Annotated in this window: 92 protein-coding genes and 2 tRNA genes (2 of these 94 running past the window's edge); 26 read left to right on the top strand and 68 right to left on the bottom strand. The window is 41.7% G+C overall.

The window, feature by feature from the left end; translation table 11 throughout:
* From barA to H5123_RS10250, 5 genes are all read left to right on the top strand, one after another.
* Positions 1-2,687: the 3' portion of a two-component sensor histidine kinase BarA gene (gene barA / locus H5123_RS10270; protein WP_124017588.1), read on the top strand. It extends 172 nt beyond the left edge of the window; 2,687 of the gene's 2,859 nt are visible here — the last part of the coding sequence; its start codon lies beyond the left edge, outside the window; its stop codon occupies positions 2,685-2,687.
* Entirely contained in the window at positions 2,677-3,273 is a 597-nt protein-coding gene (locus tag H5123_RS10265) for a YjaG family protein (RefSeq protein WP_124017589.1), read from the top strand. The genes barA and H5123_RS10265 overlap by 11 nt, the downstream gene beginning before the upstream one ends.
* 352 nt (positions 3,274-3,625) lie before the next feature.
* A complete protein-coding gene (locus H5123_RS10260; RefSeq protein WP_182697894.1) occupies positions 3,626-4,594 on the top strand; it encodes an AEC family transporter in 969 nt (322 codons plus the stop codon).
* A 127-nt stretch (positions 4,595-4,721) separates the two neighbouring features.
* Complete coding sequence (gene recN, locus H5123_RS10255; protein ID WP_182697893.1) at positions 4,722-6,380, top strand: DNA repair protein RecN; 1,659 nt, start codon at positions 4,722-4,724, stop codon at positions 6,378-6,380.
* Between the two features lie 71 nt (positions 6,381-6,451).
* A complete protein-coding gene (locus H5123_RS10250; RefSeq protein ID WP_182697892.1) occupies positions 6,452-7,594 on the top strand; it encodes a hypothetical protein in 1,143 nt (380 codons plus the stop codon).
* A 284-nt stretch (positions 7,595-7,878) separates the two neighbouring features.
* Here the strand turns inward: H5123_RS10250 and H5123_RS10245 are convergent, their stop codons facing one another.
* The 9 genes from H5123_RS10245 to glyA form a co-directional block, all read right to left on the bottom strand.
* On the bottom strand, positions 7,879-8,370 hold the full coding sequence (locus H5123_RS10245; protein WP_182697891.1) for a phosphatidylglycerophosphatase A: 492 nt from the start codon (positions 8,368-8,370) through the stop codon (positions 7,879-7,881).
* A gap of 10 nt (positions 8,371-8,380) precedes the next feature.
* Positions 8,381-9,337, bottom strand: a complete 957-nt coding sequence (gene thiL / locus H5123_RS10240; protein ID WP_165870152.1) for a thiamine-phosphate kinase — start codon at positions 9,335-9,337, stop codon at positions 8,381-8,383.
* An 87-nt stretch (positions 9,338-9,424) separates the two neighbouring features.
* Complete coding sequence (gene nusB, locus H5123_RS10235; RefSeq protein ID WP_101085664.1) at positions 9,425-9,829, bottom strand: transcription antitermination factor NusB; 405 nt, start codon at positions 9,827-9,829, stop codon at positions 9,425-9,427.
* A 13-nt stretch (positions 9,830-9,842) separates the two neighbouring features.
* Positions 9,843-10,319 carry a 6,7-dimethyl-8-ribityllumazine synthase gene (ribE, locus tag H5123_RS10230; RefSeq protein WP_011636512.1) on the bottom strand — a complete coding sequence of 159 codons (477 nt, stop codon included), beginning with the start codon at positions 10,317-10,319 and terminating at the stop codon, positions 9,843-9,845.
* Positions 10,320-10,442: 123 nt separating this feature from the next.
* Positions 10,443-11,546, bottom strand: coding sequence for a bifunctional 3,4-dihydroxy-2-butanone-4-phosphate synthase/GTP cyclohydrolase II (ribBA, locus tag H5123_RS10225; RefSeq protein ID WP_182697890.1), 1,104 nt, complete (start codon positions 11,544-11,546; stop codon positions 10,443-10,445).
* Between the two features lie 113 nt (positions 11,547-11,659).
* Positions 11,660-12,319 carry a riboflavin synthase gene (locus tag H5123_RS10220; protein ID WP_182697889.1) on the bottom strand — a complete coding sequence of 220 codons (660 nt, stop codon included), beginning with the start codon at positions 12,317-12,319 and terminating at the stop codon, positions 11,660-11,662.
* Positions 12,320-12,382: 63 nt separating this feature from the next.
* Positions 12,383-13,528 carry a bifunctional diaminohydroxyphosphoribosylaminopyrimidine deaminase/5-amino-6-(5-phosphoribosylamino)uracil reductase RibD gene (ribD, locus tag H5123_RS10215; protein WP_182697888.1) on the bottom strand — a complete coding sequence of 382 codons (1,146 nt, stop codon included), beginning with the start codon at positions 13,526-13,528 and terminating at the stop codon, positions 12,383-12,385.
* Positions 13,529-13,584: 56 nt separating this feature from the next.
* Complete coding sequence (nrdR, locus tag H5123_RS10210; protein ID WP_124017598.1) at positions 13,585-14,034, bottom strand: transcriptional regulator NrdR; 450 nt, start codon at positions 14,032-14,034, stop codon at positions 13,585-13,587.
* Positions 14,035-14,148: 114 nt separating this feature from the next.
* Positions 14,149-15,402: a serine hydroxymethyltransferase gene (glyA, locus tag H5123_RS10205; RefSeq protein ID WP_182697887.1), complete on the bottom strand. Its 1,254-nt coding sequence runs from the start codon at positions 15,400-15,402 to the stop codon at positions 14,149-14,151.
* A gap of 261 nt (positions 15,403-15,663) precedes the next feature.
* Here glyA and ettA point away from each other — a divergent pair, with 261 nt between their 5' ends.
* The 7 genes from ettA to H5123_RS10170 all read left to right on the top strand — a co-directional run bounded on the left by ettA (position 15,664) and on the right by H5123_RS10170 (position 25,546).
* On the top strand, positions 15,664-17,331 hold the full coding sequence (ettA, locus tag H5123_RS10200; RefSeq protein ID WP_124017600.1) for an energy-dependent translational throttle protein EttA: 1,668 nt from the start codon (positions 15,664-15,666) through the stop codon (positions 17,329-17,331).
* 330 nt (positions 17,332-17,661) lie between these two features.
* Positions 17,662-18,897: a hypothetical protein gene (locus H5123_RS10195; RefSeq protein ID WP_182697886.1), complete on the top strand. Its 1,236-nt coding sequence runs from the start codon at positions 17,662-17,664 to the stop codon at positions 18,895-18,897.
* Positions 18,898-19,177: 280 nt separating this feature from the next.
* Entirely contained in the window at positions 19,178-20,263 is a 1,086-nt protein-coding gene (locus H5123_RS10190) for an efflux RND transporter periplasmic adaptor subunit (protein ID WP_404948305.1), read from the top strand.
* Positions 20,263-23,367 (top strand): multidrug efflux RND transporter permease subunit, encoded by a 3,105-nt coding sequence (locus tag H5123_RS10185; RefSeq protein WP_182697884.1) that lies wholly within the window; start codon positions 20,263-20,265, stop codon positions 23,365-23,367. Before H5123_RS10190 ends, H5123_RS10185 begins: the two co-directional genes overlap by 1 nt.
* A 16-nt stretch (positions 23,368-23,383) precedes the next feature.
* Positions 23,384-23,857: an NYN domain-containing protein gene (locus H5123_RS10180; RefSeq protein WP_124017604.1), complete on the top strand. Its 474-nt coding sequence runs from the start codon at positions 23,384-23,386 to the stop codon at positions 23,855-23,857.
* 325 nt (positions 23,858-24,182) lie between these two features.
* Positions 24,183-25,079: an ABC transporter substrate-binding protein gene (locus H5123_RS10175; RefSeq protein WP_259395205.1), complete on the top strand. Its 897-nt coding sequence runs from the start codon at positions 24,183-24,185 to the stop codon at positions 25,077-25,079.
* Positions 25,080-25,114: 35 nt separating this feature from the next.
* The gene (locus tag H5123_RS10170; protein ID WP_182697883.1) at positions 25,115-25,546 is read left to right on the top strand and encodes a thioesterase family protein; all 432 of its coding nucleotides are present in this window, start codon (positions 25,115-25,117) and stop codon (positions 25,544-25,546) included.
* A gap of 24 nt (positions 25,547-25,570) precedes the next feature.
* On the opposite strand, the gene H5123_RS10165 is transcribed toward H5123_RS10170, so the two are convergent.
* Together H5123_RS10165 and H5123_RS10160 are read right to left on the bottom strand one after the other, a co-directional pair.
* Positions 25,571-27,082 carry a bifunctional diguanylate cyclase/phosphodiesterase gene (locus H5123_RS10165; RefSeq protein ID WP_182697882.1) on the bottom strand — a complete coding sequence of 504 codons (1,512 nt, stop codon included), beginning with the start codon at positions 27,080-27,082 and terminating at the stop codon, positions 25,571-25,573.
* A 121-nt stretch (positions 27,083-27,203) separates the two neighbouring features.
* On the bottom strand, positions 27,204-28,046 hold the full coding sequence (locus tag H5123_RS10160; RefSeq protein ID WP_182697881.1) for an HDOD domain-containing protein: 843 nt from the start codon (positions 28,044-28,046) through the stop codon (positions 27,204-27,206).
* A gap of 250 nt (positions 28,047-28,296) precedes the next feature.
* Here H5123_RS10160 and yegQ point away from each other — a divergent pair, with 250 nt between their 5' ends.
* Positions 28,297-29,661, top strand: a complete 1,365-nt coding sequence (gene yegQ, locus H5123_RS10155; protein ID WP_182697880.1) for a tRNA 5-hydroxyuridine modification protein YegQ — start codon at positions 28,297-28,299, stop codon at positions 29,659-29,661.
* 11 nt (positions 29,662-29,672) lie between these two features.
* On the top strand, positions 29,673-29,930 hold the full coding sequence (locus tag H5123_RS10150; RefSeq protein WP_124017609.1) for a YfhL family 4Fe-4S dicluster ferredoxin: 258 nt from the start codon (positions 29,673-29,675) through the stop codon (positions 29,928-29,930).
* Between the two features lie 248 nt (positions 29,931-30,178).
* On the opposite strand, the gene H5123_RS10145 is transcribed toward H5123_RS10150, so the two are convergent.
* The 4 genes from H5123_RS10145 to H5123_RS10130 all read right to left on the bottom strand — a co-directional run bounded on the left by H5123_RS10145 (position 30,179) and on the right by H5123_RS10130 (position 36,026).
* Complete coding sequence (locus H5123_RS10145) at positions 30,179-31,159, bottom strand: PA2778 family cysteine peptidase (RefSeq protein ID WP_182697879.1); 981 nt, start codon at positions 31,157-31,159, stop codon at positions 30,179-30,181.
* A gap of 15 nt (positions 31,160-31,174) precedes the next feature.
* Positions 31,175-31,555: a PA2779 family protein gene (locus tag H5123_RS10140; RefSeq protein WP_124017611.1), complete on the bottom strand. Its 381-nt coding sequence runs from the start codon at positions 31,553-31,555 to the stop codon at positions 31,175-31,177.
* A gap of 317 nt (positions 31,556-31,872) precedes the next feature.
* A complete protein-coding gene (locus tag H5123_RS10135; protein ID WP_182697878.1) occupies positions 31,873-33,429 on the bottom strand; it encodes a sigma-54 dependent transcriptional regulator in 1,557 nt (518 codons plus the stop codon).
* On the bottom strand, positions 33,429-36,026 hold the full coding sequence (locus tag H5123_RS10130) for a PAS domain S-box protein (RefSeq protein WP_182697877.1): 2,598 nt from the start codon (positions 36,024-36,026) through the stop codon (positions 33,429-33,431). Before H5123_RS10130 ends, H5123_RS10135 begins: the two co-directional genes overlap by 1 nt.
* Positions 36,027-36,542: 516 nt before the next feature.
* On the opposite strand from H5123_RS10130, the gene H5123_RS10125 reads away from it, so the two are divergent.
* A complete protein-coding gene (locus H5123_RS10125) occupies positions 36,543-39,212 on the top strand; it encodes an Ig-like domain-containing protein (RefSeq protein ID WP_182697876.1) in 2,670 nt (889 codons plus the stop codon).
* Between the two features lie 297 nt (positions 39,213-39,509).
* Complete coding sequence (locus H5123_RS10120; RefSeq protein ID WP_182697875.1) at positions 39,510-40,958, top strand: ice-binding family protein; 1,449 nt, start codon at positions 39,510-39,512, stop codon at positions 40,956-40,958.
* 348 nt (positions 40,959-41,306) lie between these two features.
* Here the strand turns inward: H5123_RS10120 and H5123_RS10115 are convergent, their stop codons facing one another.
* Entirely contained in the window at positions 41,307-41,816 is a 510-nt protein-coding gene (locus H5123_RS10115) for an SCP2 domain-containing protein (RefSeq protein WP_182697874.1), read from the bottom strand.
* Between the two features lie 140 nt (positions 41,817-41,956).
* On the opposite strand from H5123_RS10115, the gene H5123_RS10110 reads away from it, so the two are divergent.
* The 4 genes from H5123_RS10110 to H5123_RS10095 all read left to right on the top strand — a co-directional run bounded on the left by H5123_RS10110 (position 41,957) and on the right by H5123_RS10095 (position 46,153).
* On the top strand, positions 41,957-42,958 hold the full coding sequence (locus H5123_RS10110; RefSeq protein WP_124017613.1) for a peptidase U32 family protein: 1,002 nt from the start codon (positions 41,957-41,959) through the stop codon (positions 42,956-42,958).
* Between the two features lie 9 nt (positions 42,959-42,967).
* Positions 42,968-43,915, top strand: coding sequence for a U32 family peptidase (locus tag H5123_RS10105; protein ID WP_182697873.1), 948 nt, complete (start codon positions 42,968-42,970; stop codon positions 43,913-43,915).
* Positions 43,916-44,351: 436 nt separating this feature from the next.
* Positions 44,352-45,629 carry a YjiH family protein gene (locus tag H5123_RS10100; protein ID WP_259395217.1) on the top strand — a complete coding sequence of 426 codons (1,278 nt, stop codon included), beginning with the start codon at positions 44,352-44,354 and terminating at the stop codon, positions 45,627-45,629.
* A 158-nt stretch (positions 45,630-45,787) separates the two neighbouring features.
* A complete protein-coding gene (locus H5123_RS10095) occupies positions 45,788-46,153 on the top strand; it encodes a PilZ domain-containing protein (protein ID WP_124017616.1) in 366 nt (121 codons plus the stop codon).
* A gap of 85 nt (positions 46,154-46,238) precedes the next feature.
* Here the strand turns inward: H5123_RS10095 and radA are convergent, their stop codons facing one another.
* Positions 46,239-47,618 carry a DNA repair protein RadA gene (gene radA, locus H5123_RS10090; protein ID WP_182697871.1) on the bottom strand — a complete coding sequence of 460 codons (1,380 nt, stop codon included), beginning with the start codon at positions 47,616-47,618 and terminating at the stop codon, positions 46,239-46,241.
* Positions 47,619-48,042: 424 nt separating this feature from the next.
* On the opposite strand from radA, the gene H5123_RS10085 reads away from it, so the two are divergent.
* Positions 48,043-50,427 carry a PilZ domain-containing protein gene (locus tag H5123_RS10085; protein ID WP_182697870.1) on the top strand — a complete coding sequence of 795 codons (2,385 nt, stop codon included), beginning with the start codon at positions 48,043-48,045 and terminating at the stop codon, positions 50,425-50,427.
* Between the two features lie 35 nt (positions 50,428-50,462).
* Here the strand turns inward: H5123_RS10085 and H5123_RS10080 are convergent, their stop codons facing one another.
* On the bottom strand, positions 50,463-51,371 hold the full coding sequence (locus H5123_RS10080) for an alpha/beta hydrolase (RefSeq protein ID WP_182697869.1): 909 nt from the start codon (positions 51,369-51,371) through the stop codon (positions 50,463-50,465).
* A 106-nt stretch (positions 51,372-51,477) separates the two neighbouring features.
* The gene (gene serB / locus H5123_RS10075; RefSeq protein WP_182697868.1) at positions 51,478-52,464 is read right to left on the bottom strand and encodes a phosphoserine phosphatase SerB; all 987 of its coding nucleotides are present in this window, start codon (positions 52,462-52,464) and stop codon (positions 51,478-51,480) included.
* A gap of 162 nt (positions 52,465-52,626) precedes the next feature.
* On the opposite strand from serB, the gene H5123_RS10070 reads away from it, so the two are divergent.
* Entirely contained in the window at positions 52,627-53,304 is a 678-nt protein-coding gene (locus H5123_RS10070; protein ID WP_124017621.1) for an AhpA/YtjB family protein, read from the top strand.
* Positions 53,305-53,371: 67 nt separating this feature from the next.
* Here the strand turns inward: H5123_RS10070 and deoD are convergent, their stop codons facing one another.
* From deoD to pnp, 10 genes are all read right to left on the bottom strand, one after another.
* Positions 53,372-54,082: a purine-nucleoside phosphorylase gene (deoD, locus tag H5123_RS10065; RefSeq protein ID WP_059746461.1), complete on the bottom strand. Its 711-nt coding sequence runs from the start codon at positions 54,080-54,082 to the stop codon at positions 53,372-53,374.
* A gap of 103 nt (positions 54,083-54,185) precedes the next feature.
* A complete protein-coding gene (locus H5123_RS10060) occupies positions 54,186-55,403 on the bottom strand; it encodes a phosphopentomutase (protein ID WP_124017622.1) in 1,218 nt (405 codons plus the stop codon).
* 11 nt (positions 55,404-55,414) lie between these two features.
* The gene (deoA, locus tag H5123_RS10055) at positions 55,415-56,746 is read right to left on the bottom strand and encodes a thymidine phosphorylase (RefSeq protein WP_124017623.1); all 1,332 of its coding nucleotides are present in this window, start codon (positions 56,744-56,746) and stop codon (positions 55,415-55,417) included.
* A gap of 126 nt (positions 56,747-56,872) precedes the next feature.
* A complete protein-coding gene (gene deoC / locus H5123_RS10050) occupies positions 56,873-57,646 on the bottom strand; it encodes a deoxyribose-phosphate aldolase (protein WP_124017624.1) in 774 nt (257 codons plus the stop codon).
* Positions 57,647-58,021: 375 nt separating this feature from the next.
* Positions 58,022-58,861: an outer membrane protein OmpK gene (locus H5123_RS10045; RefSeq protein ID WP_124017625.1), complete on the bottom strand. Its 840-nt coding sequence runs from the start codon at positions 58,859-58,861 to the stop codon at positions 58,022-58,024.
* Positions 58,862-59,215: 354 nt separating this feature from the next.
* On the bottom strand, positions 59,216-60,478 hold the full coding sequence (locus H5123_RS10040; protein WP_182697867.1) for a NupC/NupG family nucleoside CNT transporter: 1,263 nt from the start codon (positions 60,476-60,478) through the stop codon (positions 59,216-59,218).
* A gap of 177 nt (positions 60,479-60,655) precedes the next feature.
* Complete coding sequence (locus tag H5123_RS10035) at positions 60,656-61,417, bottom strand: TatD family hydrolase (protein ID WP_182697866.1); 762 nt, start codon at positions 61,415-61,417, stop codon at positions 60,656-60,658.
* A 288-nt stretch (positions 61,418-61,705) separates the two neighbouring features.
* Entirely contained in the window at positions 61,706-63,286 is a 1,581-nt protein-coding gene (gene prfC, locus H5123_RS10030) for a peptide chain release factor 3 (RefSeq protein ID WP_182697865.1), read from the bottom strand.
* 76 nt (positions 63,287-63,362) lie between these two features.
* Positions 63,363-64,274 carry a lipoprotein NlpI gene (gene nlpI, locus H5123_RS10025; protein ID WP_182697864.1) on the bottom strand — a complete coding sequence of 304 codons (912 nt, stop codon included), beginning with the start codon at positions 64,272-64,274 and terminating at the stop codon, positions 63,363-63,365.
* 143 nt (positions 64,275-64,417) lie between these two features.
* The gene (gene pnp / locus H5123_RS10020) at positions 64,418-66,514 is read right to left on the bottom strand and encodes a polyribonucleotide nucleotidyltransferase (RefSeq protein WP_124017630.1); all 2,097 of its coding nucleotides are present in this window, start codon (positions 66,512-66,514) and stop codon (positions 64,418-64,420) included.
* Between the two features lie 397 nt (positions 66,515-66,911).
* Between pnp and H5123_RS10015 the strand changes: the two genes are divergently transcribed.
* Positions 66,912-68,948, top strand: coding sequence for a bifunctional diguanylate cyclase/phosphodiesterase (locus tag H5123_RS10015; protein WP_124017631.1), 2,037 nt, complete (start codon positions 66,912-66,914; stop codon positions 68,946-68,948).
* 561 nt (positions 68,949-69,509) lie between these two features.
* Here H5123_RS10015 and rpsO read toward each other — a convergent pair.
* The 14 genes from rpsO to rlmE form a co-directional block, all read right to left on the bottom strand.
* Positions 69,510-69,779: a 30S ribosomal protein S15 gene (rpsO, locus tag H5123_RS10010; protein WP_124017632.1), complete on the bottom strand. Its 270-nt coding sequence runs from the start codon at positions 69,777-69,779 to the stop codon at positions 69,510-69,512.
* A gap of 142 nt (positions 69,780-69,921) precedes the next feature.
* The gene (gene truB / locus H5123_RS10005; protein WP_124017633.1) at positions 69,922-70,875 is read right to left on the bottom strand and encodes a tRNA pseudouridine(55) synthase TruB; all 954 of its coding nucleotides are present in this window, start codon (positions 70,873-70,875) and stop codon (positions 69,922-69,924) included.
* Positions 70,875-71,306, bottom strand: coding sequence for a 30S ribosome-binding factor RbfA (rbfA, locus tag H5123_RS10000; RefSeq protein ID WP_182697863.1), 432 nt, complete (start codon positions 71,304-71,306; stop codon positions 70,875-70,877). The genes truB and rbfA overlap by 1 nt, the downstream gene beginning before the upstream one ends.
* A gap of 66 nt (positions 71,307-71,372) precedes the next feature.
* Positions 71,373-74,018 carry a translation initiation factor IF-2 gene (gene infB, locus H5123_RS09995; protein WP_124017635.1) on the bottom strand — a complete coding sequence of 882 codons (2,646 nt, stop codon included), beginning with the start codon at positions 74,016-74,018 and terminating at the stop codon, positions 71,373-71,375.
* A gap of 25 nt (positions 74,019-74,043) precedes the next feature.
* Positions 74,044-75,543, bottom strand: a complete 1,500-nt coding sequence (gene nusA, locus H5123_RS09990) for a transcription termination factor NusA (RefSeq protein WP_124017636.1) — start codon at positions 75,541-75,543, stop codon at positions 74,044-74,046.
* A 31-nt stretch (positions 75,544-75,574) separates the two neighbouring features.
* Entirely contained in the window at positions 75,575-76,030 is a 456-nt protein-coding gene (rimP, locus tag H5123_RS09985) for a ribosome maturation factor RimP (protein ID WP_124017637.1), read from the bottom strand.
* 169 nt (positions 76,031-76,199) lie between these two features.
* Positions 76,200-76,275 (bottom strand) — tRNA-Met (locus H5123_RS09980).
* Positions 76,276-76,356: 81 nt separating this feature from the next.
* Positions 76,357-76,443: transfer RNA gene (locus H5123_RS09975), tRNA-Leu, on the bottom strand.
* Positions 76,444-76,456: 13 nt separating this feature from the next.
* Positions 76,457-76,792: a preprotein translocase subunit SecG gene (gene secG / locus H5123_RS09970; RefSeq protein ID WP_124017638.1), complete on the bottom strand. Its 336-nt coding sequence runs from the start codon at positions 76,790-76,792 to the stop codon at positions 76,457-76,459.
* Positions 76,793-76,796: 4 nt separating this feature from the next.
* Entirely contained in the window at positions 76,797-77,579 is a 783-nt protein-coding gene (gene tpiA, locus H5123_RS09965; protein WP_124017639.1) for a triose-phosphate isomerase, read from the bottom strand.
* A gap of 139 nt (positions 77,580-77,718) precedes the next feature.
* Positions 77,719-79,056, bottom strand: coding sequence for a phosphoglucosamine mutase (gene glmM / locus H5123_RS09960; protein WP_182697862.1), 1,338 nt, complete (start codon positions 79,054-79,056; stop codon positions 77,719-77,721).
* Positions 79,057-79,109: 53 nt separating this feature from the next.
* Positions 79,110-79,889: a dihydropteroate synthase gene (gene folP, locus H5123_RS09955; RefSeq protein WP_220487603.1), complete on the bottom strand. Its 780-nt coding sequence runs from the start codon at positions 79,887-79,889 to the stop codon at positions 79,110-79,112.
* A gap of 123 nt (positions 79,890-80,012) precedes the next feature.
* Positions 80,013-81,986: an ATP-dependent zinc metalloprotease FtsH gene (gene ftsH / locus H5123_RS09950; RefSeq protein ID WP_182697860.1), complete on the bottom strand. Its 1,974-nt coding sequence runs from the start codon at positions 81,984-81,986 to the stop codon at positions 80,013-80,015.
* A gap of 45 nt (positions 81,987-82,031) precedes the next feature.
* Entirely contained in the window at positions 82,032-82,661 is a 630-nt protein-coding gene (gene rlmE / locus H5123_RS09945; RefSeq protein ID WP_182697859.1) for a 23S rRNA (uridine(2552)-2'-O)-methyltransferase RlmE, read from the bottom strand.
* A 90-nt stretch (positions 82,662-82,751) separates the two neighbouring features.
* On the opposite strand from rlmE, the gene yhbY reads away from it, so the two are divergent.
* Positions 82,752-83,051, top strand: a complete 300-nt coding sequence (yhbY, locus tag H5123_RS09940; RefSeq protein WP_182697858.1) for a ribosome assembly RNA-binding protein YhbY — start codon at positions 82,752-82,754, stop codon at positions 83,049-83,051.
* A 67-nt stretch (positions 83,052-83,118) separates the two neighbouring features.
* Here yhbY and secF read toward each other — a convergent pair whose 3' ends face one another.
* From secF to dnaK, 12 genes are all read right to left on the bottom strand, one after another.
* Positions 83,119-84,048 (bottom strand): protein translocase subunit SecF, encoded by a 930-nt coding sequence (gene secF / locus H5123_RS09935; RefSeq protein WP_182697857.1) that lies wholly within the window; start codon positions 84,046-84,048, stop codon positions 83,119-83,121.
* A gap of 4 nt (positions 84,049-84,052) precedes the next feature.
* Complete coding sequence (secD, locus tag H5123_RS09930) at positions 84,053-85,858, bottom strand: protein translocase subunit SecD (RefSeq protein WP_182697856.1); 1,806 nt, start codon at positions 85,856-85,858, stop codon at positions 84,053-84,055.
* Positions 85,859-86,002: 144 nt separating this feature from the next.
* Positions 86,003-86,437, bottom strand: a complete 435-nt coding sequence (locus tag H5123_RS09925; protein ID WP_182697855.1) for a hypothetical protein — start codon at positions 86,435-86,437, stop codon at positions 86,003-86,005.
* A 589-nt stretch (positions 86,438-87,026) separates the two neighbouring features.
* Entirely contained in the window at positions 87,027-87,503 is a 477-nt protein-coding gene (gene greA, locus H5123_RS09920) for a transcription elongation factor GreA (RefSeq protein WP_124017648.1), read from the bottom strand.
* Positions 87,504-87,733: 230 nt separating this feature from the next.
* Positions 87,734-90,955, bottom strand: a complete 3,222-nt coding sequence (gene carB, locus H5123_RS09915) for a carbamoyl-phosphate synthase large subunit (protein ID WP_182697854.1) — start codon at positions 90,953-90,955, stop codon at positions 87,734-87,736.
* A gap of 23 nt (positions 90,956-90,978) precedes the next feature.
* On the bottom strand, positions 90,979-92,136 hold the full coding sequence (gene carA, locus H5123_RS09910; RefSeq protein WP_124017650.1) for a glutamine-hydrolyzing carbamoyl-phosphate synthase small subunit: 1,158 nt from the start codon (positions 92,134-92,136) through the stop codon (positions 90,979-90,981).
* Positions 92,137-92,311: 175 nt separating this feature from the next.
* Positions 92,312-93,124 (bottom strand): 4-hydroxy-tetrahydrodipicolinate reductase, encoded by an 813-nt coding sequence (gene dapB, locus H5123_RS09905; RefSeq protein WP_124017651.1) that lies wholly within the window; start codon positions 93,122-93,124, stop codon positions 92,312-92,314.
* Between the two features lie 83 nt (positions 93,125-93,207).
* Complete coding sequence (locus tag H5123_RS09900) at positions 93,208-93,825, bottom strand: FKBP-type peptidyl-prolyl cis-trans isomerase (protein ID WP_124017652.1); 618 nt, start codon at positions 93,823-93,825, stop codon at positions 93,208-93,210.
* 79 nt (positions 93,826-93,904) lie between these two features.
* Positions 93,905-94,711, bottom strand: a complete 807-nt coding sequence (locus H5123_RS09895) for a M48 family metallopeptidase (protein WP_182697853.1) — start codon at positions 94,709-94,711, stop codon at positions 93,905-93,907.
* A gap of 110 nt (positions 94,712-94,821) precedes the next feature.
* Positions 94,822-96,054: a DEAD/DEAH box helicase gene (locus H5123_RS09890; protein ID WP_182697852.1), complete on the bottom strand. Its 1,233-nt coding sequence runs from the start codon at positions 96,052-96,054 to the stop codon at positions 94,822-94,824.
* A gap of 210 nt (positions 96,055-96,264) precedes the next feature.
* Positions 96,265-97,392, bottom strand: a complete 1,128-nt coding sequence (gene dnaJ, locus H5123_RS09885) for a molecular chaperone DnaJ (protein WP_124017655.1) — start codon at positions 97,390-97,392, stop codon at positions 96,265-96,267.
* A gap of 111 nt (positions 97,393-97,503) precedes the next feature.
* Entirely contained in the window at positions 97,504-99,420 is a 1,917-nt protein-coding gene (gene dnaK, locus H5123_RS09880) for a molecular chaperone DnaK (RefSeq protein WP_124017656.1), read from the bottom strand.
* Positions 99,421-100,119: 699 nt separating this feature from the next.
* On the opposite strand from dnaK, the gene H5123_RS09875 reads away from it, so the two are divergent.
* Positions 100,120-100,455, top strand: a complete 336-nt coding sequence (locus tag H5123_RS09875; protein ID WP_124017657.1) for a hypothetical protein — start codon at positions 100,120-100,122, stop codon at positions 100,453-100,455.
* A 102-nt stretch (positions 100,456-100,557) separates the two neighbouring features.
* On the opposite strand, the gene H5123_RS09870 is transcribed toward H5123_RS09875, so the two are convergent.
* The 4 genes from H5123_RS09870 to H5123_RS09855 form a co-directional block, all read right to left on the bottom strand.
* Positions 100,558-101,832, bottom strand: a complete 1,275-nt coding sequence (locus H5123_RS09870; protein WP_182697851.1) for a glutamate-5-semialdehyde dehydrogenase — start codon at positions 101,830-101,832, stop codon at positions 100,558-100,560.
* Positions 101,833-101,842: 10 nt separating this feature from the next.
* Positions 101,843-102,952 carry a glutamate 5-kinase gene (proB, locus tag H5123_RS09865; protein WP_124017659.1) on the bottom strand — a complete coding sequence of 370 codons (1,110 nt, stop codon included), beginning with the start codon at positions 102,950-102,952 and terminating at the stop codon, positions 101,843-101,845.
* Positions 102,953-103,235: 283 nt separating this feature from the next.
* Positions 103,236-104,525, bottom strand: coding sequence for an NCS2 family permease (locus H5123_RS09860; protein ID WP_124017660.1), 1,290 nt, complete (start codon positions 104,523-104,525; stop codon positions 103,236-103,238).
* Between the two features lie 846 nt (positions 104,526-105,371).
* Positions 105,372-106,913 (bottom strand): leucyl aminopeptidase family protein, encoded by a 1,542-nt coding sequence (locus H5123_RS09855; RefSeq protein WP_182697850.1) that lies wholly within the window; start codon positions 106,911-106,913, stop codon positions 105,372-105,374.
* Positions 106,914-107,095: 182 nt separating this feature from the next.
* On the opposite strand from H5123_RS09855, the gene H5123_RS09850 reads away from it, so the two are divergent.
* The gene (locus tag H5123_RS09850; RefSeq protein ID WP_182697849.1) at positions 107,096-108,559 is read left to right on the top strand and encodes an aminoacyl-histidine dipeptidase; all 1,464 of its coding nucleotides are present in this window, start codon (positions 107,096-107,098) and stop codon (positions 108,557-108,559) included.
* A 92-nt stretch (positions 108,560-108,651) separates the two neighbouring features.
* On the opposite strand, the gene dinB is transcribed toward H5123_RS09850, so the two are convergent.
* From dinB to H5123_RS09805, 9 genes are all read right to left on the bottom strand, one after another.
* The gene (dinB, locus tag H5123_RS09845; protein ID WP_182697848.1) at positions 108,652-109,731 is read right to left on the bottom strand and encodes a DNA polymerase IV; all 1,080 of its coding nucleotides are present in this window, start codon (positions 109,729-109,731) and stop codon (positions 108,652-108,654) included.
* 136 nt (positions 109,732-109,867) lie between these two features.
* Complete coding sequence (gene bfr, locus H5123_RS09840) at positions 109,868-110,335, bottom strand: bacterioferritin (RefSeq protein WP_124015678.1); 468 nt, start codon at positions 110,333-110,335, stop codon at positions 109,868-109,870.
* A gap of 12 nt (positions 110,336-110,347) precedes the next feature.
* Positions 110,348-110,818 (bottom strand): bacterioferritin, encoded by a 471-nt coding sequence (gene bfr, locus H5123_RS09835; RefSeq protein ID WP_182697847.1) that lies wholly within the window; start codon positions 110,816-110,818, stop codon positions 110,348-110,350.
* 232 nt (positions 110,819-111,050) lie between these two features.
* Complete coding sequence (gene nqrM / locus H5123_RS09830; protein ID WP_124015676.1) at positions 111,051-111,275, bottom strand: (Na+)-NQR maturation NqrM; 225 nt, start codon at positions 111,273-111,275, stop codon at positions 111,051-111,053.
* 85 nt (positions 111,276-111,360) lie between these two features.
* Positions 111,361-112,374, bottom strand: a complete 1,014-nt coding sequence (locus tag H5123_RS09825) for an FAD:protein FMN transferase (protein WP_182697846.1) — start codon at positions 112,372-112,374, stop codon at positions 111,361-111,363.
* 122 nt (positions 112,375-112,496) lie between these two features.
* Positions 112,497-113,744 carry an NADH:ubiquinone reductase (Na(+)-transporting) subunit F gene (nqrF, locus tag H5123_RS09820; protein ID WP_124015674.1) on the bottom strand — a complete coding sequence of 416 codons (1,248 nt, stop codon included), beginning with the start codon at positions 113,742-113,744 and terminating at the stop codon, positions 112,497-112,499.
* Positions 113,745-113,790: 46 nt separating this feature from the next.
* Positions 113,791-114,399 (bottom strand): NADH:ubiquinone reductase (Na(+)-transporting) subunit E, encoded by a 609-nt coding sequence (nqrE, locus tag H5123_RS09815; RefSeq protein ID WP_101085796.1) that lies wholly within the window; start codon positions 114,397-114,399, stop codon positions 113,791-113,793.
* A gap of 5 nt (positions 114,400-114,404) precedes the next feature.
* Complete coding sequence (locus tag H5123_RS09810) at positions 114,405-115,037, bottom strand: NADH:ubiquinone reductase (Na(+)-transporting) subunit D (RefSeq protein ID WP_011636426.1); 633 nt, start codon at positions 115,035-115,037, stop codon at positions 114,405-114,407.
* On the bottom strand, positions 115,037-115,343 hold the 3' end of the coding sequence (locus tag H5123_RS09805) for a Na(+)-translocating NADH-quinone reductase subunit C (protein WP_124015673.1). The gene runs 479 nt beyond the window's last position; only the last 307 of its 786 coding nucleotides appear in the window; its start codon lies off the right edge, out of view; its stop codon occupies positions 115,037-115,039. Before H5123_RS09805 ends, H5123_RS09810 begins: the two co-directional genes overlap by 1 nt.

Here is a 115,343-nt window from a genome sequence, read left to right as displayed (position 1 = left end):
TAGCGATTGCCAGTGAATTTGGCATTATTAATCAAGACCGTGAATCAACTAAACTTTTACTCGCCGCCTCACAGATAAACAATGCATCCCTGATCCTCTCCATCGCTGTTTTTGATGCCAAAAACCAACTCTTTGTGACATCGCACTACCATAAAGATTTTGAAACCATGCGTTATAAACAACCTTTGGCTAACTTGGTTGGAACAGAGCATGAAACCATTGGCGATACCTTAGTCATTCGAGTGCCAATAATATCTCATACAGGCTTAGAACTAAAACCGGTTGCCAACATCAATCGCCAGAATGACACTAATACCGATAATGCCTCGGCAAACAATGGCATGATTGCGCCGATTTACAACAACCAACAAGAAAAAATACTCGGCTATATTTCGGTATTATTAAACAAAGAAAACGCTCTGCTTGAACAGCATAGAGCAGCAATAGCCGCATTTATTATCGTGTTGATTGGCGTACAGTTTAACTTATTTTTCACTTTCCGTTTAGTCAAATACGTTAACTACCCCATTACCGAAATGGTGCGAGTTGTTGCCAAAATTCGTGAAGGTAAACTCGATACTCGCCTTGAAGGAAATCTGATTGGCGAGCTCGATCTGCTTAAACGGGGTATCAATGCAATGGCAGGATCATTGTCTGAATACCACGATGAAATGCAGCAAAACATTGATCAAGCAACCTCAGATTTACGCGAAACCCTTGAACAAATTGAAATTCAGAACGTAGAACTCGATATAGCTAAGAAACGAGCGCTTGAAGCAAGCCGGATAAAATCAGAATTTTTAGCTAACATGTCGCATGAGCTTCGTACCCCACTTAACGGTGTCATAGGTTTTGCAAGACAGCTGTTAAAAACGCCACTGCATACCAGCCAGCTCGACTACATTAAAACTATTGAACGCAGTGCCAGTAATTTATTAGGGATTATCAATGACATTCTCGACTTCTCAAAACTAGAAGCCGGCAAAATGGTATTAGAGAAAATGCCATTTGCATTGCGTGAAACCCTTACCGAAACCTTGACCATTATTGCCGGAAGCGCCCAAGAAAAAGGCCTAGAATTAGTCATTGATATCGATGCCAATGTTCCTGAAAGCGTCAGTGGTGATGCCATGAGAGTGAGTCAAATTATTACCAACTTAGTCGGTAACGCCATCAAATTTACCGACAAAGGCAGTGTGATACTCAAAATCCACTTAGTGGGTCAGGACGACGATAATATTACCTTACGCTGCGAAGTTATTGATACCGGTATTGGCATTGATGAAAGTCAGCAAGAGTATCTATTTCAGGCATTTGGCCAGGCAGACTCATCGATTTCTCGCCGCTTTGGTGGCACTGGATTAGGTTTAGTCATTACCAAACGCTTAATTAACCAAATGGGCGGCCAAATAGGCTTTACCTCTGCGCCCGATAAAGGCTCAAACTTTTGGTTTATTTTACCACTGGGGATCAGTCAATTTGAAATTGGTGAAGTGCTGCCAGTGGATGTATTGCAACATAAATCAGTATTATTGTATGAACCACGAGAATTAACTCGCGACACTCTTAACCGTCGCTTAGTGTCATGGCAATTAATTATCACTAGTGTTGCCAATCCCGAAAACCTGACATCGGTTTTACAAAGTAAAAACAGCAAGTTTGATTACATCATCATTAGCTGTCATGGGTTTGCAGACAACGCAGCCTTTATTCATTTGTTACAACAAGCCAGACAGCACACTGATTGCCTTATTTTATTGCATGACTGTCTAGACCAAGACATGATAATCAATGTACTAAAAGTAAATGCAGATGTATTGCTCAACACTCCGGTTAGCGATTTTACCCTAGCACATCATTTAATCTATCCTCCAATGCCGTCAACCTTAGTGGCTTTACCTGAACAAATAAACCATGAGATTAGCAAACGCCAAAATGCATCCGTATTAGCCGTTGACGACAATATGGCTAACCTAAAGCTAATTGATACCTTACTCAAAGAGTTGGTCGATAATGTGGTCACAGTCAATAACGGCGCGGATGCGATAAAACAAGCAAACACACAAGTGTTTGACTTAATCTTTATGGATATTCAAATGCCAGGCACAGATGGCATTACCGCAACCAAACAAATTCGTTCAGGATCTCTCAATCGAAATACGCCGATTATTGCCGTTACTGCACATGCTATTGCAGAAGAACGTGAGAACATATTAGCCAGTGGTATGGATGGTTTCCTTCCCAAACCTATTGATGAACTGTCACTAAAAAGCGTTATCAGTCGATGGATAATTAAACCACAATTCACCCATTTTGATACTCATGTGCTCAATTGGGATTTATGTTTAACCCAGGCCAATCAAAAAACAGATTTGGCATTAGACATGTTAAAGATGCTAGTTAACTCATTACCTGAAACCACCGCAACGATTAATGAGGCATTAATTGCAAAAAATGCCGAGGTACTAGTGCAAGCGGTGCATAAACTGCATGGCGCAACATGTTATTGCGGTGTACCTACGACACAAAAACTGTGCCGGGATATTGAGTCAGCATTAAAGCATAAAATTGCCATTGATGACTTGGAACCTGAAATACTAGAGTTACTTGATGAGTTAACTAAGGTAGAATCAGCAGCAAATCAAGTCATAAACCAGCTATCAGTGGATATACCCCATGACCAGTAAATCCGGTTTTTTCAAACGCCTAAAAGCGTTATCGTTACCTCAGAAGCAGCTTTTTGCTTTAGCATTGTGCCAACGAATGTTGCCTAACTACCAATTATTTTCTGAAGTGTGTGAATTTGGCCAACCGCAGGTGCTCAGTACAGCCTTAGAGTTACTGTGGCAAAGCCAGTATGACAAAAAACTTAAGTTCAATATTGACGTGCATTTGCAACGCCTAGATGAAAATACCCCAGATCCTAGTGAATTTGAAGCCTATGGTGCTTACCCTGCCATGGATGCAGCAGTAGCCATTGCAACGCTAATGGGTGCTATAGACGGGAAAATTGAAGAAGATATTACTAATATTAGTAAGTTATCATCAAGCACTGTAGCAAATTACATTGAAGCAATTAGTGATGAATCATTAATGGATGAAGAACTTGATGAATTTGTATTTTCGCACCCAGTAATGGAAGAAGAAAAAGAACTACAAGGCATGTTACTCGACATTATCGAAGCTAACCCAGAAATCACCAGCGAACTGGTTAAAGGTTTACGTAAAGAGATTATCGAAGCCGGTGTGTCTAATATTGGCATTAGTCTATAGGGGCTGACTCCGATACTGCCAATAAACAACCAAGCCTGATGTTATTCAGGCTTTTTATTGAGTGTCACGCCATGAAATTTTTTATCACAGTTTCATTTTTATCCAGCCTGATAAAAAACCGATAATTAGACCTTAATCGTTAGTTATCTGGTGCGAGTAGGCTCTTTCTTCGGGTTGAAGGCGGTAAGTGCATTTTTACTGAACTTGAAATATTGTCATCAGCAAAAGTATTACAGGTCAGTTTGAGCCAAAAGTAAAAAATAAACACTCGTTTAACTTTAGCCTAATTGCATCCTCCTAGCAAAACGCAGTAAAGTGACCATATTGTCATTTTGTTAAGGAATTGCGTGGGATGTCCAGTATTCTTACCCCGCTAATCGCTGTATTTATCATTATGCTGCTTGGCAGTATTGTACAAAAATTGAGATTTTTGCCAGCCGACACCGATCTGATCCTCAATCAATTTGTCTACTACATTGCCTTTCCGGCAATTTTACTGATTGTATTAGCTGAAACACGCATTGAAGACATTATTCAATGGGGCTTTATTGGTGGCTTTAGTTTGGCGATGGTCATTACCTATGCATTGGTGATTGCTGTGTCATTGTGGCGCAAACCTAAGCAGCAAGCCGTTGCGGCAATGCGCGCCTTAAATGCCACCTTTGGCAATACTGCATTTATTGGTATTCCATTACTGAGCTTATTATTTCCAGGTAACAAAATCGCCTTAGTTGCAGCTGCCATTGCCAGCTTACTGTCGGTGTTTATGTTTGCCTTTGCCTTGGTCTCTATTGAACTGGCCAGCCGTGACAAAAAATCAACTGATCATGCCATCGTCATCATGGCGAATGCACTATGCAAAAATCCGATTGTACTGGGCAGCGTCATTGGTATCAGCCTATCGGCATTGCATATTACCTTACCAGAGAGTCTGGCATTAGTACTGCATCAAATAGGCAATACCTCAAGCCCTTGTGCACTATTTGCCATCGGAATGGTACTTGCTAAAGCGTTACGACATCAATCGTTCGCAAAAATGTTCAGTCTCGGACTTATAATAGAACTCAGTTTCATTAACTTACTCAAGTTATTTGTTCAGCCCTTGATTGCCTTTGGATTACTCAAATTCTTTGGCGTAGAGCATCAACTACTGATTATGGGAGTACTTTTAGCAGCCTTACCAACGGCAGCAAGCGTATATCTATTGGCTGAACGATACCAAATTAATGCCAATGGAAGTGCTCAAGGGATTTTATATGGCACATTAATCACCTTTATCAGTTTGCCTATAATAGAAACACTTTTAAAATCCATTGCTTAATGTTCAACCGACTCTCGACGATAAAATAGTCAATAATAATTTTACCTCAACCACTTTACTGTATATAAAATCAGTATATACTGTTTATCAATACAGTGGTTTGGTCGTTTATTGACAGGAATTCATTATGCTTTGCCAACTCAGCATCAATAATTTTGCTATCGTGCGTTTTTTAGAACTCGATTTTAAAGCCGGTATGACAAGCATCACCGGCGAAACTGGTGCAGGTAAATCGATTGCAATCGATGCACTTGGGTTATGTCTTGGTAATCGTAGTGATGCCAATACTGTCAGACCTGGCGCCAGCAAAACCGAAGTGAGTGCAAGGTTTACCCTTGTCGATGTGCCTTTAGCTAAACGTTGGCTTGAAGATAGCGATCTCGATGCTGAAGATGAATGCATATTGCGTCGAACCATTAGCAGTGATGGCCGCTCAAGAGCCTACATTAATGGTAATCCAGTTCCTGTGACACAATTAAAAGCCATCGGCCAGTTATTGATTGGTATTCACGGCCAACATGCTCATCACGCTATGCTCAAAAGCGAACATCAATTAAACCTACTCGACAACTATGCAAATCACAGACTACTACTCGATAGTGTCAGTGCCAGCTACCAACGCTGCAAGCAAGTTGAAAACGAGCTGAAGGATCTTGAGCAAGCTCAGCATGAGCGTATTTCTCGTCAACAGTTACTCCAATATCAAGTTGAAGAGCTTAATGAATTCAACTTAGGCTTAGATGAGTTTGATGAAATAGAACAGGAACATAAACGCTTAGCCAATGGCACAGATCTAATTGAACGTTGCCAAGCGGGCTTGCATTTATTGACCGAAAATGATGATGCTAATATCGAATCACTACTCAATAAAGTAGCCACTATTGCTGATACGCTTCAAGGCTACGATGAATCACTTAGCCCGATTAGCACTATGATCAATGATGCATTAATCCAAGTACAAGAAAGCGCTAGCGAAATTGAGAGTTATTTAAGTAGTTTAGAGCTTGATCCTGAACATTTCGTCTATTTAGAAAAACGCCTATCAATGGCAATGCAATTGGCGCGCAAGCATCATGTGAGTGCTGACAAGCTAGCGCTACATCATCAAGCGCTTATGAGTGAATTAGCCGAACTTGCTGACGATGAAACTAAATTAGATGAAATAAGACAACAACTTGCAGACACCAGAAATGCTTATCTAACCAATGCACAAAAACTCAGCCAAAGCCGCAGCCGTTATGCCAAGGAATTAGATAAGTTAGTGACTCAATCTATTCATGAACTCAACATGCCTAAGGGTAAGTTTACCATTCAGATTAATCATAATCCGCACAACATTTCAGTTAATGGCTGCGATAACATTGAGTTTATGGTGACCACTAACCCAGGACAACCATTGCAACCGATCTCAAAAGTCGCCTCCGGCGGTGAGCTATCGCGCATTGGATTGGGGATTCAAGTGATCACGGCGAAAAAAGTTGCCACTCCAACATTAATATTTGATGAAGTTGATGTGGGTATTTCAGGTCCAACAGCCTCTGTCGTCGGACGCATGTTACGCAGTCTTGGCGAGTCGACCCAAGTGTTATGCGTCACCCATTTGCCGCAAGTTGCGGGTAATGGTCATCAGCACATGTTTGTGAATAAATTTAATAAAGGTGGCAACACAGAAACGACCATGCAGGCCTTGGATAAAGAGCAACGGGTGAATGAACTTGCACGCTTATTGGGTGGCGATGTCATAACCGAAAACACCTTAGCTAACGCCCGTGAACTATTGCAATAATCGTTACGCACTTATAAAAAGCAAATCAATATGTTAACGTAAAGTTAATATGGATTTACGGATAAATCATAATGATCAAAGTAATAAAGGGCTTGGGTGTTGTTGTCGGACTAATGTGCAGCTTACTAGTATTTATTGTTGTCTGTTTAGTGGCCATTAACGCCACAGACAGAACAAAGTCACCTAACACGCTTTTAGTTGAAACTTGGTTAAAACAACAATCGATTGACCCTGCTCAAAATGGTTTTGTATATTTGCAAGCTTTTAGCGGCACTATTGAGGATGTAACGGCTAAAGAAATGGCCACGACATTAAGTTTCAATGATGAAGAAAATCAACTATTAAGCGATTACAAAAAATCGTGTTATCAAACAGATGTAGCAAGCTGTAATGAATTTATTGAAAAAAATCACGATAGTATTTTACAAGCAATTAAGGCACATAAAGCCAATATCACCCATTATAACAAGCTGATTGAAATGCCTTATTGGCAAGAAGATATTCAGTATTTAACACCTGAGAGTCTATTTAAATGGTTACCACTACTTAACTTACGAGCAATCAGTGAACTTAGCGTTTTAATCAACTTTGACGGGGCCACTAAACTTAATGCCAATGAGGCCTTGTTAACATTTTTAACTACAGATGCTCAATTCTGGAATATGGTTTATCACTCATCTCGCTCTATAGTCAACCATATGATTGCCGTTAGCGTCATCAAATCTCAACTTAACTTTGCCAGCACTGTAGCTAAGACCCTCGATAGCGCGTTTGTAAATAAAGTCACCACTTGGCAAACGCCATTCGAATTAACTAACAACGATTTTGAGAGAGTATTTTCTGGTGAATGGCAGTTTGCTCATAATGTCAGAGAACAAATGTTAATTGAAGTGCAGTCTGATGAAGTCGCCTTTTATGAAAAATGGCTAGCAGATGCTTTGTATAAGCCCACAGACAGTGACAACCTTATGGCTGAGTATATTGTAAGCTTAGTAAAGGAACCGGTTTCAACGAGCTCTGCTCACACAGTCATAAAGCCTGATTACTGCTCTCTTGACAATTATATAAAGCAATTATGGATGTCACGCTACAACCCGATTGGTAAACTATTTAACTGCACAGTTTATGAAACAGATTATAAGCAACGATTAACTAATATCAATACAGAGTTAGAGCAATTGCGCACTAATCTACTTACCGGAACATCATCTTAATAAATTCACTTCGACTGATTTTATTGAATGCCGTTAGCGAAAAAGAGCACAAATGGGCTCTTTTTTGTTTTATAAATCTTTATATATAAAGTGCTTAACCTGAAATCGAGATAAAGATGAGAAGGTAATAAAAATGAACTTATTTTACCACCTCGCGCGCTAAACTTATTATTTTAACAAGATTCAGCATCTTGCGACTGAATGCATCGATAACAAGCCTATCAACTCAGTGAGGAAAAAAAAGGACTTTTTGATAGTCGTTTGTTATCCAAAATTCAGGTTACTTATAAATAATAAACCGCAAGTTGCACCCCGATTAACGAAAATACACCCGCTAATACGTCATCAATCATTATCCCAAAACCACCATGCACTTTGGCATCGAGCCATCGGATAGGCCATGGTTTAACAATGTCGAAAAAGCGAAATAGTACAAAACCAAGTGCTAACCACATAAAACCTAAAGGCGCTGCAATCATGGTAATCATCAATCCAACAACTTCATCCCATACAATAGCACCATGATCGTGCACCCCCATGTCCTTAGCAGCTTTTCCACAAATATAGAATCCAGCAAGCATGCTAATACAGGTAATGATTAAGTAATGGGTTAAGCTTAATTGTTGCATCAAAAGCACTAAAGGTATCGCAGCTAAAGTACCAAAGGTACCCGGCGCTTTTGCTGCTTTACCACTGCCAAAGCCTAGTGCCAAAAAGTGTATTGGATGGACTAATGACAGCTTTTTAACAAATTTATCTTGGGTTAATAGTCTCATAATATTCACATTAGAAATGTACAAAGCCACGTGAAATGAGGTTAAATTCCTGGCCATCATCGACTAATTTTAATTTATCACCAGCACAGATTTGACCAATTTTAACGAATTTCACCCCAGCATGGATCAAAGCAGTATTGATTGCACCGCGCTGTGACTCAGGTACAGTAAATAACAGCTCATAATCTTCTCCGCCAGTTAATGCATAACTTAAAGCATCTTCACGGCTGAGGTTAGCTTTGATTGATTTTGATAACGGAATTTTATTTACATCGATTGTCGCTCCCACTTTCGATGCCGTTAACACATGACCAATATCGGATATTAAGCCATCAGATAAATCAATAGCACTTGTTGCAAGCGTTCGCAGTGCTTGACCTGCCAAGACTCGAGGTGTGGGGTAATAATGTCGATTAATCAGGTATTCTTTATCTTCAGTATTGACGCTTTGGGCACCTCTGAGAATATCAAGACCCAATGCTGAGTCACCTAAAGTACCAGTGACGTATATCCAATCGCCATTTTTGGCACCAGCACGAGTCAACGCAGTGCCTTTTATCACTTGGCCATTAATGGTGATACTGATACTGCGCGGTCCCCGAGTGGTATCGCCGCCGATTAAGGCTATACCGTAGTATTCGGCAATCTCAAATAAGCCTTCACTAAAGCTGGCTAACCAGGGTTGATCAACGCTAGGTAGTGTGAGAGCTAAGGTAAACCAAGCAGGTTCCGCCCCCATAGCAGCAAGATCAGAAAGATTAACCGCTAACGATTTGTACCCTAAAGCATGGGCGGGGATGTCGGCTAAAAAATGAACCCCCTCAACGAGAGTATCACAAGAAATCGCAATGGATTTATTGTCTGCAGGATTCACTAACGCACAGTCATCGCCGATGCTTAATTCAACATCGCGCCTTTTTTGGCCTTTATTGCGGAAGTAATGTTCAATGAGTTGGAATTCTTTCACATTCAGTCTGGTACGGTAAACCGTCCACCTTAATTTTGAAACCATTAACAACAAATGAAAACGGTATCCGAAGATACCGTTCTGGTGTTACTTATGCTTCACTAACTTATCAAGCAAGCCGTTAACAAATTTGTGACTATCTTCAGCACCAAACGCTTTCGCTAACTCGATACCTTCGTTAATCGCCACTTTAAACGGCACATCTTTACGGAAGGTCAACTCGTAAGTTGCCAGACGCACAATGGCTTTTTCTACTGGTGACACTTCTTCAAAATTACGATCAAGATGCGGCTTTAATAGCTCATCAATTTGCGATGTTTTTGATGCTACACCAGTTAACAACTCACGAAAATAAGCGACATCAACACCGTCAGTGTTCTGTTCAGTTAAAAACTCATGTTCTACGTCAGCAACTTTGTTTTTACTTAACTGCCATGAATAAATGGCTTGAACGGCTAAACGGCGGGCCTTACGGCGCTCTGAAGGTTTCATACTTTTCCTACTATTACAGCTGTTGTTCTAGTTGTTGCAGTACATTAACCATTTCAAGCAAACTAAGGGCTGCTTCGCCACCTTTATTGCCTGCTTTAGTACCTGAGCGCTCAATAGCTTGCTCAATGGTATCTGTGGTTAATACACCAAATGAAACAGGAAGATCATACTCTAATGCAACTTGTGCAAGACCTTTATTACATTCACCAGCAACAAATTCAAAATGAGGTGTTCCGCCACGAATGACAGCACCTAATGCAATGATACCGTCAAACTTGCCACTTGCAGCAACACGCTTTGCGGCAAGGGGTAATTCAACTGCACCAGGGACGCGAACAACAGTAATGTTGTCGTCACTAACCTGGCCAAAACGCTTTAATGTGTCTATTGCACCATCAAGCAAACTTTCAACTAAAAAGCTATTGAATCGCGAGATCACGATCGCCACTTTGGCATTTTTCGCTTCGATATTACCTTGAACTACGTTCATTCTATCTTACCTAAATTAGCTAAAGCACCCGGCTCGGGGCAAAAAGAGGCGTTATAATATCACAGCCAAAAGCCCTGAGCGCTATGCAATTAATGAAATTGTTAAATTTACCACGAGCTAAAATTATTCAGCTATATAATCAGTCACTTCTAAACCGAAACCCGACAGTGAATGGTAACGTTTTGGTGAGCTTAATAAGCGCATAGTCGTAACACCTAAACTCGACAGAATTTGCGAGCCTACGCCAACACGACGAGATGTTCCTTGCCACATTGCTGGCGCTGGAGATTGACCATTGTCTTCAGCTTCGAACGCTTTGACTTTGGCCAATAAGTTACTTGTATGTTCATCATTACCCAGCAACACTAAAACACCACCTTCTAAAGCAATCCTTGCCATGGCTTTTTCTAATGGCCAACTGCGCTTTTGATCACGTTCAGAATGCAGCAAATCATTGAAGGTGTTTTGTAAATGAACACGCACCAAACAATTTGATTTTACTTCATCTTTAATCAAGGCGTAATGTAATTGATTATCGATAGTGTCTCTAAAGGTCACCATAGTAAACTCACCAAAACGAGTGGGTAATTTACACTGAGCTTCGCGAACAACCGTGGTTTCGTTGGTATTACGGTACTCAATCAAGTCGGCAATAGTGCCTATTTTAATGCCATGTTTTTCACTGAATATTTCTAAATCCGGACAGCGAGCCATAGTGCCATCCTCGTTTAAAATTTCAACTATCACGCCTGACGGTTCACATCCTGCTAAGCGCGCTAAATCGCAACCCGCTTCGGTATGGCCAGCACGAGTTAATACCCCACCTTCTTGCGCCATCAATGGAAAAATATGTCCAGGCTGTACCAAATCAGAGGCTTTAGCATCTTTAGCAACGGCAGCTTGAACTGTTACAGCACGATCATGGGCTGAAATACCTGTGGTCACCCCAGTTGCTGCTTCAATTGAAACCGTAAAATTAGTTGAAAACTGGGCGTTATTGTTGGTCACCATTAAAGGTAAGTTAAGCTGCTGACAACGCTCTTTGGTCATGGTTTGGCAAATTAATCCGCGGCCATAAGTGGCCATGAAGTTGATTGCAGCTGGCGTCACTTTATCAGCGGCCATAATCAAATCGCCTTCATTCTCTCTGTCTTCATCATCCATCAAGATAACCATCTTGCCTTGACGAATATCTTCAATGATTTCTTCTATGCTATGTAGCGCCATTGTCAGACCTTTATTGATTAAGTATTCGATTTAAACCTTAGGCATTAAATCTGTTTATACCGTGTGTTTTTACACTTCGGGTACTGGGTACGAATGATATTTTACGGCAACAACTAACGCAAAAAACCTGATTTAGCGAGTAATTCCATGGTCACGCCCGATGAAGGTTGTGCATGGTGAGCTTCTGGTTGCATTAATCGTTCTAAATAACGGGCAATTAAATCCACTTCAATGTTAACGCTATCACCGACTTTCAAATGCACCAGCGTAGTTTCGCCCGCAGTATGAGGCACTATGGTTAATCTGAAGCGATGACCATCAACTTCATTGACGGTTAAACTAACACCGTCAATGGTAATCGAACCTTTGTGAGCGATGTAACGACTTAATTGCGCTGGTGTCGATAACCAAAACTCAAGCGCTTTACCTCGATAAGCACATTGCTCTACTTTTGCGATGCCATCCACGTGGCCGCTGACCATGTGCCCCCCCAACCTTGTGGTTGGCGTAACCGCTTTTTCAAGATTAACCTTTTGGCCGACTTGATAATGACTAAAACCGGTTAACGCGACAGTTTCAGCTGATATATCAGCAACATAACCATCACCTAAACGTTCAACAACCGTTAAACACACACCATTAGTCGCAATGCTGTCACCTAGCTTTACATCGGTTAAATCTAGCTTACCGCTAGCAACCGTTAAGCGAATATCGTCACCTTTTCGATCAATTTTACGTAATGTGCCAAGGGCTTCGATTATCCCAGTAAACATAATGACTCACTTTTTGCTTATAAACTTTGCTCTTGCTCGGGTTTTCGCCTAAGCACTCGCACATTAATACGATTGATTATATCTAAGGATATATCGCTTATCTTGTCCAATGCTACGCTCATCAATTAATTGCAACGACGGTGTTTGATCCATCGCACTGTAATCGGGTAGCTGCAACATATTACGTCCATGGCTGCCTAAAAGTTTAGCTGCCTGATAAAGCACTACTTCATCAGCGAGACCTTGAGCAACAAATGCGCCGGCTAACGTTGCCCCGGCTTCAACTAACACGCTATTGCTATGCTGACCTAAATACGTTAGCAAAGCTAACAAAGGGATTCTACCTGACGAGTCACACTCTAATTGCAGAAAATCAACGTGCTGTGGAAAGTCAATTTTGACCTTGTCAGAATATGCACAGCCTGAAACCAGTAAAATAGGACTTTGAATCGAAAATAACTGCTGGGCTGACGTTAATCTAGCTTGGCTATCAAGCACCACCCTTAAAGGTTGGAATATGTCTTCTTGCGTATGATAAGTGGTTAATTCACCAAGCGCTTCATAACGGACATTTAAGCTAGGGTCATCAACAAGAATAGTTTCAACCCCAGTGATTAATGCGCAATGCCTCGCTCGATACTTTTGCACATCGGCCCTGGCAGCGTCACCGGTAATCCACTTTGACACTCCATTCGACAGGGCTGTTTTACCGTCTAAACTGGCGGCTATTTTCACTGTCACCCAAGGCAAGCCAGTTTTCATCCGCTTCATGAAACCCAAATTTAGCGCATAAGCTTGCTCTGTCAGTAATCCGATATCAACTTGAATACCTGCATCACGTAACATGCTGATACCGCGGCCAGCAACCTGTGGATTGGCATCGGTAACAGCAATAACAACTCGAGCGACCTTGGCATTAATTAAGCCTAAAGCACAAGGTGGTGTACGGCCGTAATGGCTACACGGCTCAAGAGTGACATACGCGGTAGCATCTTGTGCCGAAAAGCCATTATCGCGAACCATTTTAAGCGCATTGACTTCGGCGTGGCCTAGGCCTGCACGCTGGTGATAACCTTCACCGATAATCTGACCATTGGCGACAATGACGCAACCGACACAAGGATTTGGCCGAGTGGTATAACGACCTTTCTCGGCGAGTGCTATCGCACGGCTCATCATTTGAGTGTCGAAGGTAGAAAAGTTAGCCATATTAGGTAATCTCTTATTGCTCAGATGCCGTCATAAAAAGATGATTTTTGTCGCCATTACTTTTGTAATTTGGCAATGGCCTCACCAAATTGTGATACATCTTCAAATGCTCGATAAACTGATGCAAAGCGGATATAAGCAACTTTATCAAGGTTCATCAACTGTTCCATCATAAGATTACCAATCATTTCAGAATTAACTTCGCGTTCGCCCGTTGCGCGCAGCGTTGATTTGATTTTAGTCAATGCTTGTTCAATTTCATCGATTGAAACAGGACGTTTTTCAACGGCACGCAGCATGCCGCCACGCAGCTTTTCTTCATCAAAGGGTTGCCGAGTACCGTCACGTTTAATCACTCTGGGCATCACTAATTCTGCACCCTCAAAGGTAGTGAAACGCTCATGGCATTCGGTACATTCCCGGCGGCGACGAACTTGGTGACCATCAGCCACTAATCGAGAATCTATAACTTTGGTATCGGTCGCGCTACAAAAAGGGCAATGCATTGAGCCTCCTGCAGAAAAAAACAAAATGGCCGCTAACAATTAGCGGCCATTAAAGTTTATCCTATTTGTTGAGCAAGGTTAACCTAAACCTTTTCAACAGGCATCAAGAGACGATTAACCGTATACAGGGAATCGAGCACATAATGCCAACACTTGACCTTTCACTCGTTCAGCCACTTCGGCGTTAGATGCATCATCAAGAATGTCACAAATCCAGCCGGTTAACTCTTTCGCTTCTGCTTCTTTAAAGCCACGACGAGTAATTGCTGGTGTTCCAATACGAACACCAGAGGTGACGAATGGTGAACGTGGATCATCAGGTACTGAGTTTTTGTTCACGGTAATGTTGGCATTGCCCAATGCAGCATCTGCTTCTTTACCCGTTAAATCTCGGCCAATTAAATCAACCAACATTAAATGGTTTTCTGTACCGCCAGAAACAATTTTGTAACCACGATCTAAAAACACACTTACCATAGCTTTAGCATTTTTAACAACTTGCTGTTGATATACTTTAAACTCTGGCTCTAATGCTTCTTTAAATGCAACCGCTTTACCGGCGATAACATGCATTAAAGGGCCACCTTGGCCACCAGGGAATACCGCTGAGTTCAACTTTTTATATAAGTCTTCATCATTAGCTGCAGAAATAATAATACCGCCACGTGGGCCAGCCAATGTTTTATGGGTTGTTGAGGTCACAACGTGTGCATGAGGCACAGGCGTTGGATAAACATCTGCAGCCACTAAGCCAGCAACGTGAGCCATATCAACAAGCAAATAAGCACCAACTTTATCAGCAATCTCACGCATTTTAGCCCAATCGACTATGCCTGAAAATGCCGAAAAACCGCCGATCATCATCTTAGGCTTGTGCTCAATAGCTAAGCGTTCCATTTCGTCATAGTCAATTTTACCTGACTCGTCGATGCCGTAAGGAATGATGTTGTAAAGCTTGCCGGAAAAGTTAACTGGTGAACCGTGAGTTAAGTGACCGCCGTGGGCTAAGTTCATACCTAATACAGTGTCACCTGGCTTTAATAGCGCCATAAATACCGCACTGTTAGCTTGTGAACCAGAATGAGGCTGCACGTTGGCATATGTGGCACCAAATAATTCTTTTGCGCGTTCAATCGCTAATGTTTCAACCACATCAACGTATTCGCACCCACCATAGTAACGCTTACCTGGATAACCTTCAGCATACTTGTTAGTTAACTGAGAACCTTGCGCTTCCATCACACGTGGACTGGTATAGTTTTCAGATGCAATCAATTCAATGTGTTCTTCTTGACGACAAGTTTCATCTTCAATGGCTTTAAATAATTCTGGATCATAATCCGCAATATTCATCGCTTTCTTCAACATGGTAGCTCCAACATCATTATCTATATAGTAGGGTTGCGGCGTATTCTACTCTGCAACGATAATGATTTACAGTATAAACAACATGAAATTCACTGTGTTCTGAATACAAAACGATTCATGTTTATGCCAATAGACTGGCAAATTTTAGATCTTATGTGGCCGAAAAAACACTCAGGAGCAAATCACACAATTGCCTGTTGAGTTCAGCCTATAATACAGTAGAATTATCATCATCTTTATTGACAATTAGACAGTATTATTATGGCTCAGTTTGTATACAGCATGCTTCGTGTGGGTAAAATTGTCCCGCCTAAAAAGCAGATTTTAAAAGATATTTCATTAAGTTTCTTTCCTGGCGCCAAAATTGGTGTGCTCGGCTTAAACGGTTCAGGTAAATCGACATTACTGCGTATTATGGCCGGCATAGACACTGAAATCGAAGGTGAAGCACGCCCAATGCCTGGATTGAAAATTGGTTATTTACCCCAGGAACCTCGCTTAAATGAGCAACAAACAGTTCGCGAAGCCGTTGAAGAAGCCTTAAGTGAAGCTAAAAATGCCCTAACCCGTTTAGATGAGGTTTATGCGGCTTATGCTGAGCCCGATGCTGATTTTGATGCCCTCGCTAAAGAGCAAGGTCAACTAGAAGCTATTATCCAATCTCAAGATGCCCACAATATAGATCATATTCTGGAACGTGCAGCAAATGCGTTACGCCTCCCCGATTGGGATGAAAAAATAGCTGTACTTTCTGGTGGTGAACGCCGGCGTGTCGCAATTTGTCGCTTGTTACTTGAAAAGCCTGAAATGCTATTACTTGACGAACCGACCAACCACTTAGATGCTGAGTCTGTGGCTTGGCTAGAGCATTTTTTACAAGAATATACTGGCACAGTCGTGGCGATTACCCATGACCGCTATTTCTTAGATAATGCTGCAGGCTGGATTTTAGAGCTCGATCGCGGTGAAGGTATTCCATGGCAGGGCAACTACTCATCTTGGCTTGAGCAAAAAGATGCCCGTTTACAGCAAGAGTCATCTACCGAAAGCGCTCGTCAAAAAACCATTGCTAAAGAACTAGAATGGGTAAGACAAGGTGCCAAAGGTCGTCAGTCTAAGGGCAAAGCCCGTATGGCTCGTTTTGAAGAACTCAACACTAACGATTATCAAAAACGTAACGAAACTAATGAGTTGTTCATTCCGCCAGGGCCACGCCTTGGTGATAAAGTGATCGAAGTGACTAATTTAACCAAGTCATATGGTGACCGCGTACTGATTGACGACCTAACCTTCACAGTCCCAAAAGGGGCAATTGTCGGTATTATTGGTGCTAACGGTGCTGGTAAATCAACCTTGTTCAAAATGATCTCAGGTGATGAGCAACCGGACAGTGGCGATATTTCTGTCGGTGAGTCGGTTCAAATCGCCTCGGTAGATCAGTTCCGCGATTCAATGAATGATAAAAATACTGTCTGGCAAGAGATATCTGGCGGTCACGATATTATGCGTATCAACAACACCGAGATATCGAGCCGTGCTTATGTTGGCCGCTTTAACTTCCGTGGTGGCGACCAGCAAAAAATCATCGGCACCTTATCGGGTGGTGAGCGCAACCGAGTACATTTAGCCAAATTATTGCAAGCTGGTGGCAACGTATTGCTACTCGATGAACCCACCAACGATTTAGACATCGAAACATTGCGAGCTCTCGAAGAAGCCTTATTAGAGTTTCCTGGGTGTGCAATGGTTATTTCTCATGACCGTTGGTTCCTCGACCGCATTGCAACTCATATTTTGGATTATCGAGACGAAGGCAAAGTGAACTTCTATGAAGGCAACTATACTGAGTATTCAACTTGGTTAAAGAATACCTTAGGAACTGATGTCGTTGAACCTCATCGACTAAAATACAAGCGCTTAAACAAGTAACCTAAACACTTTCGCACAAATTGTTAACAATTGTTAAGCTTGAGTGATAGTGTTGAAATAGAAGTATCGAATAAAGCAGAGCCCTAAGCTCTGCTTTATTATATTAGCTCGTATGTGAAAGGTTATTATTGAGAATGCTCTGTAGAAATATCAACATGTGTCAAAAAACTGTCAATTTATTGTAAGTAATGCACTAAATCTGTTTGTAAAGCCAAAATAACTTCAGTATCATAAAATATTAATGGATTATTTTACTCTTTGCTGATTACACTCAGCGCATTACAGAGTGTCGATGGTTCTAGCTTGAAGAGAAATTTAATGGAGATATCAGTGAGATACGGTTCAATCAGCCTTGCTTTATTGTGCTTATACGCTAGCAACTCATTTGCGGCACTCGAAGTCATTACCTCGTCAGAAAAGCAGACCCTCAATAAGATTGAAGATCAATATGATATTGATACTCTGCTGATCACAGTTAACGACAAGTTCTCACAGCTTAATAAAAAAGCCTACGATATAGAAAATATAAAAAAAACGATTGTTGCAGAACAAAATCGATACAACGAATTAATTACAGAATTACCTAAGGTCATTCGAGCCAAAACAGCGCTTGCAGATACCTATAAAAAAATTGAAGACTCTGTCAATCTAGTCGATGAACTGACCCTTAAAGCAGAGCAAGACAGTAAACTTCTGGAAACTGAAAAAGTCGAAATACTGTCTGAATATGAAGTAATAAATAATAAACGCACAACTAAAAGTCAGCAATTATTTAAACTTAAAACCGATATCACGAATCGTTTAATCGCAGACTTGTCAAAATCAACGAGTACTTTGCCAGTCAATATCAATGGATCTACTGAATGTTCAAAATACCAAACTATCGCAGATTGTTTGAAAGAGTCTAAAAGCAGCATTTTATCTAATACTCGCAATGAATCACCATTTTTAAACGATAAAAGTGTTTTATTGTCATATGAAGTTCTTGATGCCAACATGAATATGAAAGGCGATCTTCATTATAAAGTCGCGATGAAATTTAAACCTTCATATAACAACAAAATCGACACTATACTGAATGAAAAACTAGGTTTAGTATCGGCGATGGTGACGTTAATCAGTAATGTTCCAGCTGATTGGTATGTAAATGGCACCAAGGTGGGTACAGGTAAAAAACTGTTTCACGAGATCCCTTTAGGTAAACATGGCATTTTAGCTTCATACCAAAATCAAGATAAATCAAGTGTCGAAAACATTGAAGGTAATGGAGTATTTAACTACAAATTCAATGAGGTTGCTTCTACTCAAAAAGTCAGTAACAAACCTAAAATGGACACGGCTGAGGTGAAAAACGTTATCCTTAAGCAGGCGCCTAAACAAGTCCAGCCTTCAGTACAACAACCCAAAGCTAAGTACACTCTATTCTCTGACCAAACCAGTATTAAGCTAAGTGACGATGATGCCAAAAAGAACTCATCAGATAACAGCTACGAATATTTTATGGGTGTTGCCCCAGCAAATAAAAAACAAAACATAGAGTTTACAAATGAACCCGTTAATAAGTAATGGTTATATTGCAGGCATAATGAAGATCTTGCTCTAGCGATGAAACCAACACTTAAATAAAAGCCATATCAACTGATATGGCTTTTTTGTGACGATTAATTGTTGCACCCCCTTGCTTCATATGCGCCTTGTTACAAAGAAAATCGAAAGATTTACATTACTTTACGCTCAATTAAGCAAAAATAATTACAATACCCAAACATCAATCACCGGCTAGCCATTAGCCAATGTCGTCGCGCAACGACACCTTCCATTATTGTTTATAGAGATGTGTACTCAGATGATCAAAAAACTTAGCCAATATCTTTTTTCAACTACCATATTGATTATGGGATATGTTGGATTTGTTCACACAGTTAACGCCGCGCCCAAGGCTATGCACGCAGAAAAAGTTGTGCCTGTTATCACAGCCATCGTTGAACAACATGAGCTTTCACAATCAATTACCTTAATAGGAAAACTTGTCGCGACTCACTCAGTAATGATAGCCCCGCAAGTTGCAGGCAAAATAGATAATATAGAAGTCACATCCAATCAATACGTCAAGCAAGGGCAAGCATTACTGACGCTTGATAACCGTAAAGCTAAAGCCAGCGTGACCGAAGCCCAAGCTTATTATCAAGATGAAGTTCGCAAGCTTAACGAATTTAACAAGTTAATCCATGTTAACGCCATTACCCAAACTGAAATAGAAGCGCAAAAATCGACTGTTGATATCGCTTTTGCCCGACTAGAATCAGCCAAAACTGACCTTGACTACCATACATTAACCGCGCCCTTTTCGGGTAATACCGGCCTAGTCAATTTCAGTCGCGGAAAAATGGTTACCATTAATGAGTCTCTATTATCACTTGATGACTTGTCTGTGCTTCAGTTGGACTTACAAGTGCCAGAGCATTATTTATCACAACTCAGCACGGGAATGTCAGTCAAGGCGACCAGTAGAGCTTGGAATAAAACCACCTTCACAGGCAAAATCATCGCCATTGACCCTCGTGTCAATTCAGCCACACTCAACCTCAACATTCGCAGTCAGTTTGATAATCAAAAGGGTCAATTAAAGCCCGGTATGATGATGTCAGCTACGCTAGTATTTCCAAGTGTGTCATCACCAATAGTGCCAGTACAAGCTCTTGAATATTCAGGTACAAAACGGTATGTCTACGTGATCGATAAGCATAATATCGCTACTCGTACCCAAGTGATGTTAGGCGCAAGAATTAAAGACCAAGTCTTACTGGAATCTGGTATCAACATTGGTGATCACATCGTAGTTCAAGGCTTGGTCAACATGCGTGATGGTGTCAAAGTGAAAGAGTTAGCGACTCAATCGGAAACGTCTCCTGTGCAACAGGAGCATAAATAATGTGGCTAAGTGATACGGCGGTTAAGCGCCCTGTTGTTGCGATTGTATTAAGTCTGTTGCTGTGCGTATTTGGTTTAGTGTCTTTCTCCAAACTGTCAGTGAGAGAAATGCCCGACGTGCAAAATCCTGTCGTAACAGTGATGACCACTTATAGCGGTGCATCGGCGACGATAATGGAAAGTAAAATCACTAAAAATCTCGAAGATGAATTAACAGGTATTAGTGGTATTGATGAAATCACCTCAACGACTCGAAATGGCATGTCACGTATTTCAATCAAATTTGAGCTGGGTTGGGACTTAACTGAAGGCGTAAGTGACGTCCGTGACGCCGTAGCAAAAGCACAACGTCGCTTACCTGATGAAGCAAATGATCCTATTGTATCGAAAGATAATGGCACGGGTGAGCCATCAATTTACGTCAACTTAAGCTCTGAAAATATGGACCGTACTCAGCTGACCGATTACGCCCAGCGAGTATTAGAAGACCGATTTAGCTTAATTACTGGTGTGAGCTCGGTTAATATTTCTGGTGGCTTATACAAAGTCATGTATGTGCAGCTAAAACCGCAATTAATGGCCGGTAGAAATGTTACCACCAACGACATTATCAGTGCATTGAATACTGAAAACCTTGAAACACCCGGTGGTGAAGTTCGCAATGACACGACCGTCATGTCAGTCAGAACGAAACGACTCTATTACAGCCCAGAAGACTTTAATTATCTAGTGGTTCACACCGCAGATGATGGCACACCGATTTACCTTAAAGATGTCGCGAGCGTGTTTGTCGGTGCTGAGAATGAAAACTCGACCTTTAAAAGTAACGGCATTGTTAACTTAAGTCTCGGCATAGTGCCACAATCAGATGCCAATCCATTAGACATCTCGACGCGAGTACAACAAGAAGTCGATAAAGTGCAGAGTTTTCTGCCCGAAGGCACAAAACTGATTGTTGATTATGATGCTAACGTGTTTATTGCACGCTCAATTAATGAGGTATACAACACCCTGTTTATTACTGGGGTACTGGTTATCCTGGTGTTGTACATTTTTATCGGACAAGTGCGCGCAACGCTTATTCCTGCGGTGACGGTTCCGGTATCATTAATTGCTGCATTTATAGCGGCATACAGCTTAGGTTATTCAATTAATTTATTAACCCTAATGGCACTGATTTTAGCTATTGGACTGGTGGTTGATGACGCTATCGTAGTTGTTGAGAATATCTTCCACCATATTGAGCAAGGTGAAGAACCGATCCTCGCTGCTTATAAGGGAACGCGCGAGGTTGGTTTTGCGGTTATTTCCACCACACTAGTTTTGGTAATGGTATTTTTACCTATTTCATTTATGGATGGCATGGTTGGATTGCTGTTTACCGAGTTTTCGGTGATGCTGGCGATGTCGGTGCTGTTTTCATCACTTATCGCCCTAACATTAACGCCAGTAATGAGCAGTAAACTCTTAAAAGCCAATGTGAAGAAAAATCGTTTTAATATTGCTATCGATAATGGGTTTGCCCGTATGGAGCGAGGTTATCGTAGACTGGTTAAATGGGCATTACGCTGGCGTATAGCAGCACCGCTGATCATCATCGCCTGCATTGGTGGTAGCTACATGCTGATGCAACAAGTCCCTTCACAGCTGTCACCACAAGAAGATCGCGGCGTGTTATTTGCGTTTATTAAAGGCGCCGAAGGCACCAGTTATAATCGTATGATCGCCAACATGGATATTGTTGAAAGTAGATTGATGCCACTGTTAGGTCAAGGTGTAGTGAAATCATTCAGTGTTGAAGCACCAGCATTTGGTGGTCGAGCCGGAGACCAAACAGGATTTGCCATCATCCAGCTGGAAGATTGGCAAGATCGTGACACTAATATTAAACAAGCACTGGCATTAATCGCTCAAACCTTAAAAGATATTCCCGATGTGATGGTACGCCCTATGCTGCCAGGATTTAGAGGTCAATCCAGTGAACCGGTGCAGTTTGTGCTCGGAGGCTCTGACTATTCAGAGTTATTCAAATGGGCTCAAGTGCTGCAACAAGAGGCTGATGCAAGTCCGATGCTTTCAGGGGCTGATTTAGATTATGCGGAAACAACCCCAGAACTGGTTGTTACTGTTGATAAACAGCGAGCTGCTGAACTCGGTATCAGTGTGGAAGAAATCTCCACCACATTAGAAATTATGCTAGGTGGACGCAAAGAGACAACGTTTGTCGAACGCGGTGAAGAGTATGATGTCTACCTTCGTGGTGATGAAAACAGCTTTAATAGTATCACTGATCTTAGCAAGATTTACTTCCGTTCAAGCAGAGGCCAACTCATTACCCTTGATACTGTTACTCATGTTGAAGAAGTCGCCTCGCCACAGAGATTGAGTCATACCAATAAACAAAAATCGATCACCATCAAAGCCAATTTAGGTGAAGGTTATACCCTTGGGGAAGCGCTAGACTTTTTAGAACAACGCGCAATAACATTGTTACCCAGCGATATCTCGATTGCTTACACAGGTGAGTCAAAAGATTTTAAAGAAAATCAATCCGGCGTAATGATAGTGTTTGGTTTAGCATTGCTGATTGCTTATCTAGTATTAGCAGCTCAATTTGAAAGTTTCATCAACCCAGCGGTGGTAATGTTTACCGTTCCTATGGGCATTTTTGGTGGTTTTATAGGTTTAGTGCTTACCCATCAAGGGATGAATATTTACAGCCAAATAGGCATGATAATGTTGATTGGTATGGTCACTAAAAACGGGATTTTAATTGTCGAGTTTGCCAATCAATTGCGCGATCGAGGCTTATCGCTGGACAATGCCATTATTGATGCATCAGCACGTCGTTTACGGCCGATATTAATGACGGCATTCACCACATTAATTGGTGCAATACCGTTGATCGTCTCTACCGGCGCAGGGAGTGAAAGCCGTATTGCTGTTGGAACTGTGATATTCTTTGGCATGGCATTTGCGACCATGGTAACTTTATTAGTGATCCCCGCAATGTACCGACTTATTTCTTCGTCAACCCACTCTCCTGGGTTTGTAGAAGAACAACTTAATAATGCTATTGCCGCTCAACAAGCGCAAAAGCCTTAATTTTTCAGGTGTAATAATGACAACGCTTGCCGTATTTGTAGATGTGCAAAATATTTATTACACCTGTAAGCAAGGTTTTGGTCGTTCGTTTAATTACCGAGCCTTGTATAAGCAGTTATCGGCACGAGGGAACATTTCTCATGCTATCGCTTATGCTATTGCGCCAGCTGATGATGGACAGGTAAAGTTTCAAGACGCGCTAAAACACATTGGCTTTAACGTAAAAACTAAGCCCTATATTCAGCGTAGTGATGGTTCGGCTAAAGGAGATTGGGACGTGGGGATCACTATCGATATGCTCGAGATAGCGCCCACGGTAGATGAAGTTATTTTACTCTCTGGTGATGGTGATTTTGATTTATTACTCAAAAAGATAAACCAAACAACCACATGCTATACCCACGTATTAAGTGTTGAGCGCCTCACAGCAAAATCTTTAACCGATCAATGCCAACAATTTACCGCTATCGAAGCACCATTATTGATCTAGATAATATAACACGTAAGCTTGTGCCAATGAGCGATACCAAGTGACTTTTGCGTGCTAAAAACTTCATTAGCCACAACTTAGCGCCACACAACTGTAGTCCATTACAGCAACACTGCATAAGTTCTAACACAATAGAATAACCGCATAAATTAACAAACCGATGCAGTTTAACTTCAATGATATTGGTCAGTATCAAATGGATTTAAGCCAGGTTAATTTATCAAATATAAGAATACAGTAACGGGTGCCGATTACGCTTATCGGTAATCGAAAAAACTTATATAACAAGCGCTTAATCACTAAAAGTTCACAGAATGGACTGATGATGAAAAACATGAAATATCACTTTATTGCTAGAAGTGCTATTATTGCCTTGCCATTACAGGACTGTTCGATAAAGGATTATATGTCGTCAACATATCAAAAAAATGTACTTTTTGATTGCATTTTACTGCCAAAATATTCTGGCTTATCAATACATTACTTATTTTTAATATTAATGACTATTGTCAGTTTCCTTTCTATACACAATACCGTGGCACAACCATTATCAATTACGCTAGCCGCTGAAGATAGCTGGCCACCCTTTGCTGATGAATTTGGCCGAGGTATTTCCCACAACATTATCCGTCATGCTTTTGAGCAAGTTGATGTTAACATCTCAACTATTGTAGTCCCTTATGCTCGCGGATTAATTATGACTGAACGAGGCTCGGTTGATGGCGTATTTAATGTTACCAGAGAGCAAAGTACAATTGACCGATTTGTTTTCGGTAATGAACCTCTTTTTACCATAACGGCTTCTTTTTTCTTTGCCAAAGATTATCCTACGGTTGCAAAAAATAAATGGCAACTGCCAACCCAAAGCACCATAGGTATTATCAATGGCTATGAGTATGGAGATGAATTCACAACACTGGTAGAAAAACGAAAGCTCCAAGTTATCACTGTAGATAGCCAACGCCAATTAACTAATTTGTTACTAGTGGGCAGAATTGACTCTGCTATCATGTATGATCTTGTTGCTGACGTTTACATCAAGCGGATGGGAGTTAACAATGATATACAAGCTAAATTTAACAATCATACCAGTAAAATATTTGTCGCTTTTTCTAAACTTAATCCGCAATCAAAACACCTTAGTGAGTTACTCGACAAAGGACTAATAGCACTAAAAAAACAGGGTAAATACCAGCAATTACTTCTGCCCCTAAATGATTAATAGCAACACAGTAAATAACATAAGGTCATAGTGTAATGAGTCGTGTCCCTGCGCAACAACAATACAGCCCAGTGCACTCTTTTTCAGTACAAATTTATTATGAAGATACTGACTTTTCAGGAGTGGTGTATCATCCAAATTTTTTGAAATATTTCGAACGTGCTCGTGAACATGTTATTGGTGCAGAGATCCTCAGCCAACTTTGGCAACAACAACAACTGGGTTTTGCTGTTTATCGCAGTGATATGTTATGTCACGATGGCGTAGAATTTGCTGATATTATTGATGTACGCACTCAATTTTATTTTGAAAGTAAGTACCGTACAGTGTGGAAACAGGAAATATGGCGACCTAATGCGAAAAAACCAGCAGTAACGGCAACGATAGAAATGGTCTGTATGAACCAGAAACGTCAACTTGCGCCCATGCCGACAGAATTAATAACCCATCTATCCAAGGGGATTTAGGACGTTAGGGCTATGGATAACAATTTATGGCTGGTTAATTTGAGCAGAGCTGATGAGTGGGTAATTAAGTTGCGGATATATGTGCTCAAACTCACTGGCAGTAAAAGGTTTAGCAAAATAATCACCTTGAATGGTATCCACCCCAAAATGATGTAATGCTTCCAATACTGTCTTAGATTCAACCCCTTCAACCGTCACTTCAAAACCCAGATTTTTAGCGAGATCGATACTCGTCTTAACAATTTGCTTTGCCGCTGGTGAAGTTTCAAACTCATCTAAAAAGGCTTTATCTATTTTCACTTCATCAACGGGTAAATGACGCAAATAAGCCAAAGAAGAGTGGCCAGTACCAAAGTCATCAATCGCAAGTTTAACCCCAATATCGCGTAATTGATTTAAGGTCACAATGGTTTGTGCCAGTGATTTCATTAAAACACTTTCAGTGATTTCAATCGTAATCGATTCGGCTGGCACCAGATATTGAGCTAATTTGCTTGCAACATCAGCGGCAAGATTGGGATTATCTAAATCAGTAGAAGATAAATTAATGGCGACATTAACGTAAACCCCTGTGTTGCGCCATTTAACTTGTTGAGCTAGCACGTTATCTAACACCCAAGTACTCAAAATATTAATCATTCCAGTTTGTTCTGCTAATGGAATAAACTCATTAGGCGAAATTAATCCCAAACTGTCATGCTGCCAACGAATTAACGCTTCAACCTGCTTACAGTGACCACTTTTTAAATCTAACTTGGGTTGGAATACCATAAACAGCTGATTTTGCTTTAACCCTTTAGGCAAGCCATTGATAATTAATAATTCTCTGTATTGGGCTTTATCATCATCTTGATCATAAAATGCCATGGCTTGCTTTAATGTTTTGGCTTTTTTTAATGCCAAATCTAAGCGGCGCAGCATCAAACTGACCTCGGCATGATGTTCACTTAATGACAATACACCCAATTGTATTTTGATACTGATGGGTTGCTGTTCAATTTCAAACGGTTTTTGTAATTCACTCTTGATTTCAAGCAGTTGCTCAACTGTCAATTTTTGGTGAAAAAACAATAGAAACTCATTTCCGTTCATTCGAGCGATAAACTGTGCTTTGCAATTAAGGTTATCGATCCGCTTCGCAAACGCTTTAAGAAATTTGTCGCCAAATAAAAAACCAAACAAATCGTTCACAAACCGAAATTGTCGAATATCTATCAGCACTAACATGCCGTCTGACATGGGCATTTTAGACAACATTTTACGTTTAAAACCGACACGGTTAGCTAAGCCAGTTAACTTATCTCGTTCGGTACTAAAGATGCTTGATTGATGTAAGTCGTGAAGAACGTTAATGAGCGGTTTTAATGAGGTTGAAGTTGAAGCTGAGTCTACGTTGAATGAATCTTGATTAAGTAATTGTAATTGCAACGAATGAGTCAATTGTTGAATAAAACGATGCTGACGCCAATAGAGAAGTGCAACGCTACACAGCAAGATCGCCATAATACATAACATCGTTATCAAAAAGTAATTCATTAAGTCTTCATCATGTTGCAATTTTAATCATCACAGTATTCAACGCAAAAATACATCACTAATATTAATCATCTGTGTTTGACTCATTTGATAATATCAGTGAAATAAGCACAACATACTACTATTCGTAACTTTGCTTAATTGAATGATACATATCAATGAACTCATCACTGGCAAGATCTTCTGCAGTAACAGGCAAGCCTCTTTGTGCAAAGACGCCCAATCTTTCAGCTAATTCTTCACCGGCACGCAGTTCACCCGTGTAAAATGCAGCCGAACGGATAAAGTCGAGATAAGATACTTTTTCAGGCATGTAATGAAGATCAGCCCATCGTTCGACCACTTCCATTACCTCAGGAGCAAAATCCCATGTTTTTAATACGGCGCGACCAATAGGGCCCTGCATCTTACGCACTAAACTGCGTAAATCATCAATTCGGCTAAATAACTCAGGATGAACTTCCGCTTCGGTTAATACTGGTAATGCACCAATATTATGCACTAAACCAGCTAGAGTAAGCGTATCACGGTCTAATTTTTTACTCGGGTGACGTTTATTGTACATCTCTAACATGGCACCGGAGGAAGCTGTCACTTCAATAGAGGTTTTCCATACTTCATCCATCACCTCCCACACCATTTCGTTAGTGGAGATAAATAACTGCTCCATGGCAACAGATGTGGTAATAGATTTAATTTGTACTAAACCAATACGACTCACAGCGGCATTAATATTTTCAGCTTTGTTACCACGAGAATATAAAGCACTGTTGGCAACTTTGATAATGCGCGCTGAAATAGCGGCATCTTGACCAATAATGTCAGCAACTTGCTTGAGGCTTGAATCTTGACGAGACACGACTTCTTGAACACGCATGGCCACTTCGGGCAGTGTTGGTAAAACTAAAGCATCATCTTTAAGCTTTTTTAATAGTCCAACCAAGAGTTGATGTTCCGTAGACATGAGGTCTCCATAAATAAATAGCCACTGATGTTGGATTATATACCCAAAGCGATAACATTTGCGATTACTCAACTAACGAGAAGCCAATTAATTATATCGTTCCGTTAAGCTTTGTCGCTCGGTAACCAGATTAGTAGTTGTAAAATACAACCGACCTCACAAATTCTAAGGCTATATTTGTCCCCGCTAATATCCTTAAGTAAGCTTCGGCCCTTGAGTCATACACTATTTAACTAGGTCGAGTAAAACCATGTTTAAACCTGAATTATTATCTCCCGCTGGTACGCTTAAAAATATGCGTTACGCCTTTGCTTATGGTGCCGATGCTGTTTATGCAGGCCAACCTCGTTACAGTTTACGAGTCAGAAATAATGATTTCAAAATGGAGAACCTTGCTTCAGGTATTGAAGAAGCTCATGCCCTAGGGAAAAAATTGTATGTGGTGAGTAATATTGCGCCGCACAATGCCAAACTCAAAACCTATATTAAAGACATGGAACCTGTGATTGCAATGAAACCCGATGCGGTGATCATGTCAGATCCGGGGCTTATTATGATGGTACGCGAAGCGTTCCCTGAACAAGTAGTTCACTTATCAGTTCAAGCAAACGCCATTAACTGGGCGTCGGTCAAATTCTGGCAACAGCAAGGGATTAAGCGAGTCATATTATCGCGTGAATTGTCACTTGATGAAATTGAAGAAATTCGTCAGCGGTGTCCAGATATAGAATTAGAAGTGTTTGTTCATGGCGCATTGTGTATGGCATATTCAGGCCGTTGTTTATTGTCTGGTTATATGAATAAACGCGATCCTAATCAGGGAACCTGCACTAATGCATGTCGCTGGAAATATGATGTTCACCAAGCACAACAAACTGAGAGCGGAGATATCATCCCTGTGACCCCCACAGTTCAGTTTGAAACCCCAACCTTAGGTTCGGGTCAACCCAGTAGTGAGATTGTTTTATTACAAGAAGCCGGTCGCCCTGGCGAATATATGCCAGCGTTTGAAGATGAACATGGCACTTACATTATGAACTCAAAAGATTTACGCGCTATTCAACATGTGGATCGTTTAACCAGAATGGGCATTGATTCATTAAAAATTGAAGGTCGTACCAAATCTTTTTATTATGTTGCGCGCACTGCCCAACTTTATCGTCAGGCCATTGAAGATGCTGCTGCGGGTAAAGACTTTGATCGCACTTTAATGAACAACCTTGAAGGCTTAGCGCATCGCGGCTATACCGAAGGTTTTTTACGTCGTCATGTTCATGATGAATATCAAAATTACCAATATGGTCATTCTGTAAGTAATAGTCAGCAATTTGCTGGTGAATTTACTGGCAAACGAAATCCACAAGGGTTAGCTGAAATAGACGTCAAAAATAAATTCTCTGTCGGCGACAGCGTTGAAATAATGACAACTGAAGGTAATTTTGTTATCACTATTGAAGCATTACTGAATCGCAAAGGTGAATCTATCGATTCCGCTTTAGGCTCAGGACATTTTGTGTTTCTCGCGCTGCCAGCAGATATTAACATCGACAAAGCCATGCTAATGCGTAATTTACCTGAGGGGATGGATACTCGAAACCCTCATCAATCTGTTTAACCTGAGGTTTTATGGCATTAATCATTGACGATAGCTGTATCAATTGTGATATGTGTGAACCTGAATGCCCTAATGAGGCCATCACTATGGGTGAAGAGGTATATGAAATTGATCCCGGATTGTGTACTGAATGTGTGGGCCATTACGACAAACCGACCTGTGTATCAGTTTGCCCGATTGATTGCATCGATCCCGATCCAGAACATAAAGAGTCTCAAGACGAGCTGCTAATCAAATATGCTAGGCTCACGGGTAAGTCACCCAATTAACACTGACAACGCATGTTAGTCATACCGTAGTCAGCATAAAGTGAATGAGCGCCGATTGGCGCTCATTCACTTTGAGTCATTTAGCGACATAAGTCATGCTCAAAAATCATTGCAATCATAAAGACTGACTCACCTTCTGAGTAAATTGAAAAAGATGATAAATTTCATTTTGTTATCTTTATTTATGTGTTTATTTGCTCTGTTCTAAAATCATTACATTAAAATAGTATCAGACTAATTGAGCGAGCTTAATCTGTGGTACAACTTGCATTATCGGACATTTTTTCTATGTCATTGTGTGTGTTGAGTATGTTGCTATCTTCGGGTTGTAATTGAAGTGCTTTACTAATCATCTCCATTGCCCTCTGTTTACAACCAGACACAGACAAACTGTAAGCGTAATTATTTAAATAAGCGCCCTGTTGCTCAGGCTGTTGCGCGCTATAATTTAATCCCTGTTGATACCAAAAAGTAGCCTTGGCGTTATCTATTGCTAAATAATAATTTCCAAGCAAAAAATAGCTTAGCCAATAGTCAGGCCATTGTCTGGTGGCATTTTCAAGCGCATTTATGCCGGCAGTACTTTCGCCAACGCTGAGCAAATCTTGGGCGGCGCTGGCGTAAATAAACCGGTCAAAATGTGAACTCTTGATATCCGGCGGCACAACAGCCAATAACCAATATTGGCCTCGCAACCAGGTGCGTTCAAATACTTTAAGTTCCGCGATACGGTTTTTATGGCTGCCAGAATGGAGCACTACCTGCTGATTATTAAGGTCATAGCCAGTTACCACTGCGTAATGCCACATGGGATACCATGAGGTTGATAAATTTTGTAGCACTATGACCGGAATGTTGTCACTGACCAAAGACAGAAGTTGGGTCAAGTTGCCTGATTCAGCATAAGCAAGCAGCCCCTGTTGACGGGCGGCGGCCACCATTTCAATTTGCAAGCTGCCTTGTAAATCAGGAATAAACAGTGCTGGTGCTATTTGCTGAGGTGTTTTGGTTAGCCCATAAAAATTGAACACTTCTGAGAGTGTTGTAGGACCACAGAAGTAATCCTCTTGAGGATAAAAAGGAACCCCAGTAATTTGATGTTTAAGGGAAATATCGGGCGGATTAGCTAATAACATGGCTGTCTGGGGCGGAACCGATAGACAGCCACTGAGAAATAAACAAAAGCCAGTAATACCAACGGCTTTTGTGAACCAGCTTATGTGACTCATACTTGAAAATACGACCTAGTTAATGGGCCTAATAAAGGAAAACACATCGGTAACGCCCACCAAATCGAGAACCACTAACACCACTAATACAGTGACCACAACTCCTACTACGCCACCAGCAGCTGCAGGCATATCATTCATTTGGGTGTTTAATTGGTTTAATTCCTGATCCGTCATGCTGGCGATCCGCATTTCTGCATCCTCCATACTAACGCCAAGTGCTACCAGTTTATTTTGAACGTCAACGTTACTCAGCATTGCAATGACTTGTTGTTTATTATAAATATTTTTCTGCTGAACGATAACCTGCTCTGAGGAAATAACCCCAGCGTAGGTGGTCGAAATACAAGTCAAATAAGCTAACATTACTGTGGCGACTGCAAGAACTTTTTTCATTGGATTTCCTTTGATTGAGCAAATGTAAATATCTTATTAACAGTAGAGTTAATGCTGCGTAATAACAAGGTATATCGAGATTATACCTACTTTGGTGACACTTAAATAATCACACTGCACCCGCTTTAGCAAAATTGTCACTAAACTGCCGCAACTCTTTATCGATTGAGAGGGGGGTGTAATCCTCAGCTTTTTATCACGGCTACTGATTAATTAAGTCATACTGACGGGTTAACAAACCCCAACATGGTTTCCTATTTGCTCATTGATGGCATCGTCATAGTTCAGCTTATGACTCACTTAATGTTATCAGTCAGCTAATTTGACTGGCGTATGATGCCATATTTGCGCATTCTGGCGCGCAAGGTGCTGGGGTTAAGTCCAAGAAGTAGTGCTGCGCCTTTATGGCCTTCAATTCGCCAACCTGTCTGCTGCAATACTTTAGCGATATGTTCACATTCCAGCTCAACCAAGCCCTTTATCGAAGCATCATCTCTGGGCACTCGTTTTTCAAAACTATCAAAGCGATCTAAGATCTGCAGTGTATTTCCTTCGCTAAGGATAACGGCTCGTTCAATAGCACTCTCCAACTCTCGCACATTGCCAGGCCATTGATGTTGCAGTAAGGCTTGATGAGCTTCTTGGCTGATAGTGTCAATCAACTTACCTATTTTCTTGTTAAATTTAATCACAAAATGATTAACCAACAGCGGGATATCTTCTTTACGTTGTCTTAAAGGCGGCAAGGTGATTGGGAATACGTTCAAGCGGTAATAGAGATCTTCACGAAATTTGCCATTACGCACTTCCTCAATCAGGTTGCGGTTAGTCGCGGCAATAATTCTCACATCCACCTTTATAGTACGCGGACTGCCTAGCCGTTCAAATTCTCCATCTTGAATAATTCTCAGTAGCTTAGCTTGCATCTCTAGCGGCATTTCACCAATTTCATCTAAGAACAAGGTGCCACCATCAGCCAGCTCAAAACGGCCTATCTGTTTGCTGTCTGAACCGGTGAATGCTCCCCGCTCACGGCCAAACAATTCGCTCTCTATCAGGCTCGCAGGTAAGGTGGTGCAGTCTACTGTGATCAACGGACGCGTTTTTCGCGAACTGCGGCTATGGATAGCACGGGCAACAACCCCTTTGCCAGTGCCAGTCTCACCGAGCAGCAATACTGTGGCATCCATTGGAGCAACTTGCTCAACGTTCTGAAAGACCTGCGACAGCAGTTTGCTATTACCGATTATTTCGTCAAAATTAAACTGCCGCGCAACTTCCTTTTGAAGATAAATATTTTCGGCCTGAAGCTTGTCCTTTAATTGCTTTATTTGTATGTAAGTCTCTCTCAGTGACGCTTCAGCCTTTTTACGTTCATCAATTTCCTGCCCGAGTAGCAAGTTAGTCTTGGTCAACTCTAGCGTACGCTTTTGTACAGTGTCTTCCAAAGAGAGGTTATTTTTTGCCAATTTTTTATACAGTAAACTCACTTCCAACATATTATGAATACGGGTTTTCACCTCGACCAAGTCAAAGGGCTTGCTAATAAAATCCTTGGCCCCCGCTTGTAATGCCTGAAGTTTATGATTGGGTTGGGCAGTGAGCACCAGCACTGGTAAATAATCCATGCTATGGTCTGCCTTAAGCGCAGCCATAACCTCGAATCCATCCATTTTTGGCATCTGTAAATCAAGCAAAATCACATCATAGCGATTAATCCGGTTGAGGTCGCAAACAACTAAAGGATCCATGCTTGTCGTTACCTGGGTATAACCGCTATCAAGTAATAATTGCTCCAACAGAAGCACATTAGGCTCTTGATCATCGACAATCAAAATCTTAGCGTTGAGTATATCGCTTGCATTAATTTTCATTATTTTGCCTCATCATCAGCGATTACAGCAGACTTATTGGCATGCTCAAGCGCTATGTCGACAGTCTTCAGAAATTCATTGATCCGCAGTGGTTTAGTTAGATAATGAAAGAAGCCGGCATCCAGACCTTTCTTAATGTCTCGGGGAATGGCATTTGCACTGAGAGCGACCACGGGTATAGACGCTGTTATCGGACTTTCCCTGAGAATTTTCAATGCAACTAAGCCGCTAATTCCCGGTAGATTAATGTCCATCAAAATAATATCCGGCTGATGGGTATGTGCCATTTCAATACCTTGAATCGCATCGGCAGCACTGAGAAAACGCAGATTAGGTCGACGAGAAATAATGTTCTCAACAAGCATCAAATTAGCCGGATTATCTTCAACATACAGTAAGGTTTGCAAATGCTCAGGGGCTTTATATTGTAGCGCTTTGGTGACCATTATTGCGCTGTCAGCAAGCTTAGATACCGGTTCGTCGGTTCGCTGTAGTTCAAACCAGAAGACACTCCCTACGCCAACGGTACTTTGCACACCAATGACTCCCCCCATCGATTCAACCAGACGCTTACTCACCACCAGGCCTATTCCTGTACCTTGTTGATTATTAGCTTCTTGACCGAGGCGGTTAAAAGGTTGAAAAAGTTGCCCGAGTTGCTCAGCTGATAATCCTTCACCTGTATCTCGAACACTGAACCGCACCATATCATCGCTGCTTTGACTGTGCTCCAATATCACGCTTCCACCCTTTCGGTTGTATTTAATCGCATTGGAAAGCAGATTAATAATCACCTGCTTTAGCCGGGTCCTATCGACGTGAAGAAAATCTTTGGTCGTAGATCGGTTAAAGATGACGTTGATGTCATGGATTTTAGCTTGTGGCTCACTCATCAACACACACTCTTGCATGACTTCGGACAGCGAAACCACTTCAACTGACATAGGCAGCTTGCCGGATTCGATTAGCGCTAGATCCAGAATTTCATTGATAAGCTCCAACAAATACCATCCGGCTTTGAGGATCTGAGTAATGCTACGTTTCTGAGCGGGCAGTGGCGCGGGAGTACTTGATTCCATAAGCTGTGCAAAACCTAAGATCGCACCCAGTGGGGTTCGAAGCTCATGGCTCATACTGGAAAGAAAATCCGATTTGGCGAGATTGGCTTTCTCAGCCACAGCTTTAGCATTTTCCAGTTCGATGTTCTTTTCCAGCAGTTTTTGATTTAGGCGATTACGCTCAGTGACATCGCGGGCGCCATAAAAAATCCCCTGTAATTTATTGTCTCGGTGATAAAAGGTGGCCGCATTAATGGAAACTACGGTTTCTTTGCCGCTCTTGTTGCGGGCGGTCAATTCATAATCTGAGATTATCTTTTCACTTAACACCCTTTTTATGCCCGCTGCGGCAAACTCAGGATCGGTAAAGTAGTCTTTGAATGGGGTGCCTATAAGGGAATCACGCTGGTTACCTGTAAGCTCTTCCATTTGTTTATTGACATCGGTAATAATGCCGGACGGATCAGTGGTCGTCAGCGCATCAATGTTGGATTCAATCAGGTTACGAGTATAGAAATGTTGATCTTGCAGGCGCCGACTAAGTTCTTTCTGTTCTTCTTCGATACGCTTACGCGCGGTATTATCGGTTCCTATTAACAAATAGCCTATGATAGCCTGGCGCTCATCACGCAATGCCGTGACGGACACTACTGCTGGGAAGCGGCTGCCATCTTTACGTATGTAAGTCAGCTCGTAGATATCCTCAATACCGCGCCGAGCCTTAAATACTAGCGCATCGAAACCAGGTGTAATTGCTGTGTCCAGTTCAATACTGAGCTCTTTAGCGCGCTCGATGACTTCTTTGGGGTCGGAAATATCTGCTGGGGTGATCTTGTTCATCACCTCGTCAGCGGTATAACCCAGCATTCGCTCGGCACCCACATTAAATATCTGAATAACACCATGAGCATCGGTAGCAATACTGGAAAAATTAGCACTGTTAAAAATGGCTTTCTGCAGTGCACCAGCTTTGAGCAAAGCTTCTTCTGCCTGCTTGCCAACACTGTTATCTGTGCCAATCAAAAGATAACCTATGATGATACCTTGGTCGTCGCGAAGTGCTGTAACCGATACAACAGCTGGAAAGCGACTACCATCCTTACGGATATAAGTTAATTGGTAAATGTCTTCAATACCGCGTGACGCCTTAAACACCAGCGCGTCGAAACCAGGTTCTATTGGCGTGCAGAGTTCTACAGAAAGCGCCTTGGCGCGGGCGATGATTTCCTGGGGATCGGATATCTCGGCAGGGGTAATGTTGTCCACTACTTCGATGGCTGAATAACCTAGCATCCGCTCGGCGCCAACATTAAAAATTTGGATAACCCCTTTAGCATCAGTAGCAATACAAGAGAAGTTAGCGCTATTAAAAATAGCTCGCTGCAAGGCACCCGCATTTAGCAATGCCTCTTCAGCATGTCTGCGTTCGCTGCTCTCATCAATCACGGCTTCGAACAGATTGATACCCTCCCCTTTAATAAAGCTTGATAAGCTTTTAATCTCGTCAGCCTGGGCACGTTTTGTATCATCACCTTTCATTACTAACCTCTATAACCATCCAATGGTTTTGACGGGGTCGACATGTTGGCCCAGAGACAAAATCTGCCGCGTAGGTATCGTTATCTGGTATTTAAGACGGGAATATCAATGCCGTCCTACTTGAGTATCGGTAGCGCTTGTCTTACAACCACCACATATACCGCACCATAATACCGCCTATAACAGAAATACCCTCAACATATTACATTTCTTTCATATATTGAGGCCGTAGCAATATTGATAATTAAAAAAAATAAAATTAACTCATTGTTAATAATAAACTAAATTCATTTTTTAACAAAAAACACTTTCGGTACGATATTTGCAAATTAGGTTATTAGTGTTCTCGAAATCTTACTCGGACCAGTACTCAGATTTTTCAATTCGTGGATATCGCATAACAAGAAAATCTCACTGAGTTATCAGCACTCATGGCTAACAAGAATCGCAGCCGTTTTTTGCTGATGTAGAAAAGGTAAATTAACGCAATTTAATAAAATCATTAGGAAGAAGAGAATGAATAGTTCCCTAAAAAAGACTTATCTCGTATTCACTATGCTATTAGGACTTATCCTTTTAGCTGGGTGTAATGGCGATAGCAGCAACGATAACAACAATAATGGGGTGTTACTTACAGCCATTGCTGTTACCCCTGCAGACTCAAGCATGCCATTGGGCTTGAAGCAACAGTTTACAGCCATAGGCACCTATTCAGATGGCACGTCGTCTGATATCACCAACTCGGTAACTTGGTCATCTGATGACTCAGCAGTTGCCACTATTAATACCAGTGGTATAGCCATGGGAGTTATCCCTGGTTCCTCTACTATCACAGCATCCATTATCGACTCATTATCAAACGAGCAATCCGCAACGGCCACGCTAACCATCACGGATGCGACCTTAACGGCTTTGGCTATCACACCAACCAACCCCAGCGTAGCTAAGGGGTTGAGCAAACAATTTGCTGTTACGGGTACTTATTCGGATGGTACTTCGCCAGATGTGACCACTTCAGTAACGTGGTCCTCGGCGAATACGCTAGTTGCTACCATAAATGCTAGTGGCCTTGCTAGTGGCGTTGCTATTGGTTCTGCAGTTATTAGCGCATCTTTAGGATCTGATGAAATAACGACTGAGCTCAACATCACAGATGCTATTTTGAGCTCAATAGCGTTAACGCCCGTTGAACCAAGTATTGCCAAAGGCATGACCCAACAGTTTACTGCTATCGGTACTTATTCTGATGGTACATCAGTGGATATAAGTGCTTCAGCAAGCTGGTCATCTGCGGACACACTGGTTGCCACAATGAATACCGGTGGGGCTGCTAAAGGAGTGAGTATAGGTTCATCTGTTATTACGGCAGATTTTCAAGCTCAATCAGCAACCTCATTGCTGACAGTTACCGACGCCACTTTAACGTCAATCATGTTAACACCAGCCAACCCACATATACCTAAAGGTAATACCCTGCAGTTGACTGCTACTGGTATTTACTCAGATGGTATCTCGGTTGATATGACCAGCTCAGCTATTTGGTCATCTTCAGACACCCTAATTGCCACTGTGAATGCCGATGGTATTGTCAGTGGTATTGCTTCGGGTTCTACAATTATTACCGCGACATCGGCTGCGCTGTCAGCCACCACTAACGTAACAATCACAGATACAAGTTTGACGTCAATTGCAGTAACACCAGGTAATCCCACTATAGCTAAAGATTCGAATAAACAGCTCACCGCTACCGGCACTTATTCTGATGGGTCGCTAGCAAATATTACGAACGCTGTAACTTGGTCATCAGCAGATACCTTAGTGGCTACAGTAAATAATACCGGTCTTGCAAATGGAATTAGCACTGGCTCATCACTTATCAACGCAAGCGCTGGAGGGGTCTCCGGTAGTACAAACATGACCATTACTAGCGCCGTATTAAGTTCAATTGTGGTATCGCCAACCAATCCAAGCCTTGTTAAAGGTATGAACAAGCAGTTTGCTGCAACTGGAACTTATTCTGATGGATCTGTAGCAGATATTTCTACCTCGGTTACTTGGTCATCTACAGATACCTTGGTTGCTACAATTGATGTCAATGGTCTTGCCAATGGCAAGGTGGCTGGCTCATCACTTATTACCGCAACTTCAGGAGCACAATCAGACAGTACTAATTTAACCGTTACCGATGCCACCTTGAATTCAATTGATATAACACCTGTTAATCCAAGTATTGTTAAGAACTCAAGCCAAAACTTTGTTGCTATTGGTCATTATTCAGACGGTAGTACAACAGATATCACATCGACGGTAATGTGGTCTTCAGCAGATACACAGGTTGCTACATTAAATCCCAATGAACAGCTAAATAGTGGGCGTGCGACAGCTATTGAAGTAGGCTCATCAGTGATTCAAGCAACACTAATTGGCGTATTTGCGGATACAACACTTAATGTTACTGCAGCTCTGCCCAATAACCCATTAGCACCTGAATTGGGTGAAGTGGCACGTTTTGTCATGCTTGCCTCACAAGCTATTACGACGACAAGTGGTTCTGCCATTGTCGATGGTGATTTAGGTATTCTTGACCAGGCACGTTCTTATTACGCAGGATTTACCGCAGGCGTTAATGCTGGCGAATTTGACGAATTAACCAATGGCTTGTCTTATGCTGGCGACGATAGCACACCACCTTATGTTGTACCGGTGCCTTATGCCTCTATGGTTGCATTTATTAACCAGTCCAGAACAGATCTTGGTATTGCCTATAATTTCCTCGCGGCAGATCCAAACCCAAATGCGGCAACCCAGATTTGCCCTATTGAATTGGGCAATCTGACTCTGACTCGTGGTGTGTATAAAACCGCAGCCGATGTGACCCTGCAAACAGGTACTCTCACTCTTGATGGCGAAGGAGACCCTGACTCTGTGTTCATCTTCACCATAGGCGGAAACCTAACTTCTGGTGCTCCAGGTGGCGATATTGTGCTTATTAATGGCGCACAAGCAAAGAACGTCTATTGGAGAACCGCTGGAAAGACAGTTATCGGCACTAATACCAAATTCTCTGGCAATGTTTTCGCTTGGTCAGAAGTGAATGTATTGACTGGAGCAAGCGTTACAGGTCGATTGTTTGCGGTCACTGATCAGGTAACGCTAGACGCAAATGCCATAAGCAAAGCACCATAGTGTCACTCTCTACTGACATTCACATTAACACTTAGGACCAAAATAGGGAGACAGACAGCTTGTTTCCCAATGACCTAAAAAACACCTCACTATTGTGTTTTTTAGGTACTTATTAGTGAAAGGTTTTCGCTTATAAGCCATTTTACCGTTCACATGTTTGCTAACAATGCCCACCAATGTGTGGGCCAAACATAGCCCCTCCAAGCAGCAAAGACAAATCCATTTATCGGTTTAATATCCGACAATATGACGCAACATTCTTTGTAATGTGATCTTAAGTTTTTCAAGGATATAACAATGCATATACGAAAAAATAATTTTACCCCGCCAATATGGGCTGGCAGCATATTGTTGCTTACCTTAATCGCTGGTTGTAATAGTGACAATAATACTGACTCGGCCATTGTGCCGACTATTAATGCCAGTAACCCAAGTGATCTTGCTATCGATGTGGCGATCAATCAACAAATCACCGCAACCTTCGGCGAAGCGATGAACGAGCAGACGATTAACGATGTCAGCTTTACCTTAATGGCTCCGAATCAAGCCGCCGTGTTAGGCACAGTTTCTTATGATGAAACAAGTCATACTGCCGTATTTGCTCCAAACAGTGATTTTACCCATAACACTCTGTATCAAGCATCTATCACCACTGAAGTCACAAATACGGCAGGCATAGCGCTTGCCAGTGGTTTTAGTTGGTCATTTACGACCTCTGCATTACCCGATGTTATTGCCCCACAGGTTGTATCAAACTCCCCAGCCGATCTCGCACAGAGCTTTGCCTTAAATAGAAATGTGACAGCTGAGTTTAGTGAAGCACTTGCTCCTAATACGCTAAACGGTACTAGCTTTACCCTAAGTGACGGGACAAATCTTGTCGCTGGTGTGATTAGCGTTCAAGGCACAAGCGCAACGTTTAATCCAGACGATAATTTAGCGGCCAATACACTTTATACCGCAACTCTGACCACGGCTATCAGCGATTTAGCGATGCCGGCAAATTTATTGGCAGCTAATTTCAGCTGGAGCTTTACCACCAGTGATGTTGCCGCTATGGGGCCTGAACCAGTGAAGTTAAACACTTCGGGTGATTTTGCTATTCTAACTAAGACTGGAATCACCAATATTCCAGCGTCTGCTATTACAGGCAATATAGGTTCAAGCCCAATCACAGCTGCAGCGATGGATAACGTGTTTTGTGATGAAATCAGCGGGACTATTTATGGTGCTGATGCTGCTTATACGGGCAGCGGTGCAATTACTTGTTTTGCTGGCGCAGCAGAAGATAACACCCTAGTGGCCAACGCAGTACTTGATATGGGCACAGCCTATAACGATGCAGCTGGCAGAACCTTACCTGACTATACTGAACTAGGCGCTGGTGATATCAGTGGCATGACACTAGAGCCAGGTTTATATAAGTGGAGTTCAGGTGTGTTGATTTCGACTGACATTGCTATTTCTGGCAGTGCCAACGACGTGTGGATTTTCCAAATAGCAGGTGACCTTACTCAAGCAGCAGCCAGTCGTATTAATTTACAAGGTGGCGCTCAGGCAAAAAATATCTTCTGGCAGGTTGGCGGAAGTGCGGGAGTCTCACTTGACACCACAGCGCATTTTGAAGGAGTCATTTTAGCTGAAAAAGGCATCAGCATAAACACAGATGCAACGATTAACGGCAGATTAATGTCACAAACAGCGGTCACTTTAGACCACAATATCGTGACTCAACCTACTGAATAACCGTCGTAATAGTCGAACACTAGCAATAGCCTAGCGCTCGCAATCCATGACGTCATGCGTCATAACATTAAAATCCGCTAAACCTGGTTTAGCGGATTTTTTATATCATAAAGAGCTAAAAAGCATATAGGTTAATTGACGCCATTAAGCGCGTTACTTTAAACTAACGCCTATAGCGCGATAAGATCGATCACGGATTGAATCTACTTTACTCACGGTTAAATGATAACGTCAGGATTTGCGCTTGTATCTCATCTTGATTCGCTAATATTGAGCATCTAATCTTATGTACCTAGCATCGGCAAAACGGCGCAAAATGCGCCGTTTTTCATGGTCAAACAAGCAAAACTATTCACAGGGTCTTAACATGTGGAGCATTTTTGCCAGTTGCTCGATGCCGATCTGAGCGGGTTTGGGTAAGTTATCTAATTCAATAGATAACAATAGATTTTTAACTTGTAACCCTAACTCAGTATCCCCTTCTATACGTAATTTACGTTGAAAAAATAAGGTATCAGGATCTTCTATCCCCGCGGCCACTAATATCAATTCCGGCACATTGGCACTTAAAGTCACATCAGGCTGAGTAAACGATCGTACTTGTAATTGTTGAGCAATCCCCACCTCAAAACGTAAACCAATATCATCAACACAAATCCCCACCCACTTGTGTTTGAGAAAATCGAGCTCATCTGACTGTAATTGTTCAGTTAACACTCGATTAAGCAGTGTATTGATCGCGGCTATTTTTAATTTTTCTGGCATGACACTGAGCGAGCGGCGACTAACCTGAGGTGCGAAATGCAATACCTTTTGCGCTAAGTGTTGCGATAATTGTTGTGATAATGCCTGAGCCATCGAGAGTACCTACTTGCAAATAGAGCCAATAATCAAGTGAGTTTACTGGTAATTTATCTAACGAAACCTGTTTTAAATCAAATCATGTTAACTCAATCACATTTACACTCCTGTTCTTTGAAAAAAATGAGAACACCAATATGGAACTCTTATGCCCCGCCGGTAATTTAGCGTCACTCAAAGCCGCGCTCAATGCCGGTGCTGATGCGGTTTACCTTGGACTAAAAGATGACACCAATGCGCGTTCGTTTGCAGGATTAAACTTTTCTGCCCCACAGCTAGCTCAAGCGACTCACTTAGCCCATAACCAAGGCCGAAAGGTGTTTTTAACCCTAAACACCTTCCCTAAACCCGGTGAGGAACATCGCTGGTATCAAGCAGTTGATTTAGCCGCACAATTAGAAATGGATGCGCTTATCGTTGCCGATTTATCATTACTCGATTATGCCCACCAGCATTATCCACACCTTCCGTTGCATTTATCGGTGCAAGCCAGTGCGACCAACCTCGGAGCGCTGTCATTTTACCAACAAGCTTTTAATATTGAACGGGCTGTATTACCACGAGTGCTGTCAATAAAGCAGGTTCGCGATTTAGCGAAAGTCAGCTCTGTGGATCTGGAAGTCTTTGCATTTGGCAGTTTGTGCATCATGGCGGAAGGACGTTGTCATTTATCATCATATGTTACAGGTCAATCCCCAAATACCGGTGGCTCATGCTCTCCCGCGAATCATGTTCGCTGGCAAGACAGTGGCAGTGATAAATTAACCAGACTGAATAATGTGTTAATCGATAAAGCCGATGCGAGTCAACAACTGGGCTATCCAGTGGTCTGTAAGGGTCGATATGTTGCTGAATACGATCAAGATGCAAAATATTTACTCGAATCACCCACCAGCTTAAGCACCTTAAGCTTATTACCTGAACTCGCTAAAGCGGGCATCAAATCACTCAAAATTGAAGGACGTCAGCGCAGCCCTGCTTATGTAAGTCAAGTGACCCACGTTTGGCGCAGTGCTATCGACACTTATTTGGCCAATCCCGATTCTTTTTGCGAACAACCACAATGGACGCAAGCATTGGCTAAAGTATCCGAAGGACAAATCACCACATTGGGCGCTTATCAGCGTCAATGGCAATAAGGTTACAGAATGAAAATATCTCTTGCTCCAATTAGCTACTGCTGGTCAAAACCTGACGTTGAGCTTTTCTATCAACAAGTGGCATTAAGTCATATTGATACTATTTACTTAGGTGAAACCGTGTGCAGTCGTCGCCGCGAACTCAAGTTTAACGACTATCTTGATCTGGCGAATATGCTTAAGTCTTATGGTAAACATGTGGTGTTATCGACCATGGCACTAATAGAAGCACAATCAGAGCTCAATGAATTAAAAAAAGCGATTGAGAATGGTGACTTTAGTATTGAAGCTAATGATATGGCGGCAGTACATTATGCACAGCAAGCCAAAGTTCCTTTTGTGTGCGGACCAATGATTAATAATTACAATCGGGCCAGTCTGGATTTACTGCATAAAAAAGGCATGTTCCGCTTTGTTATGCCATGTGAGTTATCTCAACAGTGGTTAAGTCGTATCATCAATCAAGGTGATAAACCCAAGTTTGAAATTGAAGTGCTCGGCCACGGCTATATGCCGCTAGCTCTTTCAGCGCGCTGCTTTACCGCTAAGCATTACCAATTACCGAAAGATAAATGCCAAACGATTTGCCAACGCCACAGCAAAGGTTTATTGGCTCAAACTCAAGAGTCGCAGCCCTTATTACGCTTAAATGGCATTCAAACTCAATCAGCGGCGCAAATAAATCTGATTAACCAAATTCCCCAGATGATCACCATGGGAGTGGACTATTGGCGGATTTCACCCAACAAATTAACCGATATTGACTTGGGTTCTGAGCTTGCCAGCGCACTACAACAGGTAACAAACGACCCATTTAATACTGAAGAACTATTCAATCAACAATTTAATCACAAGCAGCATACTGCAATCATTCATCATCATTGCAATGGTTACTGGTTCGGATTGCCGGGCATGGACTATCGCCAAGAGAACCAAGAAACTGTGTTTCCGTCATAAAAACTCAGCCGATTGCCATTAATGCAACCACTCATAACAATGATAATATTCATGTTCATTAATGGCATACAAGCGACTTAAAAACTCACACACTCAAAGCTGAAACACTCCAGAAACAAATCATTAACCAAATGATTATATTAGTTATTTATCATGTACAACATCATTCCCGCAAAGTAAATATCTACTCATATTTAACTAATATCTATTCGATTAAGTTATCATTTTACATACAGCAAAGAAGGGGGTAACCTTGCCTACCCAAAAAACACAACTGAATGGACATTCAATCTCTGTCCATAAGAAACAGTTGGATAGCCAAGCTGGCCAACTTACAGCAAATACGTAAGGTGTATTTAACGTGACACACAAAAAACATAACATTAAAACAATTCTTACCTTTATCATTCCGTCACTGATTGGTTTGTTACTGTTTATGACGCCTATCACTGTCAATGGTTCGATTACCATCCCAATTGCAATCATTTCAAAAGCATTGCAAAACCAAATGGGCAGTTCGATTCAGCTTATTGTGACCTGCATCGTTGTATTTATGGCAATAGCCTCATTGCTCACCCAGCTTACTAATCCTAAATTTGTGCGTAAAAATATTTTTTTACGCACCTTATTAAAAGTAAATTTATTTTGGTTAGCCGTGCGAATATTAGGCGCGGTCTTTATTGTCATGGTTTATTTGCAGATGGGACCTGATGCGATTACTTCATCGGCAACGGGTGGTTTAGTCTTAAATGATTTAGTGCCAGTACTATTTTCAGTGTTTATTTTTGCAGGCATGTTATTGCCGCTATTACTCAATTTTGGTTTATTGGAGTTTTTTGGCACGTTATTAACCAAAGTGATGCGTCCAATATTCAATTTACCCGGACGCAGTGCGATTGACTGTATGGCATCCTGGTTAGGTGATGGCAGTGTGGGTATTTTAATGACCACCAAACAATACGAAACCCGTTTTTACACGGCACGAGAAGCAGCCGTTATTGGTACCACTTTTTCAGCGGTATCGATAACTTTCAGTCTAGTGGTTATATCGCAAGTAAAACTTGAGCACTTGTTTGTACCATTCTATCTCACTGTGTGTTTGGCAGGATTTGTCGCCGCTATCATAGTGCCGAAATTACCGCCGTTATCATGGAAAAAAGATCTGTATATCGACGACACCCCACGCCATGAAGATGATGAAACAATTCCTGCCAGTCACGGTGTCTTTTCATGGGGATTTGAACAAGCAATGCAGCGAGCATCCTCTGCTGGTGGCATTAAACATGTCCTAACAGAAGGGATTAAAAACGTTGTTGATATGATTTTTGGGGTAATTCCAGTCGTTATGGCTATTGGTACCGTAGCGTTAGTGCTCGCTGAACATACACCAATTTTTAACTACTTAGGTATGCCATTTATTCCACTGTTAGAGCTACTGCATATTCCTGAAGCCACTGAAGCCTCAAAAACAATTGTGGTAGGATTTGCCGATATGTTTATTCCATCTATATTGGCCAGCTCTATTGAGTCTGACTTAACCCGTTTTGTCATTGCGGCATTATCTGTCACTCAGCTTATTTATATGAGTGAAGTGGGTGCTCTTTTGATTGGTAGTAAAATTCCGGTGAACTTTTTTGAGTTGTTCGTTATCTTTATCCTACGGACATTAGTAACGCTTCCTATTATTGCATTAATGGGCCATTTACTGATTTAGTAGGCGTAACTAAACATAACATCTTAATATCAACTCAGGAGCGCATTGCGCTCCTTTTTTATACAAAATATTCTCTGCGTAACCGAGATAAATCGAGTATGCTTAACAAATAAGCATTGGCTATGTACCATAGCCATATTGATGACTAAGGGTGAACCATGGACAACAGACGTAAATTTTCTCGTATTTTATTTGCAGCCAGTGCGCATCTTGCGCAAACAGAACAAACTTGGCGCACTAAAATTTTAGATTTAAGTCTCAATGGCGCTCTAGTAGAACTGCCAGCAGGTTATACTGGTCAGCTACATACCATTTTAACCTTAGCGTTTGTGTTAGCCGATTCTGATATTGAACTGCACATGGAGGCGGAAATTGTTCATAAGACCCCAGAACATCTTGGCTTAAAATGCACTCATATTGATGTTGACAGCATTACTCATCTGCGCCGTATTATCGAACTCAATATGGGCGATGCAGAATTATTAGATCGTGAGCTTACCTCGTTAATCACACCAGTTCCTTAAGCTTGCAGATAAACCATGAGATGTAAAAAAGGTAAGCCAATGACTTACCTTTTTTATACCAATAGTCCGCTGTATCACTCGAAAACTAATTAATCAGCTCAAGTAACTCATGGATAGTTTTAACTGGGATGATTTTTGCGCCGAGCCCTTCCATGGTTTTATGATAATTACGAAATGGAATAAAAATCTCCGTAAAACCATGCTGCGCAGCTTCTCTCACTCTGGGCACTCCGCTATCAATTGGGCGCACATCACCATTCAAGCTCAACTCACCCATAATACAAGTGGTTCTTGGCACCACAAAGTCATTTAAACTGCTCAATAATGCTGTCACTAGCGCTAAATCGATACAGGTTTCTGACTCATCAATTTTTAACCCACCAACGATATTAAAAAATGTGTCGTGGAATATTTTGGTTTTAGTATGTTTACGCAAAATACCGGTTAACATTTTAATCCGATTCATGTTTAACCCCACACATACACGCTGGGGAAATTCTGATTCAGTTTCAGTTGTTAAACATTGGATTTCTAATAGTAAATTACGGTTACCTTTACGAATACAGGTAATAGTCGAGCCAGGTGACTCTGTAGTAGAACCCGATAAGAATATCTCACTGGGATTATCTACGCTCACCATACCGCGTTCGCTCATGCGGAATATGCCCACGGTATCAACATCACCAAAACGGTTTTTATTGGCGCGCAAAGTGCGAATTTGACCATCATTAGTGTCGATATGTAACAGTGAATCCACGATATGCACTAAGGTTTGCGGCCCAGCAATTTCGTTATTTTTATTCACATGAGCAATAATGAACATGGTGACATTATTTTTTTTACAATATTGCGTAAATGCCTGCGCCGCCGTTTTAACTTGTGAAGGCGATCCTGGGCTGCCATTGGCGGCATCTGTGACGACCGCTTGAATAGAGTCAATCACCGCAAACTTGATTTGCTTGGCTTCTAATTCCTCAATAATAGCTTCTACACTGGTTTCAGACAGCAAAAACAAGTTATCTTCGTTGTAATGAAGCTTTAAACGATTAACTCGGTTTTTAAACTGCGATAATGACTCTTCTGCAGTACAGTATAATGATGCCATCGACTGTGACATTCGGGCCACTAGATCAGATAACAAGGTCGTTTTACCTGCGCCAGGATCACCGGAAATAATATTCACCGAGCCCGTGGTCAAACCACCGCTAAGCACTCGGTCTAATTCACCGATCTCAGTAAGTCTTTTTTCAGCATCCTGTGACTCAACTTCACTGAGTTTTTTTGAACCACCACCAGCAGCACCGGCGTATCCCAATACCGAAGTACGAGAAGTAGTGCTTTTTGTGGCAGATAATTTCATTTCCACTAAAGAGTTCCACGCACCACAACGACACTGTCCCTGCCAACGAGGATAATCTAGGCCGCAATCGTCACAAACAAATGCCATTTTTGGAGCTTTTGCCATGTTAATTCCCATGTTGCAAATCAATTAATACAATAAGATTGATACTATTAGGCCTGAGGACCAATCGACAATCACTGTGAACATATCATTCTTTATTAGTCATACCGGCTGCTCATCAATACAACTATAACGGCTTAAACCACTCATAAGATAATAATAACAATCAGCTTTACAGAGTTCTTTACGATTAACACCTTGCCCACACGCAATGAACACAAACGCTAAGCCATTATGAATAAGCTTCAAGAACACCAAGATACCGTTAAGACACTATGTTCATCTGAACGGTAAAATAATTAGCCCTAAAATCATTTCAGCATAACTCTCGAACAAGGTTCAAATCTATATTACTATAAAGATCAGCACTTTCTTGCCGATAAAATTATTAGCCAGACTCACAATAAACAATTAAAACGACAAAATAATGAGTTTAGATAACCACAGTGCATTAATCGAACAACTAAAACCTCTGTTCATGGAACCTGATTTTCAGGACGTTTTTGAGCAGTTAACTGCTGACGAATCAAATTCCACCCGTTTTCTTCTGAAAATGGAGCTCAACCGTATCTCATCATTGTGTAACAGAATTATAGATTTACGAGATAAAACAGAACTCCCTTGCAAAGAAGTCGTTATCGCTAATCAAAAGCACTTCCTTGACCAACCCGCTAAAGAGGCTTTAGAGCAAGCACTGCCTTTATACCGCAATCAATATACTCTAGGGGTATACGAACAGGTTATTAAAGCCCATAAGCTGCGACGCATAAAATTAAGAGAAAATATTCCTGCCGAGGCTATTGGCGAAGACAATCCATTTTTAATCCCTGGGGTCGTACTCGGAAGTTACTTTAATCGCTGCGAAGAACGAATGAATTATAGCATTCGAATTCTGGTTTCTCAGCAAGGAATACCCGAAGTTAATGGTATGACACTAGATTTATCTGTGGGCGGTGCGCGGATTAAGTTGCCATTAAAACACCAACTGGATCAAGACAAACCAGTTAAAATTAAACTGCTTGAAATCAGTGATGAGTTTTATGTAGAAGAGCTGCAGCATGGCATTGAATATCAAATAGTTGATGTTCAAAATAAAGACAATACAGCGATTTTTAGACTGAAAAGACTTGGTGGTGGAGAAGCATTAGATAATTTGCTATCACAGCTGATCCGCAGCTATAAATTCCGCTATAAAGTGGATGTCAACGATGTCATTGTTACGGCTACGGGTTTAGGTTATGAGCGTCATTACTTACCATTACTAACCCATTTACCATTATATATCTCCATTGTTGACGGAAAACCACTGATAGCCTATGAATTGCTCGGCAGAGGTAATCAACCGATCCAACATTATTTTCTAGATGAAAATCAAATTAGCCAGCTACCGAGTTTCATTAATACTCGCCGCTTGACCCAATTAATTAAACATCCAGACAATAATGAACATTGTTACTTATTCAGTTTTACTCATAGCGCCCATGGGAAAGTGCATTTTTACTCTGCGACATTAGCAGAGCTCAGAGCAACTAAAAATCTTCATCTATTTTTAGGCTTTGCCTCTACCAAAGCGAGCTGGCGAGTGTTTAGAATTGTCATGCAGCCTATCGATCATAGTAAGAATTATAAAAACTCTACATTACCGGGTGATGATGCTCGATATGGCGCACTTACCGAACAACAATTAGCTCAATTTAGCCATACGTTACAATTAATTGACTTAACAAATAAAGAAGCAAATGAAGACTATCAAAGTTGGTTTGATAAATCCGATGTAAATGGTTTAAAGATATTTTCGCAAGCAAAAACAAAACAACACAGCATTAAAAAAGTATCAATGCCATTTAGTGAACGACGCCATGAAGCTCGGTTCGCCTTTAAAACCTCAATCACAATTCAGCAAGGCGATAAAAAAGCCACCGGTATTACTCACGATATTTCGAGTCGAGGTTTACAACTCACATTTGAAACTTCGACGGATTTTAATGAACCTGGTGCGGTAACATTATCGTTTCCACGTCTACAAGCCGCAGCAGGCAAAGCCAATTTAACCCATTTACCTTATCAGTTAATCCGCAGCAGAATGGGTGGAAAGACTTTGCATTTAAGCGCTTTAATAGGCCATACACCCCATGATGGGGTGGAGTTTTTAAGTAAATTAATTGCCCACAACAAACAGAAGTTTGAGCAACTATCCGATCATGAAGGTCAGCAAAAAGAGCTGGCTGATGGCATGAAAAACCTGTTCATGCGCCAGTTACCCGGTGTACCGTATTTTATCGAAAAAACAGTAAAATCAGCACAAATGGCTTACATAGGTATTGGTACAACGACGGATGAAATTAGCCACTTATTTGCCCAAGATAGTGACAAAGTACTGCAGTACAATTTAATGCCGCTGCTGGAAAATAACCTACTGAAACAAAAGATTATTGACCCTATCAAATTAATGAAACCGAATCAGGATATGGTCTTCTTTGAAGTGTTTATGCAACTGACTCGCCACGCTAGAGGAACAGTACAGATCCAATGTAAACTTAAATCTGAAATCGGTGATCGTCAGCAGCAAATTCAATTTATCACCCAAAGTAAAAAAGCTGGGCGCTTTATGGCATTAAGAGTGTACTTAGGGGCAACTGACAAGCCTGATATGAGCTATATTCGACGCGAGCTAGAGTTTATCCACATTCATGCTAACCACAGAGCAAAGCACCTAGAAGAGCAATTATGGAGAGTGATTGGTTCAGGTGAACTATTAGATATTACTGCTGAAGTTGAACTCCGTTTTCCTAGCTTAATGCCTGCAGCCTAGGTAATACTCAAGCAAGGATAAAATAATCGCTAGCGTTACAGTGTCAAATACCACTGCTTAATTTGCACAAAGTGATCTTGCTCTGCATGTCGATCCGTCAACATTCCTGCATGATCATAATCCAATAAATTACCCTTTTCTTTGGCGAGCAAGGTGTACTTTATCTGGCTAAAACCACATTCATCAATCATATCTCGTACATCTGACGGATTGCCTAATACACGATCATTTTTCCCCGCAATAAACCACGCTGGTGGCCAAACGGCTTTTTCAGCAGCTTGAGCATAATGAAAACTATCATCATGATCAATCCACTCTCCCCTAACCCAATCGATGGTTTGTAATAAGGACGCACTGCTCTCGTTATCCATACCAACGCGGAGTCGACTGGCATTAAAATATCCCTGCTTAGCTATGCATAATGGCGCAAAGCGATTCCAAAAAAAATCGACCATCAACCATTTCTTAAGTGATTTCACCTTTATGGTCCGTTTAGACCCAAAGGTTAGTAACGAAGCTACACTTGATTGCAAATGAGTATACCGAGCCAAACTGCTGGCCATTAATACTCCCCCCCATGAATGAGCACACCAATGAACTTTATTGACTAAAGGATGACGTTGCAGAATAAATTGTTGCACTAAAGGTAATTGCTCACGGATAACCTCACCTTGGCCCAAGGTGAAATCACGATTAATTCTAGGCTCACTCAAGCCTCGACCAGCGGTATCCATTACATAAACATCAAAGCCAGCAGCTGCCAAAAAACAGCCTAACCCACGACCTTTTTCACTGTAAAATACTTTCCCGTTAGACATAGCCCCATGCAACATCAAGATAGGGATACCTAATGCCGTCGGCGACGGAGGGCGAATATGACGCAAATGCAATTGGCCATCACGATATGGAATGAATAATGAGTCTTGGAGGATATCTATTGTCAAAATAAGCAGTTATGTTAGTAATATTGATTATAAAACTAACATTACTGCAGTGAAACACAACTAGAATAGAGTAATAATTCTATATTTAGTCGGTAAGCGCCAATCGTTAAAGCTGTAAACAAAAAACCAATGCTCGTAAGTCGATATTTTGTATTGATGCATCTGCGGCTTCAATTAACTTAGGCTTTGCATGAAATGCTATCCCCAAGTCTGCGGCCTGAATCATTGGGATATCATTAGCACCATCACCAATAGCCACTCGCTGGCCTGATGCGATAGTCCATTGTTGTGCACATTGACTCACCACATTAGCTTTATATTGCGCATCAACAACATCACCAGTGACTTCACCGGTTAGCTTGCCATTAACAATAACCAGCTCATTGGCAAAGGCAGCATCAAGATTAAGTAACTGCTTTAAGTGGCCAACAAAAGGTGTAAAACCACCGGAAGCAACCACCAGTTTCCATTGATGCGCTTTTAACTCGGCTAGCATGGTTTCAAGACCGGGCATTAAAGGCAAGGTATCACATAACTGCTGAATAATCGCCGCATCAGCCCCGGCAAGTTTGCTCACTCGCAGCCTTAAAGACTGCTCAAAATCTAACTCTCCACGCATTGCACTTGCGGTTACTTTTGCCACTTCGTCGCCAACACCAGCCATGGCAGCCAGCTCGTCAATACACTCAATTTCAATGGCTGTGGAGTCCATATCCATGACGAGCAATCCAGGTTGATTTAGACGTGCTAGCGGTTGTTGAATAAGCACAATTTCAGCTGGAATGTTACGTGGAAAAGATGCTATCCATTGCTCATCCACGGTCTGAGTTGCTAGTTCAAAGCCAAATAAATCATTCTGTCTCACAAGCTTAGCGACATGAGCATCGGTTGATATTGAAGAGAGCCATGACTCAATCTCACTTGAGCATTCGCCATTAAAAATAACTCGGCAACGGTAAGGTAAATGAGCTTGCAAGCTCAATAAATATTCTGACTCTTGATAGCGATATAACACACTACCTAGATGTTGGTATGTGTCACAAGTATCTGAAAATAAAAAGTTTAATAAAGCGTTATCACATTTTTCCAGCATCAATACGGCCTCTTAGAATGTTACGACTATCTACTGACAAATTTTTCGATTAGTATAGCTTTTTGATAATTCTCTGTAATTGGATTGGTACTGAGTGCTTGTTAGACAAATAATGCATCCAAAACAGCCCCCAATTAAATAGAAAAAACCCTGAGGATTAAAGTGATTTTTGTTAAAGGTCTTAAGAAAAGACAAAAAATCAGCAGGATTGTGCAAATTATCGTGGCAATAGTGCTGATCTTCGGCCTAATCTATTTGTGGCAATCGAGTTTACGTAATGGTCAAAAATTACTAAATTCGCAGACAAAAGTAATGGCAAGACTATTAGCACAACAAGCGGCTAATGGTGCAGCTCCTGCAATGTATTTGCAAAATGATGAGCAGCTTCAATGGCTTGCCTCTGCGCTGGCTGCTGATCCTAAAGTCATGTCGGTCAATATCTATAATTCTCAAGGCGTCAGATTGGCCTTCGCCCAGAGCGTCTCTTATGAAAAACTAGAAGCTGATTCAGAAATATTAAAAGGCTTATTAAAACCATATCCTCCGTTAATTGAAAATGTCATCCAGGATGAAAACAATTTAGGCTATGTTGAAGTACGTTTGAATCTTGATATCTTTTTTGACGAAATCAAAATATTGCATGAACAAAACATGCAATTACAACAGATGATGTTGATTGTTGCTGGTTTTATTGGTTTGCTATTATCGCGAGCATTATCATTTAAGCGTGCCGATTTTGATCGACGTAAGACCCAAGCTAAGTTGCGTAAAAAGCCTAAGAAGATCGCCTTGGTAAACGCTGACGAGCCTAAAAGTGGCCCACAAGAACCTAAAACGTAGAGAATAAAATTACAGACATAAAAAATGGGCACTCTAATGAGTGCCCATTTTCATTTATAACGTTTGATTATAGCGTTAATGCTGCATCTAAGGTCATAATAATCATGTCGCTGAATGTGGTTTGACGTTCATCAGATGTGGTTTTTTCACCAGTACGGATGTGGTCAGATACAGTAACAACACACAAGGCTTTAGCACCTAATTCATGTGCAACACCATATAAACCAGCGGCTTCCATTTCGACACCTAGAATGCCCATTTTTTCCATAACATCAAACATTTGAGGATCTGGAGTATAAAATAGGTCGGCAGAGAAAACGTTACCAACACGGATTTTAGTGCCGTGCGCTTTAGCTGAATCAACAACTGCACTGAGTAAGCTGTAATCTGCAATGGCAGCAAAATCGTTATCTTTGAAACGTAAACGGTTCACTTTAGAATCAGTACATGCACCCATACCGATAATCACATCGCGTACTTTTACGTCAGTGCTGATTGCGCCACAAGTACCTACACGGATTAAGTTCTTAACCCCGTAGTCTTTGATAAGTTCGTGCGCATAGATTGAACAAGATGGGATACCCATACCTGAACCCATAACAGAAATACGCTTACCTTTATATGTACCGGTAAAACCGAGCATATTACGCACATCAGTCACTTGCTCAACATTTTCTAAAAATGTTTCAGCTATGTATTTTGCACGCAATGGATCGCCAGGAAAAAGTACCGTTTCAGCAAAAGCACCTTCTACAGCATTAATATGTGGTGTAGCCATGTTTATAACCCCTATGTTTCTATTTTATTTTGTGTTGCTTAATCTTGTTTGTAGTTTAGCAAAACCATTAACCTTTATATAGAACCGTCGTTTGAAAATGTGACTAATTAATAAAAGATTTACCATAATCCATCGGTTCTAGCTTGAAATAACTCGCAATAGATTGACCGATATCGGCAAAAGATTGACGACGACCTAGTGAACCGGCAGATAAACCGGCGCCATAGGCAAGAACAGGAACACGCTCACGAGTATGCTCAGTGCCAACCCAAGTAGGATCACAACCATGATCAGCGGTGAACACGACTAAATCTTCAGGTTGTAGAATAGCCAAGAGTTCAGGTAAACGTGAATCAAAGTATTCAAGAGCTTTAGCATAACCAGCGGTATCGCGACGGTGACCATAATGAGAGTCAAAATCAACAAAGTTAGTAAACACTATAGTGTTATCACCAGCACGTTTAATTTGTGCTAAGGTTTCATCGAATAACTCTTCAAGTCCGGTCGCTTTAAATTGCTGCGTAATACCACTATGAGCATAGATATCAGAAATCTTACCAATACTAACCACTTCACCACCGGCATCTTTCAACTTATCTAATACGGTCGGTGCTGGAGGTAATACGGCATAATCATGACGATTACCGGTACGGGCAAAATCAGCAGCACTAGTACCAATAAATGGACGGGCGATCACACGGCCAATATTATAAGGTTCTAACTCTTCACGGGCTATTTTGCACAAGTTATATAAATTTTCTAAGCCAAAACTTTCTTCATGACACGCTATTTGGAATACAGAGTCCGCAGAGGTGTAGAAAATAGGCTTGCCTGTTTTCATGTGCTCTAAGCCTAACTCTTCAAGAATTTGAGTCCCCGAGGCGTGGCAATTGCCTAAGAACCCATCTAAACCAGCGCGTTGAAGAATTTTATCAGTGAGTTCTTTAGGAAATGAGTTGGTTAAATCACTAAAATAACCCCACTCATAAAGAACAGGAACCCCTGCCATTTCCCAGTGACCGCTTGGCGTGTCTTTGCCCGAGCTTAATTCGTCAGCATGGCCATAAGCACCGATGATTTCGACGTTATCAGCAAATCCAGCAGCAAATTTACCAGTACTTTCAAAACCAGCATGGCCTAGGCCAAAGCGAGCAAGATTAGGTAACTTCAATGGACCTTGACGGCCGATATCCGCTTTGCCATCAGCACAAGCTTGCGCGATGTGACCAAAGGTATCAGAACCAAGATCGCCGAACTTATCGGCATCAGTTGCGGCACCGACACCAAAAGAGTCGAGCATTAAAATAAAAGTACGTTTCATTATGTGTTTCCTTATAAATCTGAAGCGCGAATATAACGATATATTTCAGGCGTCTTCTGTGGCGCACTGTCGCCAATAATAATGGCTTGTTGGACAGCTGCGGCAGCTTCGGCGAAAGCATCTTCAGATTGAGCATGGATCATCGCTAACGGTACATCTTTGTTAACTTCCTGACCCAATGCACATACTTGGGTTAATCCAACACTGTAATCGAGTGCATCACCAGGTTTGCGACGTCCACCACCTAAGGTGACGACGGCTAAACCAAGTTCTCGGGTATCCATTTGGTATGCAAAACCTGATGTATTGGCATACACAGGGCGAATGATTTTCGCATGAGGTAGATACTTATCATATGCCTCAACAAAATCGGTTGGGCCACCTAAACCAGATACCATTTTAGCAAAAGCTTCAGCTGCTTTACCATTATCTAATACAGCATTTAGCTTATTACGCGCTTCCGCTTCATTCTGTGCAATACCACCCAAAATGAGCATTTCGGCACATAATCCCATGGTGACAGCATATAAACGAGGATTACGATATTGACCCGTTAAAAAGTTTATCGCTTCACGCACCTCAACAGCATTACCAGCACATGATGCCAAAACTTGATTCATGTCAGTTAACAATGCCGTTGTTTTGGTACCTGCGCCATTAGCAACGGCAGTAATACTGCGGGCTAATTCTTCAGATGCTTCATAGGTAGGCATAAATGCCCCGCTGCCCACTTTGACATCCATTGCGAGAGCGTCTAGTCCTGCGGCTAATTTTTTAGACAAAATAGATGCGGTAATAAGTGAGATTGACTCAACCGTTGCGGTATTATCGCGAATTGAATAAAAACGTTTATCGGCAGGGACTAGATCACCAGTTTGACCAATAATGGCTACACCAGCGTCTTTAACGACTTTGCGGAATAATTCACTTGAAGGTTCAGTTTGATAACCAGGAATAGCATCAAATTTATCTAACGTTCCACCAGTATGGCCTAAGCCACGGCCAGAAATCATTGGTACATAACCACCACATGCCGCAGCCATAGGGCCAAGCATTAGGCTGATGACATCGCCTACACCACCAGTGCTGTGCTTATCAATAATAGGGCCATTGAGGCCGAGTGAATCCCAATTTAATACAGTGCCGGAATCACGCATTGCAATCGTTAAGGCAATTCGCTCATCCATATTCATATCTTTGAAATACACAGCCATACCAAATGCGGCAATTTGCCCTTCAGAAACAGTGTTATGAGTGATGCCATCTACAAAAAATTGAATCTCGGCAGTGCTTAATGCATCACCGTTACGTTTTTTACGGATAATCTCTTGAGCAAGAAACATATAGAGTCCCCATGAGGCAATCCAACACCTTTAGGATCGCCATTAATATCAAGAATGTCATTCAATGATGACGCTTTGCATAACGATGATTCGTTATGCAAAGTGGCTGTTAATACATTATGCCAATTAGTAACCTGAAGTCGGTTTCGGTGCTTCAGTTAGCTCTAATGTATGCAGCAAGCTATTTAATAAGCTAGAAGCACCAAAGCGGAAAGTCTGTGGACTAACCCAATCAGCACCCAAAATACGTTCAGCCAGATCTAAAAACTCTGCTGTTTGAGCCGCATCACGCACGCCGCCAGCAGGCTTAAAACCAACTTGACGATCTTTTTCGCTAATCACGGTCAACATAATTTCAGCCGCTTCAAGAGTGGCATTAACCGCCACTTTACCGGTTGATGTTTTAATAAAGTTAGCGCCAGCATCAATTGATAATTCAGAAGCTTTACGAATAAGAGCAGGATCTTTTAACTCACCAGATTCGATAATGACTTTCAACAATACATCGTCACCACACTCTTCTTTACACGCTTTAACCAGTTCAAAGCCAACAGTCTCATTACCTTCCATTAATGCACGGTATGGAAAGACAACATCAACCTCATCGGCACCATAAGCAACGGCAGCACGAGTTTCTAATACAGCGATAGCGATATCATCATTACCGTGTGGGAAGTTAGTCACAGTCGCAATCTTAATGTCTTCACAATCAAGCTCATTAAGGGTTTTACGTGCAATAGGAATAAAGCGAGGATAAATACAAATCGCAGCTGTATTACCAGCAGCAGACTTCGCTTTATGGCATAAGTCGATCACTTTTTGATCGGTATCATCGTCATTTAATGTGGTTAAATCCATTAATGAAATACCGCGTAACGCTGCTTTTTTTAAATCAGTCATAATTGCTCTCCGAAACGAAAAATCAAAGTCGATAATTTTTTTCAGGCAACACTATAGAATGGGCATATGATTATTATTATGGCCGGGCCTTCAGTGTTGCCAGTAAATCTAGATAATATTTACTAACCTAAGTATTCAATCTGATAACGAGTACCACGACTTGAATCCTTGAAGACCGGAAAAGAAAAAACAAAGACATTTGTTTCAACAATTCCGCGAAAAATCCATTTTAGCGCGTAAAGATACAACTTTGTAGAGTACAAACCTTTATATAAAAATATTGTTAACTTAATAGTTTTAAATAAAAATTCGCGGCTGTCTTATAGTGGAAAAGTTAGAGCCGCAAATGCGACTCTAACATGCACTATACCTATCTTAGAACTTGTAAGTTGCTGTTAGGTAATGTGACCAACCTGTAGATTCTAGGCCAACGATTCCGCCTTCATCTTCAAGTAGGTATACGTCTTTGAAGCCTTTTAAGCCATAACCAAGAGCGTAACGATCTGAGTGCCAGTATAGACCAAAGAAGATGTTACCACCGCTTGAAGTCTTAGGAACGAACATGTCGTCAACTGCGTCTGCACCAAATTGATAATCAACATAACCTTGGAATGACAAGAAGCTCTTGTTATCAAAGAAGTAGAAAGGTTTGAACCAGTTAGCTGAGAACTGATATCCGTTCCACTCTTTAGCATTCATGTCGTAGAAACCGTAAAGGTTCATACCAGTTTTGCCTAACCAAGGTACATTTACGTCAGCACCAACACCCCAGAATGTAGAGTTAACGCCTTCGCCGTTAAGACCATCCCAGTTAAACAAAGTAGAGAAATATACTTCTTGGATTGGGCCAAAAGATAAATCTTTACCTGTAATAGCATCGATAGAGAAACGTGGAGCAAACTTCATAAACAATTTGCTAGTGCCAGAACCTGGGTTCTTGTCACCATTGTCAGACGTTTCATTAGCTAAGTTGAATACATCAACATAACCGTATAAATCTACAACACCAGAACGACCACCAAACTCCATTTCTAGGTAGTTATGTTGATCACCTGAAGCTGGGTTATCTGGCTTTTCACCGATAGAGTACATAGCGTTAAACTGCATCCACTTGTAATCAGTACCGTGAAGATCGCTGCGGTCTGCAGCAAAAGCATTACCAGAAATAGCAGCAACTGTTGCACCGGCTAAAGCTAACATTTTTACATTTTTCATCATCAACCCCATGTATATTATTAAACTATCTTCGTGGATAGCACTTCTTTTTAATCATTCGCATTTTACCGTTACTGATATTAATCTCAATATTTAATCGATAAAAAACGAATACAAAATTCTTTTTTGTGAACAATGTCGCGACTATTTGTCTACACTCTATTCACAATTTGACATTTTAATTTTGACTAGAGGATTTAATACATCCTCTTTCGCAATCAATAAAACGGCATAACTTCGTATTGGGAAACGGTGGATTAACACAAAATCAATAACAACTTTATTATAAACTGGGTCTCTAATATGGATTAAGCTAAAGACCCAGTTATTGGGGTATTCCCCCTGGACTTACTCTTAGATAGCTAAGAATAAACCGGCTAATGTCGCGCTCATTAAGTTAGCTAATGAACCAGCGATAACAGCACGGATACCTAATTTAGCAAGGTCATGGCGACGTGAAGGAGCCATAGCACCTAAACCACCAAGTAAAATTGCAATTGAAGATAAGTTAGCAAAACCACATAGGGCGAAAGAGATAATCGCTTTAGTGCGGTCAGACATCATTACACCAGTTTCTGCTACAACTTTGAAACCTTCTGCTGAAGCATCAAGTAGATACGGAGCAAAATTTAAGTAAGCAACAAATTCGTTAACAACAATCTTTTGACCGATGAAAGAACCAGCAACAAGCGCTTCATTCCAAGGTACACCGATTAAGAATGCTAAAGGCATAAAGATATAACCAAGGATGAGTTCAAGAGTAATACCCTCTAAACCGAACCAACCCGTTACACCACCGATGATACCGTTGATCATGGCGATTAACCCAACGAATGCGATCAACATAGCACCAACGTTTAATGCTAAATGCATACCTGATGCAGCGCCTGAAGCAGCAGCATCTAACACGTTTGCTGGCTTATCAGGATCATCTGGTAAATCGTCCATTTCGTTGATAGCAGCTTCTGTTTCTGGGTGCATCAATTTAGCCATTAACAGACCACCAGGAGCAGCCATGAATGATGCAGCAACTAAATATGCAATTGGAACACCCATTTGCGCGTAACCAGCTAATACAGAACCTGCAATAGAAGCTAGACCGCCCACCATGATGGCGAATAATTCAGATTGTGTCATTGTCGCAATAAACGGACGCACAACTAATGGTGCTTCAGTTTGACCAACGAAAATGTTCGCTGTTGCTGACATTGATTCAGTGCGGCTAGTACCGAGTGCTTTTTGTAAAGCGCCACCGATAATACGGATAACCCACTGCATAATGCCTAAATAGTAAAGCACTGCAATTAGAGAAGAGAAGAAAATAATGACAGGTAATACGTTGATAGCAAAAATAAAACCAACTTTAAAGTTAGCTAAATCACCAAATAAGAAGCTAGTACCGGCTTGTGCATAACTAATCACACTTGATACCGCATCTGAAACACCTTTCAGAATATCTTTACCGACTGGAACATATAAAACAAAACCTGCGAAGAATGCTTGAATAGCTAAAGCACCACCAACAGTACGAACATTAATTGCTTTTCTATTATTTGATAGTGCAAAACCTATCAATAGTAAGGTGACCACCCCTACTAAACTCATTATTATATCCATTAATCATCACCCTTTTGTTAACAGTTTTTTTGAATGTTGTTAACTCACCTAATTTCCGCTGACGATTATAACTGAGCGTGAAACGAAAAGCGTCGTTTTGATCAAGTTTTTAAACTTTAATTTCAAACCCTTACGACATTAAAAACAATTAATAATGTTGTGTTCATAAAAAAACAATTAAAGCTCAAACAGTTGCAAAGCATTTTTATTCAACTGTTCTAATATACAGACAGTGGTTTTTTTCTTTAAAAATGCGATTTCGGACACAATTCGAGGCAATATAAGGGGAGTATTTCGTGATTTAGGTTGATCAAACGGAGGCATGCTAGGTGAATCTGTTTCTAATAAAAAGTGTTCTAGGGGTAAATTAACCACTGTTTCACGAAGCTTTTTCGCACTAGGATTGAGTATTAAAGCACCAACACCTAATTTAAAACCGAGCGAAACATAGCGTTTGGCTATATCAGTGTTGCCATAAAAACCATGCACCACACCACCCTTTATCAATTTAAAACGCGCTAACATTGTCAATAATTGTTGATGCGCTTTCACGGCATGTAAAATGACAGGCAATTGATAATTTTGTGCCAGTAATAATTGTTTTTCAAGTAACAACAATTGGTTATCTGACCAGTGATGCAATTTATCTAGGCCACACTCTCCAATCGCCACCAAACGCTTATTATTGCTATATTGCTGTAACATTGCATCAAGCTTCATTATCGCTGCATCAATGTCATCTGGGACAAACCAAGGATGAATTCCAAGCGAAAAATAACAATCAAATTTATCTGCAATATGAATTTGCTGCGGCCACTTTTCTGCTGATACTCCCGGTAAAATAACCGAAGTAATACCACTTTCATGCATAGCATCAAATAATTGTGTTCTATCATTATCAAACTCTGCCATGTCGAGATGTGCATGGGTATCAATCATAAGATCACGCTCTGCTATTACTGATATTAATTACGGATATCATGTTAAGTGACAATAGACTCATATATTGACATGCCACTCCCATGATCGCTCATCCTTGGTGCACAACTGAATTTATTTTTCTGTGTCAACGTCATCTCAGCGTTTCATAAGATGCAATTTTGCCAAGATGTTACCAATAAAAGCTTAAAAACAGCTTTGCTCAGTCAAATATCTACTTAAAAATAGTAATAAAAAAGGCGGCAAAGCCACCTTTTATTAACATACATGAAACATTTACTATAACAATTAATGCTCTCGAGTTTTGGCAAACTCAATATCAGGATAACGTTCCATTGATAGGTTTAAATTCACCATAGTAGGCGCAATATAGGTAAGATTATCACCACCATCAAGGGCTAAATTCTGACTACACTTACGACGAAACTCTTCTAGTTTACGCTCATCGTTGCAATACACCCAGCGAGCAGTACTCACACTGATACCTTCGTAAATGGCTTCGACGTTGTATTCACTTTTTAAGCGTCCAACAACCACTTCAAACTGCAGCACACCAACCGCTCCAACAATTAAATCGTTAGAGTCTAGAGGTCTAAAGACCTGCACAGCGCCTTCTTCAGATAATTGCACTAGTCCTTTGAGGAGCTGCTTTTGTTTCAGTGGATCTTTTAAACGAATACGGCGGAACATTTCTGGAGCAAAGTTAGGTACACCCGTAAAGCGAAACTTTTCGCCTTGGGTAAAGGTATCACCAATACGCATGGTGCCGTGATTATGCAATCCAATAATATCACCAGGATATGCCGCTTCAGCACGGGCACGATCCCCTGCCATAAAGGTTAATGCATCACTGACATTAACATCTTTACCAATGCGAACGTGGTGCATTTTCATGCCTTGCTCATACCGACCCGAGCAAACACGCATAAAAGCAACGCGGTCACGGTGTTTAGGGTCCATGTTGGCTTGAATTTTGAAGATAAATCCTGAGAACTTTTCTTCATCAGGCGTCACGTTGCGTGCATCACTTTCACGCGGTAACGGTTTAGGTGCCCACTCGACGATACCGTCTAGAATATGATCGACACCGAAGTTACCTAAGGCTGTACCAAAGTAAACAGGGGTCAGCTCACCTTTAAGAAAGGCTTGCTGATCAAATTCATGTGAAGCACCAGCAACCAGCTCCATTTCATCACGAATTTCAGACGCATAAGAGCCCAGTACATTATCAAGCTCAGGATTGTGCAATCCTTTAATAATACGTTCTTCTTGAATGGTATGACCCATACCACTTTGGTATAAAATAACTTCATCACGTAAAATGTGATATACACCTTTGAACTCTTTACCTGAGCCAATCGGCCAAGTAATAGGGGCACAAGCTATCTTTAAAATCGCTTCAACTTCATCCATTAACTCTATAGGATCGCGAATATCACGGTCACATTTATTCATGAACGTCACAATAGGCGTATCGCGTAAACGGGTCACTTCCATTAATTTAATGGTTCGATCTTCAACACCTTTAGCGGAGTCAATCACCATTAAACACGAGTCGACCGCAGTCAGGGTACGATAAGTATCTTCAGAAAAGTCTTCGTGACCAGGTGTATCAAGTAAATTGATTAGTGCGCCACCGTAAGGAAACTGCATAACAGAGGTGGTAATAGAAATACCACGATCTTTTTCCATTTCCATCCAGTCAGATTTAGCATGTTGACCAGACTTTTTGCCTTTTACCGTTCCAGCCTTTTGTAAGGCATTTCCGAATAAAAGTACTTTTTCGGTGATGGTGGTTTTACCCGCATCGGGGTGCGAAATGATGGCGAAGGTACGACGCTTGTCGACCTCAACTTTATTGCCTGACATGTTAACCTTGCACTAGCCGCTAAAAAAGGCGCAAATTATAGCGCCTATCGGCAGAATTGGCTAGGCAAAGTGTTTTTTAGCTTTTCGAGGATAATTCGGAAGACTGTAGTATTATATTTTTCATTTTAGCTAATTCAATTCTGGCATAACGATGTTCAACAAAATCATAAATGTTGGTCGCTAAGGTTAACCGATAAAAATTAGCAGCTTGCTGATATTGGCCATTTGCAGCAGCATGCTTAGCTAAGTAAAAATACGCTTCACATAAACGCTCTGCATATTCTTTTGGTTGAGACAAGCCCACTTTCGCCGCTGAAAATACTTGCTCTTGACTCATTTTACCTAAGTAAAAATCAACCAACACACTTGACCATTGTTGATTATTTAATTGTTTTCGTTGCGTCGCTAAATCGATTAACGCGTTATTTTTATCGACCTCTGAAGCCATCAAATAGAGCCAAAGTACACGATAACCATCAGTAGGGTCTCGATCATAAAACGCTTGCATGTCACTCACAGCTAATTGGTAACGCTCGCCATAATATAACGCGATGCCACGATTTAAGAAGGCATAATCATAGTTTGGTGACAGTTCCAGTACCCCATCAAATGCTTCATAGGCACTGTCAAACTCACCTTCTTGAGTATAATAAATACCCAAGAAATTATATGCATCCGCTAAATCGGGTTGCAACTTTAATGCTTGATGGAAATCAATTCGACCCAGTAAACGCAGTCCTACACTGTCATATATGACGCCGCGATCATAATGAAAACGTGCACGCTGTTCGTCAGTTAATTCCATGGTAGCCAAAATTTCATTTAGCTTTGCCAGCGTCACTTCTAACTTATAGTCTGGCATGACAGGAGCAACAATCATCTGCCCTGCAGTATCATCATTTGAACCTAACGTTGCAGCACAACCTGACAACATCATACTTGCACCAACAACAACGGCAACGATTGTGGTGCGTAGCTTACATTCCATCCGCTTTACCTTATCAGGTTCTATTAATATTCAACATCATAGCAATCTGGCAATCTAAGAGCCATGTGCATTAACGATTATTTTTCGATAGATAAAAAAAGGAGACCAAATGGTCTCCTTTTTTGTCGTTAAACTTTAAAAAATTACTCAGCAGTTTCTTTTGCTTGAGCTTCTTTAATTGACAGTCTTACGCGACCTTGACGATCCACTTCCATTACCTTAACAGCAACTTCTTGGTTCATCTCTAGGTGATCAGATACGTTAGCAACACGCTCATCACTGATTTGTGAAATATGCACTAAACCATCTTTGCCAGGTAGAATGTTAACAAATGCACCGAAATCTACGATACGGATAACTTTACCGTTATAGATACGACCCACTTCAACTTCGGCAGTGATTTCTTCAATACGACGAATCGCTTCTTTGGTAGCTTCGCCATTTGAAGAGGCAATTTTCACAGTACCATTGTCATCAAGTTCAATAGTTGTGCCAGTCTCTTCAGTTAGAGCACGAATTACTGCGCCGCCTTTACCAATCACATCACGGATCTTCTCTGGGTTGATCTTGATTGTGGTGATACGTGGAGCGTGAGCAGAAATATCGTCACGATGTGAACCAATAGCTTGATCCATTACGTTTAGGATATGAACACGTGCGCCATAAGCTTGTTGCAGTGCAATATCCATGATCTCTTTAGTGATACCTTCGATTTTGATATCCATCTGCAATGCAGTAATACCATCACGAGTACCGGCTACTTTAAAGTCCATATCACCTAAGTGATCTTCATCACCTAAGATGTCAGAAAGTACAACAAAATCGTCGCCTTCTTTAACAAGACCCATCGCAATACCAGCAACAGATGATTTAATCGGTACACCGGCATCCATTAATGCTAATGAAGTACCACATACAGAAGCCATTGAGCTTGAACCGTTAGATTCAGTAATTTCAGATACAACACGAATGCTGTATGGGAATTCTTCAGCAGAAGGCATAACGGCATTCATACCGCGCCATGCTAACTTACCATGGCCAATTTCGCGGCGCTTAGGTGAGCCAACCATACCTGTTTCACCAACAGAATACGGAGGGAAGTTATAATGAAGCATAAAGCGATTAGTACGCTCACCCATGATGCTATCAATCTTTTGTGCATCACGTTCAGTACCTAGAGTACAGGTAACTAAAGCTTGAGTTTCACCACGAGTAAATAATGAACTACCGTGAGTACGTGGAAGTACACCGGCTAAAACACTCAATGCGCGAATCATATCTGGTTCACGACCATCGATACGTGGCTTGCCACTGATAATACGTCCGCGAACAACATTTTTCTCTAGACTGCCAAGTAGATTGTCTACTTCGCGAGTATCAACATCTGGGTTTTCAGCCACTAATGCCGCTTTGGCAGCCGCTTTAACGATGCCAACTTGTACATAACGATCTTGCTTAACTTCGATTTGATAAGCTTCTGTCATGCCAGCTTCTGCAAGCTCTTTGATTTTAGCAACTAACACTTGATCTTGAACTGGTGCAGTCCAATCCCATGTTGGCTTGCCAGCTTCTGCTTTGAACTCAGCAATAGCATCAACAACGACTTGTTGTTGGTCATGACCATAAGTCACCGCACCTAGCATAATTTCTTCTGCAAGCGCTTTCGCTTCAGATTCAACCATCAGTACAGCAGCTTTAGTACCCGCAACGACTAAGTTTAATGAGCTTGTTGCAAGCTGATCAACCGTTGGGTTAAGGACATATTCATCGTTGATATAACCAACACGCGCCGCACCTAGTGGACCGCTGAAAGGAATACCAGAAATAGCTAATGCTGCAGAGGTACCGATCATTGAAACAATGTCTGGCTCAATTTGTGGGTCAACAGACACCACAGTGATGATAACTTGAACTTCGTTTTTAAAACCGTTAGGGAATAAAGGACGAATAGGACGGTCAATAAGGCGTGCAATCAGAGTTTCATCTTCTGAAGGACGACCTTCACGCTTGAAGAAACCACCAGGGATTTTACCTGCAGCATAGGTTTTTTCTTGATAGTTAACAGTTAGCGGGAAGAAGTCACGGCTTAAATCCGCTACTTTTTTACCAACTACAGTAACTAATACTGTGGTATCGCCCATGCTTGCTAAAACTGCAGCATCTGCTTGACGTGCAATAACACCTGTTTCTAAGGTGACTGTATGTTGACCATACTCAAAACTCTTTACAATTGGATTCACGTGACCCATTCCTTAATTTAATGACCTTTAATTACGCGCACAAGTATACTTCAATTACACCGAATAGTTAAATAGACGCGCGATACAGAATGAGAAAATGTTTTAAATAATCATTTTCCTAGATGAGATCACAGCATTAACAAACGATTTTGACAGTGATGAGCGAGTTTACTCCGATTAAATGACATGAGGTTCACTATTTGGCTTGATTATTAATGACAAGAGAGATGAATTTAACTAAAGTCGTAGTAATTAGTATTATTATTTTTTGTGAAAGTTAACTAATTAATTCGCCCTATTGGCGATTTAATTTATATTGAGTATAAATTCTTGTAGTTTTAGGCTGTTAAACTGCAAATTTAACGTGAAAAGTCACTTAGATGACATGGAATAATACATGACGGCTCGTTTTAAGTCTCTCACATGGAAACAAACTAACTTAGTAGTTTTTACTGCTTTGTTTTTTGCTGTTGCTATTTTTATCATCGAAATAGCACTCGTCGTTGTTACCGCTAAACAACAGCTTACCGCGGCACAACAAGAGCTGCTCAATTCCGTCGAACAAACCACTACCAACGCGGTATGGTCGTTAGATGATAAACTTGCCAGTCAAACCCTAGAAGGCATTATAAAAGTCGATAATGTTGGCTCTGCAGTCATCGAGCTCGATGATGGTTCATTGTTTGTGTCTGAGGTAAATGAAACCGGAGAGTCCTCAAAAGCTTATGTTTCCTTAAGTAATCGTCTGTTTGGGGATCTAAAAGAAATCGCCCGTCCACTGTATCGTCCTTTCTATTTTGAAGGAAACAAACAACAACAGCTTATTGGCACCCTGACGATTTTTTACGATACCCAAAAGCTGACCACGAAACTGTTTAATCAATTACAACTTGGACTTATCGCAACATTAGCTCGAGCATTATTACTCACATTAGTATTGACCGTAGTGTTTCATCGTTTTCTCACTCAACCGATTGCTCGGATTAGCGAAGCAATTGACAAAATTGATCCTGATTATCCTGACGAAAACCTGTTACCTATGTCAAAAGCTCATAAAGATGATGAGTTAGGACTGGTGACCAGTAAGTTTAATCAAATATTATTGCAGTTCAGTCAAACTCAAAATAAGCTGCGCAAAATGGCAACCCGAGATCCATTAACGGGCTTACCTAACAGGACCTTATTATTAGAGACATTGAATGTCACCATTCAACGCTCTCGAGTCCACAAACGAAATTTTGCTCTACTCTTCATTGACTTGGATCGCTTTAAAAATATTAATGACTCCTTAGGCCATGCCATAGGTGATCAGTTTCTGGCGCGTATTGCGCGTATATTAGAACGAGTGGTGGGTGACAGAGGCAGCGTGGCTCGTCTTGGCGGTGATGAATTTGTTATCTTAGCCGATGAGATCCAAACACCTTCACAAGCGGCAGACTTTGTTGATAAATTACTCGCTCAATTAAATACTCCAATCCAGCTTAATGAGCACGCAATTCATCCCGCGGCATCGATAGGTATCTCTATATATCCCGAGGACGGTATCACTGCGGAAGACCTAATTCGTCATGCCGATATCGCCATGTACAGCGCTAAAGCGGCTGGCTCTAATCAGTGGTCATTTTTCAAGCAACAAATGACTGAACGTGCGGCAATAAGACTTCGCACAGAAGCCTCATTACATGACGCATTGAAAAACAACGAATTCTTATTATATTTTCAACCTAAATTTGATTTAAAAACCAACAAAGTCGTCGGATGTGAAGCCCTTATCCGTTGGCAAAAAGACGGTCAATTGATAAGCCCGATGTCATTTATCCCTGTGGCCGAAGAAACCGGAATTATTATCCCAATTGGCCGTTGGGTTATCGAGCAAAGCTGCAAAGTGATCCGAGAATGGCAACGTAAATACAATTATGAGATCCCTATTGCGGTGAACGTGGCATCGCAGCAATTCGCTGATGCCAGTTTAGTACCCGACATCAAGCAACTGGCAATTCGATACCAGATACGTCCTGAATTACTGGAAATTGAAATTACTGAAACATCGCTGATGAATGATGTTGAACAAGCAGTGACTAAATTAGAACAGCTTAAATCTGCCGGTTTTGGTATTGCGGTCGATGATTTTGGCACAGGATACTCGTCATTATCCTATCTACGTCACTTGCCAATAACAACAATGAAGATTGATCGTGCCTTTGTAAGTGATCTTCCTGAAGATAGTGCAATCGCATCGACTATTTTAATGTTGGGTCGTCAACTTGATTTGACAATTGTTGCTGAAGGTATTGAAAATATTCAACAACTTGAATGGCTAAAAGAAAATCAATGTGAGATTGGTCAAGGCTTTTACTTTAGCCAACCACTGCCGTTAGCGGAGTTTGAAGAGAAATATATTATCAGTAATACAGCTAAAGTCATTCATGCTTAAACACTCTGTATAAGCCACAGTAAACCTATCTCGTCAGCGGCTTACCCATAAGCGGCAAAGTATCATTTAGCGGCTAATAATCCTGTTAAAGGCCCCCTTTTCCCTTATTAAGTGAAATCAACTAAGTTAGTAGGGCAAAGGGCTACTTGCGAGGTATTTGTTACCCAAGTTTAGGGTGATTACAACCCACAATTCTTTTTTCTTTCAGTTCTTAATAATTTCAAGACTTAAAGCTGAGTAAAATATCCTAAAGACAAAACATAGATGAAGTTGCTCTGGAGTGATTAAAGTGCGGTTAAGTGCCCATTAACTCTTGTTGAATGTAGTCATGATCTACGGCCATTATTTATCCAAGCCTTAAAGGCTATTTCGGTAGATATGACAATATCGATACAGATGTGATCAATCAAAGTATGACTAAAAAAACAACCACAAATGATTATGGGAACTGGTCAGTGAAAGGATGGGCTAAAAACAAGCATTTTTAGGCAATAAAAAAGGAAGCTATTAGCCTCCTTTTTTATGGTTTAATCAGCCTAATAAAATAAGCCGAGTGTCGAATTAACGACGTAAACCTAACTTCTGGATCATAGCAGTGTAACGTGCTACGTCAGTACGCTTTAAGTAAGCAGAAAGCTTACGGCGTGCACTAACCATACGTAATAAACCACGACGAGAGTGGTGATCATGGATGTGCTCTTTAAAGTGACTTTGAAGGTGGTTAATTTGAGCAGTTAACAAAGCTACTTGAACTTCAGTTGAACCTGTATCGTTTTCGCCGCGACCAAAATCAGCTAAAATTTTTGCTTTTGCTTCAGCACTTAGTGACATGTGTATCTCCAAAAAAAGTAAATGTATCTCAAGCCGATCACTAACTCAGCCAGAGCGAGGGCAGCATTTTAACCAGATTGATGGTTAACCGCAATATAAATTCGATTATTTATCAGTAAAAGCAAACAACAACTCCGACTGATTACTCTGCAGGAGCATTATCATGGATCACAATCAAACGCTTTGGTGCTAATAAGCCATCATCATTCATGATGCCCATACCAACAAACCGACGTTCATCACCAATAGTGATACGTACTAATTCATCAGGCTTAAGTCCAGCAGCCTGAATAGCCTGGCCTTGCATGACGTAATATAGCATCGCCTCTGGCAAGTTAATTTCAGGGAAATTAGCGACCGCGGTGTCCATTGGTAATAATAATGGGTCCATCAGAGTTTGAGGCGCAACGTCATCTCTATGAGCTTGCTCAAGTAGCGCTTCTAATTGCGCTAAGGTGACCATTTTTTCATACGGATATTCGGCAACTTGAGTACGACGCAGCATAATAACATGTGCACCACATCCCAACATTTCACCTAAATCATCAATAATGGTCCGTATGTAAGTCCCTTTAGAACAATGAATATCTAGGGTTAACTCATCACCTTCAAGCTTGATAAAATTAAGCTCAAAAACAGTGATTGGTCGAGATTCACGAGGTACTTCAATGCCTTCACGTGCATACTTATACAAAGGCTGGCCTTGGTATTTTAATGCCGAATACATTGATGGTACTTGTTGTGTTGTGCCACGAAAAAAGGCCAGTTTCTCATCGAGTTGTGCTTGAGTAAAATTAACAGGACGCGTCTGAACGACTTCGCCATCTGAATCACTCGTATCAGTGCGCTCACCCAATTTAGCCGTCACCAGATAACGTTTATCCGAGTCTAATAAATGCTGAGAGAACTTAGTCGCTTCTCCAAGACAAATAGGCAACATTCCTGTTGCTAGCGGATCCAAAGCACCTGTGTGGCCCGCTTTATTGGCATTAAAAAAGCGCTTAACTCTTTGCAGAGCAAAGTTAGAGCTCATGCCAGTATCTTTATCGAGTAATACTATTCCGTCGATGAAGCGACCTTTAGGGCGACGAGCCATTAATCTTGCTCCTTTTCACCGTCAACAGACTCGCTGTTATCAGAGATTTCTGGAGTAAATTGCTGTTGCTTGGCTTTATCTTTATTAATGACTTGGGTTACTAGGTTAGACATGCGCATGCCTTCTACCAGTGAGCTATCATAAATAAAGCGTAATTCAGGCATGACGCGTAATTTCATACGCCCAGCAACCAAAGTACGAACATAAGGTGCAGCAACAGTGAGTGCATCAATTTTTTGTTGAACAAGTTCAGTGTCTTCTTCAAAGAAGGTCACAAACACTTTTGCATAACTTAAATCACGTGAAACGTCGACATCGTTTACGGTAATGAAACCAATGCGAGGATCTTTCATATCGCGTTGCAACACCATAGCAAGTTCTTGCTGGAGCTGTTGCGCAATGCGACGTGTACGACTAAATTCTTTTGCCATGATGATATGCCATATCGTTAGGTCTACAATCAAAAAGGGCGGCTAAAGCCGCCCTTCCATTGGTACTTATAAGGTGCGAGCAATTTCGACTGTTTCGAACACTTCAATTTGATCGCCCACTCGGACGTCATTGTAGTTCTTAACACCGATACCACATTCCATGCCATTACGCACTTCAGGAGCATCATCTTTAAAGCGACGTAAAGACTCAAGTTCACCTTCGAAGATAACTACGTTGTCACGTAATACACGAATTGGTGCGCTACGTTTAACGATACCTTCGGTAACCATACAACCTGCAATAGCGCCGATTTTAGGAGACTTAAATACATCACGAACTTCTGCAAGGCCGATAATTTCTTGTCTAAACTCAGGTGCTAACATACCTGTCATTGCAGCACGAACTTCATCAATTAGGTTGTAGATGATGCTGTAATAACGTAAATCGACACTTTCTGAATCTATGGTTTTGCGAGCCTGTGCATCAGCACGGACGTTGAAACCAACAAGAATCGCATTTGAAGCAGCGGCTAATGTTGCGTCGGTTTCGGTTAATGCACCAACACCGCGAGCAATAATGTTCACTTTAACTTCAGCTGTTGACAGTTTAGCTAAAGATTCGCAAATCGCTTCAAGAGAACCTTGAACATCAGCTTTAAGTACGATGTTAAGCTCTTGTACTTCGCCTTCTTCCATGTTGGCAAACATGTTTTCTAGTTTAGACTTCTGCTGACGCGCTAACTTAACATCACGGAATTTACCTTGACGATATAAAGCGACTTCACGAGCTTTACGTTCATCACGTACAACAGTGGCTTCATCACCCGCAGAAGGCACACCAGAGAGACCTAAAATTTCAACCGGAATAGAAGGACCCGCTTCAGTAATTGAATGACCATTTTCGTCTTTCATCGCACGGATTTTACCGTACTCTAAACCACATAAAACGATATCACCTTGGCGTAACGTACCTTCTTGAACCAAGATAGTTGCCACAGGACCACGACCTTTATCAAGTTGTGATTCAATAACAACACCTGCAGCCATACCATCACGTACTGCTTTAAGTTCTAATACTTCAGATTGAAGTAAGATACCTTCTAACAATTCGTCAACGCCCATACCAGTTTTGGCTGATACGTGAACGAACATGTTATCTCCGCCCCAATCATCTGACATGATGCCATGTTGAGACAGCTCACTCTTAACACGCTCTGGATCAGCATCTGGCTTATCCATTTTGTTAACAGCTACGATTAACGGTACGTTACCCGCTTTAGCATGTTGAATCGCTTCAATCGTTTGTGGCATTACGCCATCATCGGCAGCAACAACCAAAATAACAATATCAGTCGCCTTAGCACCACGAGCACGCATTGACGTAAACGCCGCGTGACCAGGAGTATCAAGGAAAGTGATCATGCCGTTTTCAGTTTCAACGTGGTATGCACCAATATGCTGAGTAATACCACCGGCTTCGCCAGCAGCAACTTTCGCACGACGAATATAATCAAGTAATGACGTCTTACCATGGTCAACGTGACCCATGATAGTCACAACAGGAGCACGAGACTCTAGTTGGATGTTGTCATCGCGATCTTTTAGTACTTGATGCTCAAGCTCGTTTTCACGAATCAGCACAACCTTATGACCTAACTCTTCAGCAACCATTTGAGCGGTTTCTTGGTCAAGTACTTGGTTAATCGTCACCATAGAGCCCATTTTCATCATTTGCTTGATGATAACAGTGGCTTTGATTGCCATTAAATGCGCTAATTCAGATACAGTTACGGTTTCACCGATGCGTACATCACGACTAACTGCTGCAGCGGGTTTATTAAAACCGTGCGCCATAGATTCTGGTGCTGTGCTGCGGTTACGCATGTGTTTTTCACGACCGTCACGCGCATCTTTTCCGCCACGTTTTTTGTTGGCATTTTTGTTGCGAGCACGACGACCACGTTTTTCATCATCGGCATCAGAACTGTCTTCAGCTGCACGAGCAACTTTAGATGTGGTGATATGGTGATCACCGTTCTTTTCTGCATCTAAACGTTGACGTTCTTCTTCAGCCCAACGCTTTGAGTTTACTTCAGCAAGTAGACGTGCTGTTTCAGCTGCTTTGGCGGCTTCATCTTTTTGCTTCTGAGTTAACACAGCTTCTTGAGTCGCTTTTAAACGCTCGGCTTCAGCTTTTGCTGCTGCAGTTTCTGGGTCAGCAACTTTAGTTACTTTAGGTTCAGACTTTACTTTTTCTGATTTCAATTTGGCTTCTGCTTCCGCTTTTTTCTTTGCTTCAGCATTAGCTTTCGCTTCTGCCGCTGCTTTTGCTTCAGCTTCCACTCTTACTTGAGCTTCAGCATCTGCTTTGGCTTTTGCTTGAGCTTCTAATTCAGCTTGTTTGGCTAATTCTGCATCATCACGCTTAACAAAAGTACGTTTCTTACGTACTTCTACTTTAACGTCTTTCGACTGACCGCCAGTGCTTGCAACACTTAACGTAGACACGGTTTTACGTTGCAATGTCATTTTAGTCGGTACTGAATCTGCACCATGCTGTTTTTTTAGAAAATCAAGAAGCTGTTGCTTCTCTTTTTCTGAAACAGTATCGAGTTGTTTTTTGCTTATACCAGCATCTGAGAATTGTTCGATTAATCGATCAACTGATTTTCCCACTTCCGCTGCTAATTTTTCTACACTTGTATCTGCCATCAATTAAATCCCCCTGTTGATCGACTTATGCTTCTTCGCCAAACCAACAGATATTGCGGGCAGCCATGATGAGCTCACCTGCTTTTTCTTCTGTTAATTCTTCAATATCAATTAAATCGTCAATACCTTGCTCGGCCAAGTCTTCTAAAGTCACTACGCCTTTGCTCGCTAGAACATAAGCTAAATGTCTTTCTAATCCTTCCAATGCTAATAAATCATCACTTGGCTCTGCACCATCTAACGCTTCTTCAGACGCTAATGCTCTTGTAGAGATAGCGGCCTTTGCACGTTCACGTAATGCTTCAACGATTCCTTCGTCGAAACCTTCTATTGCTAATAGCTCAGATTCTGGAACATAAGCGATCTCTTCTAACGAAGTGAATCCCTCATCAGCCAATACGGCTGCAAAATCTTGATCTACATCTAGATAAGCCACAAACAAGTCAATCACCTTAGCGCTTTCGGCTTGGTGTTTTTTGTTCATGTCTTCAACTGTCATTACGTTCAGTTCCCAACCAGTCAGTTGAGTCGCTAAACGTACGTTCTGGCCGTTACGACCAATAGCTTGTGCCAAACTGTCTGCTTCAACAGCAATATCCATCGAATGATTGTCTTCGTCGACAATGATAGAGGCAACATCAGCTGGCGCCATGGCATTGATCACATATTGCGCTGGATTATCATCCCACAACACGATATCAACACGCTCGCCGCCTAACTCGTTTGATACGGCTTGCACTCGAGCACCACGCATACCAACACAAGCACCAATTGGATCGATACGACGGTCATTTGATTTAACGGCTATTTTAGCACGAGCGCCTGGATCACGAGCAGCACCCATCACTTCAATCAATTCGTCGTAAATTTCTGGCACTTCAACCCGAAATAGCTCAATCAGCATTTCTGGCTTGCTACGAGTTAAAAATAACTGCGCACCGCGAGCTTCTGGACGAACTGAGTACAATAATGCACGCACACGGTCACCAGGACGGAAAGATTCACGGCTGATTAAATCTTCTTTAAATAATACGCCATCAGCATTATTACCTAAATCAACAACCACGCTTTCACGGGTGCTTTTCTTAACAACACCAGTAACAATCTCACCTTCACGTTCAATAAATTGTTCAACAATTTGTGCACGTTCAGCTTCACGTACTTTTTGCACGATAACTTGTTTAGCAGTTTGTGTAGTAATACGGTCAAATGCGACAGAGTCGATTTGATCTTCGATATACTCACCAACTTGAATCTCTGGCTCTTCATAACGAGCGGCTTCGAAGGTAATTTCGCTATATGGGTTTTCCAAAGCCTCGCCATGATCGTCAACAACCATCCAACGACGGAAAGTATCGTAGTGACCGGTTTTACGATCAATCGCAACGCGAACTTCAATATCGCCTTCGTATTTTTTCTTTGTTGCGGTAGCCAGTGCAATTTCTAGCGCTTCGAAAATCTTCTCGCGCGGAAGGCCTTTCTCATTGGAAACCGCTTCTGCGACTAGCAGGATCTCTTTATTCATTTGGTCTTGCCTCGTCCTTCACCTGAAACTATCAAAACTTAGCGATAATGCTGCCTTTACGGATATTATCCAAAGCAACAATCAAGTCTTTACCATCAACGGTTATGGTGAGCATTTGCCCATCAACACTATTGATGACGCCTTTTAAATTACGACTACCCGCAACAGGCATAGTCAGTTGTATTTTTGCATCCTCACCTTTATAGGCAGCATATTGCTCGGCGGTAAATAACGGTCTATCTACGCCAGGTGAAGATACTTCTAATGTGTATTCTGTAGAAATAGGGTCTTCAACATCCATAACTGCGCTAACTTGACGACTGGCTGCTGCACAATCTTCAATATTGATGCCATTCTCGTGATCAATAAAAACACGTAAAATTGAATGACGACCAGCTTGAATATATTCAATGCCCCATAGTTTAAAGCCTAATGCTTCAACAGGTACTGTTAACATTTCAACAAGCTTGGATTCTATTGTTGCCAAAAATGACCCCCAAAAAAACAAAAAAAGGGCTAATAGCCCCATTGCAACCCGCATAAAACACGGATATTTAAAAGTTCATATAACAAAAAACCCCGTAATCACGAGGTTATTTTATTATAAAACCTGTAAATTGTAATTTATTTTCTAACGAAATTAAATTACAAGGAGCTGGTTGCGGGGGCCGGACTTGAACCGACGACCTTCGGGTTATGAGCCCGACGAGCTACCAACTGCTCCACCCCGCGTCAACTGTATGCAAGTATATTGATTTACACTATATCTTGCAATAACTAATCAAACGCTATCTATCATTTGTTAGTTAAATTTGGTGCCGAGAGCGGGACTTGAACCCGCACGTCCGTTAAGACACAGCCACCTCAAGGCTGCGCGTCTACCAATTCCACCACCTCGGCGTTACCTGGTTTACTAGTCAGGAATTTTCGTTTCTGACTTTTCGGTTTGCACCGGAGCTTCATCAATGATTTGCTCTGCTGCTGGACCTAAATCTTTCCACTGATCATTTTGCTCTGTGTGATTAGCACTTAAATTACCAATCACTAAACTCAACGCAAAAAAGCCAATGGCTAATACTGCAGTACTGCGAGTCAGGAAATTACCTGAACCACTTGAGCCAAATAATGTGCCTGAAGCACCGGCTCCGAAAGATGCGCCCATGTCGGCACCCTTTCCTTGTTGGATTAATATTAAGCCGATAAGACCTAACGCTACCACCAAGTATACAACTATAAGAACTTCGTACATATAATTACGCGCTCATTGCTATGGTACATAAACTTAAAAACTCACTTGAGTTCAAACTTGCACCGCCAATCAGACCACCATCAACATCAGGCTGGGCAAATATATCTGCCGCATTGCTTGGGGTGACGCTACCACCGTAAAGAATTCTGATATTCTCACCAATAAAGGGAGAAACTTCCGAGAGGCGACTGCGAATAAACGCATGTACTTCTTGTGCCTGCTCTGGTGTAGCACTTTTACCTGTCCCTACTGCCCATAAAGGTTCGTAAGCGATAATTGCGTTATCAAAAGCCATGGTACCGTTTTTTTCAATTACTATATCAAGCTCTTCCGCAATCACCTCAAAGGTACGTCTTGCTTCACGAGCTGGTCCTGATTCACCTACACACAAAATCGGTGTCAGACCATGTTTCTGAGCAGCAGCAAATTTCTCTGCCACAATATTACTCGTCTCTCCGTACATACGGCGACGTTCGGAATGGCCGATAATCACATACCGACATCCAGAATCTTTTAGCATCTGCCCGGATATTTCGCCTGTGTATGCACCAAAATCATGTTGACTCAGATTTTGTGCACCCATTCTAACAAGCGCACCATCTAAGGTTTGCTTATTGGCTTCAAGCAGCTGCCGAACACTTTCAAGATAAATTGAAGGCGGGCATAAAACCACTTCAGCGGAATCATTTTGGAGCTTGGTAGCAAACTTCTTGAAAAGCTCTTGGGCTAATGCCGAATTACCATTCATTTTCCAGTTACCAGCGACCATAGGACGTCTGAGTGCCATTCACTGTCTCCTCTGAAAGCGGCGTGAATAATAGCGAACCACTTATCAAGTTACAAGAGCTAAAAGGGGAATATTTCATATAAACTGTCGAAGCGTCTACTTTTTGAGCGAGCAACGGCTTATCTTAATATTCAAATAATTAACATGCTGCCTTTACCGCGTCAGCAATACGATTTGCATGCGCAAGCACTTGGGGATGATCATCTCCCTCGACCATGACTCTAATTAACGGTTCAGTACCCGACTTACGTAATAATACACGTCCACGAGCACCCAATTGTTGTTCAACATCCGCTTTAGCTAACTTAACCGCCTCGCTATCGAGTGGATTAGAGCTGCCTTCAAAACGCACATTAACTAACACTTGCGGTAACATCTTCATCGATTCAGTTAATTGTTCAAGTGAAGCATTTTGACGTCGCATTGCCGCGAGGACTAAAATACCAGCAATGATACCATCACCAGTAGTACCATGATCAAGATTAAGAATATGGCCAGAGTTTTCACCGCCTATTCGCCACTTATTCTTCTTCAGCATCTCCATGACATAGCGGTCACCGACCTTAGAACGAACAAAAGGAATATCAAGTGCTTGCAGCGCTAAGTCCAAACCTAAATTAGACATTACGGTGCCAACAACTCCGCCGTTTAAAATACCACGTTTTTGGGCATCTACCGCTAAAATATATAAAATCTGATCACCATCAACCACTGCGCCATGACGATTAACCATCATAATGCGATCGCCATCACCATCTAATGCAATACCTAAATCAGCTTTTTCAACTAAAACGGTTTCACAGATTTTGGCCATTGCTGTTGCGCCGACTTTATCATTGATATTGAGACCGTCAGGTTTATCTCCAATAGCAATAACATCGGCACCTAATTCACGAAAAACATTAGGAGCAATATGGTAAGTGGCGCCATGAGCACAATCAACGACTATTTTTAATCCTTTAAGTGTTTGATCAGCTGGAAAATTACCTTTGCAGTACTCGATATAGCGCCCTGCTGCATCATCAATACGCCGAGCCTTGCCCAGTAGATGCGACTCAACACAGACTAACGGTTTTTCAAGTTCTGCTTCTATTTCTAGCTCGATGGCATCATCCAGTTTACTGCCATCGGTAGAGAAAAACTTGATACCGTTATCATAATAAGGATTGTGTGATGCACTAATCACGACACCGGCCTCGGCGCGAAAGGTACGAGTTAAATAAGCCACTGCTGGAGTTGGCATAGGGCCTAGCAGCAAAACGTTAAGTCCCGCGGCTGATAAACCTGCCTCTAAAGCTGATTCAAACAGGTAACCTGAAATACGAGTATCCTTACCAATAATCACTTTTTGGGTGCCATTTCGAGACAATACTCGTCCAGCCGCCCAACCGAGCTTCAATGCCAATTCAGGAGTCATTTTACCCGCCCCTACTTTGCCGCGAATACCATCGGTTCCAAAAAATTTTCTTTGCTTCACAGATCCCTACTTAAGTGTTTTCACTTTACTGATAACATTATTATGTGATGCAACTATAGATTAGCCATGGTTTCTGACATCACTTTAAGTACATCGACTGTTTCTGGTACATCATGAACTCGAATAATTTGTGCACCTTGCTGAGCTGCAATTAATGCACCAGCAAGGCTTCCGGCAAGGCGTTGGTCTATATCACGCGCTAACAGGTCGCCGATCATGCTTTTTCGCGACAGACCGATCAATAAAGGCAAATGAAATTCATGTAACTTTGGCAATGCCGCTAATAGACGGTAATTATGCGCTAAAGTTTTGCCAAAACCAAAACCTGGATCGAGAATTAAACGCTCGCGCTCAATTCCAGCCGCTTCACAGTAAGCGATACGTAATTCAAAAAAAGCCGCCACTTCATCAATCACATCCTCATACTCAGGTTGATCTTGCATAGTTTGCGGTTCGCCTTGCATGTGCATTAAGCAAATTGGCACATCTAACGTTGCAGCCATGGCTAAAGCACCTGGTACTTGTAACGCGCGCACATCGTTGATTAAATTAGCTCCGGCATTGACAGCTTGTTCCATCACTTCAGGTTTGCTGGTATCGATTGAAATCCATACATTGTGTGTTTTTGCTGTGTATTCGATGATAGGGATCACTCGGGCAAGTTCTTGCTCAATCGTCACTTCTGCAGCACCAGGTCGGGTTGACTCACCACCCACATCAATAATTAATGCACCTTGCTCTACCATATTATCAACATGACGACAGGCTTGTTCAAAACCAATATATTCACCGCCATCGGAAAATGAATCAGGCGTCACATTCACTATCCCCATCACTACAGGGCTTGATAAGTCTAGAGTTTTATTAGCATGAGTTAATTGAAACACGGGTATTTTCCTAGATAAGATTAAAAACAAGAAAACCCCTTTCGGGGTTTTCTTTATTTGCTAAATTGTTTATTTAGCGGGTGATTCATCCGCGTCATTGGTATCGGCTTTATTATCGACTTTAACGTCGGTTTTAGCCTCATCCACTGGCGTTTCGGCTTCAGATTTAGGCGTGTTATTGCCACTATCTTTGTCGTCTGATGATTCATCTTTTTGCCATTCAGCTGGCATGCGCACTTCGCGGCGATTCATTAGATCATCGATTTGCAACGAGTCAATAGTTTCATATTTCATCAATGCGTCTTTCATCGCATGTAAAATATCCATATTGTCTGTCAACATCGCTTGCGCACGTTGATAGTTTTTATCGATAAACATCTTAATTTCAGAGTCAATCAATGTTGCTGTATCACCTGACATTGCCTTTGCTTTACCCATACTGCGACCTAAGAAAACTTCGTTTTCTTCTTCTGCGTAAAGTAATGGACCTAGCTTGTCAGAGAAACCCCATTGCGTAACCATATTACGAGCTATCGATGTAGCGTACTTAATATCTTGCGAAGCCCCTGTAGACACTTTTTCACTTCCGTAAATAAGTTCTTCAGCTAAACGTCCACCATAGGCAACTGAAATTTGTGATTCCAATTTACGACGGCTTTGGCTAACGGCATCAGCTTCAGGTAAAAAGAAGGTCACACCTAATGCACGGCCACGCGGAATAATAGTCACTTTATGCACTGGGTCATGTTCTGGTACCAAGCAACCAATAATGGCATGTCCAGCTTCATGATAAGCGGTCATTTCTTTGTCAGATTCAGACATCACCATAGAACGGCGCTCTGCACCCATCATGATTTTATCTTTAGCACGCTCAAACTCTTCCATACCAACAACACGACGATTACCGCGAGCAGCGAATAACGCCGCTTCGTTGACAAGGTTTGCTAAGTCAGCACCAGAGAAGCCTGGCGTACCACGCGCAATGACACTGGCTTTAACATCATCTGATAAAGGGACTTTACGCATATGAACTTTAAGAATTTGTTCACGACCACGAACATCAGGCAAGCCAACGACAACTTGACGGTCAAATCGACCTGGACGCAATAACGCTGAATCAAGTACGTCTGGACGGTTAGTTGCTGCAATAACAATAACGCCTTCATTACCTTCAAAGCCGTCCATTTCAACCAAAAGCTGGTTTAATGTTTGCTCACGCTCATCATGCCCACCACCTACACCGGCACCACGTTGGCGGCCTACGGCATCGATTTCATCAATAAAAATGATACAAGGAGCAGATTTTTTAGCTTGTTCGAACATGTCACGTACACGGGATGCACCAACACCGACAAACATTTCCACAAAGTCAGAACCCGAAATGGTAAAGAACGGCACCTTAGATTCACCGGCAATTGCCTTGGCTAATAAGGTTTTACCTGTACCAGGTTGTCCGACCATCAGAACGCCCGTAGGAATACGACCGCCTAATTTTTGGAACTTGGTTGGGTCTCGTAAATAATCAACAAGTTCTTTGACTTCTTCTTTTGCTTCATCACAACCTGCAACGTCAGCAAAAGTGGTTTTGATTTGGTCTTCGCTCATCAGTTTGGCTTTACTTTTACCAAACGACATTGCGCCCTTGCCGCCACCGCCTTGCATTTGTCGCATGAAAAATATCCATACGCCAATTAGCAGTAACATTGGGAACCATGAAATAAAGATTTGGGTTAGGAAACCTGACTCTTCAGCTTCTTGGCCTTTCATGGTGATGCCTTTACGATCAAGATCATTAATTAAATCTTGGTCATATATAGGCATGATTGTGGTGAACTTCTCGCCGGTACGTTTAGTTCCTTCAATCGTCCGTTGGTCGCTTTTTATTTCAACCGTGTTTATTTGACCATTTCGAACATTGTCCAAAAAGGCGGAATAATCCATCTTCTGCGAATTCGAAGAAGAGGGGGAATAACCCTGAAACACTGACATCAGTACAACAGCGATGACAACCCAGAGTATTAAATTTTTTGCCATGTCACTCAAATTACTAGACCTCTTAACAGTCCTGCGATTATTAACGTTAGACTACTACAACTTGTAACCAGTCGCCACTAGATAGACTTCCCGAGAGCGCGCTCTAGAGGAGTCTGGTTTTCGGGTTTTTACTACTTTGAATGCCTGCTTGACCGTTTTAATATAATCGTCAAAACCCTCCCCCTGAAAGACTTTAACAGCAAAACAGCCATTAGGCGTCAACACTTGATGACACATATCTAGCGCTAATTCAACTAAATACATAGCTCTTGGTTGATCAACAGCACCCGAACCACTCATGTTCGGAGCCATATCTGATAGTACCACATCCACTTTATCTTGACCTACACGCTCAAGCAATGCTTCGAGTACTTTGTTTTCTCTAAAATCACCTTGAAGGAAATCAACACCAACAATTGGGTCCATAGGTAAAATATCACAAGCAATCACTTTACCTCTGTCACCAACGAGTTTAACCGCAACTTGCGACCAACCACCTGGTGCTGCACCTAAATCAACAACTGTCATACCTTGTTTTATCAAGCTATCTTTTTGTTGTATCTCCTCTAACTTGAATGCTGCTCGTGAACGTAAGCCACGTTTTTGGGCCAGTTTCACATAGTGATCATCAAAGTGTTCTTGCATCCAGCGAGTTGAGCTCGCCGTACGTTTTTTTGTTGTCATTTAAATTCCGCAACGATTCAGAGTTACATAAGCTCTATATAAGGGTAGAATACCCGTTTTTCAACAGTAACTCAGCAAAAGTTGGCACAAATGAACTTAACAACCAAACAAAAACAGCATTTAAAAGGTCTGGCTCACAGTCTAAAACCAGTGGTGCTGCTTGGTGGCAATGGCCTAACTGAAGGTGTTCTGGCTGAAATTGATAGCGCTCTTACACATCATGAATTGATTAAAGTAAAAGTAGCCTCTGCTGACAGAGAGCTCAAAAATGCCATCGTTGACGCCATTATACGTGAAACCCAGTCTGCGAAAGTGCAACTAATCGGTCATGTTTTAGTCATTTTCCGTCATTCGGTCGAAATGAAGATTGCTTTGCCTAAAGCCAAATAGTTTCACATTCTTTTATTAAAAGCCGCTGAATTCAGCGGCTTTTTTATGGGAGATGAATTATCGTTAATCAGGGGTGATCAGATAATGGAACCTCTTGATAATGCTGCGCCTTTAAGCCTAAAAACTCAGGTAAAGTCGCGCCAATTGAAATTGATGACCAAGTGCCGGTTAAAATACCAATAAACATCGCGATAGAAAAACCTTCCAATGGCTCCCCTCCCATGATCCACAATGCTACAACGGTTAATAAGGTGGTCCCCGATGTAATCATAGTTCTAGAGAAAGTTGTTTTAACCGCTAAATTATTAATATCTGAAGTTTTCCATTGTAACTTAGCCACTAACTGTTCGCGGATCCTATCAGCAATAATAATCGAGTCATTGAGTGAATACCCCAAAATAGCTAAAATTGCTGCCAGAATAGTTAAATTAAATTCCATTTGGCTTAACGCAAAAAAAGCCAGCACAAACACCACATCATGTACTAAAGCCAATAACGCACCTGAAGCTAAGCGCCATTCAAAACGAAAACTTAAATACCCCATAATACATAGCATAGCGATTAGCAGAGCTATGCTGCCTTGCTCAACTAACTCTTGGCCTACTTGAGGTCCAACGATGCTGCTGTTTAACACAGTAATATCGGTATTTAATGGCGCTAAGACTTGTCGGAGTTCTGGACGAAGCTGCTCGTCGGGTATGTTGGCATAACGTAATACCCACCGTCCCGGTTCGCTGGCGGAAATAACACTCACGTCTTGTTGGTAGGCGGCGGTCATTAGTGGCTGTATCTCACTGGCCGTAATACGATGGTCAAGTTGAATTTCTGTAACCACTCCGCCAGTAAAATCTAAGCCCCAATTAAACCCCTTTACACCAATTACGCTTAGGGACACCAGCATCAACACGATAGAAAGTATACTTGAGATGTAGCGCCATTTGGTGAGGTATTTTAGTTTACCTGTTTCTAGTGAGTTATTTATACTTGTTGAGTTCATAGTATTACACCTTAATTGCGCGGCGAGTGTCGCGGCCATAAACTAAATTGATTAATGCTCTCGAGGCAAAAATGCCGGTAAACATGCTGGTTAATAGCCCTAACCCTAAGGTCAATGCAAAGCCTTGAATAGGGCCATTACCAATAGAGAACAGCACAACGGCGGTGATCATAGTGGTAAAATTAGCATCAAATATGGTTGAGAATGCACTATCAAATCCCACATCTATAGCGCTGGCAAAGCTGCGACCCTCAGCTAGCTTTTCTTTTATTCGCTCAAAAATAAGCACATTAGTATCAACCGCCATACCAACAGTAAGCACTAACCCCGCAATACCAGGTAAGGTTAATACAGCCCCTGGAATGAGGGCTAATAAGCCAAATAACATCGTCATGTTGGCGATTAACGCCACATTAGCAATCCAGCCTAAACGGCGATACCAACAGGCCATAAACAATAATGTTACTGACATACCTAATGCTAACGCTGCAAATCCATTGACAATGTTTTCAGCACCTAAGCTTGGTCCTATTGTGCGTTCTTCTACAATCGTCACCGGTGCTGTCATGGAACCTGCTCTTAGCAATAACGCAAGCTGCTGTGCCTCTTGATGGCTGCCTGAACCGGTAATTTCAAACCGATTACCCAGTTGACTTTGTATGGTGGCAACACTAATGATTTGCGTTGTTTGTCGAGCTTTACCCGCTTCATCTCGGCTATATTCACTGTATGCGGTCGCCATAGGTTTACCTATGTTGTCGCGCGAGAAATCAGACATTAACTTACCGCCTGCAGCGTCGAGACTAATATTGACTTTCGCCATGCCAAAATCACCAGTAGTCGCTCTAGCATCAATAATATGATCGCCTCCCAGTACTGGCTTTCTTGATACGTACACGGGTTTATCATGTTGGTCGTTAATGACCACAGCGTTTACAGAACCCGTTGGCAGTACAGGATAAAAAGCTAAACTGGCCGTTGCACCAATAACGTTTTTAGCTGTGGCAGGATCTTGTACTCCAGGTAACTCAATACGGATCCTATGATCACCTTGGCGTTGAACGAGCGCTTCGGTTATCCCCAGTTCCTCTATCCGGCTACGCATAATTTGCAAGTTTTGCTGCACAGTCACATTGGTCAATTTAAGTTGTTCATGTTGAGACAAACTAACAGTGAGTATTTGTTGGTGACCACTTACTTGCCATAATGGATACTGCTGTGCAATAAATTGTCTTAGCTGGGCTCGAGACGGTTCATCAGCAATCTCAATACTCAATGTAGCGCCATCACCAGAACGAACCATAACGTTACTGATATGCTGATCAGCAGCAAATTGCTTCACGGCATCACCAAGCATAATCGCCTGGTTTTGAAACACTAAATCGAGATCTACATCCAATAAAAATTGTACTCCACCGCGTAAATCTAAACCCAGCTTTATCGGTTTAACACCTAGGTTTAATAGCCAGTGAGGTGCAGCAGGCGCTAAGGCTAATGTCACTTGAGCTTGATGCTTAAACTGCTCAGCTAAAGCCTTTTTAGCTTGGGCCTGCATATCAGGGTTATCTAGCACCACCAGTAAACTATCTTGTTGTTGCTCAATACGTTTACTCTTTATGCCTACCTGGTGTAGCGCATAATCAACTTGTTCTGCTGTTATCGATTGGCTTGGCTTTACACCAAGTTGTACAGCAGGATCTTCGCCATACCAAGATGGTAATGCGCTCATAAATAAGATGATTAATGTGGTAATTAATAACCAGTATTTCCATTGAGAATAATGATTTAGCTGTTTCGTTTTTGATTTCATAACTCTTGATCTCACTAGATCGAGGCTATTTAAGCCACGATAAAAATGCATAGCGAGTGATGAGGCGCAATTGACCTAACCCATCGACCCACAGTAAAACTCATTAGCAAAGCTAATGGCGTTTATCATCAAGGCAGAATATGGCTAACAGGTATGGGAATGGACGAAAAGTAAATTAGACTCTTTCCAGGCGGAAAGTCTTGAAGGAGCTGAAGCCGTGGATAAAACCCAGTCCAATTGCGGACTAAAGTTAATTTGATACCCTATGGTTAAACTTGGAACAGGTGGAGATATAAATTCGTAAGCCAATAAATAATTGGGCTTTAATTCATCAGACTCGTGTTGAACAATACTGATATATCGCGACGAATAAGTGGGCACATAATGAATGTCTTTAGAATTAGATTCTGCAGAGATAGAGTTGGTTGAAGAGATATTACCAACATAGCCCAGCAGTGAACTATTACCATCGATGAGAGTGTGATTTAACGCGGTAATACTATTTGCATCATGACGGTCAATTGAACGATCAATGCCTTTGACTGACGACAGGATAATATCAACGTTAGCTGAACTCATTGGTTGATCACACATACTATCATCTGAGTGTGTGTCGATATTATAAGAACAAGAATGTGCCGTAGTCGTGGTAAATGGCAACGATGCTAAAACCAACACACGGCTATTGATGAGGAAGATTGAACACAACCCCACAATTACCAGCATTAGTAGTATACGAGCCCACGGAAACGTCATAATGACCTTATTTAATCAAGCAATTCAGATACACAATCTGCATATTCTATTTTTACATCATCACAAGATGATTTTTAAACCTATATTTTAAACGTAATATTGCAAAGCATATTAGGCTTCATACGGTAAAATGTAACAGCATTGTAAACTAAATGGATGATATCCATTGCACCTTTAATGTGCAAATGAATTTTTTTACATGTTTTATCGTCATCAGCACATAGGTACTGTATTTTATGACAATAAAAAAGCACTAAACAGGATGCTATTTAGTGCTCGCTAAAGTGATGTGTTATTGATGTCGGTATTGAGTTGTGCAAAAAAATTTAATGCTTAATATTTGGTCATCAGCTTTAATATAATAGATAAAACATACTGTTAAATATTAGTTATGCTCAATAACAATCCACACTTAAAGATATTTAACGGCAATGACTTCATAGTCAGTCAAACCACCTGGAGTGGTAATCGAGACTTCATCGCCTTCACTTTTGCCAATTAACCCACGTGCAATCGGTGAATTAACAGAAATTAAATTTTGCTTAATATCAGCTTCATCATCACCAACAATGCGATAAGTCACTTCAGCATCAGTATCGATATTTAAAATAGTCACTGTCGTACCAAAAATCACTCGGCCAGTATTTTCTAATTTGGTAACATCAATGATTTGAGCGTTAGACAACTTACCTTCAATGTCACGAATACGCGCTTCACAAATACCCTGATCTTCACGGGCAGCGTGATATTCAGCATTTTCTTTTAAATCACCTAATTCACGAGCAGAAGCAATTGCTTCGGTAATTTTTGGGCGGCGATCGAACTTTAAAAATTCAACTTCTTTACGTAATTGATCTGCGCCAACTACCGTCATTGGGACCTTACTCATAATGTCTTTGTCTCCTTTAAAAACAAAAGCATCCCGTGCTGACGAAAGTCAACACAGTAAAAATTCAGTTGGAAGTACGCAATCGACTTAGCGTACGTATCTAGGATGCATCTTTTCGATGATGTCTGACAGCTTACCTAAGCTTTTACAGACTTGCTAGTCATCCATCATCAAAATGTCATAAAAAAGGTCGCCAAAAGGCGACCTTAGTCATTCCTTCGCAATAAAAACTAACTTTTTATGCGTTTGTGCAGTTCTTGCAAAGATGTCACCTTGATACGATCATCTGCTGAATGCGCCAAACAGGTCGCAAAGGCAGCATTTAATGTCGTCGTGTAATTCACTTTGTAGCGCAATGCTCCACGACGGATCTGGCGAGAATCTTCAATTGCTTGACGACCTTCAGTAGTGTTAACAATGTAGGTATATTCACCATTTTTAATACGATCAAGAATGTGTGGACGACCTTCATGTACTTTGTTAACTAAGCGAGGATTAATCCCTGCTTCACCTAAAATAATCGCAGTGCCGTGAGTGGCATCAATTTCATAGCCTAACTCAATCAGCTTAGAGGCTAAGTCAGCAACACGTTTTTTATCACTGTTACGAACAGAGAGTAACGCACGCCCAGACTTAGGCACTTCAGATGTGGCACCAAGCTGTGCTTTAGCATAGGCTTCAGCAAATGTATCACCCACGCCCATCACTTCACCCGTTGAGCGCATTTCTGGGCCTAAGAGTGGATCAACGCCTGGGAATTTATTAAACGGCAATACAACTTCTTTTACCGAGAAATAAGGTGGGATCACTTCTTTGGTAAAGTTTTGTGAAATTAAGCTTTGACCAGCCATCACACGTGCAGCAATTTTAGCTAAAGGAACGCCTGTTGCTTTAGATACAAATGGCACGGTACGGGCAGCGCGCGGGTTAACTTCAATCATGTAGATTTCGTTATCTTTTACCGCAAATTGCACGTTCATTAAGCCGATTACGCCTAACTCAAAAGCCAGTTTTGACACTTGCTCGCGCATTCTCGCCTGAACATCAGCACTTAAGGTGTAAGGCGGTAATGAACAACCTGAGTCACCAGAGTGAACACCTGCTTGTTCAATATGCTCCATAATAGCGCCAACAACCACGGTTTCGCCGTCACATACAGCATCAATATCGACTTCAATCGCATCATCTAAGAAGTGATCGAGTAATACAGGCGATGCATTAGACACTTTAACGGCTTCATTGAAGTAACGCAGTAAATCTTGCTTGTCGTAGACGATTTCCATCGCACGACCGCCCAATACATAAGATGGACGCACCACTAACGGATAACCAATTTTTTCAGCTTCAATCACCGCACTTTCAACAGTCGTTACAGTGGCATTTTCTGGCTGCTTCATGTTTAAACGTTGAATTGCTTGTTGGAAACGTTCACGGTCTTCTGCACGGTCAATCGCATCAGGGCTAGTACCAATAATTGGCACACCTGCGGCTTCTAACTCACGCGCGAGTTTAAGCGGAGTTTGACCACCGTATTGAACAATAACGCCTTTTGGCTTTTCGATACGCACGATTTCGAGCACGTCTTCCAAGGTGACAGGTTCAAAGTATAGGCGATCAGATGTATCGTAGTCGGTTGATACGGTTTCAGGGTTACAGTTAACCATGATGGTTTCATAACCGTCTTCACGTAAGGCTAATGCAGCATGCACACAACAGTAATCAAACTCAATACCTTGACCAATACGGTTTGGACCACCGCCCAGAATCATGATCTTTTCACGGTTCGATGGGTTAGCTTCACATTCTTCTTCGTACGTTGAATACATGTACGCGGTATCGGTTGAGAATTCAGCAGCACAAGTATCGACTCGCTTATAAACTGGGTAAATTTCATGTCGATAACGTAGTTTACGAATCTCGTTTTCATTGACACCTAACACAGCAGCTAAACGCGCATCAGAGAACCCTTTACGCTTTAATTGACGTAAATAGTTTTGCTCTAAACCTGACATACCAAGCTCAGCCACTTTGGCTTCATGGGTAATCAAATCTTCAATTTGAACCAAGAACCAATGGTCGACATTCGTCAACGTGAAGATTTCGTCACGGCTTAAACCGGCACGAAATGCATCAGCTATGTACCAAATGCGGTCACAACCTGGCTCTTTAAGTTCATGACGAATACGTTGCATGGCTTCTGGTGATTGTAAATCCACCACAGAATCAAAACCGTTACGACCCACTTCAAGTCCGCGTAACGCTTTTTGCAATGACTCTTGGAAAGTACGGCCGATTGCCATGACTTCACCAACAGACTTCATTTGAGTGGTTAAACGGTCGTTTGCACCGGCAAACTTTTCAAAGTTAAAGCGCGGTATTTTAGTCACAACATAGTCGATAGCAGGTTCAAACGATGCTGGTGTTTTACCGCCAGTAATGTCGTTGCTTAGCTCGTCTAAAGTGTAACCCACAGCTAATTTAGCCGCGATTTTAGCAATCGGGAAACCGGTTGCTTTAGAGGCCAATGCTGATGAGCGAGATACCCGTGGATTCATCTCAATAATGACCATGCGGCCAGTATTAGGACAAATACCAAATTGTACGTTTGAGCCACCGGTTTCAACACCAATTTCACGCAGTACCGCTATCGAAGCGTTACGCATTAATTGATATTCTTTGTCGGTTAGCGTTTGTGCTGGAGCGACAGTGATTGAATCACCGGTGTGAACCCCCATCGCATCGAAGTTTTCGATAGTACAGACGATAATGCAGTTATCGTTGCGGTCACGAACCACTTCCATTTCATATTCTTTCCAACCAATTAATGATTCATCGATCAATAATTCGTTAGTTGGCGACAAATCTAAGCCTTGAGAACAAATCTCTTCAAACTCTTCTTTGTTGTAGGCAATACCACCGCCGCTGCCACCCATGGTGAAAGACGGACGAATAATACAGGGGAAGCCCACCATATCTAATACGCCATAAGCTTCATCCATGTTATGAGCAATACCCGCACGCGGGCAGTCTAAACCAATGGATTTCATCGCTTTGTCGAAACGACTACGGTCTTCAGCTTTATCAATCGCATCTGCTGTCGCACCAATCATTTCAACATTAAACTCTTTTAGTACGCCTTTTGCTTCAAGCTGAAGTGCGCAGTTCAGTGCGGTTTGTCCACCCATAGTCGGGAGAATGGCATCTGGACGCTCTTTGGCAATAATGTTGCGTACGACTTCCCAATGAATTGGCTCGACATAGGTTGCATCGGCCATTTCTGGGTCGGTCATAATCGTTGCTGGATTAGAGTTGACCAGAATAACGCGATAGCCTTCTTCACGAAGTGCTTTACAAGCTTGCGCACCTGAATAATCAAACTCACACGCCTGACCAATAACAATTGGACCGGCACCTAGGATAAGAATACTTTTTATATCTGTACGTTTTGGCATTGCTTCTGTCTTCTCCCAGATAACTACTTGGCGTGCTGACGGTATTGTTCTATAAGCTCGATGAAATGATCGAACAGAGGCGCGGCATCGGTTGGCCCAGGGCTCGCTTCAGGGTGACCCTGGAAGCTAAATGCGGGTTTATCCGTTAGATGAATGCCTTGTAATGATCCATCAAATAACGATTTATGCGTCACCTTGATATTAGCAGGTAGCGTGGTTTCATCAGCAGCAAAACCGTGGTTTTGACTGGTGATCATCACGTTGCCTTTTTCAACATTGCTCACTGGGTGGTTTGCACCATGGTGACCAAATTTCATCTTTAAGGTTTTTGCGCCTGAGGCTAATGCTAATAGTTGATGGCCAAGACAAATACCAAAAACAGGGATTTCTGTTTTCAAAATTTGCTGGATGGCGGTAATCGCGTAATCACATGGCTCAGGGTCGCCAGGACCATTTGACAGAAATACTCCATCAGGATTCATCGCAAGTACGTCTGCAGCAGAAGTTTGCGCAGGTACCACAGTGACATCACAACCACGGTCAACCAACATACGTAAAATATTACGTTTTACACCGTAATCGTAGGCAACAATTTTATATTTGAGTTCAGCTTCTGGCGTTTCAGACGGTAAACCACCGACTAATTTCCAGCTACCATTGCGCCATGTATAGGCTTTATCGGTAGTCACTTCTTTAGCTAAATCCATACCTTTTAGGCCTGGAAATGCTTTTGCCGCTGCAAGTGCCTTCGCTTCATCTAGGTTGCCGACCATAATACAACCGGCTTGAGCGCCTTTTTCACGCAAAATACGAGTTAGTTTGCGAGTATCAATATCAGCGATACCAACGACATTATTTGCTTTTAAATAATCGCTTAATGATTGTTGGTTACGAAAATTACTCGCCATAAGCGGTAAGTCACGAATGATTAAGCCACATGCATGAACCGAATCCGATTCAGTGTCTTCATCATTAGTACCTGTGTTACCGATGTGAGGATAGGTTAATGTTACTATTTGGCGTGAATATGAAGGATCCGTAAGAATCTCTTGATAACCTGTCATTGAAGTATTAAATACCACTTCACCAACAGAGATACCGGTAGCACCAATTGCGGTACCAGAGAATACGGTTCCATCTTCGAGTACGAGTAAGGCAGACTGTGTCAACGCGACCTCCAGAAAAGAGCCAAGCCACTTAAATTATGTGTTTTTTATTTTGCACTAAAAATACCAATTTCCGTTAAATTACGAAATTTTGGCAAATTCTAGCAATTGTATAAGAAATTCGTTTTTACGTCTATATTTTGCAAGATTGTTTTCAAAAAAAAACACCAACGAATGGTGTTTTTAGTCGCTAATTCAACCCTAGTACTTGCTGCATGTCGTATAGACCAGCATTTTGATCTGAGAGCCAAAAAGCCGCTCTCATAGCCCCATTCGCAAAGGTCATTCTGCTCGATGCTTTGTGGGTTATTTCTAACCGCTCGCCTATGTCAGCAAACATAGCGGTATGTTCACCAACAATATCACCAGCGCGAACAGTAGCAAAACCTATGGTATTACGGTCGCGTTCACCAGTAATACCTTCACGTCCAAATACCGCACATTGGTCTAAATCACGGCCTAATGTTTGAGCAATAATCTCACCCATTTTGAGCGCGGTGCCTGACGGTGCATCTTTTTTATGACGATGATGAGCTTCGATTATTTCGATATCGGTATAATCACCCATCACTTCAGTGGCAAGTGCAAGTAACTTCCACATCACATTAACACCAACAGACATATTAGGTGCTAACACCACAGGTACTTGTTCTGAATAGGCACCAATGAGCTCTTTTTGAGCATGATTGAACCCAGTTGTACCGATGACAATGGCTTTGTGATTTTTAGCACACCAATCAAGATGAATGATTGAAGACTCTGGTGAGGTAAAATCAATCAGAACGTCAAAATCATTCACTACGTTATCTAGTGAATCGGTAATAACAACGTCCATTGCACCAACACCAGCAAGCACACCGGCATCAATACCGACTAAACTAGAGCCTGTACGATCTATCGCTGCGCCAAGTACGATGACTTGTTGCTGTCTAGCAGATTCAATCAGTGTACGGCCCATACGGCCACTGGCACCAACTACAGCAATTCTCACTTTTGCAGTCATTTATTTCTCCCAGTGTTAACTAAAGATAAACCTAAAAACAGCATATACAAAAACGCCTAAGTTAACTTAGGCGTTTTTAATAACTAGATAATTTCTAACAATTCAACTTCGAAGACCAAAGCTGAATAAGGCGGGATTGAAGCACCCGCGCCACGCTCACCATAAGCCAAGTGATGCGGGACATATAATTTAAGCTTAGTGCCAACAGGCATTAGCTGTAATGCCTCAGTCCAACCAGCTATCACACCTGATACCGGGAACTCAGCAGGCTGACCACGAGCAACAGAGCTGTCGAAAACATCACCACTGATAAATGTACCATGGTAGTGAGTACGTACAGTTGAATCATAGGTAGGCTTTTCGCCGTCACCTTGAACAAGTACTTCGTATTGAAGACCAGACTCAGTAATCGTAATACCGTCACGCTTAGCGTTTTCAGCTAAGAATGTTTCGCCTTCAGCAGCAGCGGCTTCAGCAGCAGCTTCTTGAGCTTCTTGTAAACGACGACTAATTTCAGTAAATGCAACTTGAAGCTCTTCCATTGATACTGCACTTTCTTTACCGGCAAATGCATCAGCAAGACCAGCTTGAACAGCCGGGATATCAATACCTTCAAAAGAGTTTGCCGCTAGCTGCTCGCCCATTTGACGACCTACACCGTAGCTAGCATGCTGTTCCATAGTGCTGAACAAATCTGACATAATAATTTTCTCTCAATAAACATAAAAAATTCGCACCAGAGTTTATCACAATAAACTCCGTCAATGTTGGCAAAAAACGCTATTTAACTTGAGCAATTTTACACTCAGTCAAAGACTGTTTTCTTGCCTGTGTATAAAGCGGCATCACTTGATTTTGCGCCGCTTGTAAGTCTTCAATTCGATGACTGTGTGACGGATGAGTCGACAACAGCTCAGGCCCTTGTGCACCACCAGCCTTGGACATATTTTGCCACAAAGCAATGCTTTGCGCCGGATTAAATCCCGCTTTAGCCATTAGCTCTAAACCTACAATATCAGCTTCAGACTCTTGACTGCGGCCAAAGGGTAAAATAATGCCGACTTTTGCCCCTAAGCCAAGTCCTGCCATGTACAGATCTTTATTAGCAATTCCAGATGCGCCTATCGCTGCATCGGCGGCTTGCATACCCAAACCAGTAAGCTGGGCGCGAGATACTTGCTCATTCCCATGTTGCGCTAACACATGTGCCACTTCATGCCCCATCACAGTAGCAAGTTGATCTTGATTAACGGCGACCTTCAATAAACCGGTATAGACACCAATATGACCGCCCGGTAATGCAAAAGCATTAACCTGGTCTGAATCAAATACCACTACGTCCCATTGTTGGGACTGATCAGGTAATACTGCTGTGATACGTTTAGCAATACAATTGACATAGTCAGTTTGGGCTTTATTTTGACTTATTTTTTCACTTTGTTTCATTGCCTCAAACGACTGCCCCCCCATTTGCTGCATCTGTGTATCAGAAAACAATAAGGTTTGCCCTCGCCCCGTGGGCGATTGACTATTGACACAGCCCACTAATAAAGCAGCAACAAATAGGGTTAGTGCGAGAGGTTTCATGTTGTCATCCCTTAAACATTATTGAGTCAAAAAGCTAATCCAGCATTAACTTATTTTATACCAGTGTTTAGCGCGAATTCATCACTTACAATATCAAATCTCAGCTCGTATTAACGGGTCGGCTTGCGTTTGGTAAAATCACTAATGCTGCGTTTGTTAGCTGTACGACGATTAGCTTGTTTATCGCGAGGCGCTCGCTTACTGGCTTCGCTCGTTGGCTTATCTGTTACGGCAAAACCAGCGAGTTCAGTTAACGGTAACGCTTGCCTTGTTAACAGCCTAATAGCATCCAAGCTTAATAACTCAGCATGACTCACTAATGACAAGGCAACACCACTTAATCCTGCCCGAGCAGTTCGTCCTATACGATGTACATATACAGCGGCCTGGCTAGGTAAATCAACATTTATGACCACAGGTAGAGCGTCAATATGGATACCACGAGATAATACATCGGTAGCCACTAGTACTGTTAACTGTTGATTTTTAAACTGCTCCAAAGTATGGCTTCGTACAGCTTGTTCTTTATCACCATGAAGTGCCGCGGCATTAATACCCGCTTTGACTAATTTTTTACATAATGAATCGACATCATCTTTAGCATTAACAAATACCAACACCTGTGACCATTGGTGCAAAGTAATTAAGTGGATCAGTGCTTTTGCTTTACTGCCTTTATTTACATGATATAAGGTTTGAGCGATATCAGCCACAGCACTATTGATCACATGCGCCTGAATACGCACGTGTGCTGTCGTCAAAACTTGCTCGGCTAATGTGGTTAATGGCTCAGGCAATGTGGCCGAAAACAATAAACGCTGCCCAGTTGGCATCATTGCGATTAGCGCATTAATGTCGCCAATAAAACCCATGTCCAGTAATCTATCTGCTTCATCAAGCACTAAGCTTTGCAGATGTTCAAACTGAATAACACCTTGCTGCGCTAACGCTAATAAGCGCCCTGGGGTCGCAACAATAAGGTTAGCAGGTTGTGTCAATCGCTCTACCTGCAATTCAATTGCTTGGCCGCCGCATAGTATATCGACGCGTAAATTTAATGTTTGCGCTAACGGGGCTAAATCCTGCGTCACTTGTGAAGCTAATTCTCGGGTTGGCACTATGACCACCGCAGAAAGACCAACCTCTGGAGACAGACTCAAGCGCTGTAAAAGTGGTAAACCATAAGCATAGGTTTTACCGCTACCGGTTTGCGCCAATGCCAAGACATCTTGCCCAGCCAATATTGCAGGGATCGCTAATTGCTGAACGCGACTAGGCTCAGTCACTGCTGACGGTAATGCGGTTAATAATGTTGGATTGAGCTGAAATACGGAAAATGACATACATAACGCCTAATGGTAAAAAAAAACAGCTAAATAAGTTGCTAAAAAATTGTATCGCTAAAAATGTGTTCGCCATGAACTAGACAGACATTGACGTCATCTGCAGAGCTAACATGTCACCTTTTAGTACCTGATTATACCTGTCAATAAAAAAGGCTGTTTACCTAAAGTAAACAGCCTTTCATGATAGTCACGTTTAATGGAACGATACTAACTGTTTAAGTCTTGAAAAAACTTTTTTACGCCATCAAAAAAACCTTCCGCTTTAGGGCTGTGCTTTTTTGACTCGCCAGTTAAGGTCGCTTCAAACTCACGCAATAACTCTTTTTGTTTGTCATTCAAGTTAACCGGCGTTTCCATGACCACTTTACACAACAAGTCACCAACGGCATGGCTACGAACCGACTTAACCCCTTTACCACGCAAGCGGAACATACGCCCAGTTTGGGTTTCTGTTGGGATTTTAAGGCTAACTTTACCGTCTAATGTCGGTACTTCAATCTCGCCGCCTAATGCCGCTTTACTAAATGAAATAGGCACTTCACAGTATAAGTTATTGGCATCACGAGTAAAGATGGCATGTTCACGCACACTAACCTGCACATATAAATCGCCAGGAGGTGCACCAAACTCGCCCGCTTCACCTTCACCGGTTAAACGAATGCGATCGCCTGTATCAACACCGGCTGGAATTTTAACTGACAGAGTTTTGCTTTTCTCGACTCGGCCTTCGCCATGACATTTGCCACAAGGATCTTTAATAATTTTACCGCGACCATGACAAGTAGGACACGCTTGCTGAACAGCAAAGAAACCTTGGCGCATTTGCACTTGGCCTTGACCATGACAAGTGCCACATGTGGTTGCAGAGGTGCCTTTTTTAGCGCCACTACCATCACACAAATCACATGCAGCGAGTGTCGGAATGCGTAATTCTTTGGTTAAACCACGGACAGCTTCTTCTAAAGATAATTCAAGGTTGTAGCGTAAGTCACTACCACGTGCAGCCTGACGTTGACCACCGCGGCGACCGCCACCAAAAATATCACCAAAAACATCACCAAAGATATCGCCAAAATCACCTTGGCCACCGCCGTGTCCACCACGATTAGGATCGACGCCAGCATGACCAAATTGATCATATGCAGCTTTCTTGTCGCTGTCGGTTAAAATTTCGTACGCTTCTTTAATTTCTTTAAAGCTGGCTTCTGCGGCTTTATCACCCGGATTACGATCTGGGTGAAATTTCATCGCTAAGCGTTTGTACGCTTTTTTAATTTCGCGTTCACTGGTGTCACGTCCAACACCGAGAACTTCGTAATAATCACGCTTTGACATAGTGTTCTGTTTCTCGAAGGTGTGAGTAAGTTGTTAAACTTAATTTATACAAACGGGCGTGTGAGGATAGCCTCAACGCCCGCTTTTAAAGTAACTAACTGAAATGGTTAATTACTTTTTGTCGTCTTTAACTTCTTCGAACTCAGCATCAACAACATCATCAGCAGGCTTAGATTGGCCAGCATCTTGTGCTTGGCCTTCAGCTTCTCCTTGCGCTTTAGCTTGAGCAATTTCCATTAACTTAGCAGACGCTTCGATAAGAGCTTGAGTTGCAGTGTCCATTGCTTCTTTGTCTTTGCCTTTAATAGCCGTTTCTAAAGTTGCAATTGCCGCTTCAATCTTTTCTTTTTCATCGCTTGCTAAAGCATCACCGGCTTCTTCAACTTGTTTTCTAGTTGAATGAGCTAAACCATCGGCTTGATTACGCGCTTTAACTAACTCTTCAAATTTCGCATCTTCGTCAGCATGAGCTTCGGCATCACGTACCATTTGCTCTACTTCTTCATCAGACAAACCAGAAGAGGCTTTAATGGTAATGTTTTGTTTCTTACCTGTTTTCTTGTCTGTTGCAGACACATGTAAGATACCATCAGCATCGATGTCGAACATCACTTCAACTTGTGGCTGGCCACGTGGTGCAGGCTCAATACCTTCAAGGTTAAATTGACCTAAAGACTTGTTTGCACTCGCTTGCTTACGCTCACCTTGAAGTACGTGAATTGTCACGGCACTTTGGTTGTCGTCAGCGGTTGAGAATACTTGCTGAGCTTTAGTCGGGATAGTGGTGTTTTTATCGATAAGCTTAGTCATCACACTGCCCATGGTTTCAATACCAAGAGACAATGGTGTAACGTCAAGTAGCAATACGTCTTTCACTTCACCTGAAAGTACGCCAGCTTGAATCGCCGCGCCAACTGCAACCGCTTCATCAGGGTTGACGTCTTTACGTGGCTCTTTGCCGAAGAAGTTAGTTACCGCTTCTTGTACTTTAGGCATACGAGTTTGACCACCAACAAGAATCACTTCATTGATGTCTGATACTTTTAAATCAGCATCAGCTAGGGCAACTTTTAACGGCTCTAAAGTACGTTGAATTAAGTCTTCAACTAATGACTCTAATTTAGAGCGAGTAATTTTAACCACTAAATGTTTAGGACCTGATGCATCTGCAGTGATGTAAGGCAAGTTAACTTCAGTGTGGTTAGTGCTTGAAAGCTCGATTTTTGCTTTTTCAGCAGCTTCTTTCAAACGTTGCATCGCTAGAGGATCTCTACGAAGATCTAAGCCTTGGTCTTTCTTAAATTCGTCAGCTAAATAGTTGATTAAGCGGTTATCGAAATCTTCACCACCTAAATGAGTGTCACCATTGGTTGCTAACACTTCAAATGTTTGGTCACCATCATTACTGTCGATTTCGATGATAGAGATATCAAATGTACCACCACCTAAATCGTAAACGGCAACGACGTTGTCGCCTTGCTTCTTATCGATACCATAGGCAAGTGCAGCAGCTGTTGGTTCGTTGATGATACGCTTAACATCAAGACCTGCGATACGGCCAGCATCTTTAGTTGCTTGACGTTGTGAATCGTTAAAGTAAGCAGGAACAGTAATAACCGCTTCAGTCACTTCTTCACCTAAAAAGTCTTCAGCTGTCTTTTTCATCTTTTTCAAGATTTCAGCCGACACTTGTGGTGGTGCCATTTTATTACCACGAGACTCAACCCATGCATCACCGTTATCAGCGCCAATAATTTTGAATGGCATGATGTTCACATCACGTTGCACTTCATCGTCTTTAAAACGACGGCCGATTAAACGCTTAATCGCAAAAAATGTGTTTGCAGGGTTAGTAACAGCTTGACGCTTAGCAGGTTGGCCAACAATAATTTCATCATCGGTGTACGCGATGATTGAAGGGGTTGTGCGATCACCCTCTGCGTTTTCAATTACGCGTGCTTTGCCGCCATCAAGGACTGCTACACACGAGTTTGTTGTGCCTAAATCGATACCAATAATTTTGCCCATGGGGTCCTCCGAAATTGACGTTATTCGTCGCAAATATGTTATTTGATGTTGATATGGGGATGAACAACCAGTATTTCAAGCATTTTATTGCTTAACTTGAGATTCATATTAACCACTCATATCAGCCTTGATACCTATATTGGGACAGCAAAGTGAATTACAAGGGGAATGCTAAAAATTTATCGTGTTTTACTGATATTATTGACGCAGCATCAATGATGCGAAGGGGTTTTCTCTTCAACTAACAACAACAGCTTAAATAATTGTATTGTTGAGCTTACCACTGCAACGTGAGGCTAAACCGCCTGTTTATTTTATTTTGGTTAGCTGTAACAAGGCGCAAGCTTTGCCGTGTCTTTTACTATTACCTTAAGCCTTTTACGTCTTATAACAGCATAAACTGCTCGAATATTAGTCTCAAATAATCCAACGTTACTTAGGCAGTGATGACTGACCTTTGCAGCCGAGTTTACCGATGGCTAACATCAGCTAGCTCAGAGAGAATAGGCACTCGGGTATATTTTAATCCTCCCCATATTAGCTAACCATATCAGCAGAACTTATTGTCAGGATATTAAACAGCGTCAGACAAGCATTAAATAACGCTATTCATTTGATAAAAACACAACTAAAGTTATAAAAGTATCAAGGATGCTTAGAAAACAATCTAAATGCAATTAATTGAAGAGGTAGTAGGCAATGGGACTGCCAAGATGGAATTTAAGTGATAACACGGAACGTAAAATACGCATTATTATTTTAATCGTTGTGGCATTAATCCTTATCTATGAAAAGTTTTGTGGCATGAGCTCCACTCAATATCCAGCGATGTATTTAAGCGTGTTTTCACTGATAGCCACGTTTATGACCAATGCGGTACAGCGTCGCTATTTCACCTATGTAATGGAATACGCTCAAGCATTTAGAATTGTAGCCATATTAATGACCGGAGCATTTTTTGTGATTTGGTTGTTAACCACCTATGAACGCTTGAATGAATCCGCAATGCCAAGCCATCTTATTTATAATATGTAATGCGCTATTTGATTGTCAAAAACCAGCTCTACATTCACAAACTATCAATAATAAGGACGCTTAACAGCGCCCTTATTATCATGAAGACCATCACCCAATCAGTTATTGTCTACAAGTATAATCGCCCCAGGCGAGCCACTTATAAGTCGTCAAAGCATCTAACGCCATGGGACCACGAGCATGCAATTTTTGGGTACTCACGGCAACTTCTGCGCCAAGACCAAACTGTGAACCATCGGTAAAACGAGTACTGGCATTCACATACACTGCAGCGGAATCAACTTGATTCATAAAGTCGCTCGCGGTGTGAATGTTATCCGTTAAAATAGCCTCAGAGTGTCCTGTCGAATATTGACGAATATGCTCCACGGCTTCGTCAATATCATTGACCACTTTGATCCCTAACGTAAGTGATAACCACTCAGTTGAGAACGACTCATCATGCGCTGGAGTAACATCAAAACCTAGACCGTCAAGATAAGGTAAGGCAATGGCACAAGCATGGAAACGTACCCCAAGCGAATGTAAATGTGAGGCAATATTTGGAATAAATTCAGCGGCTACCTGTTGATGTATTAGCAATGTATCTAAGGCATTACACACTGTTGGGCGTTGCACTTTAGCGTTAGCAATCACATCTATTGCACGGACTAAATCGGCCTGTTTATCAACCAATAAATGACAGATGCCAATCCCACCTAGAATCACTGGAATACTCGATTGTTCAGCACACAACCGCTGCAGATTTTGTCCACCACGGGGGATAATCATATCGACATATTTGTCGAGCCTGAGCAAACCACTAACAAGACTACGCTCAGGTGAATCAATAAGCTGCACGGCATCTTTAGGTAAATCTAGGCTCACGAGTGCATCTCGAATGACTTCACTTAGCACTTTATTGGAGGTCAGGGTTTCTTTACCGCCGCGCAAAATCACAGCATTGCCAGTCTTTAACGCTAACACGGCGATATCAACGGTGACATTTGGCCGAGCCTCATAAATCACTCCCACCACCCCTAATGGAACACTGCGACGAGTTAAGCGTAAGCCGTTATCTAATACTCGACTTTCAGCTTCTTTACCGACAGGGTCAGCTAGGGCGATGACATTATCAATGTCAGCGATAATCCCGCCAAGCCGTCCTTCGTCCAGCATCAACCTATCTATCATGGCTTCGGTTAAACCACTTTGCTTCGCAGCAATGATATCTTGTGCATTGGCTTGTAAAATATCATCTTTACGCTGAGCTAAGTGATCGGCAATAGTTGCTAACAACAGGTTTTTCTGTTTTGCCGTTAAACTCGCTAAGATAAAACTGGCAGCTTTAGCGCGTTGGCCGAGTAGGGTTAAATATTCTGTTTCTGTGGCTGACATCTGCTTATCCTTAATTATCGAGTACGACCATATCATTGCGATGAACCACGGCATCCCCGTAGTTATAGCCGAGTAAACTTTCTATGTCATCAGAGTGTTTACCGCTAATTTTAATTAAATCATTGGCACAATAACGGCTAATGCCTTTAGCCAAAATCTTACCGATTTGATTCACGATCAGTAAAGTCGCACCGCGCTCAAAATGACCTTCTACATCAATAATACCTTTAGACAATAAGCTACGACCATTAGCAACTACAGCAACCGATGCTCCAGCATCTATGACTAATTTACCTTGCGAAGCTGGGCCGGCAAGGATCCATTGCTTGCGACTTTCTAATGGATTTTCTATGGCACTAAAATGAGTACCAACAGACTCTCTAGCCGCTACTCTGGCGATAACATCAGGATGATGACCGGAAGCTATGACCACTTCAATACCCGCACGGCGAGCCACATCGGCAGCTTCTAGTTTGGTTGCCATACCACCCGTTCCAAGTCCAGACACAGAACCGCCAGCTAACAAACGCAAACTGTCGTCGATATTAACAACTTGTTTAATCAACTGTGCTTCTGGATGCGTGCGCGGATCGGCATCAAATAAGCCTTTTTGGTCAGTCAGTAAGATCAGTAAATCAGCATCGCAAAGCAAGGCTGCACGGGCGGACAAATTATCATTATCACCCACCTTAATTTCATTGGTGGCAACGGCATCATTTTCATTAATGATCGGGATAATATTATGAGCTAATAATGCATTTAAAGTGTCACGGGCATTTAAATAACGTTCGCGATCTTGCAAATCAGCACGAGTTAACAATAACTGGCCAACATGTAAGCCGTAAATACTGAACAATTGTGACCACGCCAAAATTAACTGACTTTGACCTACAGCTGCAAGTAACTGTTTATTCGCCATAGTGTCGGGCAACACCGGATAATGTAAATGCTCTCGCCCAGCAGCTATTGCGCCCGATGTACACAATACAACTTCAACGCCTGAACGCATAAGCGAGGCCATTTGCCTGGCCAATTCAACCATATGTGCTTTATCGAGCTTTTTACTGCCAGATGTCAGCACGCTGGTGCCTAACTTAACTACTACGCGGCGATAACCCATTTATCTCACTCAGCTTGCAAAAAATATTCAGTTCATTTTTATACCCAATTCACTCGATAATTCATAGTGAAAGCCGCTAATAGTGGAATATTTATCGAGATTAACTATTTTCAGGTTAATAAATGGTTATCAAACAGTCTCTCATCCTGCTAACTCAGTTTCATTAAGCTTAAATAGCTTGGCTATTGGCGCCTTATTAGAAAAACAAAAAAAGGGCTAATAGCCCTTTTTTGTATTGGCCTAAGCCAATTTATAACCATTTACCCTATTGATGGGCAACGGATTAACTATAAATAAATTTCGCCACAAACAATGCTGCTACAACTAAAATACCTGAATTTAAATCTTTAAAACGTCCTGTCATCAATTTGATTGCAGCGTAAGAAATAAACCCAAGGCCAATAGCATTGGCAATAGAGAAAGTTAACGGCATTAATAAACATGTCACCACCACTGGAGCGGCTTCCGTTATATCTTCCCAATCAACATTCACCAGACCCGACATCATTAAAATAGCCACGTAAAACAAGGTACCAGTTGTTGCATAAGCTGGCACCATAGCAGCTAACGGCGATAAAAATAACGCCGCAACAAACAACAATCCAACCACCACAGCGGTTAAACCTGTGCGGCCGCCAGCACTTACCCCTGCAATACTTTCAATATAGCTAGTCGTCGTTGATGTACCCAATGCCGCACCGGTAATGGTGGCAACACTGTCTGCTGTTAATGCACGTTTAACTCGCGGCAAGCGGCCTTTTTCATCCAGTAATCCACCACGTTGTGCAACAGCAACTAAGGTGCCGGATGTATCGAATAAATCAACAAACAAAAAAGCAAAGACTACAGATAACATGCTAATTTCTAATACACTAGACAAGTCCATTTTCATGAATGTAGGAGCAATAGACGGTGGCATAGCAACTAAGCCTTGATACTGTACGTCACCAAAAATCATGCCGAGAGCCGTCACGATCAAAATACTAAAAATAACTGCCGCTTTCAGGCCACGATGCACCATAGCAATAATTAAGAAGAAACCTAACGCCGCCATCAAGGCTGGAAATGAGGTAATGTCACCCATAGTCACTAATGTTGCAGGACTTGCCACAACTATGCCGGCATTTTTTAAGCCAATTAATGCTAAAAATAAACCAATACCTGCCGCGATACCAAATCGCAATGACATAGGAATACAGTTAACAATCCACTCGCGGATCCTAACTAGAGATAGAATTAAGAAGCACACCCCAGACATGAACACCGCACCAAGGGCCGTTTCCCAGCTATAACCCATTTCACCTACTACAGTGTAAGTGAAAAAAGCATTAAGCCCCATACCAGGCGCTAATGCGATAGGGTAATTAGCCAATAAGCCCATAACTAAGCACCCTATGGCAGCGGCTAAACATGTGGCAACAAATACCGCACCATGATCCATTCCTGCATCAGCAAGCATCATAGGGTTGACGAAAATAATGTAGGCCATGGTTAAGAAAGTAGTAAGACCGGCTATCGCTTCTTGTTTAAGACTCGTGTTGTGTTGTTTAAGTTTAAATAATTTTTCTAACATGGAGCGAAGGTCCTTGGGCAAAGGTTAACGTTGAGTTTATCGTTTTAATCGTTACAGATGAGGATAAGGCATGCTTACATGCTAAGCCGACATCTTTACGCAGGATAGGTGTGAATCAGCGGGAAATTATAAGTACTTACGACCTTGATAGCTATCAATTGCCTTTTTATTGAAAGATTTCAGTTTTTTATATAACGCACTAACCAATTGGCTAAATTTCAGGTAAAAAAAAGCCTACTCAAAAGAGTAGGCAGACATGTTACAAGCATTCCGTATGGGGAAAGGAAAGCTAGCACCACTGAATGTGATGTGGTAATAAATCTATTAGTTTATTACCTTGTCTAAACCGTCAAACGAGACGAACAAAAGGTTGATGGATATTAAAACGACGTAAAGAGGGTCAATTCTTAACGTTTCATGGCGAATATACCGCCACGTAAAACTGTCACATCAGCAAACCAAGTGTTTTGCCAATAAAATTTGCTGCTACCTGTATAAGACATGGTCTTCTCCTGAATAAAGTTAAGTTGCATAAACCTAGTAAAGCTTGGCTCGGTTCCCTGGAACGTACATTTCTCAAATCCATTGAGACAACTTGTCACTCAGATCCTTGGAGGCTATATCCATCCTGGATTAACTAGAGCCGGCAATGATAATCCTTGCCGACGAAATGAATTATACAAAACTGTAATTTAATTACAAGTATTATTTGCTTTAATTCACAAAAACTTCATTAAAAGTGATTTAATTACAATAATTTCTGATTAAAACTATGTTAACCCATTGTTATCGGCATGTGATCGTTAAAGTAACACCAATACTTACAACAACTTAACAATGAATCACCTACAAAAGTGAAAACCGTAATAAAGCAACCAAAGGGCTTGCAGTTGGCTTTCCGTAGAGAGGATCGCCCTCAACAGCACTGCCTGCAATATCGATATGGGTAAATGCCAGTTCTGTTTCGGCTAATCCAGACGCTTTTATCAAGAAAGCGGCAGGATATTGATGCCCACGAGCCGTAATTGAAGACGGACCATTATTCGATGACACCACATCTGCAGCGCCATTTTTATCGGCAACTTTATCAAAGTCTTCTGGACGTAATTGTGAAACCTCAAATGGTTCCCCCCATAATTGCCCCACTTCAGCTAATGTCGCTGCAACACCTTGCTTTTTAGCCGCGCTATTTTCAACTAATGCAGGGTAACCACCGTAGGCTCGAACAACATGACCGGTTAACGTCGCCACCGAAAACAATTGTGGATTCACCGCAGTTTGAGCCTGTAAACGTAAATGGGATAACAAATCGGCTAGCACTAAACGTCCTTCAGCATCGGTATTACCTATACGGACTCGCACACCTGCGTGACTGGCAATAATTTCATCGGTAACAAATGCATCACTGCCAATACTGTTTCTCACTAACCCAAGCTCGGCGACCACTTTGATCCCTTTAGGTTTAAGTATCGATAGCGCCTTCATTAAACCGGCAACCGCAGCTGCGCCACCTTTATCACGGCTCATGCCAGCCATTGACCCGGCAACTTTAATATCAGCGCCACCAGTGTCGTAAACCACGCCTTTACCCGCAAAGAATAAGGTTTTGGTAATAGTGCCTTCACCAACATATTCAAGCTTTACCACTCGTGGATGATGACGAGCCACATCAAAAGAGCTTCTGCCAACAGCGCTTAATAATGGATATTGCGCTTTTAACTGCTCGGCTTGATCAATCACAGATACAGCCAAACCGCTATCAGCAAAAGCATCAACACAATATTGTGCAAACCCAATAGCCGACATACGCTCAGGTTCTGTACCACAAAGATCGCGCGCCAATACTCGTCCAGACTCTGCCGCATTAAGTAATAAACTATGGGTGGCGGTATTCAATAGTCCAATCGCGGTTAAACTCGGTGGCAAAGACTTTGCTTCTCGTGCTTCTAACGGTTGCCAAAGCTCTTGTCCACAAGCTAGTGCGGCAACTTGTTCAGCATTAGCAAAACGCTTGTCCGTTACACTTGGTACAACTAATAAAGGTTTAGTGGCACCCGCGGCTTTAGCAATGGCAATCCCTTCTCGAGCAGCTTTGGCAAAGATCCTCACATCGCTATACTCATTGCCGCTATCAGCCACTGGAGAGATGATCAATCGACCACCGGCCAACCCTGGTGCAAAAAGGAGCGTGGCACTTTTACCGACACGCATATCAATTTGGCGGGCGTGTGCAGCAAGCAAACTCACTTCATCTTGTTTAATCTCAGCTAAACTCGTCGCTATCACGACAACAGCGTCCCAACCTTCGCCTTCAAAAATAGCCCCATCACTTGTGACATCAATAATTGGCACTTGGAACGCGGTAACCGCTTTATTCACTTGGGTCATACAAGATCCTTACTCTTTAGGAATACAGATAAATTAGTGGGTTCATAATTATTTACAGATTTGTGGACTAAACCTTGGCAAATCGGTATCGCAATATCAAGTAACTGCGCAGAATATGTTAAAATAATTGCAGTTATATTCTGTGTCGTATATCGACTTGATTTCATCTTAGAGGGCGTTTCGTGACTGCATTAACTCAATTATATCCTCAGCCTCTATGGCAATGGTTTGAACAAATTTGCGCTATTCCACATCCATCAAAGCATGAACATGCGTTATCACAACATATTCAGCAATGGGCAAAAGCTCAAGGCCTTGCGGTTGTTGAAGACAAAGTCGGTAACTTGATCATCCGTAAGCCTGCCACAGCAGGAATGGAAAACTGTAAAATCGTGGTGTTACAAGCGCACATTGATATGGTGCCGCAAAAAAATGCCGACAAAGTACATAACTTTGAAACCGATCCGATTGAAGCTTATGTAGACGGTGATTGGGTTAAAGCTAGAGGAACAACCTTAGGCTCTGATAACGGTATTGGTATGTCTTCGGCGCTGGCTGTTTTAGGCAGTAAAGACATTAAGCACGGGCCACTCGAAGTACTGCTCACCATTGATGAAGAAGCTGGCATGACGGGCGCTTTTGGTTTAGAAGCCGGTTACCTTGATGCAGAAATCTTAATCAACACCGACTCTGAGCAAGAAGGTGAAATCTACATGGGTTGTGCTGGAGGTGTTGATGCACAGATAAGTGTACCAATGTCTTGGCAAGCACCAGAACAAAGCAACGCCAGCTTTTCACTGACCATGTCAGGATTAAAAGGCGGTCACTCTGGGGTTAATATTCACCTTGGACGTGGTAATGCCAATAAGTTATTAGCGCGCTTTTTGTTTAAATACAGTGACGAATTAGCCCTAGAGCTAGTTAGCTTTAGTGGTGGCTCGCTGCGTAATGCCATTCCGCGTGAAGCTAACGTGCAATTTATGCTACCAGCAGAAAATATTGACGCACTAAAGCAAGCCATTGAATCGTTCCAAGCCCTAGTTCGTGAAGAATTAGCCGTTGCAGACCCAGGCATGCTACTGAGCTTAGCCACCATAGATGCACCCACCAAAGTCATGGGCGAAGAAGCGCAAAATACCTTAATCGACTTATTACATGCTTGCCCTAACGGCGTAATGCGCATGAGTGATGAAGTGGAAGGCGTCACTGAAACATCACTAAATATAGGCGTGATCAGCACTGAAGATGAAAGCGTAGAAATATTATGCCTTATTCGTTCATTAATTGATTCAGGTCGTGAAGAAGTCACCGGTATGCTAACCGCACTATCAAACCTATCGGGTGCTAGCATTGATTTAAGCGGTGCTTACCCGGGGTGGAAACCAGATACTAGCTCACCTGTAATGGCAATTGTGCGAGACACCTATAACGATATTTATAAAAAAGATCCAACCGTGATGGTTATCCATGCTGGTCTAGAATGTGGTTTATTTAAAGAGCCTTATCCACTAATGGACATGGTCTCTATTGGGCCGACTATTCGTTATCCACATAGCCCTGATGAAATGGTCAACATCACCACTGTTGGTCAGTACTGGGAATTGCTACTTGCCGTATTAGAGCGTATTCCAGCTAAAGAAGCGTAATCAGTAGCGATGATTAATGCGTAAAACTAAAAAACGACAGAAATGTCGTTTTTTAGTTTTAGACTTGAGCGTTTTCATTGCGACTCTAACCTTTAAAACTGCAAATCAAGCTGAGTAATATGTGCCACTGGATTATCTGTAACAGCCAATGTTGTATCAGCTAAACCAACACTAACCCCCAATAAGCGAATACCTCGCCCTTGACTGCGCTGCAGAGCCTGTTGCAGTAAATCATGAAACAAATTAATCGACATTTCATCACTGCGATGTTCGATGGTGGTCTGTTTAAAATCATTAAATTTCAGCTTCACAACTTGCTTGTGGATCTGTCTATCTTTAGCACTGCGATGAACCCGAGCACTCAGTTCTTGGATAAGCTGTGGTAATACTTGACGGCATTGCTCTAAGGTAAAAATGTCTTTGGCTAACGTAGTTTCAACCCCAACAGACTTTCGTACCCGATGCGGACTAATTTGTCTTGGATCTATCCCTTGTGATCGCTCAGCTAATACATGACCAAATTTGCCAAATACCTCAATTAATTGCGCTTTTGGATACTGTTGCACGTCATAGCAGGTGGTTAAGCCAATATCAGCTAACTTTTTTGAAGTGACTTTACCGACGCCAGGAATTTTACTCAGAGGAAGATCTCTTACAAAATCACTAATTTGATTAGGAGTGATGACATATTGACCATTGGGTTTATTTAAATCGGAAGCGATTTTAGCTAAAAACTTAATCGGTGCAATACCCGCTGAAGCGGTTAAACCTGTGGTCTCAAATATATCATTTCGAATAGCCTTGGCAATTAACGTGGCACTGCCTTGGTGAGCATCGCAATCAGTCACATCAAGATAAGCTTCGTCTAGAGACAAGGGTTCGACAAGATCTGTGTATCGATGAAAGATCTCACGTATTTGCACAGACACCGATTTATATACATCCATGCGCCCTGGCACTAAAATTAACTGCGGACACAGCTGCAGTGCATGATAACTGGACATAGCACTTCGCACGCCAAATTTGCGGGCCTCATAACTGCAGGTACTTATCACACCGCGGCGATCACTTCTGCCGCCAACAGCAATGGGCTTTCCTCGTAATTCAGGAAAATCGCGCATTTCTACCGCAGCAAAATAACAATCCATATCGATGTGAATGATTTTACGCATTCTATAACCATCATCATTTACTCAATTAAAAACAATGATACTGTATATAAAAACAGTATTCAATCATTGTCTCACGAACACAAAAAAGCCCAAACAGAGTTGGGCTTTATTAACATGTAACGTGTCGACTAAGTCGTTACATTTTAGTCTGTAAATAGTTCTGTAAACCAATACGTTCAATAAGACCTAATTGCTTTTCTAACCAATACATATGATCAGATTCAGTGTCATCTAATAACACTTCTAAAATTTCACGGGTTTGGTAATCAGCCTTTTGCTCACATAAGCCGATAACCTTACGTAAATGATCAGCCACATGGTATTCATATGCAAGATCATTTTGTAGCATTTGTTGCACATCTTTACCTATGTTGAGCGCTTCACGACTGGCAACATCTGGAGTGCCTTCTAAAAATAAAATACGTTGGATCAACTTAGCTGCATGTAATTTTTCATCGTCTGATTCATGTAGAATACGGGTATAAAGTTCGTTAAATCCCCAATCCTCATACATGTGAGCATGGACAAAATATTGATCCATAGCAGATAATTCGCCGGTTAATAAACTATTGAGCGCATCGATGACTTCTGGATGACCTTTCATAATAATGTCCTATTAATCGTTAATTTGTGATTGAAGGTAATTTTGAATACCCGTTTGAATGATGAGCTCTTGTTGTGATTCAATCCAATCTAAATGCTCTTCTTCATCTTCGAGTAAATCTTCCATTAAATCGCGACTAACATAATCTTGCTGAGTTTCGCATACCTTAATGGCTTCACGCAAAATGGCAATTTGTTCCGTTAACGCAGTGAGATCGCAGCTAAGCATTTCTTCAGCATGTTCACCAATACGCAATTTATCTAACTGTTGTAGGTTAGGTAAACCTTCAAGAAACAATACACGTTCAATCAGCTTGTCAGCATGCTTCATGTCTTCAATCGATTTTTTATATTCTTTCTCATTAAGCTTTTCCAATCCCCAATGCTTAAACATACGAGCATGTAAAAAGTATTGGTTAATAGCGGTCAGCTCACAAGTAAGTACACGATTGAGTTGGCTGATGACTTTAGGATGACCTTTCATAGTAGTGTCCTCGAGAAGTAATGTGATCTTGATCAATTACAAACAGAATAAAACACTATAGGGTAAAATGCAAATTATCCTTTATTTTCACACACTTACAATTGATAACCATTATCATTATAACTAAGCTTTGTAACTGGCCAGCAATACTCAAGCATAAAAAAAGCCTTCAAAATGAAGGCTCTTTACAAAGCATTAGTGAAACAACCTAAGCTTAAAATAATTAACGAGGTTAAATAATACGATTTTGGTTAAGCAACTTATTTCGAGCTTGCTCTTTTTCCATACGGCGTTTGCGTTTATCACATGGATCATCACAGTCACAGGCTTTCTCTATACCTAAAACACCTAAACCACCGCAACTGCCTTCTACCGCTTTTTTCTTTACGATATAGCCAATGGACATTAGCAAAAAAAATAATAATAAAACCACAAACGCTGCAATAAATGTACTCATCACAAACTCCTATTGACTCATTCAGATTAGGGTAAACTGGTTCAATAAATTAGTAGCTCAATCAACCAGTTTAAAAATAAGCAAGCTACTTAAGATACGATTTAAACGCATCACTGTAATAGACCTGATATCCCTGCTCTTGCTTCTCTATCAACATTACCGCTAAATTGTTCTTTTTAGCTAACGCCAATGAAGCCTCTGTACCTAACACCATCATGGCCGTTGCATATCCATCTGCGGTCATACAACTAGAGTGTAACACGGTTGCTGAAGCTAATTGATGCTTTATTGGATAGCCGGTACGAGGATCAATTAAATGTGAGAAGCGCTCACCATTTTCTTGATAAAAGTTACGATAATCACCCGAAGTTGCCAATGACATAGTGCCAGGTTCAATGATTTGCTGAACCGCTTGACCTTCGCTGGTTGGTTGCTCTACAGCTACTCGCCAAGGGGTATTATCACTCTTAGTTCCTTTGACATTCAGTTCGCCACCAATTTCAACTAAATAACCAGATACATGATATTTATCTAATAAAGCGGCAACCTTGTCGACGCCAAAACCTTTGGCAATTGAAGATAAATCGACATACAAATCTGCATTATGCTTGGTTAATGTCAAACCGTTTACAGACAGCTCATGTATGCCCATTTTAGCTTTTGCTGCATCAATTTGAGCTTGAGTAGGTTCTGATATAGGGCGCTTATCGGGACCAAATCCCCATAAATTAACCACTGGGCCTAAAGTGATATCTAATGCACCATCAGTCTCATTATAAAGACGCATGCCCTCTTTAATCACCTTAATTGTATCGGCCGAGACGCTAACGCTCTGCTGCACCTGCAATTGATTAAACTTAGACAGTTCTGAGTCAGGACGGTAAGTCGACATTTGATCGTTAACCACCTCCAATGCCATGTCAATTTCAGCTTGCAGTAGTTGTGGTTCGGGTAAGCTTTTATTACTGACCACTTTAATATGATAAGTGGTACCCATTGTACTGCCAGATAATGAAATAATAGGCTCTGGAGAGCTACATGCACTCACGATTAATAAAACCGCTGGCAATAGCAGTAACTTGATTGAATTTACAGTCATCTCAAATTTACACTTGTATTAAATGAACAAAAAAAATTGCAGCATGCGAGACCTGTGTTTAACCACCCTGTCTGCACTGCTGCAATCTCATGACTTACATGTCGATGTTATGGGTTAACTCATTAACCACCGAAATCATCTAATAAGATATTTTCGTCTTCGACACCTAAATCTTTTAGCATACCAATAACAGCTGCGTTCATCATTGGAGGTCCACACATGTAGAACTCACAATCTTCTGGCGCATCATGGTCACGTAAATAGTTTTCATACAATACGTTATGGATAAATCCAGTATAACCAGTCCAGTTATCTTCTGCTTGCGGATCTGATAACGCGACATGCCATTTGAAGTTCTCATTTTCAGCCGCTAAGCCATCAAAGTCTTCTACATAGAACATTTCACGTTGAGAACGCGCACCGTACCAGAAACTGATCTTACGCTTAGATTTAAGACGCTTTAATTGGTCAAAAATATGTGAGCGCATCGGGGCCATACCTGCACCGCCACCAATAAATACCATTTCTGCATCGGTATCTTTAGCGAAGAACTCACCAAATGGACCAGAAATAGTCACTTTATCACCGGCTTTTAAGCTCCAAATATATGAAGACATTTTACCGCAAGGCAAGGTTAAATTACGTGGCGGTGGCGTAGCAATACGCACGTTCAACATAATAATCCCAAACTCTTCTGGATAGTTAGCCATAGAGTAAGCACGAATAGTTTCTTCGTCTACTTTAGACTCTAACTTGAAGAAACCAAAGTGTTCCCAGTCACCACGATACTTATCAGGCACTTCAAACTCAGCATACTTAATATGATGAGCAGGCGCTTCAATCTGAATGTAACCACCGGCGCGGAAAGGCACAGACTCGCCATCAGGAATTTGCAGCTTAAGTTCTTTAATGAACGTCGCTTTGTTATCGTTAGAGATAACAGCACATTCCCATTTCTTGATGCCGAAGATTTCTTCATCAAGTTCAATTTCCATATCAGATTTAACGTTTACCTGACAAGATAAACGACAACCTTGACGAGCTTCGCCCTTGCTAATGTGATCAAGTTCGGTTGGCAGAATATCACCACCACCAGACTTAATATTCACACGACACTGACCACATGAGCCACCGCCACCACAAGCACTTGATACGAAGATGCCGTTGTCTGCTAAAACGCCAAGTAACTTGCCGCCAGCACCTGTTTTAATTGCTTTATCTGCGTCGCCGTTAATACCAATAATGATATCACCGCTTGCCACTAGTTTTGATTTAGCGAATAAAATCACTAACACCAAAACCAAGACAATCACAGTAAACATACTCACACCTAGATAGACTTCTAGTGGAGTAGATTCAAGAATACCCATTCACTTATCCTTAAAGGTTCAAATTAATGCGTCGTCTCAGTGACTCTTACAGAGAAACACCTGAGAATGACATGAAACCTAGAGCCATAAGACCTGCAGAAACGAAGGTAATCCCTAAGCCTCGTAAGCCATTTGGCACGTCAGAATATTTCATCTTTTCACGGATACCGGCTAGCAATACGATTGCTAACGCCCAACCAATACCAGAGCCAATACCAAATACTACGCTCTCGCCAAGGTTATAATCACGCTCTACCATGAAAGATACTGCACCGAAAATTGCACAGTTCACGGTAATCAAAGGTAAGAAAATACCCAACGCGTTGTACAAAGGTGGAAAATACTTGTCTAAAGCCATTTCCAAAATTTGCACAAGTGCTGCAATCACACCGATAAAGGTGATGAACTTCAAGAAGCTCAAATCAGCATCAGGGAAACCAGCCCAAGCTAGAGCACCTGGAGCTAACAGACCTTGATAAATAATTTGGTTAGCAGGAACCGAAATAGCCAGTACCACGATAACTGCAACACCTAGGCCCATCGCAGTAGTGATTTTCTTTGATACTGCTAAGAAAGTACACATACCTAAGAAGAACGCTAGCGCCATGTTTTCAATGAAAACGGAGCGAATTAATAAACTAATATAATGTTCCATTGCGTTTACCCTTTTGCTTCAACTTGCTCTGGCTTATACGTACGGATCAACCAGATCAGACCACCGATCAAGAAGAATGCACTCGGTGGTAGCAGTAATAAACCGTTAGGTTGATACCAACCACCGTCAGAGATTTTACTGAGGATTTCTACGCCGAATAATGAACCATTACCAAATAGTTCACGCACTACGCCGACAGACAATAGAATTGCACCGTAACCTAAACCGTTACCGATACCATCCATAAAGCTCATCATAGGCGGGGTTTTCATTGCGTAAGCTTCAGCACGACCCATTACGATACAGTTAGTAATAATTAAGCCAACGAACACCGATAACTGCTTAGAAATAGCGTAGGCATAAGCTTGTAATACTTGGTCAACCACAATCACTAACGAAGCAATAATGGTCATCTGTACAATAATACGCACACTGCTTGGAATATGATTACGGATAAGTGAGATAAACAGGTTAGAAAACGCTGTTACCGCAGTTAATGCAATCGTCATTACCAATGCTGTTTCTAACTTACTGGTCACAGCAAGTGCGCTACACACACCCAGAATTTGCAATGCAATTGGGTTGTTATTGATAATAGGTCCGGTTAGAACCTGTTTAAGTTCTTTAGCGTCAGCCATTAGCTTAACCCTCCGTTGTGTGCTTTAGCGATAAAGTTTGCAAAACCTTCTTTACCTAACCAAAACTGCAATGAGTGTTGTACACCGTTACTGGTAAGTGTTGCACCGGAAAGTGCATCAACACCATGAACAGAACTCGCCACTACAGGGTTTTTAGTTACACTAATCGCCAGATTGCCTTGCGCATCAAATAACTGCTTACCTTTCCACAATGCTTTCCATTTTGGATTTTCAACTTCGCCACCTAAACCAGGCGTTTCGCCTTGGTCATAGTAAACAAGTCCTTGAACTGTATTTAAGTCAGCT

The organism is Shewanella sp. SR43-4 (genome assembly GCF_014163845.1).
In the GTDB taxonomy this organism is placed as follows: Bacteria; Pseudomonadota; Gammaproteobacteria; order Enterobacterales; family Shewanellaceae; genus Shewanella; species Shewanella vesiculosa.
Note: the sequence above shows the minus strand (reverse complement) of the source record. Positions and strands in the feature narration are given on the sequence as shown.

Coding starts and splice junctions, on each gene's coding strand:
- H5123_RS10265 (WP_124017589.1), top strand. CDS start 2,677: ATGACCAGTAAATCCGGTTTTTTCAAACGCCTAAAAGCGTTATCGTTA.
- H5123_RS10260 (WP_182697894.1), top strand. CDS start 3,626: ATGTCCAGTATTCTTACCCCGCTAATCGCTGTATTTATCATTATGCTG.
- recN (WP_182697893.1), top strand. CDS start 4,722: ATGCTTTGCCAACTCAGCATCAATAATTTTGCTATCGTGCGTTTTTTA.
- H5123_RS10250 (WP_182697892.1), top strand. CDS start 6,452: ATGATCAAAGTAATAAAGGGCTTGGGTGTTGTTGTCGGACTAATGTGC.
- H5123_RS10245 (WP_182697891.1), bottom strand. CDS start 8,370: ATGAGACTATTAACCCAAGATAAATTTGTTAAAAAGCTGTCATTAGTC.
- nusB (WP_101085664.1), bottom strand. CDS start 9,829: ATGAAACCTTCAGAGCGCCGTAAGGCCCGCCGTTTAGCCGTTCAAGCC.
- ribE (WP_011636512.1), bottom strand. CDS start 10,319: ATGAACGTAGTTCAAGGTAATATCGAAGCGAAAAATGCCAAAGTGGCG.
- ribBA (WP_182697890.1), bottom strand. CDS start 11,546: ATGGCGCTACATAGCATAGAAGAAATCATTGAAGATATTCGTCAAGGC.
- H5123_RS10220 (WP_182697889.1), bottom strand. CDS start 12,319: ATGTTTACTGGGATAATCGAAGCCCTTGGCACATTACGTAAAATTGAT.
- ribD (WP_182697888.1), bottom strand. CDS start 13,528: ATGGCTAACTTTTCTACCTTCGACACTCAAATGATGAGCCGTGCGATA.
- nrdR (WP_124017598.1), bottom strand. CDS start 14,034: ATGCATTGCCCTTTTTGTAGCGCGACCGATACCAAAGTTATAGATTCT.
- glyA (WP_182697887.1), bottom strand. CDS start 15,402: ATGTTGAAGAAAGCGATGAATATTGCGGATTATGATCCAGAATTATTT.
- ettA (WP_124017600.1), top strand. CDS start 15,664: ATGGCTCAGTTTGTATACAGCATGCTTCGTGTGGGTAAAATTGTCCCG.
- H5123_RS10190 (WP_404948305.1), top strand. CDS start 19,178: ATGATCAAAAAACTTAGCCAATATCTTTTTTCAACTACCATATTGATT.
- H5123_RS10185 (WP_182697884.1), top strand. CDS start 20,263: ATGTGGCTAAGTGATACGGCGGTTAAGCGCCCTGTTGTTGCGATTGTA.
- H5123_RS10180 (WP_124017604.1), top strand. CDS start 23,384: ATGACAACGCTTGCCGTATTTGTAGATGTGCAAAATATTTATTACACC.
- H5123_RS10175 (WP_259395205.1), top strand. CDS start 24,183: ATGAAAAACATGAAATATCACTTTATTGCTAGAAGTGCTATTATTGCC.
- H5123_RS10170 (WP_182697883.1), top strand. CDS start 25,115: ATGAGTCGTGTCCCTGCGCAACAACAATACAGCCCAGTGCACTCTTTT.
- H5123_RS10165 (WP_182697882.1), bottom strand. CDS start 27,082: ATGAATTACTTTTTGATAACGATGTTATGTATTATGGCGATCTTGCTG.
- H5123_RS10160 (WP_182697881.1), bottom strand. CDS start 28,046: ATGTCTACGGAACATCAACTCTTGGTTGGACTATTAAAAAAGCTTAAA.
- yegQ (WP_182697880.1), top strand. CDS start 28,297: ATGTTTAAACCTGAATTATTATCTCCCGCTGGTACGCTTAAAAATATG.
- H5123_RS10150 (WP_124017609.1), top strand. CDS start 29,673: ATGGCATTAATCATTGACGATAGCTGTATCAATTGTGATATGTGTGAA.
- H5123_RS10145 (WP_182697879.1), bottom strand. CDS start 31,159: ATGAGTCACATAAGCTGGTTCACAAAAGCCGTTGGTATTACTGGCTTT.
- H5123_RS10140 (WP_124017611.1), bottom strand. CDS start 31,555: ATGAAAAAAGTTCTTGCAGTCGCCACAGTAATGTTAGCTTATTTGACT.
- H5123_RS10135 (WP_182697878.1), bottom strand. CDS start 33,429: ATGAAAATTAATGCAAGCGATATACTCAACGCTAAGATTTTGATTGTC.
- H5123_RS10130 (WP_182697877.1), bottom strand. CDS start 36,026: ATGAAAGGTGATGATACAAAACGTGCCCAGGCTGACGAGATTAAAAGC.
- H5123_RS10125 (WP_182697876.1), top strand. CDS start 36,543: ATGAATAGTTCCCTAAAAAAGACTTATCTCGTATTCACTATGCTATTA.
- H5123_RS10120 (WP_182697875.1), top strand. CDS start 39,510: ATGCATATACGAAAAAATAATTTTACCCCGCCAATATGGGCTGGCAGC.
- H5123_RS10115 (WP_182697874.1), bottom strand. CDS start 41,816: ATGGCTCAGGCATTATCACAACAATTATCGCAACACTTAGCGCAAAAG.
- H5123_RS10110 (WP_124017613.1), top strand. CDS start 41,957: ATGGAACTCTTATGCCCCGCCGGTAATTTAGCGTCACTCAAAGCCGCG.
- H5123_RS10105 (WP_182697873.1), top strand. CDS start 42,968: ATGAAAATATCTCTTGCTCCAATTAGCTACTGCTGGTCAAAACCTGAC.
- H5123_RS10100 (WP_259395217.1), top strand. CDS start 44,352: ATGACGCCTATCACTGTCAATGGTTCGATTACCATCCCAATTGCAATC.
- H5123_RS10095 (WP_124017616.1), top strand. CDS start 45,788: ATGGACAACAGACGTAAATTTTCTCGTATTTTATTTGCAGCCAGTGCG.
- radA (WP_182697871.1), bottom strand. CDS start 47,618: ATGGCAAAAGCTCCAAAAATGGCATTTGTTTGTGACGATTGCGGCCTA.
- H5123_RS10085 (WP_182697870.1), top strand. CDS start 48,043: ATGAGTTTAGATAACCACAGTGCATTAATCGAACAACTAAAACCTCTG.
- serB (WP_182697868.1), bottom strand. CDS start 52,464: ATGCTGGAAAAATGTGATAACGCTTTATTAAACTTTTTATTTTCAGAT.
- deoD (WP_059746461.1), bottom strand. CDS start 54,082: ATGGCTACACCACATATTAATGCTGTAGAAGGTGCTTTTGCTGAAACG.
- H5123_RS10060 (WP_124017622.1), bottom strand. CDS start 55,403: ATGAAACGTACTTTTATTTTAATGCTCGACTCTTTTGGTGTCGGTGCC.
- deoA (WP_124017623.1), bottom strand. CDS start 56,746: ATGTTTCTTGCTCAAGAGATTATCCGTAAAAAACGTAACGGTGATGCA.
- deoC (WP_124017624.1), bottom strand. CDS start 57,646: ATGACTGATTTAAAAAAAGCAGCGTTACGCGGTATTTCATTAATGGAT.
- H5123_RS10045 (WP_124017625.1), bottom strand. CDS start 58,861: ATGAAAAATGTAAAAATGTTAGCTTTAGCCGGTGCAACAGTTGCTGCT.
- H5123_RS10040 (WP_182697867.1), bottom strand. CDS start 60,478: ATGGATATAATAATGAGTTTAGTAGGGGTGGTCACCTTACTATTGATA.
- H5123_RS10035 (WP_182697866.1), bottom strand. CDS start 61,417: ATGATTGATACCCATGCACATCTCGACATGGCAGAGTTTGATAATGAT.
- prfC (WP_182697865.1), bottom strand. CDS start 63,286: ATGTCAGGCAATAAAGTTGAGGTCGACAAGCGTCGTACCTTCGCCATC.
- nlpI (WP_182697864.1), bottom strand. CDS start 64,274: ATGGAATGTAAGCTACGCACCACAATCGTTGCCGTTGTTGTTGGTGCA.
- H5123_RS10015 (WP_124017631.1), top strand. CDS start 66,912: ATGACGGCTCGTTTTAAGTCTCTCACATGGAAACAAACTAACTTAGTA.
- rpsO (WP_124017632.1), bottom strand. CDS start 69,779: ATGTCACTAAGTGCTGAAGCAAAAGCAAAAATTTTAGCTGATTTTGGT.
- truB (WP_124017633.1), bottom strand. CDS start 70,875: ATGGCTCGTCGCCCTAAAGGTCGCTTCATCGACGGAATAGTATTACTC.
- rbfA (WP_182697863.1), bottom strand. CDS start 71,306: ATGGCAAAAGAATTTAGTCGTACACGTCGCATTGCGCAACAGCTCCAG.
- infB (WP_124017635.1), bottom strand. CDS start 74,018: ATGGCAGATACAAGTGTAGAAAAATTAGCAGCGGAAGTGGGAAAATCA.
- nusA (WP_124017636.1), bottom strand. CDS start 75,543: ATGAATAAAGAGATCCTGCTAGTCGCAGAAGCGGTTTCCAATGAGAAA.
- secG (WP_124017638.1), bottom strand. CDS start 76,792: ATGTACGAAGTTCTTATAGTTGTATACTTGGTGGTAGCGTTAGGTCTT.
- tpiA (WP_124017639.1), bottom strand. CDS start 77,579: ATGGCACTCAGACGTCCTATGGTCGCTGGTAACTGGAAAATGAATGGT.
- folP (WP_220487603.1), bottom strand. CDS start 79,889: ATGGGGATAGTGAATGTGACGCCTGATTCATTTTCCGATGGCGGTGAA.
- rlmE (WP_182697859.1), bottom strand. CDS start 82,661: ATGACAACAAAAAAACGTACGGCGAGCTCAACTCGCTGGATGCAAGAA.
- yhbY (WP_182697858.1), top strand. CDS start 82,752: ATGAACTTAACAACCAAACAAAAACAGCATTTAAAAGGTCTGGCTCAC.
- secF (WP_182697857.1), bottom strand. CDS start 84,048: ATGAACTCAACAAGTATAAATAACTCACTAGAAACAGGTAAACTAAAA.
- secD (WP_182697856.1), bottom strand. CDS start 85,858: ATGAAATCAAAAACGAAACAGCTAAATCATTATTCTCAATGGAAATAC.
- H5123_RS09925 (WP_182697855.1), bottom strand. CDS start 86,437: ATGAGTTCAGCTAACGTTGATATTATCCTGTCGTCAGTCAAAGGCATT.
- greA (WP_124017648.1), bottom strand. CDS start 87,503: ATGAGTAAGGTCCCAATGACGGTAGTTGGCGCAGATCAATTACGTAAA.
- carB (WP_182697854.1), bottom strand. CDS start 90,955: ATGCCAAAACGTACAGATATAAAAAGTATTCTTATCCTAGGTGCCGGT.
- dapB (WP_124017651.1), bottom strand. CDS start 93,124: ATGACTGCAAAAGTGAGAATTGCTGTAGTTGGTGCCAGTGGCCGTATG.
- H5123_RS09900 (WP_124017652.1), bottom strand. CDS start 93,825: ATGTCAGATTTGTTCAGCACTATGGAACAGCATGCTAGCTACGGTGTA.
- H5123_RS09895 (WP_182697853.1), bottom strand. CDS start 94,711: ATGAAACCTCTCGCACTAACCCTATTTGTTGCTGCTTTATTAGTGGGC.
- H5123_RS09890 (WP_182697852.1), bottom strand. CDS start 96,054: ATGTCATTTTCCGTATTTCAGCTCAATCCAACATTATTAACCGCATTA.
- dnaJ (WP_124017655.1), bottom strand. CDS start 97,392: ATGTCAAAGCGTGATTATTACGAAGTTCTCGGTGTTGGACGTGACACC.
- dnaK (WP_124017656.1), bottom strand. CDS start 99,420: ATGGGCAAAATTATTGGTATCGATTTAGGCACAACAAACTCGTGTGTA.
- H5123_RS09875 (WP_124017657.1), top strand. CDS start 100,120: ATGGGACTGCCAAGATGGAATTTAAGTGATAACACGGAACGTAAAATA.
- H5123_RS09870 (WP_182697851.1), bottom strand. CDS start 101,832: ATGTCAGCCACAGAAACAGAATATTTAACCCTACTCGGCCAACGCGCT.
- proB (WP_124017659.1), bottom strand. CDS start 102,952: ATGGGTTATCGCCGCGTAGTAGTTAAGTTAGGCACCAGCGTGCTGACA.
- H5123_RS09860 (WP_124017660.1), bottom strand. CDS start 104,525: ATGTTAGAAAAATTATTTAAACTTAAACAACACAACACGAGTCTTAAA.
- H5123_RS09855 (WP_182697850.1), bottom strand. CDS start 106,913: ATGACCCAAGTGAATAAAGCGGTTACCGCGTTCCAAGTGCCAATTATT.
- dinB (WP_182697848.1), bottom strand. CDS start 109,731: ATGCGTAAAATCATTCACATCGATATGGATTGTTATTTTGCTGCGGTA.
- bfr (WP_124015678.1), bottom strand. CDS start 110,335: ATGAAAGGTCATCCAGAAGTCATCGATGCGCTCAATAGTTTATTAACC.
- bfr (WP_182697847.1), bottom strand. CDS start 110,818: ATGAAAGGTCATCCTAAAGTCATCAGCCAACTCAATCGTGTACTTACT.
- nqrM (WP_124015676.1), bottom strand. CDS start 111,275: ATGAGTACATTTATTGCAGCGTTTGTGGTTTTATTATTATTTTTTTTG.
- H5123_RS09825 (WP_182697846.1), bottom strand. CDS start 112,374: ATGACTGTAAATTCAATCAAGTTACTGCTATTGCCAGCGGTTTTATTA.
- nqrF (WP_124015674.1), bottom strand. CDS start 113,744: ATGGGTATTCTTGAATCTACTCCACTAGAAGTCTATCTAGGTGTGAGT.
- nqrE (WP_101085796.1), bottom strand. CDS start 114,399: ATGGAACATTATATTAGTTTATTAATTCGCTCCGTTTTCATTGAAAAC.
- H5123_RS09810 (WP_011636426.1), bottom strand. CDS start 115,037: ATGGCTGACGCTAAAGAACTTAAACAGGTTCTAACCGGACCTATTATC.